This is a genomic window from Desulfonema magnum, from assembly GCF_017377395.1.
Lineage (GTDB): Bacteria > Desulfobacterota > Desulfobacteria > Desulfobacterales > 4be13 > Desulfonema_C > Desulfonema_C magnum.
In genome coordinates, this window is the sequence record NZ_CP061800.1 from 3,921,665 (window position 1) to 4,037,007 (window position 115,343).

General features: G+C 44.7%; 96 protein-coding genes, 1 pseudogene and 1 riboswitch (2 of these 98 running past the window's edge). Of the genes and pseudogenes, 34 read left to right on the top strand and 63 right to left on the bottom strand.

Going from position 1 to position 115,343, the window contains the following annotated elements:
• The 3 genes in view from gcvPB to gcvH are tightly spaced (at most 59 nt apart) and all read right to left on the bottom strand, a layout consistent with a single transcriptional unit that may run on beyond the window.
• Positions 1–729, bottom strand: partial view of an aminomethyl-transferring glycine dehydrogenase subunit GcvPB gene (gene gcvPB / locus dnm_RS15190; protein WP_207683477.1) — the 5' portion only. The gene continues 726 nt to the left of window position 1, outside the view; 729 of the gene's 1,455 nt are visible here — the first part of the coding sequence; its start codon is at positions 727–729; the stop codon falls past the left edge of the window.
• A 59-nt stretch (positions 730–788) separates the two neighbouring features.
• A complete protein-coding gene (gcvPA, locus tag dnm_RS15195; RefSeq protein ID WP_207683478.1) occupies positions 789–2,129 on the bottom strand; it encodes an aminomethyl-transferring glycine dehydrogenase subunit GcvPA in 1,341 nt (446 codons plus the stop codon).
• A gap of 59 nt (positions 2,130–2,188) precedes the next feature.
• Positions 2,189–2,698: a glycine cleavage system protein GcvH gene (gene gcvH, locus dnm_RS15200; RefSeq protein ID WP_337833606.1), complete on the bottom strand. Its 510-nt coding sequence runs from the start codon at positions 2,696–2,698 to the stop codon at positions 2,189–2,191.
• A 527-nt stretch (positions 2,699–3,225) separates the two neighbouring features.
• On the opposite strand from gcvH, the gene dnm_RS15205 reads away from it, so the two are divergent.
• From dnm_RS15205 to recD2, 11 genes are all read left to right on the top strand, one after another.
• Positions 3,226–3,894: a substrate-binding periplasmic protein gene (locus dnm_RS15205; protein ID WP_276571904.1), complete on the top strand. Its 669-nt coding sequence runs from the start codon at positions 3,226–3,228 to the stop codon at positions 3,892–3,894.
• Positions 3,895–4,892: 998 nt separating this feature from the next.
• Complete coding sequence (locus dnm_RS15210) at positions 4,893–6,188, top strand: hypothetical protein (RefSeq protein ID WP_207683480.1); 1,296 nt, start codon at positions 4,893–4,895, stop codon at positions 6,186–6,188.
• A 114-nt stretch (positions 6,189–6,302) separates the two neighbouring features.
• Positions 6,303–7,406: a hypothetical protein gene (locus tag dnm_RS15215; protein WP_207683481.1), complete on the top strand. Its 1,104-nt coding sequence runs from the start codon at positions 6,303–6,305 to the stop codon at positions 7,404–7,406.
• Complete coding sequence (locus dnm_RS15220; protein WP_207683482.1) at positions 7,396–9,357, top strand: AAA family ATPase; 1,962 nt, start codon at positions 7,396–7,398, stop codon at positions 9,355–9,357. The genes dnm_RS15215 and dnm_RS15220 overlap by 11 nt, the downstream gene beginning before the upstream one ends.
• 149 nt (positions 9,358–9,506) lie before the next feature.
• Positions 9,507–10,889, top strand: coding sequence for a DUF6638 family protein (locus tag dnm_RS15225; RefSeq protein WP_207683483.1), 1,383 nt, complete (start codon positions 9,507–9,509; stop codon positions 10,887–10,889).
• 197 nt (positions 10,890–11,086) lie between these two features.
• Positions 11,087–12,127 (top strand): RNA polymerase sigma factor, encoded by a 1,041-nt coding sequence (locus tag dnm_RS15230; RefSeq protein WP_207683484.1) that lies wholly within the window; start codon positions 11,087–11,089, stop codon positions 12,125–12,127.
• A gap of 20 nt (positions 12,128–12,147) precedes the next feature.
• Entirely contained in the window at positions 12,148–12,798 is a 651-nt protein-coding gene (locus tag dnm_RS15235) for a hypothetical protein (RefSeq protein ID WP_207683485.1), read from the top strand.
• A gap of 281 nt (positions 12,799–13,079) precedes the next feature.
• Positions 13,080–13,682: an FmdE family protein gene (locus dnm_RS15240; RefSeq protein WP_207683486.1), complete on the top strand. Its 603-nt coding sequence runs from the start codon at positions 13,080–13,082 to the stop codon at positions 13,680–13,682.
• 114 nt (positions 13,683–13,796) lie between these two features.
• Positions 13,797–14,006: a hypothetical protein gene (locus tag dnm_RS15245; protein WP_207683487.1), complete on the top strand. Its 210-nt coding sequence runs from the start codon at positions 13,797–13,799 to the stop codon at positions 14,004–14,006.
• A 286-nt stretch (positions 14,007–14,292) separates the two neighbouring features.
• A complete protein-coding gene (gene recC, locus dnm_RS15250) occupies positions 14,293–17,598 on the top strand; it encodes an exodeoxyribonuclease V subunit gamma (protein WP_207683488.1) in 3,306 nt (1,101 codons plus the stop codon).
• Between the two features lie 402 nt (positions 17,599–18,000).
• A complete protein-coding gene (gene recD2, locus dnm_RS15255) occupies positions 18,001–20,172 on the top strand; it encodes an SF1B family DNA helicase RecD2 (protein ID WP_207683489.1) in 2,172 nt (723 codons plus the stop codon).
• A 403-nt stretch (positions 20,173–20,575) separates the two neighbouring features.
• Here recD2 and dnm_RS15260 read toward each other — a convergent pair whose 3' ends face one another.
• The 24 genes from dnm_RS15260 to rho all read right to left on the bottom strand — a co-directional run bounded on the left by dnm_RS15260 (position 20,576) and on the right by rho (position 35,769).
• Positions 20,576–21,382, bottom strand: coding sequence for a phosphatidate cytidylyltransferase (locus dnm_RS15260; RefSeq protein WP_246556374.1), 807 nt, complete (start codon positions 21,380–21,382; stop codon positions 20,576–20,578).
• An 83-nt stretch (positions 21,383–21,465) separates the two neighbouring features.
• Positions 21,466–22,209 carry an undecaprenyl pyrophosphate synthase gene (gene uppS / locus dnm_RS15265; RefSeq protein ID WP_207683491.1) on the bottom strand — a complete coding sequence of 248 codons (744 nt, stop codon included), beginning with the start codon at positions 22,207–22,209 and terminating at the stop codon, positions 21,466–21,468.
• Positions 22,199–22,756 (bottom strand): ribosome recycling factor, encoded by a 558-nt coding sequence (gene frr / locus dnm_RS15270; protein ID WP_207683492.1) that lies wholly within the window; start codon positions 22,754–22,756, stop codon positions 22,199–22,201. Before frr ends, uppS begins: the two co-directional genes overlap by 11 nt.
• A gap of 176 nt (positions 22,757–22,932) precedes the next feature.
• Entirely contained in the window at positions 22,933–23,649 is a 717-nt protein-coding gene (gene pyrH / locus dnm_RS15275; protein WP_207683493.1) for a UMP kinase, read from the bottom strand.
• 93 nt (positions 23,650–23,742) lie between these two features.
• On the bottom strand, positions 23,743–24,339 hold the full coding sequence (gene tsf / locus dnm_RS15280; RefSeq protein ID WP_207683494.1) for a translation elongation factor Ts: 597 nt from the start codon (positions 24,337–24,339) through the stop codon (positions 23,743–23,745).
• A 5-nt stretch (positions 24,340–24,344) separates the two neighbouring features.
• Positions 24,345–25,274, bottom strand: coding sequence for a 30S ribosomal protein S2 (gene rpsB, locus dnm_RS15285; RefSeq protein WP_207683495.1), 930 nt, complete (start codon positions 25,272–25,274; stop codon positions 24,345–24,347).
• A 536-nt stretch (positions 25,275–25,810) separates the two neighbouring features.
• Entirely contained in the window at positions 25,811–26,026 is a 216-nt protein-coding gene (locus tag dnm_RS15290; RefSeq protein WP_207683496.1) for a hypothetical protein, read from the bottom strand.
• Complete coding sequence (locus dnm_RS15295) at positions 26,023–26,316, bottom strand: DUF4258 domain-containing protein (protein WP_246556336.1); 294 nt, start codon at positions 26,314–26,316, stop codon at positions 26,023–26,025. Before dnm_RS15295 ends, dnm_RS15290 begins: the two co-directional genes overlap by 4 nt.
• Positions 26,317–26,475: 159 nt before the next feature.
• Positions 26,476–26,754, bottom strand: coding sequence for an addiction module antidote protein (locus dnm_RS15300; protein WP_207683497.1), 279 nt, complete (start codon positions 26,752–26,754; stop codon positions 26,476–26,478).
• Positions 26,755–27,111: 357 nt separating this feature from the next.
• A complete protein-coding gene (locus tag dnm_RS15305; RefSeq protein ID WP_207683498.1) occupies positions 27,112–27,462 on the bottom strand; it encodes a type II toxin-antitoxin system PemK/MazF family toxin in 351 nt (116 codons plus the stop codon).
• 10 nt (positions 27,463–27,472) lie between these two features.
• Positions 27,473–27,697 carry a hypothetical protein gene (locus dnm_RS15310; protein ID WP_207683499.1) on the bottom strand — a complete coding sequence of 75 codons (225 nt, stop codon included), beginning with the start codon at positions 27,695–27,697 and terminating at the stop codon, positions 27,473–27,475.
• A 163-nt stretch (positions 27,698–27,860) separates the two neighbouring features.
• Positions 27,861–28,034, bottom strand: a complete 174-nt coding sequence (locus dnm_RS15315) for a hypothetical protein (protein ID WP_207683500.1) — start codon at positions 28,032–28,034, stop codon at positions 27,861–27,863.
• Positions 28,035–28,339: 305 nt separating this feature from the next.
• A complete protein-coding gene (locus dnm_RS31645; protein ID WP_353740347.1) occupies positions 28,340–28,477 on the bottom strand; it encodes a BrnA antitoxin family protein in 138 nt (45 codons plus the stop codon).
• Positions 28,478–28,487: 10 nt separating this feature from the next.
• Entirely contained in the window at positions 28,488–28,748 is a 261-nt protein-coding gene (locus dnm_RS15325) for a Txe/YoeB family addiction module toxin (RefSeq protein WP_207683502.1), read from the bottom strand.
• Entirely contained in the window at positions 28,745–28,999 is a 255-nt protein-coding gene (locus tag dnm_RS15330; RefSeq protein ID WP_207683503.1) for a type II toxin-antitoxin system Phd/YefM family antitoxin, read from the bottom strand. Before dnm_RS15330 ends, dnm_RS15325 begins: the two co-directional genes overlap by 4 nt.
• Positions 29,000–29,268: 269 nt before the next feature.
• Positions 29,269–30,099 carry a hypothetical protein gene (locus dnm_RS15335; RefSeq protein ID WP_207683504.1) on the bottom strand — a complete coding sequence of 277 codons (831 nt, stop codon included), beginning with the start codon at positions 30,097–30,099 and terminating at the stop codon, positions 29,269–29,271.
• A 118-nt stretch (positions 30,100–30,217) separates the two neighbouring features.
• A complete protein-coding gene (locus dnm_RS15340) occupies positions 30,218–31,003 on the bottom strand; it encodes a DUF1828 domain-containing protein (protein ID WP_207683505.1) in 786 nt (261 codons plus the stop codon).
• A 10-nt stretch (positions 31,004–31,013) separates the two neighbouring features.
• Positions 31,014–31,502, bottom strand: a complete 489-nt coding sequence (locus dnm_RS15345; RefSeq protein WP_207683506.1) for a DUF6978 family protein — start codon at positions 31,500–31,502, stop codon at positions 31,014–31,016.
• Between the two features lie 41 nt (positions 31,503–31,543).
• On the bottom strand, positions 31,544–31,705 hold the full coding sequence (locus dnm_RS15350; protein WP_207683507.1) for a hypothetical protein: 162 nt from the start codon (positions 31,703–31,705) through the stop codon (positions 31,544–31,546).
• Positions 31,706–31,828: 123 nt separating this feature from the next.
• Positions 31,829–32,101, bottom strand: a complete 273-nt coding sequence (locus tag dnm_RS31650; RefSeq protein WP_207683686.1) for a BrnT family toxin — start codon at positions 32,099–32,101, stop codon at positions 31,829–31,831.
• Between the two features lie 181 nt (positions 32,102–32,282).
• Positions 32,283–33,173 carry a peptide chain release factor N(5)-glutamine methyltransferase gene (prmC, locus tag dnm_RS15360; RefSeq protein ID WP_207683508.1) on the bottom strand — a complete coding sequence of 297 codons (891 nt, stop codon included), beginning with the start codon at positions 33,171–33,173 and terminating at the stop codon, positions 32,283–32,285.
• The gene (prfA, locus tag dnm_RS15365) at positions 33,151–34,227 is read right to left on the bottom strand and encodes a peptide chain release factor 1 (protein WP_207683509.1); all 1,077 of its coding nucleotides are present in this window, start codon (positions 34,225–34,227) and stop codon (positions 33,151–33,153) included. The genes prmC and prfA overlap by 23 nt, the downstream gene beginning before the upstream one ends.
• Before the next feature lie 3 nt (positions 34,228–34,230).
• Positions 34,231–34,461 (bottom strand): 50S ribosomal protein L31, encoded by a 231-nt coding sequence (gene rpmE / locus dnm_RS15370; protein WP_207683510.1) that lies wholly within the window; start codon positions 34,459–34,461, stop codon positions 34,231–34,233.
• Between the two features lie 60 nt (positions 34,462–34,521).
• Positions 34,522–35,769, bottom strand: coding sequence for a transcription termination factor Rho (gene rho / locus dnm_RS15375; protein WP_207683511.1), 1,248 nt, complete (start codon positions 35,767–35,769; stop codon positions 34,522–34,524).
• An 894-nt stretch (positions 35,770–36,663) separates the two neighbouring features.
• Here rho and dnm_RS15380 point away from each other — a divergent pair.
• Positions 36,664–36,897, top strand: coding sequence for a FeoA family protein (locus dnm_RS15380; RefSeq protein ID WP_207683512.1), 234 nt, complete (start codon positions 36,664–36,666; stop codon positions 36,895–36,897).
• Positions 36,898–36,902: 5 nt separating this feature from the next.
• Positions 36,903–39,119 (top strand): ferrous iron transport protein B, encoded by a 2,217-nt coding sequence (feoB, locus tag dnm_RS15385; protein ID WP_207683513.1) that lies wholly within the window; start codon positions 36,903–36,905, stop codon positions 39,117–39,119.
• Between the two features lie 258 nt (positions 39,120–39,377).
• Here feoB and dnm_RS15390 read toward each other — a convergent pair whose 3' ends face one another.
• Positions 39,378–39,983 (bottom strand): hypothetical protein, encoded by a 606-nt coding sequence (locus tag dnm_RS15390; RefSeq protein WP_207683514.1) that lies wholly within the window; start codon positions 39,981–39,983, stop codon positions 39,378–39,380.
• A 512-nt stretch (positions 39,984–40,495) separates the two neighbouring features.
• Here dnm_RS15390 and dnm_RS15395 point away from each other — a divergent pair.
• The 3 genes from dnm_RS15395 (at position 40,496) to prmA (ending at position 45,128) form a co-directional block, all read left to right on the top strand.
• On the top strand, positions 40,496–41,752 hold the full coding sequence (locus dnm_RS15395; protein WP_207677974.1) for an IS110 family RNA-guided transposase: 1,257 nt from the start codon (positions 40,496–40,498) through the stop codon (positions 41,750–41,752).
• Between the two features lie 1,064 nt (positions 41,753–42,816).
• Entirely contained in the window at positions 42,817–43,887 is a 1,071-nt protein-coding gene (locus dnm_RS15400; RefSeq protein ID WP_207683515.1) for a cyclic nucleotide-binding domain-containing protein, read from the top strand.
• 293 nt (positions 43,888–44,180) lie between these two features.
• The gene (prmA, locus tag dnm_RS15405) at positions 44,181–45,128 is read left to right on the top strand and encodes a 50S ribosomal protein L11 methyltransferase (RefSeq protein ID WP_207683516.1); all 948 of its coding nucleotides are present in this window, start codon (positions 44,181–44,183) and stop codon (positions 45,126–45,128) included.
• A gap of 65 nt (positions 45,129–45,193) precedes the next feature.
• Here prmA and dnm_RS15410 read toward each other — a convergent pair whose 3' ends face one another.
• The 9 genes and pseudogenes from dnm_RS15410 to dnm_RS15450 all read right to left on the bottom strand — a co-directional run bounded on the left by dnm_RS15410 (position 45,194) and on the right by dnm_RS15450 (position 62,768).
• Positions 45,194–46,738 (bottom strand): ATP-binding response regulator, encoded by a 1,545-nt coding sequence (locus tag dnm_RS15410; RefSeq protein WP_207683517.1) that lies wholly within the window; start codon positions 46,736–46,738, stop codon positions 45,194–45,196.
• A 20-nt stretch (positions 46,739–46,758) separates the two neighbouring features.
• On the bottom strand, positions 46,759–48,234 hold the full coding sequence (locus dnm_RS15415) for an ATP-binding protein (RefSeq protein WP_207683518.1): 1,476 nt from the start codon (positions 48,232–48,234) through the stop codon (positions 46,759–46,761).
• 325 nt (positions 48,235–48,559) lie between these two features.
• Entirely contained in the window at positions 48,560–49,009 is a 450-nt protein-coding gene (locus tag dnm_RS15420) for a GNAT family N-acetyltransferase (RefSeq protein WP_207683519.1), read from the bottom strand.
• Positions 49,010–49,244: 235 nt separating this feature from the next.
• Positions 49,245–51,143: a helicase-associated domain-containing protein gene (locus dnm_RS15425; RefSeq protein ID WP_207683520.1), complete on the bottom strand. Its 1,899-nt coding sequence runs from the start codon at positions 51,141–51,143 to the stop codon at positions 49,245–49,247.
• 1,327 nt (positions 51,144–52,470) lie between these two features.
• Positions 52,471–59,004 (bottom strand): annotated as a pseudogene (locus dnm_RS15430) (toxin TcdB middle/N-terminal domain-containing protein); the annotation flags it as partial.
• 49 nt (positions 59,005–59,053) lie between these two features.
• The gene (locus dnm_RS15435) at positions 59,054–59,431 is read right to left on the bottom strand and encodes a hypothetical protein (protein ID WP_207683522.1); all 378 of its coding nucleotides are present in this window, start codon (positions 59,429–59,431) and stop codon (positions 59,054–59,056) included.
• A 25-nt stretch (positions 59,432–59,456) separates the two neighbouring features.
• Entirely contained in the window at positions 59,457–60,419 is a 963-nt protein-coding gene (locus dnm_RS15440) for an RHS repeat domain-containing protein (protein ID WP_207683523.1), read from the bottom strand.
• 41 nt (positions 60,420–60,460) lie between these two features.
• Positions 60,461–61,765: an RHS repeat-associated core domain-containing protein gene (locus dnm_RS15445; RefSeq protein WP_207683524.1), complete on the bottom strand. Its 1,305-nt coding sequence runs from the start codon at positions 61,763–61,765 to the stop codon at positions 60,461–60,463.
• A 91-nt stretch (positions 61,766–61,856) separates the two neighbouring features.
• The gene (locus tag dnm_RS15450) at positions 61,857–62,768 is read right to left on the bottom strand and encodes a DUF8740 domain-containing protein (RefSeq protein WP_207683525.1); all 912 of its coding nucleotides are present in this window, start codon (positions 62,766–62,768) and stop codon (positions 61,857–61,859) included.
• Positions 62,769–63,580: 812 nt separating this feature from the next.
• Between dnm_RS15450 and dnm_RS15455 the strand changes: the two genes are divergently transcribed.
• Positions 63,581–64,396 (top strand): DUF2887 domain-containing protein, encoded by an 816-nt coding sequence (locus dnm_RS15455; protein ID WP_207683526.1) that lies wholly within the window; start codon positions 63,581–63,583, stop codon positions 64,394–64,396.
• Positions 64,397–64,603: 207 nt separating this feature from the next.
• On the opposite strand, the gene dnm_RS15460 is transcribed toward dnm_RS15455, so the two are convergent.
• Positions 64,604–66,271, bottom strand: coding sequence for a DNA repair helicase XPB (locus dnm_RS15460; protein WP_207683527.1), 1,668 nt, complete (start codon positions 66,269–66,271; stop codon positions 64,604–64,606).
• Between the two features lie 710 nt (positions 66,272–66,981).
• Here dnm_RS15460 and dnm_RS15465 point away from each other — a divergent pair.
• Complete coding sequence (locus tag dnm_RS15465) at positions 66,982–67,887, top strand: NUDIX hydrolase (RefSeq protein ID WP_207683528.1); 906 nt, start codon at positions 66,982–66,984, stop codon at positions 67,885–67,887.
• A 309-nt stretch (positions 67,888–68,196) separates the two neighbouring features.
• Here dnm_RS15465 and dnm_RS15470 read toward each other — a convergent pair whose 3' ends face one another.
• Both dnm_RS15470 and dnm_RS15475 read right to left on the bottom strand, forming a co-directional pair.
• Positions 68,197–68,664 carry an MFS transporter permease gene (locus tag dnm_RS15470; protein WP_207683529.1) on the bottom strand — a complete coding sequence of 156 codons (468 nt, stop codon included), beginning with the start codon at positions 68,662–68,664 and terminating at the stop codon, positions 68,197–68,199.
• A 136-nt stretch (positions 68,665–68,800) separates the two neighbouring features.
• Positions 68,801–69,457, bottom strand: a complete 657-nt coding sequence (locus dnm_RS15475) for a class I SAM-dependent methyltransferase (protein ID WP_207683530.1) — start codon at positions 69,455–69,457, stop codon at positions 68,801–68,803.
• 422 nt (positions 69,458–69,879) lie between these two features.
• On the opposite strand from dnm_RS15475, the gene dnm_RS15480 reads away from it, so the two are divergent.
• The 4 genes from dnm_RS15480 (at position 69,880) to dnm_RS15495 (ending at position 74,580) form a co-directional block, all read left to right on the top strand.
• The gene (locus tag dnm_RS15480) at positions 69,880–70,887 is read left to right on the top strand and encodes an efflux RND transporter periplasmic adaptor subunit (protein ID WP_207683531.1); all 1,008 of its coding nucleotides are present in this window, start codon (positions 69,880–69,882) and stop codon (positions 70,885–70,887) included.
• 32 nt (positions 70,888–70,919) lie between these two features.
• Complete coding sequence (locus tag dnm_RS15485; RefSeq protein ID WP_207683532.1) at positions 70,920–71,837, top strand: UbiA-like polyprenyltransferase; 918 nt, start codon at positions 70,920–70,922, stop codon at positions 71,835–71,837.
• Positions 71,838–72,153: 316 nt separating this feature from the next.
• Positions 72,154–73,959: a menaquinone biosynthesis decarboxylase gene (locus dnm_RS15490; RefSeq protein ID WP_207683533.1), complete on the top strand. Its 1,806-nt coding sequence runs from the start codon at positions 72,154–72,156 to the stop codon at positions 73,957–73,959.
• Positions 73,960–74,046: 87 nt separating this feature from the next.
• Complete coding sequence (locus tag dnm_RS15495) at positions 74,047–74,580, top strand: hypothetical protein (RefSeq protein ID WP_207683534.1); 534 nt, start codon at positions 74,047–74,049, stop codon at positions 74,578–74,580.
• Here dnm_RS15495 and dnm_RS30920 read toward each other — a convergent pair.
• On the bottom strand, positions 74,502–75,761 hold the full coding sequence (locus tag dnm_RS30920) for a hypothetical protein (protein WP_246556338.1): 1,260 nt from the start codon (positions 75,759–75,761) through the stop codon (positions 74,502–74,504). The genes dnm_RS15495 and dnm_RS30920 overlap by 79 nt on opposite strands.
• 120 nt (positions 75,762–75,881) lie before the next feature.
• Here dnm_RS30920 and dnm_RS15505 point away from each other — a divergent pair, with 120 nt between their 5' ends.
• Together dnm_RS15505 and dnm_RS15510 are read left to right on the top strand one after the other, a co-directional pair.
• Complete coding sequence (locus tag dnm_RS15505) at positions 75,882–76,349, top strand: hypothetical protein (protein ID WP_207683535.1); 468 nt, start codon at positions 75,882–75,884, stop codon at positions 76,347–76,349.
• 68 nt (positions 76,350–76,417) lie between these two features.
• Positions 76,418–77,263 carry a damage-control phosphatase ARMT1 family protein gene (locus dnm_RS15510; protein ID WP_207683536.1) on the top strand — a complete coding sequence of 282 codons (846 nt, stop codon included), beginning with the start codon at positions 76,418–76,420 and terminating at the stop codon, positions 77,261–77,263.
• A gap of 517 nt (positions 77,264–77,780) precedes the next feature.
• On the opposite strand, the gene dnm_RS15515 is transcribed toward dnm_RS15510, so the two are convergent.
• Complete coding sequence (locus dnm_RS15515; protein WP_207678195.1) at positions 77,781–79,418, bottom strand: hypothetical protein; 1,638 nt, start codon at positions 79,416–79,418, stop codon at positions 77,781–77,783.
• 176 nt (positions 79,419–79,594) lie between these two features.
• Between dnm_RS15515 and dnm_RS15520 the strand changes: the two genes are divergently transcribed.
• Positions 79,595–80,215: a hypothetical protein gene (locus tag dnm_RS15520; RefSeq protein ID WP_207683537.1), complete on the top strand. Its 621-nt coding sequence runs from the start codon at positions 79,595–79,597 to the stop codon at positions 80,213–80,215.
• A 97-nt stretch (positions 80,216–80,312) separates the two neighbouring features.
• On the opposite strand, the gene cbiD is transcribed toward dnm_RS15520, so the two are convergent.
• The 6 genes from cbiD to dnm_RS15550 all read right to left on the bottom strand — a co-directional run bounded on the left by cbiD (position 80,313) and on the right by dnm_RS15550 (position 87,103).
• A complete protein-coding gene (gene cbiD / locus dnm_RS15525; protein WP_207683538.1) occupies positions 80,313–81,419 on the bottom strand; it encodes a cobalt-precorrin-5B (C(1))-methyltransferase CbiD in 1,107 nt (368 codons plus the stop codon).
• Positions 81,420–81,775: 356 nt separating this feature from the next.
• Entirely contained in the window at positions 81,776–82,831 is a 1,056-nt protein-coding gene (locus dnm_RS15530; RefSeq protein WP_207683539.1) for a nucleoside recognition protein, read from the bottom strand.
• A complete protein-coding gene (cobI, locus tag dnm_RS15535) occupies positions 82,821–83,549 on the bottom strand; it encodes a precorrin-2 C(20)-methyltransferase (protein ID WP_207683540.1) in 729 nt (242 codons plus the stop codon). The genes dnm_RS15530 and cobI overlap by 11 nt, the downstream gene beginning before the upstream one ends.
• 455 nt (positions 83,550–84,004) lie before the next feature.
• Positions 84,005–84,619, bottom strand: coding sequence for a precorrin-8X methylmutase (locus dnm_RS15540; protein WP_207683541.1), 615 nt, complete (start codon positions 84,617–84,619; stop codon positions 84,005–84,007).
• A gap of 168 nt (positions 84,620–84,787) precedes the next feature.
• Entirely contained in the window at positions 84,788–86,257 is a 1,470-nt protein-coding gene (locus dnm_RS15545; RefSeq protein WP_337833607.1) for a cobyrinic acid a,c-diamide synthase CobB, read from the bottom strand.
• A 66-nt stretch (positions 86,258–86,323) separates the two neighbouring features.
• Positions 86,324–87,103, bottom strand: coding sequence for a sirohydrochlorin cobaltochelatase (locus dnm_RS15550; RefSeq protein ID WP_207683542.1), 780 nt, complete (start codon positions 87,101–87,103; stop codon positions 86,324–86,326).
• A gap of 164 nt (positions 87,104–87,267) precedes the next feature.
• Positions 87,268–87,480: riboswitch (cobalamin riboswitch) on the bottom strand.
• 675 nt (positions 87,481–88,155) lie between these two features.
• Here dnm_RS15550 and dnm_RS15555 point away from each other — a divergent pair.
• The 7 genes from dnm_RS15555 to dnm_RS15585 all read left to right on the top strand — a co-directional run bounded on the left by dnm_RS15555 (position 88,156) and on the right by dnm_RS15585 (position 94,287).
• Positions 88,156–88,761, top strand: a complete 606-nt coding sequence (locus dnm_RS15555) for an FmdE family protein (protein ID WP_207683543.1) — start codon at positions 88,156–88,158, stop codon at positions 88,759–88,761.
• A 153-nt stretch (positions 88,762–88,914) separates the two neighbouring features.
• Complete coding sequence (locus dnm_RS15560; protein WP_207683544.1) at positions 88,915–89,664, top strand: sulfite exporter TauE/SafE family protein; 750 nt, start codon at positions 88,915–88,917, stop codon at positions 89,662–89,664.
• A 148-nt stretch (positions 89,665–89,812) separates the two neighbouring features.
• A complete protein-coding gene (locus dnm_RS15565; protein ID WP_207683545.1) occupies positions 89,813–90,037 on the top strand; it encodes a hypothetical protein in 225 nt (74 codons plus the stop codon).
• Between the two features lie 455 nt (positions 90,038–90,492).
• Positions 90,493–91,341: a histidinol-phosphatase gene (locus tag dnm_RS15570; RefSeq protein WP_207683546.1), complete on the top strand. Its 849-nt coding sequence runs from the start codon at positions 90,493–90,495 to the stop codon at positions 91,339–91,341.
• Positions 91,342–91,847: 506 nt separating this feature from the next.
• Positions 91,848–92,150: a type II toxin-antitoxin system HigB family toxin gene (locus dnm_RS15575; RefSeq protein ID WP_207683547.1), complete on the top strand. Its 303-nt coding sequence runs from the start codon at positions 91,848–91,850 to the stop codon at positions 92,148–92,150.
• A complete protein-coding gene (locus tag dnm_RS15580; protein WP_207683548.1) occupies positions 92,141–92,521 on the top strand; it encodes a helix-turn-helix domain-containing protein in 381 nt (126 codons plus the stop codon). The genes dnm_RS15575 and dnm_RS15580 overlap by 10 nt, the downstream gene beginning before the upstream one ends.
• Before the next feature lie 848 nt (positions 92,522–93,369).
• Entirely contained in the window at positions 93,370–94,287 is a 918-nt protein-coding gene (locus dnm_RS15585; RefSeq protein WP_207677842.1) for a hypothetical protein, read from the top strand.
• 432 nt (positions 94,288–94,719) lie between these two features.
• Here dnm_RS15585 and dnm_RS15590 read toward each other — a convergent pair whose 3' ends face one another.
• The 4 genes from dnm_RS15590 to dnm_RS15605 all read right to left on the bottom strand — a co-directional run bounded on the left by dnm_RS15590 (position 94,720) and on the right by dnm_RS15605 (position 99,774).
• A complete protein-coding gene (locus dnm_RS15590; protein WP_207677843.1) occupies positions 94,720–96,159 on the bottom strand; it encodes a sigma-54-dependent transcriptional regulator in 1,440 nt (479 codons plus the stop codon).
• A gap of 50 nt (positions 96,160–96,209) precedes the next feature.
• Positions 96,210–96,653, bottom strand: coding sequence for a sigma-54-dependent transcriptional regulator (locus dnm_RS15595; RefSeq protein WP_207677844.1), 444 nt, complete (start codon positions 96,651–96,653; stop codon positions 96,210–96,212).
• 282 nt (positions 96,654–96,935) lie between these two features.
• On the bottom strand, positions 96,936–98,192 hold the full coding sequence (locus dnm_RS15600) for a sensor histidine kinase (protein WP_207677845.1): 1,257 nt from the start codon (positions 98,190–98,192) through the stop codon (positions 96,936–96,938).
• Between the two features lies 1 nt (position 98,193).
• Positions 98,194–99,774, bottom strand: coding sequence for an SLC13 family permease (locus dnm_RS15605; RefSeq protein WP_207677846.1), 1,581 nt, complete (start codon positions 99,772–99,774; stop codon positions 98,194–98,196).
• Positions 99,775–100,673: 899 nt separating this feature from the next.
• Here dnm_RS15605 and dnm_RS15610 point away from each other — a divergent pair.
• Positions 100,674–102,566: a FecR domain-containing protein gene (locus tag dnm_RS15610; RefSeq protein ID WP_207677847.1), complete on the top strand. Its 1,893-nt coding sequence runs from the start codon at positions 100,674–100,676 to the stop codon at positions 102,564–102,566.
• Positions 102,567–102,687: 121 nt separating this feature from the next.
• Here the strand turns inward: dnm_RS15610 and dnm_RS15615 are convergent, their stop codons facing one another.
• The 8 genes from dnm_RS15615 to dnm_RS15650 all read right to left on the bottom strand — a co-directional run bounded on the left by dnm_RS15615 (position 102,688) and on the right by dnm_RS15650 (position 111,458).
• Positions 102,688–103,755, bottom strand: a complete 1,068-nt coding sequence (locus tag dnm_RS15615) for a KamA family radical SAM protein (protein ID WP_207677848.1) — start codon at positions 103,753–103,755, stop codon at positions 102,688–102,690.
• A 383-nt stretch (positions 103,756–104,138) separates the two neighbouring features.
• Positions 104,139–105,089 (bottom strand): radical SAM protein, encoded by a 951-nt coding sequence (locus tag dnm_RS15620; RefSeq protein WP_207677849.1) that lies wholly within the window; start codon positions 105,087–105,089, stop codon positions 104,139–104,141.
• Positions 105,090–105,356: 267 nt separating this feature from the next.
• On the bottom strand, positions 105,357–106,436 hold the full coding sequence (locus dnm_RS15625) for a cytochrome c3 family protein (RefSeq protein ID WP_207677850.1): 1,080 nt from the start codon (positions 106,434–106,436) through the stop codon (positions 105,357–105,359).
• A gap of 383 nt (positions 106,437–106,819) precedes the next feature.
• Entirely contained in the window at positions 106,820–107,656 is an 837-nt protein-coding gene (locus tag dnm_RS15630; protein ID WP_207677851.1) for a sulfite exporter TauE/SafE family protein, read from the bottom strand.
• A 13-nt stretch (positions 107,657–107,669) separates the two neighbouring features.
• A complete protein-coding gene (locus dnm_RS15635; protein ID WP_207677852.1) occupies positions 107,670–108,056 on the bottom strand; it encodes a rhodanese-like domain-containing protein in 387 nt (128 codons plus the stop codon).
• Positions 108,057–108,187: 131 nt separating this feature from the next.
• A complete protein-coding gene (gene ahbD / locus dnm_RS15640; protein ID WP_207677853.1) occupies positions 108,188–109,288 on the bottom strand; it encodes a heme b synthase in 1,101 nt (366 codons plus the stop codon).
• Positions 109,289–109,541: 253 nt separating this feature from the next.
• Positions 109,542–110,321, bottom strand: a complete 780-nt coding sequence (locus dnm_RS15645) for a DUF4412 domain-containing protein (RefSeq protein ID WP_207677854.1) — start codon at positions 110,319–110,321, stop codon at positions 109,542–109,544.
• Between the two features lie 312 nt (positions 110,322–110,633).
• Positions 110,634–111,458: a putative molybdenum carrier protein gene (locus dnm_RS15650; protein ID WP_207677855.1), complete on the bottom strand. Its 825-nt coding sequence runs from the start codon at positions 111,456–111,458 to the stop codon at positions 110,634–110,636.
• A gap of 447 nt (positions 111,459–111,905) precedes the next feature.
• Here dnm_RS15650 and dnm_RS15655 point away from each other — a divergent pair, with 447 nt between their 5' ends.
• The gene (locus dnm_RS15655) at positions 111,906–112,496 is read left to right on the top strand and encodes a methyl-accepting chemotaxis protein (RefSeq protein WP_207677856.1); all 591 of its coding nucleotides are present in this window, start codon (positions 111,906–111,908) and stop codon (positions 112,494–112,496) included.
• A gap of 84 nt (positions 112,497–112,580) precedes the next feature.
• Here the strand turns inward: dnm_RS15655 and dnm_RS15660 are convergent, their stop codons facing one another.
• From dnm_RS15660 to dnm_RS15670, 3 genes are all read right to left on the bottom strand, one after another.
• On the bottom strand, positions 112,581–113,009 hold the full coding sequence (locus tag dnm_RS15660; RefSeq protein WP_207677857.1) for a contractile injection system spike tip protein: 429 nt from the start codon (positions 113,007–113,009) through the stop codon (positions 112,581–112,583).
• A gap of 98 nt (positions 113,010–113,107) precedes the next feature.
• Positions 113,108–113,698: a hypothetical protein gene (locus dnm_RS15665; RefSeq protein WP_207677858.1), complete on the bottom strand. Its 591-nt coding sequence runs from the start codon at positions 113,696–113,698 to the stop codon at positions 113,108–113,110.
• A 28-nt stretch (positions 113,699–113,726) separates the two neighbouring features.
• Positions 113,727–115,343, bottom strand: partial view of a LamG-like jellyroll fold domain-containing protein gene (locus tag dnm_RS15670; protein ID WP_207677859.1) — the end only. It continues 2,772 nt past the right edge of the window; the window shows 1,617 of its 4,389 coding nt (coding positions 2,773–4,389); the start codon falls outside the window, past its right edge; its stop codon occupies positions 113,727–113,729.

Here is a 115,343-nt window from a genome sequence, read left to right on the forward strand (position 1 = left end):
CCCGTCTTTTCCGTGAACGATCTCAGCAATTTTTTTAATGTTTTCTTCAAAAAGACCGAGGGTGTTGGGATTCGTGACCATGATTCCCGCTGTGTCTTCATCCATAAGTTCAGCAACCGTTTCAGCAGAAAGTATGCCCTGGTCATTGGATTTCACCGGAACGGATTTGAAACCGCAGAGGGTGGCACTGGCCGGATTTGTCCCATGAGCCGTGTCCGGAATAAGAATTTTTGAACGACGTGATCCCTTACTTTTGTGATACGCGTAAAAAACGAGCATTCCGGTAAGCTCGCCGTGGGCACCGGCCGCAGGTTGGAGAGAAACCGAGTCCATGCCGGTGATTTCCGCCAGAAGCTCCTCAAGCTCAGACATCATTTTCAGGGTTCCCTGAGACAGTTCCGGGGGGAGAAGCGGATGCGCATCGGCAAATCCCCGAAGATTCGCCTGATTTTCATTGGTTTTCGGGTTATACTTCATGGTGCATGAACCCAGCGGATACATACCGCTGTCAACTGAGAAATTCCACTGGGAGAGCCGGGTGTAATGGCGGATGACATCAACCTCGCTCAGATCAGGAAAGTCCGGCCCCTCGCCCATGAGTGAAGGATCCGGGGAAGCAGGAGGAACATCCTGCCGGGGCAGAGAAAAACCAATTCTCCCTTTTTTTCCCTTTTCCCAGAGCAAAGGTTCATTCAGTATCAGACCTGTGGTGCCGACAGTTTCTTTCATAATTTCACCTCCGACGAATAATTGAGAATTGAGAATTAAAAATCAAAAATTGAGAATTCTTAATTCTTAATTTTCAATTCCCCAACAAGCTCATCCATGTCTTCCTTGGAGCGGGTTTCTGTCACGCATAAAAGATAGTGATTCGCCAATTCAGGATAATAGGTTCCCAAGGAAAGGCCGGCAACAATTTTTTTACCCAGTAACCGCTTGTAGGCTGCCTCAGATTTGCCCGGGAATTCCACCACAAATTCATTAAATGTGGGGCTGACAAAGCTTATTTTGAATCCTGCTTTTTTCAATTCTGCTTTGAGATACTCAGCTTTGTCATAGTTGAGTTTGGCAAGTTCTCTCATACCTGTGCCGCCGACAGAGGCCATGTACATTGCCGCCGTGGTCGCACAAAGCCCCTGGTTGGAGCAAATGTTGGACGTGGCTTTTTCCCGGCGAATGTGCTGTTCACGCGTGGCAAGGGTCAGAACAAACCCTCTTTTTCCGTCCTTGTCTTTGGTCTGACCGATCAGACGCCCCGGCATGTTTCGCATGTACTGCTTTTTGGTGGCGAACATCCCGAGCCCGGGGCCGCCAAAGGAGCGAGGAATACCGAGACTCTGACCTTCGCCGCATACAATATCCGCGCCCTGACTCCCGGGAGTTTTAAAAAGTCCGTAAGCAAGGGGTTCTGTAAAGCTCGTGACAAACAGGGCTTTTTGTTTATGCGCGTGTTCTCCGATGATCTTCAAATCTTCAACACAGCCGAAAAAATTGGGAGATTGGACTGCGACGGCTGCAAGGTCATTCATATTGGCCAGATTTGAAATATCTGTTCTGCCATTTTTGAGATAAGGAAGTTCAACAATTTCATAATCCGTGGGCGCGAAATAGGTCTGAACCACGCGGCGATACAGAGGATGAATCAGGCTTGAAACCGCGACTTTTTTCTGACGACGGCTGATGCGAATCGCCATGAGCAATGCCTCGGCCAGGGCAGACGCGCCATCATACATGGACGCATTTGCCACTTCCATGCCTAAAAGCAGGCACGCGAGGGTCTGATATTCATAAATGGCCTGGAGTGTTCCTTGGCTGATTTCCGGCTGATAAGGGGTATAGGCTGTTGAAAATTCAGACCGGCCCAGGAGGTAACTGACTGACGCGGGAATATAATGCTCATAGCTGCCTGCCCCCATGAACACCTTATATTCCGGGGAGACTGCCATGATATGTGCCAGATTGCCCATATGATCGTTCAGTTCCCATTCTGTGAGAGGTTCCGGCAGACTGAGCGCATTCTTTCGGCGGCAATCTTCAGGGATGGCTGAGAAGATATCCTCGAGACTTTTCGCGCCTACCTCCTTCAGCATTGAAGCAATATCGTCTTCTGTGTGAGGTAAATATCTCATATTATAATCCTTTCATCATTTTTAAGTTAGACAAAAAGACACATTTAAGACTCAGGTTGTTACAATCCCCTGAGCATGCCGAGATAATCCGCTTTAGACTTGAGACTGTCCATTTCAGCAGAATCATCAGATATGATCTCAATCATCCAGCCGCGTCCGTAGGGGTCCTCATTTACCTGTTCGGGTGCGTCCGCAAGTTCCTCATTTATCGAAACAACCTCTCCGCTGACAGGCATATATATCTCGGAAACCGCTTTTACAGATTCCACAGTTCCGAATTCCTCTCCTTTTGCAAACGTCTCACCTAATTCGGGCAATTCCACGAATACGATATCTCCGAGCTGATCCTGAGCGTAGTCAGTAATGCCGATCTTTACCTTGTCTCCGTCGGATTTGGCCCATTCATGATCATCAGTATAACGCAACCCATCAGGAAAATTTAACTCATTGATTTCTTTCATGCCCTCTCCTCTTTTAAAATTATCATAATCAGGAAAAAAACCTTCAGCGATCTCGTTCCCACGCTTTGCGTGGGAATGCAGAGCGGACGCTTCGCGTCCTGATTTCACCTGCTGTCCGGGACACGAAGTATTGGAACGAGGATATATGTGAATTTTCTATTCGTTAAATATGGCATAGCTGATCTGATTTGTCAATAAATTAGTATGAATTCCCCGGAATTTCGAATTTTTTTTCTTTATAATAAAGTAGGTTATCAGTTTCTAAGGAATTCTCCTGATGTTTGTTAAGAGAACTTCTAATGCTGATTACATCAACTTGCTTGACGAAACTTCTCTGATCAGATATAGATATAACTTGTTATTGCAGAGCCGGGAACGGAGATTATTCGTTTCCAGGCATCATCTTAGGAATAATTTACCCAAATGTAGAATGTAGGGTGGGTGTAGCGAAGCGAAACCCACCGTCTGTGCTTAAAAATGGTAATGCGATAATGAAATACACAACAACGTCAGAGGATGCAGAATATCTTATTATTTCAAATATAAATGTACGGATAAGCATAGGCTTTTTCATTGTCTTTCTATTAATACCGATAAGTGTTTTTGCGGAAAAAATGTCTTTTGTAACCAGCGGCATGTCACCGCCTTTAGTCTATAAGGACAAAGATAAATTAAAAGGCATGGATCTGGATGTTATCGTTGAGTTCTGCAAACAGAATGGAATCAGACATGAATTTAAAGCGTTTCCTTGGAAAAGAGCCCTGATGAATATAAAAGAGGGGGAAGCGGATGGAATTTTTACACTGTTTCGAACCAAAGAACGGGAAGAATTCCTTTATTATCCTTCCGTTCCCATTAACACTGTTAAAACTGTAATATGGGCTCGGAAAGAAAGCGGAATAAAGATCAGGGAACTTAACGATTTGAAAAGCCATTCATTAGGCGTCATTGCCGGATACAAATATGGTTCGCAATTTGATAATCTTAAAGAATTGAAAAAAACATTTTGCGATACCAAAGAACAACTGATAAAGATGCTTAACAAACAACGGTTTGACTTAGCAGCAGATTCTGAAGCATGTTTCAAATTTATGTGTAAAAAGATCGGTCTTGAACAGAGCAAATTTGAGATCGTTTATGTACTCACTCAAAATCCTGTATATTTTGCTTTTTCAAAGTCTCTTGGTGAGCGAGGAGCAGTTCTTGCAGAGAAATTCAGTCAGTTTATGAAGTTATTACAAGAAAACGGGGCATTAGAACAAATCAGAAATCATTATTATCAACCCGATAACCAAGCTTTCTGATCCGACCCGGCCGGCCTCTTTGGCATTCCTGCGAAAGCAGGAATGACTGAAAAACTTGATTATCAAGTATCGAGTAAATCGAAAAGTTTCCGGGCTGTCACAGAGCGGGCACGACGGACGTGGGAGAAACCCGGCTTTTTCCGGCCGGGGAGAGTCTCTGTCCAGGAAAAAAAGCCGGTTTTTTTTGCAGTCCCGCACACAGGCCGGAAACTTTTCGATCTGCTGAGTATAAATAAATGTAAAAAGCACCATAACCATGAGATGATAAATCCGAATTATCGGTATTGGACATAACTATTTAATATTTATCAGTATTATTTGGTTAAGGATCATCCTTTTATGAAAATCTCACCTGAGCAAATTATCTTTCACCCGATGTTCAAATTTTTTTCTGTCATTCCTGCGAAAGCAGGAATCCACCGCTCGCCGGAACACTACATCGGCCCAAAAACAGATTCCTGCTTTCGCAGGAATGACAAACTTTTAGCTTTTCTGATTATAACGGATTTAGGGGATGGCGGGAAAGCCCCGCAGGGACGGCATATTTGCAGCAAATCATGTTGCGAATATGCCGCGGGGCCTGCAAACCTGCTGCTACAAATATGCCGGCCCTGCGAGGCTTGGTCAGCCCTTCCCTAAATCCGTTATAATCAGACAATATAGAACAAATTTGCAATTTGTTCAGGCACAATTTGAAAAATTCTGCTGTAAACAACCCGAATATTATTTATCAGATTAAGCAGTTAGGAAAGCGTCCGCTAACAAGAAAAACCTAATCCTGTGCTAATCGTGGTGTGACATTAAGAAACAGCAAATTTGAGGGTTTCGTTTTGACACTAACTACCTAAATGAGTGATCAGTTGTCAGATATTACCAGATAAGCGTTTTCATAGCTGGTATCTTTTCACCTGCCGGGCAGAATGTTTGTTCCGTCACAACATCCTGAAACAGTATGGCTGAAACCTGAAAACTGATGGCTCAATAAAAAGGAGGAGAAAATGGCACACGAAGCTTCGGGCAGGACGGATCTGTTCAGCCGTCTGATTCATGACACAGACATATCCATTGCCGCATTAGACAGCAAAACCAAAGTTGTAACAAATGAACAACTGGATACATTTAAACAGAAATTTGAAGAAGCAGAGCAGATTAAAGATGAAAAACAGCGCGATGCCCGGATGAAAGTCCTTGAGGCGGATTTCTCAAAATTAAGAAAAGCCGTCCGGGAGGAAGAAACAGATCTGGCGAATGCCGTACTTGGTCTTAACGCCATTATTGAATCACTGGGAGGCGAGTATAATGAATTGCAAACCATGTCTCCGGAAGAAGAGGAACTGGTCAGAAAAGCGGAAGAAAAGCTTGGGGACGCCAAAAGAAAACTGGAAAAGGCAAAGGGGAAATGGAAGTTTCTCGGCAGAGACAGATCCGTAGCAAAGGCCAAGGCAGAGATCAAAGCAGTGGAACAGGAAGTGGCAGAAGCTGCTGCAGAAGCAAGACGGCTGGCACGGGAAAGGCTGATGAAACATAACATGGAGCAGAGCCTCCAGGAATTTATGTACAAAGTCGAAAAAACCATTGTCATCATCGAGCATCGGGTGGAAGATATCAAAGCCCAGCTTGCCAGTGTGTCTGCCCGAAAAGAAGAAGCGTTCAGAATTAAAGAGGAAGCTGCCAAAGCCCTTGAGAAACTTGATAATGACCTGAACGGACTTGAATCCGAACTTTCCAGGGAAGAGGAGCTTCTGGAAACCTTTGTCAACGGAACCCCTGAACATACCCAGCAGTCCCAGAAGGTTTCAGATATGAGAGCGCAGGTTGAAGATATACGCGGACGCCGCAATAACGCATTTGTACTTTTTCAGTCAAAGGAGAAATTTGCGGCCGAACTTGAAATCCATGAGCGGACCCAGATGAAGCTGCGGGATAATCATCGGATGTGGATTACGTCTCTGCGCTCTGATACCGAGGAGCGGGTCGTGACCTTCAAATCCCGTCTGGAAGCAATGAAAGCAATGGCGGATCAGGATGTCGCCAAACAGCTTGACAATATCGGTGCTGAAATTGACCAGTCAAACGTGGAATACATGGCAGCCAGCGGATACGCAAGTGACCGGGTGAGAATGGAGAAGATTGAGAAACATCCTGACCGGATAGCCAAAATCGCCAAAGTGCAGGCTGCCCAGGCAGAAGCCATCCAAAAAATCCGAATGAGAGAGAACAAGGCCATTGAAGCGTTTAAAGATATGTATGGGATTGATCCTACGGAATCGTCCTTTTTCCATTATGAAGAGTAAAATCGGGAATCGGGGATTGAGAATTGGAAATTACAAGGAAAAAGGATAAGAAAAGGAAGGACGGCTCTTTCCCTTTCTTATCTGCTTTCCTTGTACTTTTTTAGGAGAATAATCATGGAAACAAAAACCGTTTTCAAACCCTTGCAGGGGCAGGATGAATATACCCGTTACTTTAATCATTTATGCAGTGTTTTCGAAAACATGCTTGAACTTTTCAAAGTCAGGGCAGATAAAAAAGACACACGGCACCATGAGTCTGTGGTGATGTCAGATTTTCTTTCCAAAATGCTTTATACCACAGAGGCGTTAAGAAGAAAATACACATATAATCCGAGCCACACACTCAAAATTGACCTGTCTGATTCTGGTTTGCCAAGTTTTTTCAATGTGAACAACCTGACCACGGATCTGCTGAACAGAGAAAAACGCCTTGAAGAACTGCCCACCATGCAGGCATTAAAGCAGGAACTGCTTGATTTCATGTTTAAATATAAAACTGAACCAAATGAACTCCTGCGCCGGGCAAGCGAGGGGTCTTATTATAAAATGCTTGATCAGGACAAGCTTTTGCTTACGTTTACCCCGGGATCGCTCAGAAAGATGAAAAAGGAAAAGAAAAGATTCAGAACCTATACATTTTCATGGGCATGTTATGATTTTGCGACCAACAGGCCCTATATTCATATCATGATGTTTGATCAGGATACCGCGTCAATCCCTCTGGAAGAACATCGTTTTAATTATACGCAGTTTCTTGAAACTGTTCGGGCCGAAGGATCAAGAGCGCCCGGTATCGGCATACTTGCGCTGGGCATGGACGGCAGTCTGAAGGATATCCATCCCAAGATAATCAAACGGATATGTGTAGGCCCGATTTGCTCAAAACATTTTTCCGAGGAACCTGAAAAATTGTGCAGCTTATTAACTCGGAACGGAGAAAATGAAGATGATTTTATCCTGCTGTTTGATGAAGATGTTATTCTTTCCAGGGATCAGACAGTATCAAAAAGCGTTTTTTCCTTTGGTCAGGTCAGGGAGACATTTTACATTCCCGAGGCGGACACTGAATGCTACGACCGTAAAGCATCAAAGATACACAAGCATATGCTGGTGCCTCATCGTGTGTTACAGCATATGGATTTCAAAGGGGATTTCAGGGAATACAGCGATCATGAAATCATAACCTATGACAAAGAGGGAGGAATTTATGTCAACTGATACGTCGTCATATCTTCCCATAGATGAAATTCAGCTCGGCAAATTTACGGAAAAGGCGAATTATCTTCTGACAAGAGTAAAATGGTCACCCGGAGCCAGCCTGTTCGAGAAAAAGGAAAAAAGCATCAGTAAATGGCGTGAATCCTCTGTCCGGCAGGCGGTTACCGAAGAACTTTCACTTATTAAGATCGCAAAAATCATCAGCAATGATCCGTTGCTGCTGACTGAATCCGTGAACCATGTGCTGACTGTTCTGCGTCAGGGACTGAGGATCGGAATGCACATGTCCGCGCTCTATACAAAGTTCTCCGGACTGGAATCGCTTGCCGCCCTGAATGCCAAACGCGGATTATCAGAAAGCCAGAAAACAGAATTCAGAGAAAAATATCGGACTGCGTCCGCGGTGGGTGTTTTTGCGTCCGCGTATCATGTTGTGTGGGAAATTTGCAAATATCGCACCGAGGATGTCAGCAGCGTAACCATCCGCTTCGAAGGCGTGCCCGAGATGAATCTGACTTCTCCGGTTCGGGCCTTTGACTGCATGATTTACTATTGTGCGGCTTATCTGGAAAAATCCGGGGTTGTGCATACGGAACTCGATTTTATCAAAATGACCTTATTGTATTTTGAGGGGATCATTGATGAAATCAAAAACCGTGAGACTTCATTTAAGTACTGCGAAACATTTACGGAAAAAAGTTATAAGCTTGTTGGCAGCGACTTCTGCATCACCGGATTCGAGGCGATGACAGAAGCTCACGCGGCCGGTGTCGAGTTTAACCGCGTGGAACTGAGCCACATCGTGGGAAACCGGGATGCAAAGCATAAGGCGAGGCGTCTGGCGGAACGCCTGCTCTGCTATGATAAGGAAACCAAAAGAAATCCCATGCACGACCTCGGAGGCTTGCCCTTCCTGAGAATGGGACATGGAGAACCAGGAACCGGAAAGAGCCTTCAGATTTCAGCCACGGCCACCATGCTCCATGATTTGTGCGAACTGATCGGTCTGCCTTTTTTGTTCTGGCCCATGCCGGACAATCTGATATCCACGTTTCAGGGCGGTTCCGGAGAACGCACCATCGAATGGATGAAGCCGCTGAGAGATTCGGGGAAGATCGTGTATGCCCCGGTGGATGACGCGGAGAACAATTTGGAAGATCGTACCCGTCAGGGGGTTTCCGCGGGTGTCAGGGAAGTTGTCAGCGTATTCCTGAGAAATACCGAGGGTGCGTATGCGGTGAATCACGGCAATTCAGTCATCGAACTCTTCACGAACCTGCCGGAGCAGTTGGACAAGGCGGTTCTGTCCCGGATTATGGATCGGTTTTACATCGGCGGGGCTATGACGCGGGAGGATTTTCTTGATCAGGATTTTCTCTGGTGGAAGCGATTTAAAGCTATTGATCCGGATTTTATCAATTTAACGGATCCGAAGGATTATAAATTTTTAAGCAGACAAAAACTCACCAAGAGTATTTCACAGATCTATGAATCCCTTGACAAGCCTTCTGAGGAACGAATCCGGGGTGTTTTTGACAAGGTTTCCCGTAAATACAACCCCACTGAACACGACTTTTTCGCACATTTCTTTTATGCTGTCAAACAGGAATACCCGTTTTTTACTTCCCGTGATGTGCGTAATATTCAGGCTGCGGTAAACGAACGGATCATGGATTTTGATTTTGATCCTCAGTGGCTCGATGATCCGGCCATGTTTTTTTTAAAAGACTATGACTCTAAAAAACAGATGATCCTCGAGTTAATGAAGGAAAACATGAAAGGGCTTTCATTCGCCGAAATTCGCCTTCAGGAGACTGTCCGCTATCTTGACAGCCTTTCAAAAATTGTTTTTGCAGAAGAAGACAGAAAACTGAATGAAATGGTTTCCCAAATGCTGCTTCAGGAGAAAGCCATGAGACGGGTGAACAAAAAATTGAAAATTGAAAATTGAAAATTGAAAATTGAAAAACGTAGGGTGGGTGGAGCGAAGCGTAACCCACCGTTACACCATTTGTAATATGGTGGGTTGCGCTTCGCTCCACCCACCCTACAAAGGCTACAAAATTTTGAATTTCAAATTACAGAGGAGGGATATGACTGATGGCCGTCACGACTGATAAGTCCGAGCGCCCGCGTTCAGAGACTTCCGAATCAGAACCGCGTGAACGCGAAACTCCGAAACTTTTTAACGAATATGAGATACATCTCAGGGGAAAGTACGGTACAATGAAAACACTCAGGCAGGAGGGGCTTTTCGGAGAAGGACTGGTTTCCATAAATACGCCCTTGCTGGTTAATCGCTATAACGCCTGTCTGGAAGACATCGGCATTGAGCCGACTCGCCTCAGGTTTTTTTCTATTGACGGCATTGGCTGGAGTCCCGAGGTGGCAGCCGAGAAAAGGGATAATTTTTATCTTTCACATGGCGGAGCAAATCAGTTTGCAATTATCCTGACGCCCAAACAGTATAAAAAACCGGTTTATTTTCCGTTTTATTCCTTCACCCGAAATCTGATGAAGAAAATATTTGATGAGTATATGAGGCAGATTGTTGATATCACAGGGCAGACCGCAATATGGCTCGATATTGATCAGGAGCTTTCTCATTATCTGAACCCTCTTGACCTTCTCATGGTGGACTCGATTGTGGTGCATGTGTTCACGGTCAATGATATAATTCAGGCTGCGGAAAAACAGCGTGAATTAACCCGCCGGTTTATGAGTACTGATGACTGGTTTGATTCTGAATTAAGAGGGCAGATTATTGAGAGCGCAAAAGCGCACGGAGATCTGAGATTTCGCAGCGTGGTGATTCCCGACATTCCGTTCAATGACACCCGATGTTTTTATACCATGGCATTTGACGGCATTTATCTTTTCCGGGATGTTCTTCAGCATGAAAAATCCATGCTCATACTGGAGAATGAGGAACTGATAAAGGAATTCGGCGAAGACATGGGAGGCATATTTTCAGTCTCAGCATCTGTTCTTCCCACACGTCTTATATTTGAGGGGCTGGCGAGATTTGATATGAGATATTATCATAAAAACCCTGATGCGTTGGATATCAAGCGTGAATGTATGTTTGTGGATATTTTGTCAGAGCATTACCCGGAACTCAGGTATGACAAACTGAATATGGGGCAGAAGAAAAAATTTGTCCGCCAACTGAAGCATTATCTGCCAAAAGAATTTTTTGAGCTGGAACGCCTGGCAAGACAGATAAGGAGCGGACAAGTGCCGCGTGAGAATCTGTCTTATAAAATGATAAAAATTTTAATGTATCCGAATCCGGATTTGCCCCTGTCTGTTCAGGACGTTTTATGGCAGCTTATCACCGAGACAGAGCCGCTGGATATTGTTTCGCTTTATACATATAATAAGAGCAGGTTTTTTTCGCTTTATGAGGAATGGCCCCGGACCAAGAGAAACTGGGCTGTGGAACTGCTCAGATGCCATTATGTTCCTCGGATGAGTGAATGAGAAATTCGTGCAGTGCAACCTGATGAACTTGAAAAATTCGCTAACAACTGGTTATGTCAAACAAAATGAATGTGTTTCATTATGTCCGGGCTTTACAGCCCTGACATTGATCCCAACCCATCAGGGAACTCCGAATAAATAATTATATCCCACTCGGGAACATTTGGAACTCCCTTATATGCCAAAGGAATAATTTTATGAGGAGCGTTCCCGGAAACTGGCTTGAGACGCCGGATACTCAGCAGATGCTTGCAGGAGTAGCCAGTTCTGTCATGAAGTATGTGGTTTCAAAAAGCCTCTCTCCCAGTTTTCTTGGCCAGGATGCCAGGCATTACGACTCAGGCGATGATTTCTCAGAAGATATTCGCTCGGAACTCGTGCTTTTTATTCTCGAACATCAGTCAGGGATTCAGAAAATATTCACCTCAGGGAACAAAAACTGTCACCAGTACCTCAAAAGAGCCTTTATCAACTACTGGATAGAAAAAACCCGAAAGCCGCTGAAAGATCCCCGGCGGTACTTGTATAAACACGCGGCCGATGTACTCAGAGACTCAGAAAAATTTTACACCTTTGCCAGAAACAACAGGGCATCGGGCTTCAGCATGATAAAAGAATGTATCCCTATACCGCCCCTGTCATCAGAAGACATTCACGAGATAAATTTTCCAGATCATCTCGTTGCAAGGCTTGAGTATGAATCTGTTAATAAAAAAAACACGCTGCTCATGCTGGCGGCGTATTTCTGGAATCAGATTTCCCAAATGTGGGGAAACAAACCTGTCTGTGTTGATCTCAGGGATTTTATCAACTGGATTTGTCTTTATGTCTCTGTAACGCCGCCCATACCTGTGAAGAGACTTACCGGGGGAAAAGACCCCTGGGAACTCACACCGGAACACTGTCAGAAACCGGATGAAATTTATTTTGATCCCGAACTTGTGAGAAAATGGGCGCGGAATTTTGCCAACCGTCTCAGCCAAAAAGAAAAAGCAGTCTTTATTTTGCGTCATGAAGATGATCTCAGTTTAAAGGAGATAGCCAGGAGACTCGGATATAAAGGGAGTTCAGGCCCTAAATATCCGCTGAACCATGCGGAAAACAAACTAAGGTTCTTTTTACGGGACCTTCCCTGGCTGTCCCCAGATGATCTGAATGAAGAAGCATTCTCGTTATTTCGGGACACACTGCTTTTAATTTTGAAACTCGAAACTCAGAACTCAAAACTTGAGAACTGAGAACTTGAAAAGAGAAAACCATGTACAGCCGAAAATTAGCACTGTCTCAGGCCAAACAATATCGTACCTGTCCGCCTCCGTCTGTCGCGGATAATCCGTCTCATAAGAAATATCTGCAACAGCATTTTTCCATTTGCCCTTACTGTTCCGGTCTGGTAATGGAAGACGAGAAAAATTGGAGAGGTTTGACCAAAGAAATCCGGAAACTGTTTCCCGCGACGCTTCCGACACCCAGCCTGAATAAAATATTGCAAGGTCAGCTTAGGTATATCCGATCTGATTTGGGAAGGTGGCGTGAGGGATATTTTTACAATCCGCCCCTGGTTCTTGTATTGGAAGATGTCGGAGAGATTTCAGATGATCTTTGGGTGGCGCAGACGTATCATGATATCTATCTGGCTGGTCCCGGAGACCTGATTTTATCAGCCGAGCAAACAGGGACAGATGAACTTTTTGTGGAATGTTGGAACACTTACCGTTTAAATACCAAAGACCTGGACCCGCCTCTAGGACAAATCAGCCTTGATATCATGGAAGCAATAGAGATATTGAGAGAAGATTCTGATGCCTATCCGGTCTGGGCATTTCAGACAAAACCTTTGACAAATCATGATGTCCGGATTTATTTTCGGGAACTTGAGGCTGAGGTGGCCCGTATTTTCTCATTATGAGATGAACTCGCGGGGAATTTTATTTTTGGAAAATTTTTTATTTTCTGATACTTACCACCTACGGACATTTTGTCAGACCCCATAAGTACCTAATCATAAGTTTTTGATATCTTCCCGAGGAAGAAACCCGGCTTTTTTATCGGAACGATCCGCCGCCCGTGATGGAAAAAGCCGGGGTTCTCCGCTGTTCACAGAAAAAAGATGTATAAAAATTTTTTGATCGGGTACTTACTATCTGATATTTGACACCTTAATCCACTGATATTAAACAAGGAGAAAAAATGAAAGCTGAAGATATTTTATCGAGCGAAGACTTTAAAAAATGTGTTGATTTTCATGGTCATATCTGTCCGGGATTGTCCATTGGCTACCGGGCGTCCAAAACAGGGCTTGACTGGTTAAAAGAAAACCGGGCCTCGGATGAGGAAATTGTCGCTATTGTGGAAACAGACGCGTGTTGCGCGGACGCTGTGCAGGTGATGACCGGATGCACATTTGGAAAAGGAAACTTCATATACAAAGACCACGGCAAAATCGTTTTTACGTTTCTAAGCAGACAGTCAGGAAACGGTGTTCGCATTGCCCTGAAATATGGAGCGTTCAGGCCCGATGACGAACACCTCAGACTGATTGAAAAAAATGTGAATGGCACAGCAACCGATGAAGAACAGGAGCGATTCCGGGAAATTCACTTTCAAAAGAGCTGCGATATTTTGGAGAAACCTTTGGAATCGCTTTTCACAATAAGTTCCACCAACATCCAAATGCCAAAAAAGGCGACAATCGAGCCGTCAAAACCCTGCGACCGTTGCGGTGAACCCACAATGGCTTCCAAACTAAGGCAAGTCAATGGTGAGTCTGTGTGCAGGGACTGCCTGGACTGATGTGCTTCGTTGAAAGCCTCGTTCATTTCCCTCGTCCCCGTGCTTTGCGTGGGAACGAGAATAACGAGAGTAAAGCGTGGGAACGAGAGTAAATATTTAAAAAAAGGATTGTATTTGTATTTTCAATGTGATAAGCAAAAACTTAAGTATCCGGATACAAGTTTTCCCAAATTTGCTTATATCGAAAATTCGCTCTGTGGAATAATTGCCATCGTTCCCCTCGTTCCCACGCAAAGCGTGGGAACAAGAAAACAAGAAATCAGGACGCGAAGCGTCCGGTCTGCATTCCCACGCAAAGCATGGGAACGAGTGGAACGAGAGTAGCGTGAGTAGTGTGGGAACGAGATCGCCGAAGGTTCTTTTCATCTGCTGATAATATCTGATCATAAGTACCTGAGCAGACGTTTTTTTATATACTTTTTTTCCACGAGCCGAGGAGAAACCCGGCTTTTTCCTCTATCTGAGACGCATCATTCCGAAAAAAAAGCCGGGTTTCTTCCCCGGGCAGATATTAAAAAACTTATGGTTAGATACTTATATTGAGTTTGAGGGGTAAATGCGTCCCGCTTTAGCCTGATACCCGTACCAAGAGGATAAACAGAGAAATCTCATGAAACAATTCAGACTTTTTACCGGGAACCGCGTGGAAATTCTTGCGGAGTTATTGGCCAATGTTCTGAAGACACCGCTAAAATCCGCGCTGGATAAGGAAGTTATTGTTGTTCAGAGCAAAGGCATGGCACGCTGGATATCCATGGAGCTTGCCCGTTATCATGGTGTCTGCGCAAACATCAGCTTCCGCTTTCCCAATGATTTTATTTATGAAAATTTTCAAAACATCTTGTCAGGACTTCCTGAAACATCGCCCTGTGATCCTGAAATAATGACTTGGAAGCTCATGAAGCTTCTTATGACCTGCACCACGAAGCCGGAGTTTGAAATTCTTGAAAACTACCTGGAAGGAAACGGAGAATCGCTCAGGCGGTTCCAGCTTTCGGAGCGCATTGCAGATATTTATGATCAATACCTGATTTTTCGTCCTGATATGATTTCCAAATGGGAGCAGGGCAAAGAAAATCACTGGCAGGCGATGCTTTGGAGAGAACTGATCAGGGGCGATGAAGGGATGCACCGTGCAGGATTAAGAAACGCTTTTTTTGAAGTGCTTGAAAACGCACTTAAATTTGGAAATCATAAACTGAAATTTCCGGAGAGGATTTCAGTCTTTGGCATATCCGGTCTGCCGCGATTTCATATTGAGGTGCTTGACGCGATATCCTGGTTCACCGAGGTGAATTTTTTCCTCATGAATCCGTGCGGATACTATTGGGGAGATATCCTTTCAAAAGGACAAATTAAAAGACTTGCTGCCAAAGACAGCCTGTATGATACTGACAGCGAAGCCCTCCATATTGAGCAGGGAAACAGCCTCCTGGCCTCTATGGGAACGCTGGGAAGAGACTTTTTTGATCTGATGAATGAATTCGTCAGCGAGGAATATCCGTATTTTGAAGAACCTGGTGAAAACACGCTGCTTTCGTGCATCCAGTCCGACATTGTGAATCTCAGGGAGCGAGGCTCGGAATCAAAGATAAAAGACAACGATTTTGAAAATGACACTTCAATTCAGATTCATTCGTGTCACAGTCCCATGCGGGAAATCGAGGTCCTGCATGACAGACTCCTTCAGATGTTTGAAAGCGATCCGACCCTGAGGCCCCGGGATATTCTGGTAATGACGCCGGATATTGAAATCTATTCGCCTTATATTCAGGCGGTGTTTGATTTGCCCGCGGATGATTCCAAGAGAATTCCTTTCAGTATTGCGGATCGGAGTATTCGCACGGAGAGCCGTATAATTGACACATTTATGACGATGCTTGATCTTACGAACGGAAGATTCGGGGCGGCTCAGATATTCTCGGTTCTCGAATCTCCGGCCGTGTGTCGGAAATTCAGTTTGTCGGACGCGGACCTTGATATCATTCGGAGATGGGTCCAGGACACACGAATCCGATGGGGAATTGACAGCGAGAATCGCAGGAAACTGGGATTGCCGGATATGCCTGAAAACACATGGAAAACAGGTCTGGACAGGCTGGTTTTAGGATATGCCATGCCCGGGGGAGAAGAGAAAATGTTCTCAGACATTCTCCCTTATGATTTTATTGAGGGAAATGAAGCGTCTCTTCTTGGAAAATTTCTTGAATTTACAAAGCGGCTTTTTTTTCATGTTGAATTTTTGGAAAAACGCCAAACTCTTACGGAATGGTCTGATACGCTGAAAAAAATTCTTGACGCATTCTTCGAGCCAGATGAAAATACAGAAGATGAGGCTCAGAAAATACGAACCCGCCTGAACCAACTGGCCGAGGCCGAGAATGAAGCGGATTTTAATGAAAAGATTGATATAAATGTCATCAGATGCTATCTGAGAAATTATTTTAAAAAAGAGCCTTCCAGATTCGGATTTATTGCCGGGGGGGTGACATTTTGCGCCATGCTTCCCATGCGGAGTATTCCTTTCAGGGTCATCTGTCTTACGGGCATGAACTCTGATGCTTATCCCAGACAGTCAGAGTCAACTGGGTTTGATCTCATGGCAAAAAACATCAGGCCCGGGGATCCGTCACGCCGGAATGACGACCGGTATCTTTTTCTGGAGTCTGTTTTATCAGCCAGAGAAAAACTCTATATCAGCTATGTGGGACAAAATATTCGGGATAACAGCGTTGCTCCGCCATCGGTGCTGGTGAGCGAACTCATGGATTACATTGAAAAGGGCTTTGAAATCCCGGATAAAAAAATACTCAAAGATCATATTCTTATAATACATCGTCTCCAGGCATTCAGCCCTGAATATTTTCGGAACTCGGAACTCGGAACTCGGAACTTGAAATTGGGACGGCTGTTCAGCTATTCTGAGGAAAATCTTGAAGCGGCACGGTGTCTCCTGAAAAATCGGAAAACACCTGCTCCGTTTATTTCCAAATGTCTTTCCGATCCTGAAACTGAATGGAAAACCATTAACTTGTCAGCGCTTTGCCGGTTTTTTAATAATCCTGCGAAATTTTTGCTCAATAAGCGTCTTCACATTTATCTTGATCAGAAGGATTCTGTTCTCATGGAAAAAGAATCTTTTGATCTCAATGGATTGGATAAGTATTTTCTTGGGCGGGATTTGGTGGAAAAGAAACTTGACACCCGAGAACCTGAACAATTTTTTGCCTTAAAAAAAGCTTCGGGACAGTTGCCCCACGGAACTGTAGGTACCTGCATTTATGACAGAATCAGTCAGGAGACAGACCAGTTTGTAAAAAAAATACAGCCATATATACAGGGAACAGCTTTGAAGCCTTTGGAAGTGGATCTGAGTTTAAATGGTTTCAGACTGAACGGAAAAATTGATGCGATTTATCCTGAAAGACTGGTTCATTATCGTTATGCAAAAGTAAAGTCCTCAGATCGTATCAAAACATGGATTCATCACCTGGTTCTGAATTGCAGGAACGGTTCAGGTTACGGGGCTGACAGCAAATATCCCCGGTTCAGTATGCTTGCAGGTTCGGATTCAATGTGGAAATATGAGCCACTGGAAAACAGCGAAGCGATTCTTGAAACCCTCTTGGAAAAATACTGGGAAGGGCTGAAAAAACCTCTTCATTTTTTTCCAAAGACCTCTTGGGAATATGCGGATATGATTCTCGGAAAAAGTAAGTCCTCTGAAGCTGCGTTGCAAAAAGCACAAAATGCCTGGACAGGAGGCGATTGGAGTTCCGGTGAAATTGAAGAAGATTTCTATTTTCAGCTTTGTTTTGAACACGCAAACCCCCTTGACTCAGAATTTCAGAAAACTGCATTGGAAATTTTTGAACCGCTTATAAATGTTCAGGAAGAGGTATCGTCTGTTGAATGATGAAGCGAAGCTTGCCGAAGGGGGGATGCTCGTTTCGGCAGGCTCAACGACCGGCTGTTTCGACAGGCTCAACGACCGGTCGCACGACAGGCTCAACAGCCGGTCGCATCGACAGGCTCAACAGCCGGTCGCATCGACAGGCTCAACAGCCGGTCGCATCGACAGGCTCAACAGCCGGTCGCACGACAGGCTCAACAGCCGGTCGCACGACAGGCTCAACGACCGGTCGCACGACAGGCTCAACGACCGGTCGCACTCACCCGCCCGGCCCCTGAGCTTCCTCCAACCTTAGCCCCCTGAGCTTGTCGAAGGGGGGAAAATTTTTTAGTATATTTAATATGTTATAATCAGAAAAACTTTTATCCAAGTACTTATCTCGAAATTTCCTGAAAGAGCAACATTATGCTGACTGACCTTCAAGGACAGATCGAACGTATTACATACACCAACGAAGAAAACGGCTATACCATTGCCAGACTGAAGGTCTATGGGCACCGGGATTTGGTGACCGTGGTGGGAAACCTGATGGCTCCCAACCCCGGAGAAATCCTCAAAATGAAAGGCGAATGGACCAGCCATCCCAAATATGGCGAGCAGTTCAAAATTGTTTACTATGACACTGCTGTTCCGGCCACGGTTTATGGCATCCGAAAATATCTTGGCTCCGGTCTGATCAAAGGAGTAGGCCCCATCATTGCGGAGCGCATCGTCAATAAGTTCGGAGAAGAAACACTTGATATCATAGAAGATGACATCGGAAATCTGGCCAAGGTCGAAGGCATTGGAAAGAAACGCATCGCCATGATCCAAAAAGCATGGGATGATCAGAAAGAGATTCGGGAGGTCATGGTCTTTCTGCAAAGCCACGGTGTCAGTTCAGGCTATGCCACGAAGATATTCAAGCAATACGGAAACGAGTCCGTTGCAGTGGTGAGAGAAAATCCCTACCGCCTGGCAATGGACATCTTCGGAATCGGCTTTATCACCGCGGATCGTATTGCCGAACAGTTGGGGTTTGCCAAAGATTCCCCGTTACGGGCCGAAGCCGGGGTGCTTTATGTTCTCCATCAGCTTTCAGATGAGGGGCATGTCTATTATCCGTATGAGCCGCTTATAGAAAAAAGCAGGGAAATCCTTGAGGTTGACAGGGAGATTGTTGCCAATGCCCTTGCCACCGGCGTTGTTGAGAAAAAAATCGTGATCGAGGATCTGAATGAGGACCTTGAGGAATTCAGGATAAACAACAAGGCGATTTATCTGGCAAAGTTCCACACCTGTGAGACCGGTATTGCCAGACGATTAAAGCTGCTGGTAAACGCTCCCAAGTCCGTTCGTGAGGTGGATTCGGAAAAGGCGGCTGAGTGGGTGCAAAAACAACTGGCAATTCAGTTGGCGGAAAAGCAGGCCGAGGCCATACAATGCGCGATTGAAAGCAAAGTCATGGTTATCACCGGAGGTCCCGGAACAGGTAAAACCACCATTATCAATGCCATATTGAAAATTTTTTCCAAACTGAACGTAAGGATCATGCTGGCCGCGCCCACGGGCAGGGCAGCAAAACGCATGACCGAAACCACGGGGTATCAGGCAAAAACCATTCACCGGATGCTTGAATACAGCATTGCAAAAGGCGGTTTTCAGAAAGATCATGAAAAACCCTTAAATTGCGATCTGCTGATTGTGGATGAGGCCTCCATGATTGACACTGTCCTGATGCATCATCTGCTGAAAGCCATTCCGCCCCGGGCCACATTTATTCTCGTGGGAGATGTGAACCAGCTGCCTTCTGTGGGCGCGGGAAATGTTCTCAATGACATTATTGCTTCGGATGTCGCACCTGTGGTGGAGTTAAACGAGATATTCCGTCAGGCCAGGGAAAGCCAGATTGTCATGAATGCTCACAAGATCAATAATGGCAGGATTCCGTATTTTGACCCGAATTTACCTAGGACTGATTTTTATTTTATTCAGAAAGAAGACCCTGAAAAAGTCCTGGATATTATCATGAGACTGGTAAAGGAGCGAATCCCCGGCCGCTTTGGGTTTGATCCGGTTGACGATATACAAGTCCTTACGCCCATGCACAAAGGCATTGTGGGCGCGGCAAATCTGAATATGCAATTGCAGCGGACGCTCAATCCCGGAGAAAATGGCGTGGTGCGGGGGGATCGGAACTATCGGGTCAATGACAAGGTGATGCAGATCAGGAACAATTATGACAAAGAAGTTTTTAACGGGGATATCGGGAGAATCATCCGCATTGACTCAGAGGAGAAAGAAGTCATTATCGTGTTTGACCGCAGAGAAGTCACTTATGATTTTACAGACCTGGATGAGATTGTTCTGGCTTATGCGGTTTCTGTGCATAAATCCCAGGGATCCGAATATCCGGCGGTGGTGATCCCCATCCTCACCCAGCATTTTATCCTCTTGCAGCGTAATCTGATTTACACGGCAGTGACCAGGGGACGGGAGCTGGTGGTCATGGTGGGAACCAAAAAAGCGTTGGCAATCGGCGTGAAAAATAATAAGACCCAGAAACGGTTTACTTATCTGAAACATCGCCTGCGCTGATGATCGTCAGATGCCTGACACTGCCTGTTATCAGGGTTCGGACAATTTCCGAAGCGCCCGAACTGACCGGACATAAATCCTTCCTGCAACTCCTCTGATTATAACGGATTTAGGGGAAGCTGTTAAAGCCCCGCGGGGCGACATAAGTACCTAACCATAAATTTTCGATATTTGCCCGGAAAAGAAACCCGGGTTTTTTCCCGGAATGACCCGCTGCCCATGACGGAAAAACCCGGGGTTCTCCTTTTCTCGGAAAAAAAGATGTATAAAAAACTTTTGCTCCGGACTTATTTATAGCATTCATCATGCCGGACTGACAAAGCCCCGTAAGGGCGGCAAATCTCCTGCTGCAAATATGCCGCCCTTACGGGGCTTTGTCGGCCCTTCCCTAAATCCGTTATAATCAGAAAATATATTCTTTAAAAAGGTAAGCCACCGGCGCTGCAAACAGCAACGCGTCAATACGATCCAGAATGCCGCCATGTCCCGGGAGGATCACGCCTGAATCTTTGACACCGGAGAAGCGTTTGAATTCGGATTCAAACAAATCTCCCACCTGTCCTGCCGCACCGACCAGGAGAAAAAACAGGATACTTGTGCCCCAGGAGAGCGAGGAGAGAAAAAAGACCTTGAAAATTCCGCCGATCCCCACATTTGACACAAGCCCGCCAAGGGATCCCTCGATGGTTTTTCCCGGGCTTACCGAAGGGCAGAGCTTATGATTTCCCCAACGCCTGCCCGTGTAAAACGCTCCGATATCACCGGCAAAGACAATACATAACAGGAAAAATATCCACGTCATGCCATCTGTCCCGTTTCGGATCAGAACCAGGAAAGAAAGTAACAGCGGAATATAGGTCATGCCCTGAACCTGTTTTGCCACGTTCTCCAATATAAACGGATCCGATTTAAACTGGGACAGGGAAAACAGGGCGGAAAGAATCAGATTCAGCGCAACCACGCCTAAAATAAGATCATAAGCATTTCTGTAAGCAGCCCAGATGATGAGCGGTCCCAGAAACACGGCCAGGACAAGTATGAGACCGGATATTGTTTTGCTTTTCGGATTAAAAACAATACGGAAATATTCACACAAGCCGATCAGGCACACGACACCGATAAGCATGGCAAAAAAAATCCCCCCTTTGTAAATCAGGAAGATGAGAAAAGGGAGGGCTGTAAGAGCTGTGATCCAACGTTTTAAGTGCATAAGATTAAAGGAGTGAGAAGTGATTAAAAGTGAAAAGTGAGAAGTGAATATTGAGAATTTACCACTTCCCACTTCTCACTTCCTCAGACTTTGCCGAACCTGCGTTCACGCTGCTGGTAGGCTTTCAGAATCTGAATGAATTCTTCCTTGCCAAAGTCCGGCCATAAGGTGTTTGTAATATAAATTTCCGAATATGCGATCTGCCACAACAGAAAATTACTGATACGCATTTCTCCGCTGGTTCTGATCAGCAGATCAGGATCCGTCATTCCCCTTGTATAAAGATGATCCGCCACAAGTTCAGGCGTCACCGCGTCAGGATCAATTTCTCCCTGTTTTGCTTTCCTCGCGATGTCCTGAACCATTCTGACGATCTCAGCCCGTCCCCCGTAACTCAGCGCGAGATTAAGAAGCATCCCCTCATTCTTCTCAGTCGTATGAATGGTCTCATACAATAAATCCCGAACGCCATCCGGCAGCCGTTCTGTCTGACCGATTGCATTGAGACGAATGTTGTTATCCATCATCTCCCGGAGTTCTGATTTAAGAAATTTCTTGAGAAGCGCCATGAGGGCAGAAACTTCCAGTTTGGGCCGTTGCCAGTTTTCTGTAGAAAAGGCATACAGTGTCAGAACGGAAATTCCCATCTCACGGGCGGCACGCACAATCTTCCGCACAACGTCCATGCCTTGCTCATGGCCCCTTACACGATTCGCAAGACGTTTTTTTGCCCAACGGCCGTTGCCGTCCATAATTATGGCAACATGAGCGGGAATTTTTGCAGGATCAAGTTCTGCGTATTTATCGGAAAACGTACTAGAATTCAAGGATCTCTTTCTCTTTTTCTTTATAGATTTCGTCTATGCGTTTAACATACTCATCTGTTATTTTCTGCACCTGATCCTGGGCTTTAAACGCGTCATCCTCTGAAACATCTCCGTCTTTTTTCAGACCTTTTAACAATTCATTTGAATCCCGGCGAATATTACGCACAGCAATCTTATAATCCTCGCATGTTTTGTTTACGATTTTCACCAGTTCTTTTCGCCGTTGTTCAGTAAGGGCCGGAATGGAGATGCGTATGATTTTCCCATCATTTGAAGGGGTAAGTCCCAGATCGGATTTTAATACGGCCTTTTCAATATCCTTGATTACGGAAACATCCCACGGCTGTATGGTAATCAGCCGGCTTTCAGGAACAGAAAGCGACGCCATCTGGTTAAGAGGGGTCACCGTACCGTAATAATCAACCCGAATACCATCCAAAAGAGACAGGGACGCACGCCCTGTCCGAACTCTCTTCAATTCATTTTCAAGGGCACTGATCGACTTGCCCATTCTGTCTTTGGTTTCCTCATATATTTCTTCGATCATTGACCTTCACCTCTCATTAAACCGAATTTTATTTGTCAAAACTTCATCATTATGAAAGTGTCAGGTGTTAAGTGTTAAGTGTTAGAAACAAAACATCCTGAAATTTTCATGTTTCATTGTAAGCCTCAATGCAAAACAGGTGAAGCAAATCTCAGATTCGGTAATTAAAAACCCCGTCAGTTAGTGATTCGGGAACCAATGTCCTCTCCGCATACAACGTTTTTTATGTTTCCTTTGTTGTTCAGACTGAAAACCACAAGGGGAAGCTGATTATCCATGGCCAGAGAAATAGCTGTCATGTCCATGACTTTCAACTGACGTTCCAGCGCCTCCATGTAAGTGATATTTTTTACAAATTCAGCGTCCTTATTCTCAACAGGATCCGAATCATACAGGCCATCCACTTTGGTGGCCTTCAGAAGGATCTCAGCATGAATTTCCTGCGCCCTCAGCACCGCGGCAGTATCAGTCGTAAAATACGGACTGCCCGTGCCTGCTGCAAAAATAACCACCCGTCCTTTTTCAAGATGACGGACAGCCCTGCGAAGGATATAGGGTTCGGCCACTTCGTGCATGGATATGGCGGTCTGCACCCGGGTCTGAATATCCTTTTTTTCCAAAGCATCCTGAAGCGCAAGACTGTTGATGACCGTGGCAAGCATCCCCATATGGTCTGCCGAAGCCCGGTCCATGCCATAGGAACTTGCTGCGATTCCCCTGAAGATATTGCCGCCTCCGACAACAATGGCCGTCTCAACCCCGAGTCCGACTATTGAACCAATCTCATCCGCCACATATTGTATCATTTGCGGACTGATGCCGAAGGAGTGATCTCCCATCAGTGCCTCGCCACTCAGTTTTAAGAGAATTCTTTTAAATTGCGGAAGTGCCAACCGATTGCCCCCCTGATTTAATTGATAATTGATAATTGAATGCACAGCGTTAATTCACAATTGTCAATTATCAATTATCAATTATCAATTCCTTTATTCCCCTAACTGAAACCGGGAAAAACGTTTTATTGTAATATTCTCGCCAGTCTTTCCGATCATTTCGTTCAGATAGTCCGCGATGCTCAGGTCAGGGTTTTTCACATAAGGCTGATTCATCAGGCAGGACTCTTTAAAAAACTTGTTCAGCTTGCCTTCCGTGATTTTATCAAGCATCTTTTCAGGTTTTCCCATTTCAAGGGCCTGGGCGCGGTAAATTTCCTTTTCTTTATTCACGATATCTTCAGGAACATCTTCAGGAAGAATACCCACCGGGTTGGTGGCAGCGATGTGCATCGCTATGTTTTTTACAAATTCCTTAAAGTTGTCTGTCTTTGCCACAAAATCGGTTTCACAGTTTATTTCAACCATCACACCGATTTTTCCCCCCATATGGATATAAGACTCAACCATCCCTTCGGACATGACCCGGCCGGCTCTTTTCTGGGCAGTTGCCAGCCCTTTCTTTCTCAGAAAATCAACGGCTTTGTCCATATCAGTATCGCACTCGGCAAGGGCTTGTTTACAATCCATCATACCGGCACCGGTTTTTTCACGCAATTGTTTTACCATTGCCGCACTAATTGCTGTCATATTAATTACTCTCCTGTCTCTTCTTGCACATCAGATTCTGCTTTTTTCACGTCTTCAGTTGTTTCTTCGGGCTGTTTGCTTTCAACATCTTCTGAATTTTCAGATGCCGTTCTTTTGATGATTTCCACAACCGGTCCCTCGGAACCATCTGAGATAACCTTTCTTTCGCCCGGTTTTAATTCCGCACCGGGCTCTGTGGCTTCAGGCTCTTCTTCTATTTCTTTGTCAGCTTCGGCCTGCCGTTTTTCCTCCAGACGTTCCAAACCCTCAACACAGGCTTGGGCGATTCTGGATGAAATCAGCCGGATGGCGCGGATGGCATCATCATTGCCGGGGATGACATAATCAATCTCATCGGGATCACAATTGGTATCAACAATCCCTACAATGGGGATGTTCAGGCGTCTTGCTTCGCGAATCGCAATGGCCTCGTTTTTGGGGTCAACAACAAACATTGCCCCGGGAAGCTTTGTCATTGTGCGGATGCCGCCCAGGTTATTGTCAAGCTTGATCTGTTCTTTTCCAAGTTTTATTCTCTCTTTTTTGGGAAAGAGATTGATCGCGCCGTCTTCCTGTATGTCATTCAGGTAATTCAGGCGGTCTATGCTTTGTTTGATGGTCTGGAAATTCGTCAGCATCCCGCCCAGCCATCTGTTATGAACATAGTACATTTTGCAGCGATTGGCTTCTTCATAAATCGAATCACGAGCCTGCTTCTTTGTCCCTACAAAAAGGACAGATTTGCCGTTTGCAACGGTGCCAAGGATAAAATCATATGCAGCCTTGAACATCCGAACGGTTTTCTGAAGGTCTATGATGTAGATACCGTTTCTTGCCCCGAAGATATATTGCTTCATCTTGGGGTTCCAGCGTTTGGTCTGATGACCAAAATGAACACCTGCTTCAAGCAGTTCCTTCATTGTTACATAAGCCATTCACTTTCTCCCTTTCATCGGTTTTTCCACCGCCCCCGTCTTTCCTGGTTCCGACTTTTTTACAAAAAAAAGCACCGGGAAACAGGTCCGGGGGCGTGTGAGGTTTTCATATTATTTTGATTTGTTAAAAAAAATACTATCAGTTTTCAGCGTCGAGTTTCGTTCCTCTGTGTTGCTCACAGCATCAGATATTTCCGCACTCGCCCCGTTTTTTTGCGTCCGGGGTGATGGTGATTGCTATGGTTTTTTATTGAAATTACCTGATTGAACTTCAGCCACCAAATCTTCCAAAAAGGGATTACCCAGAAACTTAGGAATTTTCCAAAAAATAATCTGCCCGAAATGTAGGGTGGGTGCAGCGAAGCGAAACCCACCAGACAGCGCTCATCTTCAGCACACCTCCTTCTGTAACCAAGCCAAAGGAATCACCATCAGAACATAAAATATCTGAGTTGAAAAATGACATTCCAGTGCAATCGTCTCTCCAACTGATATCAGATATGAACTAAATTTTACTCTGACAACAAGTTTCAGATTTAGACAGCAACAGGCCGCATAATGAACAAGCGGGCATGAGCTGAGGCAGTTTTAAGATCACCACAGCGAAGCGCATTACGCACATCATCAAGATTAAAAGCGTCTTGAAGAGATAAATATGGAGACCATCCGTCCTCGGTATCTATCAGCTCCACCTCCACCTCCGCCACATATTCTCCTTCGTGAATATATTTGATTTGTTTACGTTTTTTCATTTTTTACGCTCCGTAAAAGTGACGTTCCAACGAGATGGGTCCGGTCTGTAGGCTGTTATCAATACAGCGGGATCATCGCAGCCTTTTGGTATGCCCCAAACTGCATGAACAGGTTGATTATTCTTATCAGCCTGAAGCAACAGAACTGTGGCACCCTTGGGAAAATCAGGATAGTCTTCGATAAGGACAGCACTTCCTATTCCGCCCACTATTTCACGAGCAGTCAAATCATCATTTATGAGTTCATCATATCCGTGTTCTGATATTCGTACATCTCCTGCTTCAACCAATTTCTTAATCTTTAATTAAAGTGTCGCTCAATCATTTTTCCGAGAGGTCGGCCAAAAGCTGATTCGATTTTTCGCCCAACATCAGTCATAATCTAAGTTTGCAGATGATGGTTGTCAGAATGTGCTTTGCAGGAAATTAATATCTGAATTAAATAAACATCAAATAACAGCCAGCTTGCAACCCAACGCATTAACAATTTTGCTAATGGTTTCAAACCTCGGATTGCCATCTTCCGAAAGAGAGTTATAGAGAGTGGCACGAGTAACGCCTGCCCGCCTTACCACCTCAGACATCCCTTTGGCCTTTGCGGCGATGTTCAACGCATGGATAAAGTCGGAAGTATCACCGGTGCTGACAACTTCTTGCAGAAATCCCTGAATATCTTCATCAGTTTCCAAATGCTTGAAAATATCAAACATTCTGACTTTTAACGACATCGCTTACTCCAGTTCGTTAAGAAGTTGCTTGGCTTTTTCAATGTCTCTGCTTTGGCTCAATTTATCTTCACCAGTGATGCCGGTTTTTTTTTCAGAAACCGTGTCATCTCGCTCGCCCCTCTTCCGAAAGACGTTTTGTTTTCGCCGGAAACCATGTCGTCTCGCAAAGCTGTTCATCTCGCCGAAAACCCGGATGCCTCGCGACCCGGAGCCTTGTCATGTGTCATTCCGAGTGATCAGACTTTCACAGGAAAAAAATAAAATAACATAGAGTTAAACGGCAGCAGAGGCTGGAGTTTGCGGCCCCTCCGCGTTGTCCGATTAAACGACTTTTTGACTGGCGTTTTTATCATAACACTATTTATCAATTCCGAGTTGAAAACACAATGCGTTAATAATTTCTTCCTGTATTATTAAATTGTTGAGATGACCTAAATTCCTTTTCAATCTTTTCTTATCAAGAGTCCTGATTTGATAACAAAGTACGATAGATTCCATTGATAATCCACCGATACCAGGAGAAATTAATACTTCGTTAGGATAAATTCTTCTATTCGATTTTCTCGAAGTAATAGGCAACACATTTATAACAGGCAATATTTGGTTTATTTCTTCATCGCTTATTACCAAAACCGGACGAGTCCTACCTTGTTCAGAACCAATTGTCGGGTCTAAATTTGCTAAGAAAACATGCCACTGATATTCCATATTATTCCCGTTATGCTATATCAATCGCCTTAAAATCTTCTGAAATTTCATTTAAATCATTTAAAAAATGAGAATCCTGCATAGCGTCTTTCAATTTGTCAAGTTTAGATTGTTTTGTTTCTTTGTTCATAAGTATAATTACTTCAGCTGTTCCATTTTCAGGAATATGTTGAGGAACTTTAATCAATATTTCACGATTCTTAGGGATTTTTACTTTCTGTCTTATTGCTTCCATAACATATTATCCTATTATAAATATTCAATCCATTGGATTTGAAGGGAATTATTGTAGCCAGCCAACGACCGAAATGAGCGGCAAAAAAAGGCGGATTGACCAAGGCGTTTCATTTCAGAGCCCGCAGCTTTTTTGTCCGCTCCATTGATGAGTTAGGCGATTGTTACGAGCCTTGTTGTTTCGGTTCTCTATATAGCTTTAATTTTTCTAAATATGAAAGAATATGCTGAATTCGTTTCGCTCCCACCCCTTCGATTTCAAATAATTTATCTTTTAACCGATTTTGCAACCAATATTGACGATTATCTGACGGAGATAAAGATGTTTCATTTTGCATTTCTCTTTCTATCAATGTGACACACTCTAAAACCCGAGTTTTGATTTTTAAGAGTGCATTCTTCGTTTTTGTATTATCTTCGTTGCTTATTCCAAGACGGTGATCATCTGGAAATTATTAAACCTGATACTTTTATTCAAATACACCCTTTTTAGGTAGTACCGCCTGAAGCCGGAACTACGAACTTAAATCAGACAGATTTTAATTCTTTCCCATAGCTAAACGGAATTTTAGCAGCCTGTATGATAAAACGCAAAGCTTCATTAATCGATTCGTCGGTAGGAAAAAACTCTGTGACATCTGAGTCAAGCAAAAGTTTCAACATACAAACGCAACGCAGTTTGTATTTGAGCTTCCCAATCTTCGCTTTCTGCTTTAAACCATTGCAATAAATTTTCATCCAATTCAACTGTAACCGTTACTCCGGAATGGGTATTGTTTATTTATCAAGTGTTATTTTTCATAATGAAATCGGCATGAAATAATGGTCAGTTTATCTTCGGAAACACCGTACACAAGCCTGTGTTCGGAATTAATTCGTCGTGACCAGTAACCGCTTAAATTAGCCTTCAATGGTTCTGGCTTTCCGGTTCCCTCAAACGGGCTTCTCTTTATCTCTTTGATGAAATTATTTATTCTTTTCAGGAGTTTTCTGTTATTTTCCTGAAACCATAAATAATCTTTCCATGAGGCTTCGGTAAATATTACCTTCATACTTCAATCAGTTCTTTTTCAAATGTCTTACCTTCGTTTGCCTCTTGTATTGAATTACGAAGATGTTCCGCATTCGCAGGGTTGGATAACAGATACAATGTTTCCTGCCATGAATTGAATTCATCCAATGACATCAGGACTGCTTTCTCACCTTTGTCATTCAGCAAAATCGCCGGCTCCGCGTCCGCAACAATCTGTTCTATCAGATTATCCAAATTTTTGGATGCCTGAGCTGTCAGAACAGCATTCATATCTGACTCCTTATGTGTGTGTATATGGTAACGTCGCAAATTACCGGCGGTAAAAAGCATAGTGAGCGATAGCAAAAGTGCGCTTTTTGCCGTCCGAGTGAATTTGTCTTGTTAGGTTCATATTTCTTTTGCAAAGTTTCTGGCGGCGATGCTCAACGCATGGATAAAGTCGGAAGCATCACCGGTACTGGCAACTTCTTGCAGAAATCCCTATCTTCATCGATGCGCTCCGTCCGTCTGCTACAACGCCAACTTAACTGATTTTTTTGTTATTCTCCGAATTCCACATTAAAAAATCGTTCTTTTTTACTTACGAAATGATATTCCGCTTCCAAATCTGTTCTTACTGTAAGATATTTTGCCGCCAACTTAAAATCAAAATCAAATGTTTCTGTATAAATGTTTTTCAAAGTGTACTTTTGTATTTTGTTGGAGATGAATCGTCTGCTTTCAAATATAGCACCGAGCCTGCTGTCACTCGAAAACCACAGCGAATTTCTCAATAAATCGGAATCAATTTCGACAATGTTGCCTTCAAAGGTAACAATTAACTCTTTAATTTTTTCAGATTGTTGGGAAAGATTTAAATTTGTTTTTGCATCAGCCGGAATCGTTTCTGCTTTCACTCCGCCTGAGCCCGAATTATGCTGGACATTCCTTTCTATGATCTTTAATGTTTTTGCTCCCATTTTCCCCAAAAGAGTTATCAGTTCGTCATCTTTTTCCAGGGCAAGATTTTTGTGGTAATGTTCAAGCCGGGCAAGACGTCCCCCGTCATAAGGATGAAGCGTGTATGTTCCGATAGAAAGATTGCTGGTTTTAGGATATTTTTCCCGAGCCTTTTCAATAGAGATGATTTCCAGATTCTCCGATTGTTCGGAAATATCTTTTGAAAGGATAGGGATGACTTCTTTGACGAATTCTTTATTTTGTTGATAATGAAGAAAATCCTCTTTCCATATGCGTCTTGATTTACGGTATAAGATAGTGTCATGTCTTTTGAAAAAATTTCCCAAATTGCAGGTCTGAAGTGAAAAAGATTGTTTTATAACTTCATCAGCTTCAGAAATATCTTCATGTATAACTTTAACAATTTTCATTTGATATTTTTTAGGAAATATGTTTTTTCATCGCTCTCTATTATTAAGCTACCTAACATTAATATAAGCGGCGGGGCTTTTTCCGTCCGCTATCGCCGGGCTATCTGGCTGTTTGTCATCAGGCAGCTTCTTTAAGTTTTTGAATATTTTCATCTGATTTTCTTTCAGACCAAAGAATATAATCCGCTTTTTTTATCTTTAAGGCATCTAAATATTCCGGTTTGATATTTCTTTCCTCATTATTAACTACAGCAATAGCTGAAACATCTTTTTTTGATACTCTTTTTCTTGTGATAATTATATCGTCCCATGCATATAAAAACGTGGTTAATGTAGTCTTATTCAAATAATTGATAGCTCTTAAAACCTTTTCTGTATTTCTTCCTGCTATTAAAAAGTCGAAATTGAAATCTATTCCTGAAACGCCGGCAAACTTAAAATCTTTCGTATATATTATACCTAATTCAATCAGATATTCCTCGACATCATCTTTAAATACCGAAGCGACATTCTCTTTCGATAACATGAACATGTCATTTATTCCTATTAATGCTTCCAGAAATAAATGTTTACGCTTAGGGAATTCTTTTAATACGCAATCAGCCTGCAATTCAAGCCCGTTGAAGCTGACACCGAAATTAACAAGAATACTGTCAAAAATTCTTCTTCTGCTGGGAGACTTTGAAATATTAATCCCTATGGTTTCCAAATTATTCACGGTAACACCGTCGTCAGAAAATAATATTCTGTCTCCGACGACTTTTATATAAACCTCTATCATATCATTAAACATGCCAGTAAATGGCGTGCTTATGAGGGACCATCCTGTCTCATGATCATGTTCGGTTACTGTATTATCTTTAAGCCATTTATAATATGAATTTAAAAGTTTTTCAGTATTCATAGATATCCCCCTATCTGAACAATGGCAAACTGAATGATAATTCAGATTTCAAATTTATTTCTTTTTGAAAACTTTTAACAGCGTCTTCTATATCACTGACTGATGATATCTTTTTAACAGGAAACCCGTATTCGTCAAGAGGCATAGCCCATTTTATATCATAACCTTCAAAATAGATATGTATGTGAGGTTCGTTTATATCAAATATTTTGCCAACATATTTATGTAAAATATCAGGAACATTTTCAGTAATGTTTTCCGGATTCTTATGTCTGCCTTTATAGTCTAATCTTAATAAGCCTACCGTGTTAAAATGGTGGTGATTTGTAAGTTTGAATTGAATTTTATCGCTTTGAGTAATTTGTAATTTAAATTTCAGCTTATCGTCATTTTCAGAGTAAAGGTTTAATATTGTTTTGATGTTAGCTAAATCAATAATTTTTGTTTCTGCAATCTTTGGTTCGGCTAAAATATCTGTGACATCTTGTCTTGAGAGCATCTCTGGTCCTACTGTTTTTTTTTCGCTTCTGTGCTTTTCAACTATTTTGAAGAAATCTTCTCTGACAAACTCCGGAGAACCGCTTTATTTATAATCGCTTTGGTATCAACGGGGTATTGTCTTTTTTTTAGTTCATGAAATATCTGAATTGTACTGATTTCATCATGTAATTCATAGTCCTCATAATTACTCGGAGTCTTCATAAAATTTTTCCTCCTTTTGCACACTGATTATACGAATTCGCCCGTCATTGTCTGTATGTGCCAAAATCAGAAGTCTTCCGTTCTCTGATAACCCGCTGGTGATAAGTACCTGACCATAAGTTTTCAATATTTGCCCGGGAAGAAACCCGGCTTTTTTCCCGGAATGACCCGCCGCCCGTGAAGGAAAAAGCCGGGTTTCTCAGCGGTTCTCGGAAAAAAGATATATAAAAAACTTTTGCTCAGGTACTTATATCGCTCCTCATCACTTGAATGCTCCTCATCAACAACTGTTATAAATTTGGGATCATTAAATACTGACTTTGCCTCATCAAATGATACCCGATGTTTTTTTATATTCTTTGCAGCCTTGTTCTTATCCCACTCAAATGAATCCAGATATACCTCAGATTATACAGCAAATATTAAAGCCGACGATTATCCGGAAATCATTAAACCCAATACTTTAATTAAATCCGTTTCAGGTAACTGGTCTGTCTAACATATAATGTATTTATCCGCAACAATTTTTTGAAATCTGAGTGGTTAAGAGCTGTTCCTAACACTTAACACCTAACACCTAACACTTCTTCCTCATATGCACCACCCGGTCATGCCCCGCATAATCTTTTACAAAGACAATCTTCTCATAGCAGCCGCACTTCTCGGCAATCTTTCGGACGTCATCTTTCTGATCATGGCCGATTTCCAGCAGCAAATGCCCGCCTTTGACAAGATAAGCAGGTGCGGAACGGATAATATGCCTTACAGCATCAAGGCCGTCTGTGCCACCGTCCAGCGCCATCATGGGTTCGTATTTGTAAATCTCAGGCTCAAGCTGGCTGATAACCCGGGTGCGGATATACGGCGGATTCGAAACAATCATATCAAAGGGACACAGACCAGGATTTAAAGGGCTGAACCAGTCTCCGGAAAAAAAATGAACACATGCCCCGACATCGTGATTCACAGCATTTTTCCGGGCCAGTTCAGCCGCCTTTACTGAACGGTCACACGCAAAAAAAATACAATCCGGCCGTTCCGACGCCAGCGCGATGGTAATGGCCCCTGATCCTGTCCCAAGCTCCAATATGCGCTGAATCTCTGACTCCGGCAGAACAGAAAGAGCAGTATCAACCAGACGCTCAGTTTCAGGACGCGGAATAAGGACATCTGTTGTCACCGCAAGGTCCGCGGACCAGAATCCCTTTGACCCTACAATATACGCCACCGGCTCTCTCCTGACCCTTCTTTTTATCAAAGCTTTAAACTGTGCAAGCTCATCAGGACAAAGGGGTTTGTCATACTGGAGATACACATCAATCCGCTTTAAATTCAAAGCATGAGCAAGAAGTATCGCTGCATCGGATTTTGGGTTTTCTATATTATGGGATTTAAAATAAGAAATGGTCCAGCTGAGGACTTTACGGACGGTCCATTGAGGCTCCTCAATCTTTGCCTGTGTTTGCATTCTGTAGCGCCTGCGCCTGATAAAAAGTTGTCAGTTCGTCAATGATTCCGTCTATGTCGCCTTGTAAAATGCCTTCCAGTTTGTAGAGCGTCAGTCCGATACGATGGTCCGTCACCCTTCCCTGAGGAAAATTATAGGTTCTGATTCTTCCGCTTCTGTCTCCGGTTCCCACCTGGCTTTTTCGCTGTTCAGAACGCTTCTCATTCTGTTCAGTCACCATTTTGTCAAGAAGACGCGCACGCAATACTTTCATGGCCTTGGCTTTGTTTTTCCACTGGGATTTTTCATCCTGGCATGTGACCACCAGGCCCGTGGGAAGATGGGTAAGACGCACTGCCGAATCCGTCGTATTGACAGACTGCCCCCCCGGACCGGTCGAACGATAGACATCCACCTTGATTTCGTTCGGATCAATATTCAGTTCAACCTCTTCCGCTTCCGGCAAAACCGCCACTGTCACGGCAGAGGTGTGAATACGCCCCTGGGTCTCAGTTGTGGGCACACGCTGAACCCGATGCGTACCGCTTTCATATTTGAACCGGCTGTATGCCCCCTTGCCATGAATCATGGCAATCACTTCTTTCAGCCCGCCGACACCGGTGGAATGCTCGCTCATGATCTCCACTTTCCATCTTCTGGCCTCGGCATACCTGCCATACATTTTAAAAAGGTCGCTGGCAAACAGACCGGCTTCCTCTCCGCCTGTGCCTGCCCGTATCTCAATCAGAACATTCTTCTCATCATTGGGGTCCCGGGGCATCAGAAGCTTTTTGAGATTATCCTCAAGCTTGTCTTTCTCAAAGGTGAGGGTTTCAATCTCGTCCCGGGCCATCTCTTTTATATCGGGGTCTGTGTCCTTTAACAGTTCTCTGCTGTCATCAATATCTTTTACAATTTTCTGATGCTCTCTGAAAACCGTTACAATCTTGTTAAGGTCAGCATGCTCCCGGGAATATTTCTGGTATGCTTCGCGGTCCTTAACGATTTTCGGATCACTTAAAAGCGTTTCAATCTCTGAAAAGCGTGCTTCAACTCCTTTTAATTTATCAAACATATATTACTCGGACTGCTTCTTCTGAATGTTTGCGTATTCCTTGCCATATTTCCTGTGAAAGCGCTCAATCCGACCCGCAGTATCAATCAGTTTTTGCTTACCTGTAAAAAAAGGATGACATTTTGAACAGATTTCAACTCGGATATCTGATTTTGTTGATCCGACTTTAAAAACATTTCCACATGCACACTTTGCCTCTGTCTGAACATACTTAGGATGAATACCTTTTTTCATTCGCTTTTTTCAACTCCTTTTTCATATTTTTTCAGAAACCATATATTCCGGTTTTTTCCGCTATGCATTCATTGCATTCAGAAATTCCTTATTATCCTTGGTTCCGTTCATTTTTTCAAGCAAAAATTCCAAACTGTCAACAGGATTCAATGAGGAAAGAAGTTTTCTTAAAATCCAGGTCCGATTCAGGATATCCTGAGTCAGCAGAAGTTCTTCTTTCCGCGTGCCTGATTTCTTAATATCAATTGCAGGAAACAGACGTTTGTCGGAAAGTCTCCGGTCCAGCTGAAGTTCCATATTGCCGGTTCCCTTGAATTCTTCGAAAATCACCTCGTCCATGCGGCTTCCCGTATCAATAAGGGCGGTTGCAATAATGGTAAGACTTCCCCCTTCCTCGATATTTCTGGCAGCCCCGAAAAAACGTTTGGGACGCTGAAGCGCGTTTGAATCCACACCACCTGAAAGAATCTTTCCGCTGGGAGGCACAACAGAGTTATATGCACGCGCGAGACGGGTAATGCTGTCCAAAAGAATCACCACATCTTTCTTATGTTCCACCAGACGTTTGGCCTTGTCAATCACCATCTCAGCCACCTGGACATGCCTTTCCGCAGGCTCATCAAAAGTGGAGCTGATGACTTCCCCCTGCACGGACCGCTCCATGTCTGTGACCTCTTCAGGACGTTCATCAATCAGCAAAACAAACAGCACTATATCCTTGTGGTTGTTTGTGATGCTGTTGGCAATAAATTGTAAAAGCATTGTTTTTCCTGACCGGGGAGGAGACACAATCAGACCCCGCTGACCAAAACCAATGGGAGTCAGCAGATCCATGATTCGGGTGGAGTAGTTTTCCGGGTCGGTTTCAAGGGCTATTTTTCTGTCAGGATAAAGAGGAGTGAGGTTGTCAAAGAGTATCTTTTCCCTTGCCACTTCCGGGTCTTCATAATTTATAGCCTCTACTTTCAAAAGCGCAAAGTATCGTTCCGATTCTTTTGGCTGACGGATCTGGCCTGATACCGTGTCACCAGTTCTCAGGTTAAAACGGCGTATCTGGGAAGGTGATACATAAATATCATCCGGGCCTGGCAGGTAATTGGAAGTCGGGGCCCTCAGAAATCCGAATCCGTCCGGCAGTATTTCCAGTGTGCCCTCCCCGAATATCAAGCCATTCTTTTCGATATGAGCCTGGAGCAGGGCGAAAATAAGCTCCTGCTTTTTCATCCCGGCAGCCCCCTCGATGTTGAATTCTTTGGCTATCTGGGTCAGTTCGCTGATTTTTTTGTCTTTAAGTTCTACAATGTTCATGAAACATTACTCCGCTAAGTTAATTATATTTTTCCGGTTGTCCTTCCGGAAGTAAGAGCATATTCGAAAAGAAAGAACACTCTGTTTTTCTGCTTTGGATAATAGAAAACGACAGATAAACTCCGTACAGCTTGCGCTGACCGGAGTCTGATTTATAATCGCCCTGTACAAGGTGATTGACGGACCGGATCTGTTTTTTTGACTATTAGGAGAAATATGTGTGCGTTGTGATTTACGTCAGAAGATTTTAATAATGGTATTCTCACTAACAGGCGGGCTTAATGCCTTGATCTAACATAACTGATTATACGATGATTTTATGACTTGTCAAGACCTTTCGATATTTTTTATGCGTTTTTGATAAAATATCCTGCAAACGAACGCAAATGACAAACTATCTCAATTTAATCCGAAATAAATACCTGAATCTGAAATTTCTGTATCTTTCCGATAGTTACCGGACTCAGATAAAAAAGTGTCAGTTATTCACGGCCGAAGATGGCACAGCTTGATAATGATATTTTAATTCTTATCATTAAAATATTACGGATTCTGAAAGATTTTAAAACCTCGGATAATTCCCCGAAGAGACACATCAGGGATGGCATCCTGCGCCCATCTTCCTCGGAATCATTTATCTCTTTGTCAAAAAAGTGCTTGACATAAGTTAGGCAGCTCATTATAAGTTCGGCTTTCCAAAGATAATAAGCCGCGGATTATCTGTTTTGGCTGAAGCATATTTTCAATTATACAGCAAATCATAAAATATGTGCGAAAATTACAAAAAATCGGATAAGAAAAAAAAGCAGCACCCTTTGTTATACGAATTTCCTGTAATTTTTTATTCTTAAAATTGAACTGTTATTTAATATTTTTTTTACGGAGGTTTATGACATGGCCCGATTAATGATGCGAAATATGGATGATAATCAATCCGGAACCATATCTGCTGTAAAAGTGAGTGGTGAACTCGGAAGGCGTATCCGAGATATGGGGCTTGTTCCCGGAACAGATATCAGAGTCCAGGGCAGAGCGCCGCTGTACGACCCTGTGGCCCTGAGAGTAAGAGGATTCACACTGACCCTGAGAAACAACGAGGCAGAACACATTGAAGTTGAGGTATGTTGAAAAATATGGAAGCAACAATCGCCTTAGGCGGAAATCCGAATTCCGGCAAGACGACCCTTTTTAACGAACTGACCGGAGCCCGCCAGCATGTGGGAAATTACCCGGGAGTCACGGTGGAAAAAAAGGAAGGCATCTATATTCAAAATGAATATCATATGCGCATTGTGGATCTTCCCGGGACCTATTCTCTCACCGCGTATTCCGTGGAAGAGGTTGTTGCCAGGGATTTTCTGGTGAATGAAAAACCGGAAGTCATTATCAATATCGTTGATGCCTCCAACCTGGAACGAAACCTCTACCTGACACTCCAGTTTCTTGAACGGGGTATTCCCATGTGCGTGGCGCTGAATATGATAGATGTGGCCAAAAGCCGGGGAATTAAAATAGATGAGAAAAGACTTTCCAAACTGCTGGGGGTTCCGGTTATCCCTATTATCGCCCGTAACGGCTATGGAAAACATGATCTCATGCTCGCTGCCGCCGACCTGTCCGTGGAAAAAAAACAGATGACGCCGCTTCAGATATCCTACGGAGATGATCTGGACCGAACCTTTATTGAGATGGAAAAGGAAATCAGGGCCAATGATTTTCTGACAGGGACTTATCCTGCCCGCTGGACCGCCTTGAAATATATGGAAAATGACGAACTGATTTTGTCCAAAGGTCAGAAACAGAATTCCGAGGTGGCCGCGAAACTTGAAAACATGGTGAAAAATGTATCTGTTCATCTCCAGGAAACTGTGGACACCTACCCTGAAGCTATGATTGCGGATTATCGCTATGGCTATATCAGTTCCATTATCAAACAGGGAATCATCCGAAAAAAAGGGGATGAGCAGAACAGACTTTATACCTCTGATAAGATTGACAGGGTGCTGACCAACCGGTTTATGGGGCCGCTGATCATGCTTCTGGTGCTTCTGGTGCTTTATCAGTTTGTATTTACTTATAGTGAAGTACCTGTGGGATGGGTTGAAAGTTTTTTTGGCTGGCTGGGTCATCTGGCATCTGAAAATTTGGCTGACGGTCTTCTCAGGTCCCTTGTTGTTTCAGGAATTATTGACGGTGTAGGCGGTGTCCTGGGATTTGCCCCTCTGATCATGTTCATGTTTTTCGGTATTTCACTGTTGGAGGATTCCGGCTATCTGGCCAGAGTGGCTTTTATGCTGGACAGGATATTCATGATTTTCGGTCTCCATGGCAGTTCTGTCATGGCTTATATCATATCCGGAGGGATTGCCGGCGGGTGCGCTGTTCCCGGTGTCATGGCAACCCGGACGCTCAGATCCCCCCGCGAACGCCTGGCCACGCTGCTCACCGCACCTTTTATGAACTGCGGCGCGAAACTGCCCATATTTGCGCTTCTGATTGCAGCTTTTTTTTCAGAAAGCAAGGGAACGCTCATGTTCTTTTTCACTCTTATTTCCTGGGGCGGCGCTCTGATTGTCGCAAAATTCCTGCGCCTTACGGTCATCAGGGGAGCGCCGACCCCTTTTGTCATGGAACTTCCCCCTTATCGTCTGCCCACCTTCAAGGGTCTGGTCATTCATACTTGGGAAAGAACTTGGCAGTATGTTAAAAAAGCGGGAACAGTGATTCTGGGAATTTCCATTATTATATGGGCCATGATGACCTTTCCGACTTTGCCGGATTCAAAAGTGCAGGATTTTGAACGTAAGCAAGAGGCACTCAGAGGGGCAGCTCCGTCCGCCATTGTTCTGGAATTTGAATCTGCCGATAAAGGTGCCGAGCTTTCTGCCGAGGCTCAGAAATTAAAAGAACGACTAAAAGTAATTCATTCAAAAAAAGCAGAAACTGCTTTAAGGTATTCCATCGCCGGCCGCATCGGCACTGCCTTGGAAAAGATCACACAATTCGCCGGATTTGACTGGCGTACCAATATTGCCCTGTTAGGCGGCTTTGCGGCAAAGGAAGTGGTGGTCTCAACCCTGGGCACGGCTTACTCTCTGGGCGAAGTTGATCCTGAAGAAAGTGAGTCGCTTTCCGAAACTTTGGCTAATTCCCCTGCCTGGAGTCCGCTGGTGGCATTCAGTCTGATCATTTTTATCATGTTCTATGCGCCCTGTTTTGCCACGGTGGTATGTATCGTCAAGGAAGCCGGAACATGGAAATGGGGGGTTTTCTCCATGGGGTTCAACACACTGCTGGCTTTCACACTGGCAACCCTGATCTTTCAGGCGGGATCTCTCCTGGGATATTAAAGGATACAAGTTCGTAGTTCCGCCTTTAGGCGGTGAAAAAAGTTCGTAGTTCCGCCTTTAGGCGGTGAAAAAAAGTTCGTAGTTCCGCCTTTAGGCGGTGAAAAAAGTTCGTAGTTCCGCCTTTAGGCGGTTTGATTCGTCCTTCGCACATTTCGGCCGAACCCGCCAACACCGCCTAAAGGCGGGACTACGAACTTTGAGGGGAATACGAACTTTGAGGGAACTACGAACTTTGAGGGAACCACGAACTCGGGCTGGCTATAAATCCGGATCATCCCATCCTTTTCCATAATCAAGCAGAGGATAATCCCTCCAACGTTGTAAGGCTTTCTCCCGTCCGACTTCTTTCAGATATTTTCTGGCACTGGAAAACGGCCAGTCCTGCCATCGCCTCACATACCCGTGATGAACCGGATTGTGAAGAACATAATTCAGTGTTGCCCAGTTATGACGCTCCGAGCGTATTGCCCGGTCGGCGCATCTGTGCCAGCATTTTCGCCCGCGTCGGTTCTCCTCGCCGTTCCAGCGGAAGGATGTCCGCCCGTGCAACTGACCGAGTTCCCCGACAGCCTCCCGGATACGGGGTGTGTCAACATGCAGATGATAATGATTAGGAAGCACGCACCAGGCCAGCACCTGTTCGGCATGCCTTGTCACTGAGCTTAACAATTCCTCCTCGAATTCTGCCATGCGCTCAAAGGTTTTTCCGATAATCGGCTGATGTTCATAGCAGGTTGCACTGATATGATACAGACGGCCCCGGGTTATGCGGTGAGGCGGCCCATGCCAGGGATAACCGCGGGCTTTTCTTCTTTTAATCGCTTCCGCCCGCTGCTCCGGTGTCATTTTTTTCCATTTGTACATTTTTCATTTCCTTTAATACAAGTTCGTAGTTCCGCCTTTAGGCGGCGAAAAAGTTCGTAGTTCCGCCTTTAGGCGGTTTGTGTGCGGATACATCCACCGGAACTACGAACTTTTGAGGTATTCACCGCCTAAAGGCGGAACTACGAACTTTTGAGGCATCCGCCGCCTAAAGGCGGAACTACGAACTTTTTCGCCGCCTAAAGGCGGAACTACGAACTTTGGGTTTGCTCTTTCTTTATCGGAAATCCTTGCGATTATTTTCATATAAACGAGCATGCCCTGCCGGTCACAACGAACCATGAAAGTTTCGCAATTTTTCCTAACACCTAACACCTAACACCTGACACCTGACACCTAACACCTGACACCTGACACCTAACACTTGACACTTTCATATAAACTCCCATGTCCTGCGGACACAACAAAGGATGAAACTTTTGATTTTTGGTTCAAAATGTCATAACTACTCTCAGAATAAATATTTATCAACAATTATAACAGGAAGGACGGTTATGACTAAAAAATCAGACACCCCGATTATTTCAGTAATGCATCCCGTTTGTTGCGGACTGGACGTTCACAAGAATATTATTTCAGCATGTCTTATTACTCTGAATCCCCTTGGCTCGCCGCAATATGAAGTGAGGGAATTCCCGACTTTTACAGACAGCCTTTTCCTTTTAAGGGACTGGCTGACCGACAATAATTGTCCGACAGTTGCAATGGAAAGTACAAGTGTGTATTGGCGTCCGGTTCACAATATCCTTGAAGGACATCTGGATGTTGTCCTGGTAAATGCGCGCCATATAAAAAATGTTCCCGGCAGAAAGACGGATACCGAGGACAGCAGATGGCTTGCCAATCTCCTTCGCCACGGGCTTGTGAAAGGCAGTTTTATTCCGGCAAAGGAAGTGAGACAATGGCGTGACCTGACAACGCTTCGGAAAAATTACACACAGACTCTCGGAGATTACAAGAGGCGTGTTCATAAACTGTTCGAGACCGCCAATATCAAAATCAGTTCTGTGGTGACCGATCTGTTCGGAGTGACAGGACGTAACCTGATCAGTCTCCTTTGTGACGAAGATGCGGATTTAAGCCTTGAAAATATTGAAAAATGTGCGAAAGGAAGTCTCGGTTCCAAAAGTGCGGAACTTCATCGCAGTATTCAGGGTTTTTTTGAAGATCACCATCGTTTTCAGTTAAAACTGCTTATGGATACAATTGAGGCAACGGAGCGGAATATTAAATCCGTAACTGCCCGTCTTGCCAGGCTTATGAGGCCTCATCAGGAAGTTTTGGATCGTCTGGACGAAGTATACGGGATTAACACAGTGGCCGGTCAGTCAGTGCTCAGTCATATAGGATTCACACTGGAAGAATTCGGAAATGAGGCTGCTTTCTGTTCCTGGGCAGGACTTTGTCCCGGAAATAATGAAAGTGCCGGCAAGCGTAAAAGCGGCAGGTCCCCGGTCCGAAATCATCCCTTTAAAACAGTCATGGTTGAAATTGCATGGTCTGCCATTAAGAAGAGGGACTCATATTATAAGGACAAATATTATCGTATAAAATATCGGCGCGGAGCCAAAAAAGCTGTTGTCGCAGTTGCTCACAGCATAGCAAAGGGAATTTATCATATAATAAAATACGGAGAATCTTTTGAGGATCTGGGTAAAGGATATCTTTCCGGCAAAAATCAGGAAAAAAAGATAAACAGACTAAAAAAACAGGCCGCACAGTTAGGATATGACCTGGTTGCTTCCGCTTAACAGAGAATAACCTTAAAATAAATTGAAAACTGTAAAGAATATGAAGAATATACCGAATCCGTTTTTTAACAGGAAAGGATAATAACAGCCTGATGTAAATAAAACTGAAGCACTTCACATTTTAAGGTCGGTGAAAAAATGGCGCCGCGAGCCCGATATAAACATGACCGGCCGGTCACCTGCACAACAAAATGTCAGCTCTTTTAAGAGACTACGAATATAAAACTTTTTTTTCAGGACCGGCCTCATTTTTTAAGAAGTGCGGAAATATTTTAAAAAGTCGTTCGGAGACTACGGGACAAGTGTTTTTTTACTCTGAATATCCGTATTCGGCAATTATTTTATTCAGATAACGAACTAAATTTATTTCTTATTAATTAGAGTTTCATATAAAACACCTTGTAATGATAAGCACAAGGAATTTTGATAAGAAAAGGGATTAAAGAAATCCTTTTCTTATATGAAATTCTTGTAGTTATATAACCCGAATTATATAAGTCAGCAGATCAAAAAAGTTCGTAGTTCCGCGTTTAGGCGGTCTGATTCGCCTTTCGGATACTCCACCTAAACCCGCCTAAAACCGCCTAAAGGCGGAACTACGAACTCTTTCGCCGCCTAAAGGCGGAACTACGAACTCTTTCGCCGCCTGAAGGCGGAACTACGAACTCTTTCGCCGCCTGAAGGCGGAACTACGAACTCTTTCGCCGCCTAAAGGCGGAACTACGAACTCTTTCGCCGCCTAAAGGCGGAACTACGAATTTTTTTGAACTACGAACTCTTTCGCCGCCTAAAGGCGGAACTACGAACTTTTTTCGGTCCGGTCGTTTATGTTTTGTCAGAATTTTTTATAAAAGCTTGAAAAAAAGCGGGAACTGTGATTGTATATGCTTATCATGCGGGAGGGGAGCGACATGCCGGAATCTGTCGGAAGTTTAGCTCAATAATATAAGCAGGTTCCCTATATTTTAAGCTAAAAGTCCGCAATCTGAAACTCATCCCCTGGAATCCGCAATCTCAGGCAGATAAAAAAATTTTACCTGACAATAAATGAGGCATGATAGGCAATGGACGATTTTTCCAGACAGGAAAAACTTGCTGATCAGTACCTTGAGCAGAATAATAAGAAAGCTGCTGTTCATTTATTGTTCAATTTAATTTCAGAATACGCTAAGGTAAAAAATTTTTCAGCAGCAGAGAAGTTAAGGGATAAGCTTTCCGAGGCTGACCCTTGTGCATTGTTTGAAATCATAAAATCCGATGAAATTATTGAGAAAGAAAAAACCGGGCATTTGTATCAGGCGCACCTGGAAATCTGGTCGGAGCTGTATAATGAGATGACGACCGATGAAGCCTGTGCGCTTTATTCTGGTTTGGAAAAAGAAAAATATGATACCAATGACACCATTTTTGAACAAGGTAAGTTTAACGCCAAACTTTATTTTATTGATCAGGGATATTTAAAAAAAATCTGCCACCAGGACAGAAATGAAATTCTGTTGGAAACCCTGGGACCCGGGGATGTTGCCGGAGTAAAAACTTTTTTCGCTATTACAGTTTGTACGACATCGCTGATAACGCTTTCCCAAGTGAAACTCAGTTTTTTAAATAAAGATATCTTAGTCCGATGGCAGGATGAATTTCCCTCTCTTGTGTCAAAACTGAATGAATTTTGCTTTAAGCCGGATGATGTGGGTAAAAAAGGAATCAATCGCAGAGTTCACAAGCGAATTAAGCTGACAGGAAAAGCTGAACTTCACATACTGAATACTTTCGGAAATCCCATAGGAAAATTTTTTCCAGGTAATCTTTCGGACATTTCCATGGGCGGATTATCTTTTATCGTTAAGATGTCAGATAAAAAGAATCCGCCTCTCTTACTGGGCCGAAAACTGGGGGTCAGATTTACGCTTCCCGGAGACAGATATCAAATTGAAATCAGCCAGAAAGGGACGATTATCGGAGTTACGGATCGTCTTTCAAATCATTATTCCGTTCATATGAAGTTTGACAGGATGCTGGATGAGAGCATAAGCAGAATGATAGAACGAATGGTGTCCTCCGAACCTATTGTGACCAGACAAAAATCAGATTCTCCCTTGTTTATTCAGAAGATAAAAAAAATGTTGATTCGTTAGATATCGTCTTGCCCTGTCTTACACATTTTCAACAGATCGAAAAGTTTCCGGGCGGTGCGGAGTACCTCAGAGAAACCCGGCTTTTTCCCCGGACAGGGGCCCGCCCTCTGCCGGAAAACCCCGGGTTCCTTTGCCGTTCCTCTTTGCCCTGTACACGGTCCGAAAACTTTTCGATCTACTGATTTTTACAGTTTTTCCTAACACCTAACACCTAACACCTAACACCTGACACTTAACACCTAACACCTAACACCTAACACCTAACACCTAACACTTTCATAAAATGGTGATAAATGAAATGGATAGAAGCAAAGGTTATTTTTGATCTCTCCTCTGATTCTCGGACTGAAGGCTGGGAACATGAGGAAAAATTTGATCTGATTTCAAATGTGTTTTATGATTTTGGCTTGCAGGGTGTCGTTGTTGAAAGCACGACACCCGAGCCACCCGCGGACTGGGCTGATGATGCTGAGGAGACCCCTGAACATGACGCTGTTACCGGGTATTTTCCAAAAAACGAAGTCTCGGAAAAAAAATGCGAAATCCTGGAACAGGAACTGATACGTCTGAAACAGAAAAACGGGATTATCACCCGGATTGTTTATCGTGAAATAGACGAAGAAGACTGGGCAGAATCGTGGAAGGCGTATTTCTGGCCTGAGAAAATAACTAAAACCATTGTTGTAAAACCCACATGGCGGGAATATTTCCCGCTTGAAAATGAGATTGTTCTTGAAATAGATCCGGGCATGGCCTTTGGCACCGGCACGCATCCCACGACGGCCTTATGTCTCCGAATGATTGAGAACTATCTGAAACCAGGAGATTCTTTTTTAGATATCGGAACAGGATCGGGGATACTCATGGTGGCAGCGGCAAAGCTCGGAGCGGATAAGGTCTGCGGAAGTGACAGCGACGAAGTCGCCGTGGAAGTCGCCCGAAAAAATTTAATACTGAACCGCATAAACACAGAAAGATTCGGGCTTCTGACCGGAAATCTTGCGGACGAGGTGGAGGATCAATTTGATCTTGTCACTGCCAACATCCTATCCCAAGTCATTGTTGTTTTGCTGGACAGTGTCAAAAAAACACTGAAAAAAAATGGTATTTTTATTTGCTCCGGAATTATTGAAAAAAATAAGGACACTGTTGTGGAAAAAATGAAAGCGGTGGGGTTCAGGATATTAGAAATACAAACAGATCAGGAATGGGTTTCAATTGCAGGAAAGGTGGAAAATTAGCCACGCAAGGGGACAAAGCGCACTCTCCGGCTAATTCTTTGCGCTTTGCCCGCTCTGCATATTCCTCACTTTTTACTTGCCCCGGCCGGAAGAATAACGGTAAAGGTTGTGCCTTTTCCAGGCTCGCTCTCCAGAGAGATGACACCGCCCAGGGAATCCACAAGTCCCTTGACAATAGGGAGTCCGAGCCCTGTGCCAGTAATGTATCTTGTTTTTTCGTTTTTGACCCTGAAAAACCTCTCAAAAATTTTTTCCTGATGTTTGGGGTCTATCCCAAATCCGTTATCTGCCACCTGAACACGCACCCGCTGGTCCGTAGCTGACATATCTGCCAGGGAGGCCTCCGCAAGATCAGCCTTTACATGAATCTTTCCGCCATTCTGTGTGTAATTGATGGCATTGGCGATCAGATTGCCAAAAATACTTTCCAGGGCAATGGGGTCTGCTGTGATGCAAGGAAGGGGATATTCCGGAAATTCTGATGTAAGAGTCTGTTCTTTGGCATCTGCCCTCGCACTCAGAAACTCCACAATGTTCTTCAGCAGATCATCAATACGAACAGGTTCAGGTTCCTGGGCAACCACCCCTGACTCAATGCGTGACAGATCCAGCAGGTCTCCGATCACGGAAATCAGCCCCCGGGTTTTTTCTTTGGCTCGGGAGAGAAGATGCTGATCTCTCTCGGAAAATTCTTCCACCACATCGCTGAGTACCAGAGCCAGTTGTTCATGAATCGTGGAAAGCGGGGACCGGAGTTCGTGAGACACCTTTGCCACAAACTCAGATTTGAGCTGGTCCAGCACCTTCATTGCCGTGATATCCGCAAGATTTATCACAGCTCCCAGACATTCTTCATCCTCTCCGATGACCGGCCTGCCCCGGGCAAGGAGATATTTTTTATCGGACAGGGCCAGTTCATATGTGGGAATCTCTTCCGAGTCCGTATGGCTGCCCTGAGATATTTCCATGACAAGCTTACAAAATGCGTCATCTGCCACATAAGCTTCTATGCGATCTCCCGGAAGACGGCTCGGGGATGCGCCGATATGTCTCAGAAAAGCCGGATTCATCAGCACAACACGCCCCTGGGCATTGGTGACCACCACGCCGTTGGGAAGATATTCGATAATGGTGCGGATACGGCTCTTTTCAGTATCAAGGTCAAGCAGGGTCTTTCTCCGCTCCTGTTCCAGTTTTTCAGTTTCCCGGGTCAGCCGAATCTTTTCCCTTGCCCGTCCCACGACAATCCGAAGATGATCAGGCTCAAAAGGTTTGGGGATAAAATCATAAGCGCCCTGCTTCATGGCTTCAATGGCGGTTTCCACGGTTGCAAAGCCGGTGATAATAATGACCAGAATTGTCTCATCTATTTCTTGTATATGCCGGAAGACCTCCATTCCCTCCATACCGGGCATCTTCAGATCAAGAAGGATAATGGAAACTTTTTCTTTTTCAAGCAGCCCGAGCGCCTCATCCCCCCGTGAGGCTTTGAGGACTTCACAGCCCATTCGTCTAAGGATTCTTTCGGATCCCTCCCGTATGCTTTCTTCGTCATCAACAACGAGTATTCGTATGGCGTCATCTCTGTTTGCTGAATCTTTTTTCTTCATACCATATCCTCAGTGTTATCTTAATCACCGTTTTCAGTTTCCGAGTTACTCAGGGGAAGTTCTATAATAAAAGTTGTCCCCTGGCTGACATCGCTTTTTGCCGTGATATTGCCGCCGTGATTTTCCACAATGCTATAAACCAGACTCAGTCCCAGACCGGTTCCTTTTCCTTCTTCTTTGGTTGTAAAAAAAGGTTCGAAAATATGCGGAAGAATATCTTCGGGGATTCCCGGGGCCGTATCTGATATCTCAATGCTGATCCTGTTTTTCTCAGGGATTTCCACGGTGGTTACTGTCAATATTCCCTGTCCCTCCATTGCTTCTGCCGCGTTGAGAATGATATTCATAAAAACATGGTTCATCTGCTGGATATCCGTGGGCACAGGGGGGAGGCAGGGAGCCAGATTTTTTCTGATTTCAATATTTTGAAAAATAGCCTGATTTTCAAGCAGAAAAAGGGTTCGTGAAATTGCCTTGTTAATATCATTGGGCCGGATATTATACTGCGTCTGCCGAGCGAACTCCAGAAGTTCCCTGACAGTGTCCCGGCATCTCTGGGCGTCTTTCAGAATACGGTTCAAATCTTCGCGAGCGTCATTCTCTAATTCGTATTCTTCCAGCATCAGTTTTGTAAACAGGGTAATTCCTCCCAGGGGATTGTTTAACTGATGGGCAACCCCCGCGGCGAGTTTTCCGAGGGAAGCCATTTTTTCAGACTGGAGAAGCTGCAACTGAGCCTTTTCCAATTCCGCTTTCATCCTAAGGGTTTCCCGAAGGTCGTGAAAGAATCCGATAGAAGCCACTTCCTTCCCCCCTTCATAGATGATCGCCGCATTAAGGCTAATGGGAATGGTTTCCCCGTTATTTGTTATCACATCCAGCTGATATGATTTCAGTTTTCCCTTTCCGCCGTACTCCTCGCTGCGAAGCTTTCGCATGACTTCCCGGGCACCGTCGCCAGGATAGACATCACGAATATCCAGATGACCGAGGGCTTCTGTCACACTGTAGCCGCTGATCTCCGCGGCGGCTTCGTTGAAAATGAATATTTTGCCTGTTTTGTCCGCCGCTATAACACCGTCCACCGAACTGAGAATAAGATTTCGTAAAAACGAGTTGGAACGCTGAAGTCTTTCCTCCAGTTCTTCCAAAACCGGGAGGTCAAAATCTAACATCACCACGGCATCAACTTCTTTTTCAGAGATGATGGGATAAGAATAGATGCACACTGCATCGGAATCCAGAGAGATAATCTCACTCTCCATCAGAGTCGGCTTGCGTGTTTGTATGACTTTGCTTGCGGGACAGTGTTTACAAGGAGAAGCGCGGCCATGCATTACCTGATAACACACTTGCCCCACAAGATTCTCCCCGTACATCTCGATAATATGATGGTTGGTCGCCAGTATTTTGAACTCAGGCGAGACCACGACAATCTTTCTTTTAAACGCATCAATGGCTTTAAGCAGATATTCTTTCTCAGTGTCGGTTCGCATGTTACTCCTTATTTTTGAAGTAAGAAAATTAAGCTGTTACATTTACAGAATCCGTTTTTCACCAGACAAATTCCCCATTTATACATAGGAAGACTGTCATACAGAATCAGGGCAGAATATCTGGTAGCGTGGTCGTGTTCCAAATCTGGATATTCACTGAAATCTGACACATGGATTCAGGGTGTTATTAAATTTATATCCAGAACTGGAACACTACCGCTTAATCAACCAGAGCGCAATCGCCCTGACAATAGCTTACCGGCATTTTTACATGCTCGGCAATTCATTGCCGAGTTGTTGACGAGAAACTTTTATAAACCAGGCATTAAACATCCAACTCAAGATTTATCATGTCACCTTTCTGAAAACCCAGACCGTTAAAAAATTTCAAGAGCAGCCAGTCCCGCCGCTTTACAAATGTAATGATGGTATCCACATTCTCTTTCTTCAGGTCCTTTGTCATTTCCTCGAACAGGAGCTTTGCAGTACCCTTTCTTTGGTACTCAGGATCTATGCCAATGGTATCAATCCATCCGATATTTTCCGGAACACCATATTCCCATCTGCTAACTCCGCCCATAATAAAACCGATCACCTGACCATCCAATTCAGCAACAAGACCGAAAACCTGCGAGTGTCTTTGCATTAAGTCAAGCTTTATTTCCCAATATTCGGGCCTTGCTTTCTCCAGGACCTTGATGTCTATTTCAACGATTCGGTCCAGATCCGAGGGAACCATTGTTCGAATAAAAGGGGAACTGGAAGATTCAATCATATTACCCTCCTTTATTTAAAGAATTAATTTATTTCCCATATTTTGCAAATCAATTTTGAAAAAGACTTGCCAAATGCTCCTAGTTCAGAACTATAAAGGATTCAGATAAAAATATCAATAAAAAAGGTGGAAATCGGGATTAGGAGATTTCATATGGAAAACAGACCGTCTCAATAACGACCATTCTCAATTTTCAATTTTCAATTTTCAATTTTCCAATTCTCAATTCCCGCTATCATCCGTCCTGAATATTCAGGACATATCCTATTTTTCTCAGTCCTTTTCGGAACTGATTTTCCTTATCTTTGGGAATCACAATATGATTTTTTCCGGCCAGAAAGCAAAGTTTTTTTAAGCTGGTATCATTGGCGATCAGTTGGGCCATGGTGCTGTCCGCACATTTTATCAGACGGGCATCGCCCATATCCTGAACCATGCGGATACGTCGGACCGCGTCATCCAAAAACGCTTCCACAGGCTGGGGCAGCGGCCCTTTGTTCCGCTCATTCAGAAAGGTGATAATACTGGCGATATCCACCCCTTCCTCCACTGCCTGAAGGAGTTTGGGAAGTGTGAGATGCCAGACTCTTTCGGATTTTCGCGTACAGAAGCGATCCAGGAAAAGTTCATCCGAAGATGAGGCGGATCCTAAAGAAGTGATGTCCATATTGGGAAGGACGCGCAAGGATGCCTCATCGTGAAATGCCGGTGTGTATTCAGCTTTCTGACCGAGCATCCAAGCGCCCAGGGAATTGAGACGCAGGCCATACAGGCCATCATACCGGCTCAGGCAGGAATACTCATCCGCGCCCCAGAGATCAAAATGATCGCTGATAGCCCCCCAGGGCGGAATCAGGGCAACATCAATGAGGCCGAGGGTTGCCGCGTATTCCAGGAGAAATGCCCGGGCAAACCGCCCATCCACATGATCCCATGTCACATGGTCGTATCCGAGCGTGCCGTAATTGGCTTCCCCGATGTACAAATACCAGTATTCCCGCACCACCTCAAAGCGGTGCCCTTTGGCGATCAGAAACTCGAAAAAATCCTCTGTTGTCATCCACACACCTTCTGCCAGTTCATACAAGGCATCAGCAATTTTCTGGCGGCTGGGTGCGGCAACATATAAGGGACGTTTCCGGGATTTCTGCCCTTTGAAGATATCTATCCGGCTCATCTCATGGAAATTCTTGTTTTTCAGCCATCGTTCAAAAAGGGTTTTCAGAACATCGTGGGCAGGCTTTTTCATGGCCGCACGGCCAGTGCGGCTGAGTTCCAGCTTTGTTCCGTTTATCCTGACCAGACCACCGGCCTGGAGGAGCATTGTCCAGGCAAAAGGACGGATCCCGGCATCACCCATCTGAATATCATATTCATGCTCTGCTTCTGCATCCTCCGGATAAAAATCCCCGCTGGAAAGGGCTTTTCGGATATTTTTGCAGGCAGTTTTCGTGGGACGTCCGGTCTTGGCGCTGACGCTGATCTTTCCCATATCCGCGAGCTGCAAAATGACCATCAGATCGTTTATGGCGGCCTGCTCAGTGGAATATTGCAACAACTGGGCTTCCCCGTATTCTTCCCATCCGGTGCGTATTGTGACGGTCTCAGGCAATTCTTTCACTGACCGGGCCTCGACTTCCCTGGGTTCGGGCACAAATGACTTTATCCGGTTCAGCATATCCGAGGGCATGCCATAAGATGTCATGAACAATGCCAGGGGAGGAAATACAAAAGCCTCTTTCTCTCTTCCCCATCCGTATCCGTAGTAACCATAGGTTGACCAGGTGACCCGCGGACGTTCTCCGTATTTGGCCCGGAACTGTTCCCAGTGAACTTTCCCGTTTCCGTGGACCACCTCCTGAAGAGCAGCCTGTTCCACAGAGGTCATCTTTTTTTCATAGATAAATTTTAGCAGAGACTTGTCTCTGAGACAGGTCAGGTTCCATTGCACCCGGTCTGCTTTTTTGGTTGGCAGGTCTCCGGCTTTGGATGGAATTTTTTTTAATCCGGCAGGTTTGATCCGGCTCTCTTTCAGCACAGCAACAAGGTATGCGCCGATCTTTTTTAAATCATCCACAACATAATTGTCCATCATCAGCTTTAATGATTTCAGCTGGTTATCTGAATGTCTCATTCCATTTCCTTTATCATGAAAATATACATTCTGAAAAAATCGGATTTTTTATTTTTATAACATTTTCATGGCCGGGGGTGAAAAAATCCGATTTTTCGTGAGTGTTTAATATTAAAAGTTCAACTCACAAGCATATCTTTGTTTCGTTGATGATTAAAACTCAGTAGATAGAAACGTTTTCGGGACAAAAGGAGAATTGCCTTCCGAAACAATAAGTTAAATTTTTTTTCGATCTACTGAAACTTCTTGATTATCGTTGCACAGATATCTTTGAATATATCTGTCTGAACAAGTGCTTTTAGTGATTCATCTGGATATTACTATCATCATCTGCGGGGGAAAAGCAAGGAGAAATTAGCCGGATGAGTCCAGGAATGACCGATACGCTCCCCTTTTTTATGATATATTTCACGCCCGGAAGGAAAAATCTGATAGCGGCTCAATAGAAACGGCTTACCGGCTTTAATGGTGCATATCAGCACGGAACCGGGTTTTCATGCACTCGGTGATACCTGTCTCCAGAAAAAGGGGGAGGTGCTGTTGCAGGAAGGGCGGCCTGAACGACCAGAACTTTTAAAGCTAATATGAGATCATGCAGGCCGCATTTGGTTGAACCAGTTTTCACATGTTATCATCGGCTGTTCATGCTATTTATGACAGTCATGATATCAAGAATAGTAATACAGCCATCGCCATCTAAATCAAGAGTGGAGTCATATCTGATATCGCCTTCACAAGTATTCCATTTTGAAGAAATCACGTTAATATCTGCCTCATCAACTCCTCCGTCACAGTCGAAATCGTAAAAATTGCCATTGGCTGTCATACATGGGGTCAGTGCTTCAAAACGGATTGTTTGTTTTTCGGAAAATGATATAAATGACTTGAAGCTCTGGAATGCTCCGATCTCAGAGACCTTTGTTTCCGAAGTGATATCAACATTTCCCTGATATCCTGCCACTGTCAGATTACAAGTTCCGTTCTCTGCTCCCCGGATCACAACACGATAGTCACTTTCATCCGATACAGGCAAGAAAATCCTTTGTGATCCGTCATCGCCGACTTCGTATTCTGCATCGGGAATGGTGCATTTTTCTTTACCGCATTCCCTGTTCTCAGAATCATACACCGTAAAAACAAAAAGAATATCGGACGCGAGCGTCACAGAGATTCGGGGATATTCTAAGCATTGCATAATCTCTCCGGCCAACTCCCCTGAATCGTCAGAATCATTCGCATCACGTCGCCAGTCGTCTTCCGGATTCATAACCCCGGAGGCTATCAGATCATCCAGGCACGGAGCATCTCCTTTTGCGCCGCTTACTTGGAATATCAAGTCGTTATAGTCCCTGTCACTGTGAACAAACTGCATGTCCTCATACACGAAAGCATGTCCTGATCCGTTTATGTCTGCGATCTGTCCCAGGTGCATGCCGTGTTCCGGGTTCGATGATGCCAGTGAAAAGAGCGGGCGTTTGTGAGAATCACCTGTGCCCGGATTTTCGTAAAGTTCCTGAAATGTGGAGTTCGGAACCAGTATGGTTGCAAATTTATCATCGAGTTTCATCTCAAAAAGTTTTAATCCGCCATATTCGCCTTCATTCCAGTCCTCTGACTCGCCCCCGAGTAATCCACTGAATCGTGCGCCCTCTGCGGGATCTGATATGACGATACAGCCTTCTTCGCTGTCTGACAGCGCACGCCTGACGGCCTCTTCTATAAACGCCGGTGAGTTTGGTTCAAACGCTTCCATTCCGGAAAGGCTGAAAACGCCAAGCTCGCCCTCAAACATGCCGCCGTCATATAGCCAGTCGAATTGTACAAGCCCGTCATCCCCCACTGTGAATATGCCTGCTGTAAATATCGAATCAGGATCATCATCAGAAGTTGTAACAAGGACTGTGAGACGCTGTTCGGAAAACGAATTGCCGTCCGAGACCCGAACTTCTGTGTCATGATCACCGACCTGTGATGAATCAGGTGTCCAGGTGATCAGGCCGGTTTCCGGGTCAATGCTCATCCCCGCGGGATATTCTGTTAATTCAAAAGTAAGCATATCTCCTTCCGGGTCTTCTGCCTCAACATCATATATGTATTCCTCATCCACATACGCGAAGTCTTCCGCCTCCGACAAGATTTCAGGGGATTTGTTAATCGGCTCAGGTGCAAATATTGCAAATTTGGTGAGATGGTCTGTTAATATCGTGACTGTATGATTATCCAAGTTAAGCTCGGATTGCATCGCTATCCATTGTCCGGAATCCTCATCAAAATAATGGATTTTTAATTCTGATTCGTCAATTTCACCGAGGCTCTCCGGATAATACTTCAAACTTATCTCAATCTCCTCATCAAAGACTGTCACAGGATTTCCCTCCGAATCTTCCGCAGTGATTTCATACGCGCTGCCGATAAGTACGAATCCTCCGTTGGGCGGCGGTGTTGCGGGGCCTTCGAGTTTTTTGATTGTGATGGTCAGTCTCTCTGACACTGCTCCCGGCGGGAATTCAGCCCGAGCGGAACCATCCTGCAAAACGACCGTTCCGCCATTGTGATCAATCTCTTTGCTGATGATATTCGGTTCGCCTTTCAGATCTTGGGTGAATATTCTTCCGATCCTGTCCTGAAGCATATACGATGACTCGTTTCGGAAGTCAGCCCCTTCATTGAAATTCCCGGACATTACCGCAAAATCCTCACTTTCCGGGTAATGATACGGATTTAAAGGACTGACATCGGAGGAATCTATTATCCCGTCACCGTCTGTATCATGGTTAGCCGGATCGGTATGATACACATAGACCTCATCGTAATCATCCCATCCGTCGCCGTCCGAATCCGGGCTGAGTATATCTGAGCCGTGCTTATATTCCTCAAAATTGGAAAGCTGATCACCGTCGTAATCTTCCTTTGCATCTTCGGGATCCAGCGGATCCATATCATGCTCTTTTTCCCATGTATCAGGTATGCCGTCATTATCGTCATCCTCGTCATATTTATCCGGTATGGTATCGCCGTCGGTATCCAAAAGGAACTCAATATCATCGCTTTTGGCCCGGGATTCGCCGTCCGCATTTCTCACCTTAAAGTAAACCGTTTTCAGGCCATATCCGGAACTCAGCGTAAATGCCGGGGCTTCGGCATAAGGTTTCCATGACGCATCGGCAAAGGTTTTATCCTCACTCACCATGTATTCTGTCGGGTCCCCGAAAGCAATATTGTTCAGTGTGACTTGGGGCATTGTAACATAAATATCCCCGTTGTTCAGGGCAAACGAACCGACCACCGGAATCGGTGTAGTTTTTCCCGTAACCGCATGGGGGCCGGCGTTCTCACCGTAATCATAAGTAATAGTCTCTCCGTCTTTAGTTTCCGTTGTAAGGTTCCCGACGGCATTATATTCATACGTCGAGCGATATTCGGCATCCTCGGCATGGGTGAGCCTGTCAAGATCGTCATATGCGAAAACCTCGGTCAGTCCCGTGATACCGTCCGCAATTGATCGGACATTTCCCACATCATCGTATGTGTATTGGAAATCCTGGATGCCCGGGGCATGAATTTTCTCCAGCCTCTGATTTTCATGGTTGTAAGCATAAGTGGTGCTTTGTCCGTTTGCATACTCTTTCCGGATGACCTGACTGCCGGCGTTATAATCCATTTTGCTGACAATTCCGGGAATACTGTCCAAATTTCCCTGGCTGTTGTAATGGAATGCGACCGCTTCTTCATTGGGATAAGTCTGCGTCGTTATTCTGTCCGACGCGTCATAAGCCCATTGGGTTGTCCAGGTGTATTCGTCAACAGAACGATCTTCCTGTGTTTTTCTCAGGCGATGGTCATATTGATAGCGAACCAGTCCCGCGCTGTCCAGAACCTGGGACAAGGTTCCGATGACATCAAGGTCGTAAGTATAGTGAATATCTGTGTCATTGGGATAATCCACCAGAGTTTTCCGGTTCAGCAGATCGTATTTTATCTGGGTCGTAATTCCCCTGGCATCTGTCTGTAAGATCAGGTTTCCGACCTTGTCGTACTCGTAGCGCCATTGGCCCATGTCCGGGTCGTTCATATATGTCTTACGCCCCAGGGAATCGTATTCAATGCTGGTTACGTTGTTCAGATGATCGGTGATCTGCACCAGTTCGCCGGTGGATTTGTATTCATAGCGAGTGATATACGATTCTCCCCTGTTGTTTTCCGTAACGTTTAACAGTCTCTGCTGTGCGTCGAATCTGTAGGATGCGGCGTGATTATTTTCATCCCATTCGGTGACTGTCCAATGGTCAAATTTCCGGCGGATCCGGGTCTGATCCGGATTGATGACAGTAATCGGTCTTCCCGGAACATCATATTCATAAACAACTGCCGGAACAGAGGTATCCGGTGCGCTGTATTCCTGGGAATTATCCGTGAGATACGGATTTGACTGGCGTTCAACCCGCCCCATTTCATCGTAAAATACATCAACTGCAATGCGGTTCGCTGGATTTTCGTATTCGGTTTTGGTCTGAATCAGGCTGCCGAATCCGTCAATAAACTGGAGCATATCAAGTGTTCCCGGCTGACCGCTTATTTCTCTTTTTGAGGTGATGACACGCTCCGGCGGAACGCCGTCTATGGAATATTGAATCTCTGTTGTGGGCAGCGATTCGGTGTCATAAGGTCTGATCTCTTTGATTTTCCTGTGAAACACATCATACACATTCCGGGTGGAGAAGCCGTTGGGGTCGGTTTCTTCCAGCAGGTTTCCGGTGCCAGGATCGTAAGTTCTCGTGACCAACTGATTTTTGGCATTATAAATTTTCTCCGGGAACGTATGATAACTCGGATCATATTCAGTTCTGGTGATCCGTCCTTCAGGATCAACGGTTTCGATGCGGTTGCCGTAATGGTCATAATCATGCGCTGTCACGGGATTTTCGCCGGTATCCAGCCAGACCTCCTCTTTGGTGAGATTGCCTTTGTCAACGCAACTGCTCAGGTGGTCGTACCAGTAAAAGGATTCTCTGAGCTTGGGGCCGCTGATGTATGATTTCACAACCCTGTGTTTCAGTTTGTCAACGATCCGATGTTCCAAAGCGCAGGGGAGCCAGTATTTGTTGTAGGCATATAAATCGTCATCGCCTGTGCTGACATCTCCGTAACTGATTTCCAGACCGATGTTTCCGTACTGATCATAGTCTTTATATGCGGTTCGGACGGTCTTGGGATTATTCCGTCTGCCATCGTAAGTGTGTTCGTCTTTTTGCTCCAGCAGGGTGGTGTAAACTCCGTCTGCGTGGGAATCTTTCCATTTATTTACCGTCCCTGACCAGGGCATTCCTGAAGCATCGGTGAGTTCTGTTTTGTATGCTTTGCCCTTTTTTGCCTCATCCTGGTGAAAATGATGGATGATGACTGAATCATCAGGCTGTGTTTCTCTGACCGTGGCGAATCCCCGGAATTCCCGCGTGGGATAATCATAGAGTCCGCCGCTGTATGAGAAGCGTCTTGCTGAAATATTTGAATGGGGGCCGGACATTCCATTATCGGTTTCCAGGGAACTCACGACCCAGTAGCTGAACGGCAGCCGGAGATTATGCGGATAATAATCTCTTTTGGATGACGCATAATCCACTTGGATTGTGCCCCCGAGTGTGTCCGTGATTTTTACAAGCAGATCTATCTTCTGCGCCTGATTGGAATGGACATCCCAATGCGTATCCGAGGCTCTTCTGACGATATCCGTAACGCCGTCTCCGTCAATGTCGAGACAGTCACGCTGGACATGACCGTCATCTGTTTTCACATCCCGTGTGTATTTGTAGTACGGCGTATCCCATCGGATGGCATCGCCGAATCCTTTGCCGGTATTCAGAGAAACAGGCCAGTGGGTGGAGTCTTTTTCTGGTTTCACCAGATCAGGCAGTCCGTCGCCGTTTATATCTATGAGGTCGCTTTCAACATTTCCGTCTTCATCAACATCTGTTATGTCATCATCCCAGACAGCGTGGCTTGAAAAATGCCACTTGCCGATGTCTATAAAATGACTTCCGCTGTTGAGATAAACTTTCCACTCGTACTCGTTTGCCAGCACAATGTCCGTCAGTCCGTCGCCGTTCATGTCCCGGGTTGTGATTTCTGTATCCATGCCGTCTTCTTCCGGTTCTGATCTTTCAAAGTCTTCAATCCAGGCATGGGTATGCGGAACGGGCCATACGCCGAATTCCACAAAGTTGTCGCCGGTATTCCGATAGACTCTCCACGCGTTAAATGTGTCATCATCAGGACTGATTTTTACCCTGAAAACAAGGTCTGGCAGGTTGTCTCCGTTCATATCCAGAAATGCCTGTTCCACATTGGGGGCGTTCTTGGGCTTTCCGTATTTATCCACTTCCACTCGTTTGATATTGCGAATCCAGGCATTGGTGGGCAGATTTCCTATGGATTCGACATTGCCGAACCCGTTTCCTGTATTGAGAATAAAGGTCAATCTGTTTTCATTGTTCGCTCTTACCAAATCCGGCAGACCATCCCGGTTGAAATCCATCATGCTGCTTCGCGTGTTGTTGGCTTTGCGGTCTTTGCTTCCGTCGTGAACATCCCTGATATGTCCGATGGGTTCGGGTCTCTGGGCCGTGTACCATGTCTGTTCTGTTGAGGAAAAGCCGGTGCCCTGGTTCATCCATATTTTCCAGCATCTGCCTTTGCCGTCACAGTCATCCCAGTCATCTTCAAATTTCACATAATCCTGCAATCCGTCCCCGTTTATATCAAGCGTGTCGTATTTCTGATCTCCGTCCTCTTCTGATTTTCGGATGTATTTTTTTCCGGGAGTTCTCCAGTCCGATGTTTTGGCGAAAGACGGATTTAATTCTTTGTACTCGAATTTCACAGGGGGCAGTGATGTGGTGCCGTCTTTGCCAAATTGTGTAATGGCACGCAAGAGGGATTTGTTCCGGGCATGATTGGTTTCATAGCTGAATGCGTATTTTCTGACGAGTCCGCCGTTAACCGTTATCCTGATTTCCTTTAAGCGTTTGCTCTCACGCACCTCTGATCCCTGGTCAATGACAAGATAGCTGTCCTCCCTGTTTTCAAGGATAAACTCGATCCGCCGCTTTCTTTCGTTGTTATATTCGATTCGGGTGAGATAAACTTCGCCGTTGGCAGGGATTTCGGTATATTTGAGATAGATACAGTTGCCATTGGAATCCGTAATCTGATCAAGACTCCATCGCCAGATATAATGATGCGTCATCTCAGGATCGGTGGTTTTCACTTTGTTTTCAGAATCCGTGTTATAACCAAAGCGGTATTGGGTTCCATTTTTGGCGGTAACGACCCAGTATTCGCCATTTTCATTGGGCGCACCGGTTCGCCTTTCGATCTTCAGGAAGGATTCGATTTTGGTGTGATACTGGTTTTCAATGGGTACGAAAACAAGGTCGTGTTTTGAACCGCTGAGATACAGGTCAAAGGTGTCGTCTGAGGTGTCTTTGCGAGTGTATTCAATATCCCGCTGGATGTAACTTAACGGAATGTCCCATCCGGCTCCGACCCAGCCTGATTTTCCTTTGGCGGAATGGCTGTTGTAGGCGAGGGAAATTTCAGGGGCGAGTCCGTTGGTTCCGGGCGGGGCTTCAATTTTGTACTGATAACCGAAGCTGCCTGAGAAAAGATCGGTTTGGAAAGCTCCCCAGGTGTTCTTGTAGGGGCTTTCCGGGGCTTTGACACCGGAGAATTTGTAGGAGAGGTCTATGGGAGAGGGGTCTCCGGCGTGGGTTGGTGAGATGCTGACTGCAAAAAATAATAGGGTGATTATGATTGTTGTGCGGGTAAACATTGTTTTAGCTCCTTTCCTTGATTTTTTGATCATTAAGCCTGATTATAATGCCTTTTGGGGAAGCCGTTCTTTATTACCACTTTTACTTTCCATTTTCCGTATTTTTTAACATCCATTCTTCAAATTCTTCTTGTGATATAGTATGTTCAATTTTTATGACATTTTCGTAAGGTTTGAGGACTCCTCGTTTTTGAAATTCCCGTCCAGCACTATTCAAAATTACTGATAGGGGGTTTTCTTTTCCAAAATCTTTTGGATAAAAGTAATAGATATCTGTAATCGTTGTTTCAATATAGTAATCTCCATTTTCAAGTTTAGTTATAACAATTTCAGTCTTATCTGTTAAACCTAGAGTCAAGCCTAACTCACTAATACCTCTGAAATCTACAGACTGACTATAAGCATCATTTGGTGGTGTTCTAAAACTGGACTTGATCCGATATTTGCTAAATTGATTCAATGCCTTAAAAAAATTAAGTCCAGTTTTAGAACACTACCGCATCATTTTTAGATAAGGGATTTTTAGAAAAAGGGTCTTTATGATATGTAAATTTAATACATTGTGAATCATTAATTAAACCATTTTGTTCACCTTCAAATACTTTATTTCTTATATAGTTCTGATATTGAGAACTGTTTTCTATTTTTTTTGAAAGACCACTGTTAGGATTATGAAATCTTCTATCTGGAAGAATAATATCCCCTATAAAATCACCCTTTCCATATGCATACAATAAGGCTGTAAATGCCTCTTCATAATTACCAGAGGGGTCTATTAATTTCACTGGATTATTCTTTACATAAGCATAGCGATTCAAACTCTGAGGATCATAAATATTCAGTGCAACAACATCTGCCTGCGTAAAATGCCGATATCCGGAATAGTAATGCCGAGCCTCAAAATAATAGAAATCCGTTACCTTATCCTTCTCCTTGCCCGTAAAAGTATAACGCTCATTCCCTCCTTCCCGAATTTCTCCGAAAGGAAAATATCTGGTTCTCTCAGCAAGCTTCCCTGCCGAATCCGTTATCGCATCAGTTCCGCCCAGGTGATTCGCATGGAACCAGAACATCTTCCCTGCCGGGTCTTTTCTGGCAACCCGCTGACCATTGGCAAAATAGTAGCTCGACTCTCCCGGGTGCGTTCCTTCAATCTGCTTTTCAAAATGCTTTCCGATATAATATGTGGTCACACCGTTCTCGATTTTCTTGACCCGCTGCCCGGCGGAATCATAAACATAGTCGGCGATAACCGAACCGTTTTCATCCCCGTGCCTCACTCTGAGCAGCTTGTTTGCGTCGTTGTACTCGTAGAATTTTCCTTCACCGCGAATCAGGTTTCCGTTGGCGTCATACTCATATTTCACGGATATCGCTGCAAAGCCTGTATGGAAATAAGACAGCAGCATCATGGTTGCGAATATCAGGATAGCGATTTTTCTTATCATTTCTGTCCCTCTTTTTTTAGAAAAATAAATAATTACTTACTTTACCAATAACTTTCTTCTGTATAGATATATCCCTGTATTCTCGAATCGTTAATCGGAATGTCACGTTCATTATATCTGCCTCCCCTTGGATAGTTACTTTCTGATACATGGATTGATTGGGTATCGTGATTTATATATTCTACAATTAGGACATGCCCATAACTACTTTCATTTGTAATAACAATAGATAGATTCGCCGGACGATCTCCAGTGCTATATCCTTGATTTTTTGCATGTATTAACCAATTTCTTGCATGAGCTCTCAATTTTTTCCCATCAACGGAAGTATCTGAATCCCATGTTATATTATATCTCCCTGTGATATAGGTTGTACACCATTTTAAAGACTCTGATCCATTATATTGAGGATATTTACCAGGTTTCCCCCATGTATGATCTCCCGCTTTTGTAACTCCTAATCCTTCTGGAAATTTATCAAGATTATCATCCATGATACATGAGCAATTCCTTGTTGTTAAAGAATTTTTTGGAGGAGAAGAATTTTCTGTGCATCTGTTAAGCGGTTCTGAATTACGAGAAACAAATCTTCCGTTTTCATCAATATCATAATAGGGTGAATCGGACTGAAATAAATCTTGAAATCTATCTTCTTCATTTCCAGAAGGATCATTATATTTAATCGGATTATTCCTTACATACGCATACCGATTCAAGCTCTGCGGATCATAAATATCCGGCGCAATGATATCCGCCTGCGTAAAATGCCTATACCCTGCATAATAGTGCCGAGCCTCAAAATAATAAAAATCCGTCACCTTATCCTTCTCCTTGCCTGTAAAGGTATATCGCTCATTCCCCCCTTCCCGAATCTCTCCGAAAGGAAAATATCTGGTTCTCTCAGCAAGCTTTCCTGCCGAATCCGTTATCGTATCAGTTCCGCCCAGGTGATTCGCATGAAACCAGAACATCTTCCCTGCCGGGTCTTTTCTGGCAACCCGCTGACCATTGGCAAAATAGTAGCTCGACTCTCCCGGATGCGTTCCCTCTGTCTGCTTTTCAAAATGCTTTCCGATATAGTACGTGGTTGCGCCGTTTTCCATTTTCTTAACCCGCTGCCCGGCGGAATCATAGACATACTCGGCGATAACCGAACCGTTTTCATCCCCGTGCCTCACTCTGACCAGCTTGTTTGCGTCGTTGTACTCGTAGAATTTTCCTTCCCCACGAATCAGGTTCCCGTTGGCATCATACTCATATTTCACGGATGTCGCTGCAAAGCCTGTATGGAAATAAGACAGCAGCATCATGGCTGCGAATATCAGGATAGCGATCTTTCTTATCATTTTATGTCCCTCCTTGATTTTTAAGAAATTTTTAAGAAATCGGATTTTTTGGAAAAATCCGATTTCTTTGTTTCCCGATTTCTTTATTACCTTATAACTTCATAATAAAACAAAGTGCATAAAAAGGCGGCCGGTTTTCTACCTGCGTATTTTTAAATGCGATTCCGGTAAATCCGCCGTGGTTATGGGCGTTGACAACATGGGAATGATTTCCGGCCCAATTTGCACTCGCATTATCCACAGAATGTCTATGAGTGGGTGATGCCACACGCTTCTGTTTTTTATCATTTCTTACTGTTTTTTCGTAATCACCCTCAGTCAGTACCTGACCGATTGTAATGTTGAGAGAATGTGAATGCCCTCCCGCAACGCTAGTTCCCATCCTGTTTTCAGTGGCAATACTGTGAGTATGTGCGAGATTGTTTGTCTCTGTGCCGCCTTTATCTCCTGTCTCATATTTATTTCCCGCTCCCACAATAAAGCGGTTTCTCAAATCCGGTGTCCCGTCTGTTCCGTCGCACAGCGTCCACCCAGTGGGAATATCATCAACCGAACCGCTCCACATGATAATGCCTCCGCTGGGAATTCCCCCGGTTCCGGCAGTAAACGCATACGCCACACTGGTAATCCGCTGCCGAGGCTGCATCTCTTCATCAATCCCCACTTTGATCCCCAGATAAGTTTCAGGGTGTTCATTAAAAAAGAGCGGGGGAATCGGAGTGTGCGTTCCAAGCTGTACACTGAACATCCCGTTTCTGACCGCAACGCCTTTGGTGCTGCCGTTCCATATCTCAGTCCAAAGCGGTGTCCTGCCTTCGGAAGTGCCGTAAATGCCGAATTCCACATCATAGCTTCCGTCAGGAACCAGATTCCCGTTCTTGTCAAAAAGTTTCCCCTCATAATTGATCAGCCGGGGAATGTCATCCCCATAAGAAAAAGGTAACACCCACAGAAAAGCAACCAGACACAGCCAAAACACTTTAAAAAACCTGAATCTGTTCATAAACAACCTCCTTTTTGATTAATAATTTTATTTTTATTTCAAACCATTACCGAGCTTACCCCGGTATTCATTTATTTATCCCTTTGATTTTTTCCCTTCTGTAATGTATAGAGGGAAGATAAGCGTTATGGACATTTTTTATTATTCTTTTTTTCAAAAAAATATTTAAAAAGCCTTAATCTGTTTCGTTACAGTTTGAAATAATACAATCTTTCAGGGAACTCGCCTCCGAAAACAGGGACAATCAGCAGATCAAAAACTTATTGGGACAAAAGGAGTGCAAAAATTCCGCGTTTGCTTCATTTTTGCACTTTTCGGATTTGCCATCGGGAACAGCGTGCTGAAAATTTTTTCGATCTGCTGAATTTTTCCCTTAAACCTTGGTCGGAAATTTTAATAGATAGAAGATTACAAATAGGTTACAGATTCAAAAAAATATGACTTTTTTTTCAGAATCAATCTCGTTCCCGGGCTGGAATGTCTGGAAACGAGACGACGAGATCACAGGAGCAGGAGATCGAAAAGTTTTCGACCTCCTGACAATTGATAAATTCTGATTATAACGGATTTAGGGGAGAGATCGAGACTTGGCAAGCCCCGTAGGGGCGGCATATTTGTAGCATCCGAGTTGCTACAAATATGCCGCCCTTACGGGGCTTGGTCGGCCCTCCCCTAAATCCGTTATAATCAGAAAAATTTCCGATGGGCAAGAGAAGCTCTTGGTTTTGACCGTTCAGAGCTGGGTGATCACCCTGATTTCAAAAAAGCATATTGAAAACTTATCAGTTTTAAACGAAAAATTAGGATGACATATGAAAACAGATGCGTTATTTTACAAACTCTTCCGATTTGATCCCCGGAGCCTCTTCCGGCTTGTTCAGTTGAAAATTGCGGGTCAGTATGTTTTAGAGAGTATCACCGTAAAAACTACGGAAAAGCGTTTCGACGGATTTCTCAGACGGACGGACGGTGATGGGCCGAATATTTTTCTCGAAATCCAGGGTTATGACGATCCGACCATTTACTGGCGGCTGTTCAGGGAGATATGCACATGGTACGAACAGAGCGGGAGCAAAACCCCGTTTATAGCGATTGTCCTGTTTCTTGACGAAGAATACGATCCCGGGGACTGCATGCTGGCATGCCCGCGTCCCTGCCGACTGATCCGGAAGAACCTTGCTGACTGCCTTGAAAAAACAGGAGACAAGGCCGATGCGCTGACCGTACTGAAACCCTTGATTCTTTCCGGTAGAAAAAAAGACCAGGAAAGACTTCCGGGACTTGTCCCCCGGTGGGAAGAAGAAATCCGCTCTCTAAAAATGCCCGTGCATGAGATGAAAGATTTGGAAGAATTACTTATTTACGCTGTTCTCCAGCGTTTTCCGAAACTTACTTTGAAGGAGGTACAGAAAATGATACAGCTAACTCCCCTCGATCAGACAACTGCTGGTCAGGAGCTTATTCAGATGGGCGAAAAAAAAGGTGAAAAAAAAGGTGAAAAAAAAGGCAGAGAAGAGACCGCCCGGAAGTTGCTTTTAATGGGAAAGCTTACTGTGAAAGAGATTTCCCTGGCAACAGGGTTAAGCCTGAAGGAAGTCGGACGTCTTCGGAATTCTCAGAAAAAATAGATACGGACACGGATGAAGACGAACATAGTCACTAAGTGGAAAATTCACACAAAATCTCGTTCCCACGCGAAGCGTGGGAACGAGATCAACGGAGATCAAATGGGTGAGGGGTTAGAGGCGAGGGGGAGATGTTCCTCTTCTGTCTTGCCCGGGTTTTTATCCATGCAGGTGCCGTGGGCAAGCCAATGTCATGGATCCTTTTTTAATTTAAAAGTTCAGCTCATAAGAATATCCCTGTTCCGTTAAAAACAACTGGCGGTTCCGGGCATATTCCTCCTCCCGTGTGTGCTGGGAGACCAGGGTGTAAAACCGGGCCTGACGACCGTCTTTTTTGGGCCGCAGAATTCGTCCCAGGCGCTGGGCTTCTTCCTGACGGGAGCCGAATATTCCGGAGACCTGAATGAGTACATCCGCGTCCGGCAGATCCAGGGCAAAATTCCCCACCCGGGACAGGATCAGATGCCGGATCCGGCCCTCCCGGAACTGGCTGTAAAGTTCTTCCCGTTTTTTAGGCGGAGTTTTACCATTGATCAGGGGATACTTCAATGCGTCGGCAATATACTGAAGCTGCCTGAGATATTCGCCGATGATCAGGACGCGGGCATCCGGATGCGCCGCGATGATCTCACTCGCGGTCCCGAGCTTTTCAGGATTTTCCGCCGCGACCCTGAACTGGCTCCGTCGGGGGGCCAGGGCATATTCCATCCGCAGCGGTTCGGGCATGGGAATACGGATTTCCGTACATACCGCGTCTGCAATCCAGCCTTCAGCCTCCAATATCCGCCAGGGCACATCATAGCGTTTGGGCCCGATCAGGGCAAAGACATCTTCCTCATGTCCGTCCTCCCGGATCAGGGTGGCTGTCATTCCCAGACGCCGCCGTGCCTGGAGTTCCGCGGTAATGCGAAAAACCGGAGCCGGGAGGAGATGGACTTCGTCATAGATGATCAGCCCCCAGGGCCGGGCATGAAACAGGCTGAAATGGGGAAAATCCGCATTCTTGTTCTTCCGCCATGTGAGTATCTGATAGGTGGACAGGGTGACAGGCCCGATATTCTTATGTTCCCCGGTATATTCCGCGATCATGTCATCGCTGATGTCGGTTTTATCTAAAAGTTCCCGTCGCCATTGTTTCACAGAGGTAAGGTTTGTGGTCAGAATGAGGGTGGTCTGCTTCAGTTTGGCCATGGCGCTGATGCCGACGATGGTCTTGCCTGCTCCGCAGGGAAGACAGACCACGCCGCTTCCTCCGAGATTGCTGCCGGACTGATAAAAGGCTTCCACAGCATCCTGCTGATAATCTCTGACAGAAAAGGCTTCACCTGACCGGGCGGTCCGGGCCAGGCTGAGGGAAAGGGTCTCGCCGTCTGTAAATCCGGCCCGGTCCTCCGCGGGATACCCGGCTTCCACCAATGCCTGTTTTAATACGCCCCGGTGGGCCGGGGAGATTCTGAAACTAAGAGGTTCCAGCCGTTTTCCAAGCCAGGGAGATACATTTTTGTCCCGTGAAAGCAGTTCTGCTGTGGGAATATCCCGCACTGAAAGCTTGAGCCAATTACCATCTTTCTCCAGAATCACACACCCGTAACGGTCTGCCAGGTCCCGTATGTCCGAGAGAATAAATTCAGGCGGAGGATATTTGGCAAAGTGCGTGAGTGTGTGTGTCATGTCATCCACGGCCATGCCGGCCGCGCAGGCATTCCAGATGGAAAGGGGGGTCAGACGATAGGTGTGAACATGCTCAGGGCTTTTGACAAGTTCTGAGAAACGGGCCAGATGGTCCCGAGCCGCATCCGCGTTCGGGGAATGGATGTCTAAAAGGATCGTCCGGTCACTCTGGACGATCAGGGGGTTTTCAAAAGGATTTTCTGACATGGATCGTTTTTTGTCTCCTTACTGTTGCTTTATGTACCACATAAATGCTGATCCAAGGATTGACACAGATAGGTTTTTATAACAGCTTTGCTGGTGATATTAGAAACGTCTTTCGGATCTGAAGCTGAGATATCAAAAATTCGGATCAAAAAGGAAAGATATCGTCTAATATAAATTAATTATAGCAATAAAAATACCATGATGGTTTGCTGATGTAAAGCATAAACTTAAAGAAACAGCATAAAATATTGACATATTGATATCATACAGATAATATTTTTTGCGAAAATAAAACAATGTTCTGATTATAACGGATTTAGGGGAGGGCCGACCAAGCCCTGTAAGGGCGACATATTTGTAGCAGCAGGTTTGCAGGCCCCCCGCCAAGCCCCGTAGGCGCGACATATTTGTAGCAAATCTGCGAAGATGCCGCCCGCACGGGGCTTGGTCGGCCCTCCCCTAAATCGGTTATAATCAGCTTTTTTTTCCGTGAACAGCGGAGAAACCCGGCTTTTTCCGTCACGGACCGCGGATCATTCCGGAAAAAAAAGCCGGGTTTCTTCCCCGGGAAAATATCGAAAACTTATGGTCAGGTACTTAGAAACAGAGTCTGAAATTTCAGTCAGTTCCGATCTGCTGAGAGTGGGCAATTCACAATCAGCGTCTTTATACTCTGATACAAAAAAACAAGCAAAATTCAGGATACAAACATGACAGAAAACAACCCAATCCCTCCTCCGATAAGAAAAGCTGCGACAATTATCCTTGTAAGAGAAAAAAACAGCACACTTGAAGTCTATCTTTTAAAACGAAGCACCAAATCCGCATTCATGGGCGGCTTATATGTCTTTCCCGGGGGGGTGGCGGAGTCAGAGGACTTTGGAACCGAATCCTGGATTTCCCATATTGATCTGTCCCGGGACCAAATTGAACAGCAGCTCGGGGGAGATACGATTTCAGCAGATGAAGTCCTCGGATTCAGTATTGCCGCCATCCGTGAAACCCTTGAAGAGGCAGGTGTCGTCATAGCATCTGCAAATGGCGGGTCAGGACCGGATTATGATCAGTTTGCCTCATACCGTCTGAAAAAGGATTTGCCAAAGGACTGGTTCAGAACAAAAATAAAAGAAGAGAATTGGACCCTGTCCTTATCTGAACTGGGCCGATGGTCCCACTGGATTACTCCGAAACTGATGAAAAAAAGATTTGATACCCGGTTCTTTATTGTTTTCATGCCAAAAGGCCAGACCTGTGTTCCGGATAACTTGGAGACCGAACAGGGGATATGGCTGTCTCCTCAGACAGCGCTTGAACAGAATCTTGAAAGCAAAATTCCTTTAAGCCCGCCCACGTTGGTAACTCTGACTCAGTTGTTAAAATTCAAAAACTTGAACACACTGAAGCAGGATATCCGAAGCCGATCCTGGGGAACACCGATAATGCCCCGTCTGGTGCCTTCCTCCGGCGGGCCTGTGATTCTTGAACCCTGGGACCCTGATCGCAACTCAGATATAAAAATTGACACTTCTGATTTTTCAAACAAGGTGTTACCTGCCGGGTCATGGTTTTCAAGAATCTGGTGTGACAAGGGGATATGGAAACCAGTTGATATCTGATCGGGACACGACCTTCTCTGAGCGCAAATGCGTTGCTCCCTGAGCGCAAATGCGTTCCCTGAGCTTGTCGAAGGGAACGCATCCTGCAAAAAAGTAACAACAAGAAGTGAAATTTTCAGACAGCTTATATGATAAGTACCTAACCATAAGTTTTCGATATTTTCCCGAGGAAGAAACCCGGCTTTTTTTTACCGGAACGATCCGTCGCCCGTGACGGAAAAAGCCGGGTTTCTCCGCTGTTCACAGAAAAAAAGGATGTATAAAAAATTTTTGATCGGGTACTTATGTCTCCAAAATTGCCCCGGATATTTATTCCATACAGGGAATGACATATCTTTTCCCGTCCGTATTAATGACATACTGACCATCCGCATCATCCATATAACTGGCTAATGAGAGCATGGCATCCGCATTCAGCTTTATGATATCCTCGTCATTTCGGACATACAGGTTGTCATTCTTCATTAATAATTTTTCCGGATCGAGCCTGATCTTTTTCCCCGTGCTGAGGCACAGGATCAGTCCGTTATTTTCGATAATACGAAAAACAAAAAGCGGTGTGTCTTCATATGGGAAATAGACTTTTTCAAGAAAATGTTCATGTTCCTGTTCAAGAAAATAACCGTCCTTATCTTTTTTTATGATGGAGTGAAAATAACTGATAATTTTCTGATTCGTGAATTTTTCATCATCAGTGTGCCATATGCCGTTTTTATCAAGCCTGAAAACGGCCTTTTCCCTGGGAATGATTACTATTGGTTTTTCTTTATCTGCCATTATAGTGTTCCGATTTGCCATCTGACTGGCGGAGCTTTTTGACTGCATGTCTCAGGACTGATTATAACTGACATGATTATCCCGATATATAATAAATTGAGTTCCTGGGAGTTTTGAAGACACAGTACCTGTTTTTTCAGGAAATGTCAAATCGTGAGTTCAGTCGAGGGGGGCCTGCGTTTTCAGCCGGGGGGACCGGTTCCCTCGGCCTGAGATTCCTCGCTCTCTCCAAAGCATAAGTCAGCCATAGCTCATCCGTGCCTATCGCAGATCGCCGGCGGAAAAATTCGGCAACTCTGAAACCCGCGGCATCAAATATGCTTCTCAGGTCATCATCCTCCCACAGATAAAAAACCCTGGCGTGAGCATCTGTTTTTTCGCCGGTTCCCTCCTTGAGACTCACCAGCACATATCCCCGGTCTCCCAGGGCCGTCACGATATTCTCAAAAACATCCTGAAAGCTTTCATGAGGAACATGAACCAGCGCACCCACGAGAACAATCGCATCCGCGGACAGGCCCGAGAAATCATAAGACTCAAAATCGCCTTCTGTGACCTCGCATCCCGCATTCTTCCGTGCCAGTTTCGCGAGTCCCGGAGAGCGTTCAAATCCGATCACATTAAAGCCCTGTTTCTTAAACCAGAGCAGATCACGCCCTGATCCGCAACCTGCATCCAGTATAAATGAACCCGGAGCAAGTCTCTGAGCAAGGGGGCGCAAAATGGAAGAGGAATCAGTATAAAATGTTTTTTCGTGGTATTTTTTGTAATTCTGCTGATAAAAATCTGACATGATATCTGACCGTTTGAATAAGATTTACAGGTCTCCGGTAACTCATATAACGCCCTTTTATTGTACGCAATCATCGTTCTGACATCATAGCCGGAACCATTGTGAAACAGGGAAAATTTATTCCTCATCCAGCTTGAAACTATTCATTATATTTATAAAAATATTATAAACTAATTAAGGGGACGGTGTCAAGCGGGAACGCATATTGATACCAGGGGAAAATTATAATATTAACGATAACTTTTTTGGGGGAATATAGGTGAAAATTGAATCGCTCTGCTTTTATAACTATCCAGGAATATTTTTATAATTTTGAGATTGATTTATAGTGACCAAAATGATAGATATTCAGATAACATTTCTGATTTGCTGATTTTAAATCTGAAATTATTATCTGGAAGAAAAAAACAGGAAGGAGCTGAATGAAACCGATTTTATTTTTTATGATTTTTCTATTTTTGTGTCCGTGTCCGGGCTTTGCTCAGGACAAACTCATTATTCAAAGGGCAAAAAAAAATATCTTGCTGACCGGTTATACCCGAAGCAAAACAACTGTTACCGTGTCGTCGGAAGTTTCAGGAAAGGTACTCCGGGTCAACTATGACGTGGGGCAGACCATTGGTAAAAAACCGTTTTTTGAGACAGACCCGACGTTTATTGATTTTCAGATCAAAAGTACGCGGCAATCCATAAAAAAGCTGAAGATTGCACAACAAAAAATTGCCTCACGGGTTTCCTATCTTGAAAAAGAATTTATCAGAATTGATAAGCTGCATAAAGGGGACCGGGCCACGGAAGTTAAAAGAGATGCCGCGGAAGAGGAGTTGAAACAGGCAAAATTTGAATCCCAGACCCTGGCCGTTGAAAAGGCTGTTTTGCAAACCACTCTGAAAGAGCTTAGAGAACGAAAAAACCGTCATAATATCAGCGCGCCCGAAGGCTGGATTGTTGTGGAGAAAATTGTTGAAGCAGGTGAGATTATCGGCCCGAATATGCCATTGGCAAAGGTCTCGAACTATCGGACCCTGGTGGTACCGCTTTCCGTATCCGGCAAGGAACTTGCTGCTCTGAAAGAACTTCCGCAGGCATTTGAAGCCAGGCTTGAAGGAAAACCTGTGACAGCTGCCATTCACTGGGTAAACCCGGAGTTTAACGAAAAGACAAGAAAACTGAGCATTCAACTGGTTCTGACGCATTATGAAGGAGAAACCCGGGGCGGACTCCGGTTTTCCTTGCCGCTTGAAACAGAGACAGAGGGATTTCTTGTTCCCAAAGCTGCTGTGATCAGTCGTTATGATAATCCGAGAATTACCATTAAAGGAACAGGAAAACCCTTCAATATTATGGTATTAGGAGAGACCGAGGACTATGTGATCATTGCGGAAGATGAGCAGCTTTCCTTAGGCACGGAGCTTACTGCTAATGAGTAATTTATTAACCTTATAACTTAACAAATATGAATATGAAAAATCAACAATCTTTTAAATCTGATGAACAAATTCCCGAGTTGTCTTATGTCCTGGACCGAATCAGCGCCTTTGGGAGAATGATCAAATTCAGCCATACCGTATTTGCACTTCCGTTTGCACTGGCCGCGGTGGTTCTGGCTCATCGGGAATCCCCTGTCACCCTGAACCTGATTTTCTGGATACTTGTGGCGATGGCGGGAGCGCGTTCCGCGGCCATGGGATTCAACCGGATCGCAGATGCCGGGTTTGACGCGCAAAACCCCCGCACTGCTGACCGGGCCATACCGGCAGGGGGGATATCCATAACCGCGTCATGGATATTTGTGATCGCTTTCTCAGCTCTTTTCGTTCTGGCCGGAGCCATGATCAGTCCTTTGTGTTTTCTCCTTTCCGCGCCGGTGCTGCTGATACTCTTCTCCTATTCCTATGCCAAACGGTTTACGGCTTTCTCACATCTGTACCTGGGCTTTGCTATCTCCCTCGCGCCTGTGGGGGCATGGATTGCCGTGACTGGCGGGTTTGACTGGCGCATTCTGCATCTTTCCCTGGGGCTTCTCACCTATATTGCAGGCTTTGATATTCTGTATGCGTGCCAGGATTGGGAATTTGACAAAAAAATGGGGCTGTTCTCCATTCCTTCCCGATTCGGAATAAAAACAGCGTTTCGCATCTCAGCGGTTTTACATGTGCTGACGTTTGTTTTTTTTGTTCTCATTTTCATTGTCTTTGACATGGGCATATTTTATATGGGAACGCTGGTTATCATCGGCGGGCTTCTGATCCTGGAACACAGGCTGGTCAGTCCCCGGGACATGACCCATATCCAGATCGCTTTTTTTCATGTGAACAGCGCAATTTCCATTCTTCTGTTTTTGGGGATTCTGTCTGATGAACTGATAAAAGGCATCTGATCTGAATATAAACATAATGGTCATGATTCTGGGAACAGAACGAAACATTAAATTTTCAAATAGGTTACTAACACTTGATAATCAAGTTTTCTGATATGATCCGGCGGCCGGATAGTCTGTCGTTCCGTTTGACGACCTGACTGATCCCGCCGAAGTCTGAACTCACGCCGATGCCTGCGAAAGCAGAAATCTGGCCGATGCTGCACTTCCGGGAAGTGGATTCCTGCTTTCGCAGGAATGACAGAAAAAAACTTGATTACCGAGTAATACCTGACACCTGACACCTGACACCTAACACCTAACACCTTCATAAACCATGAAATCATACTATAAAAATATTTCAGAATTTATCCGTGCGCTCAAAAGCGCCGGAGAACTTAGAGTAATCACGCAGCCGGTCTCTCCTTATCTTGAAATCAGCAAAATAGCGGATGCTGAGTCCAAAAGTCCGGGGGGAGGAAAGGCCCTTTTATTTGAAAACGCGGAAGGGTCTCCTTTTCCTGTTGCCATCAATCTGTTTGGCAGTTCCGAACGTATCTGCATGGCCCTGGGCGTGGATCATCTGGATCAGTTGGGAGAGCGGGTCCGGTATTTCATGGAATTGTCTCCGCCCGGAAATATCAGAGATATCCTGGGGCTTCTTCAAACCGGAATCTCTGTATCCCGTTTTTTTCCCAGACAGTCCCGCTCTCATCTGCCTCCCTGTCAGGAGGTCGTTCATACCGGAGATGATGTGGATTTGTCAAAGCTTCCTGTGCTGCATTGCTGGCCCAAAGACGCGGGGCCTTTTGTGACGCTGCCGCTGGTATTTACAAAAAGTCTGAAAACCGGCAGGCAAAATGTGGGCATGTACCGGCTCCAAGTGTTTGACAAAAACACCACCGGGATGCACTGGCATATTCACAAGGATGGCGCACATTTTTATCAGGAATATGTCCGGGCAAAACAGCGGATGCCCGTAGCCGTGGCAATCGGAGCTGATCCAGCGGTGATTTATGCGGCCACCGCGCCCATGCCCAGAAATCTGGATGAAATGATTCTGGCCGGGTTCATCCGTAATAAGCCTGTCTCCATGACCCGATGCGTCACCTCAGACGTGAAAGTGCCGGCCGAGGCGGAATTTGTTTTGGAGGGATATGTGGACCCCGGAGAGCTGAGGCGGGAAGGGCCTTTCGGAGATCATACCGGGTATTATTCTCTGGCAGATGATTATCCTGTGTTTCATGTGACGGCCATCACCCACCGGAAATCTCCGGTTTACTGCACCACGCTGGTGGGACCTCCGCCTATGGAAGACTGCTACCTGGCAAAGGCCACGGAACGTCTGTTTCTGCCCATGCTTCAGTCTGTCATGCCGGAAATCCTCGATTACTGGTTTCCCTGGGAAGGCGTGTTTCACAATATTGTGGTGGTATCCATTGACAAAGAATTTCCCGGACATGCCCAGAAAATTATGAGCGGACTCTGGGGGCAGGGACAGATGAGTTTCTGCAAGACCATTGTGGTGGTTGACAAAAACATTAATCCCCAGGCCCCCGATGCGGTCATGTCAAGGCTTCTCAGCACCCTTGATGTCTCATCTGATATAACGCTCACCCGGGGGATTCTGGATGTGCTTGATCATTCCTCTCCGATCCCCAATTTTGGTGCCAAACTCGGTATTGATCTCACGGACCGGTTTCCAGGAGAACCGGAGAGAACCTGTCCTCCGGAGCTTCCGTGTTTTTCTGTTTCAGAAAAGGAATTGCTGACAGCTATTCAGAATCAGGCGGACGGAGTGGCCGCTTGCAGATTCTTTTCTTTTCATGACACAGACCCGAGTGGCACCTGTCAGAATCGTATTCTTATGCTTGCTGTGGAAAAAGGACAGGATCGGGGGGGAGCTTATTTTGCAGAATGTCTGCGGGAGACGGATCTGCTGAAACCATTTAATATCATTTTGCTGTATGATGCCAAAATTAATTTGGAGAAAAATTCTCTGATTCTTTGGAAGCTCTTTAACAATGCAGACCCGGACAGAGACATGTTTTTTCAGGGCAATTATGTGGTCATTGACGCGTGTCAGAAAGGCCCCATGGACGGGCATCTCAGGGAGTGGCCCGAAGAACTGACTTTTCAATGAATAGCTGTCACTCGATAATCAAATTTTTTACCATTATTGACAACCTGAATTTTAAATTATATAGGTTTTTAAAAGGGAGAATTCAAAATGGGCGACCGGGAACCCCCGGAAAAACCGGACAGAACCGACTGGCACCGTCTGTGGGGTCTGATGATGGAGCCTCTGTTTGCAAGGCTCGGGTGCGAAACAGTGGTGGAGATGGACCTGTCCGCCAAAATTCAGCGTCTTGACATGGCGGTTGTCACCAAAGGAAAGAAAAAACCCCTTTACAGCGAAACTGACCCGGATTATTATGAGGGCTTTGAGAACCTGAACGAACATAACCTCATCTCCTTCAAGTCCTTCAGGGAGGTGTTCAATATGACCGCGGCCGAGGAGTTTTACGGACATTTCATAAATTACAGAAAAATCAGGAAGATTCCTGAGAATGCCGGGCACACCGTGAATCTTTATGCTGTGACCCATCACTTTCCCAGGGAGCTTTTCTCCCGTTTCGCCGGCACGGGTCTCATCAGAAAGATCACTGACAAGATTTATGCTGATTATAACGGATTTAGGGGAGGCTCCCCGAATCCGCCTAATGAGGCTGATATCAGGAGGTTATGCAGCCAATTCTCATGATAACGGAATCCGTTAAACCGCTCCGCCCTGCTTTGTAATCCGTCGTACTTTTTTACAGTGTACGGATTTGAAGGGGTGAAATTGAAAATAAGTGCCCATCCCCGGACACTGAGTTCCGCTGAAGGTATAAAGCCATGAAAATACTGAGTATTAAAAAGATGGCGATCCATCATTCGCATCAGACGGTCGAGCATGTTGCTTGTTCTGTGCGCCCCCGGAAAAGCGTATGCTGTCGCAAAGGCGGCGATATTTTCCCGCATTTTGGCGATTTTGTCAGCGATGACGGAAGGAAGAGAGGCTTTCTCCGCCCATTCGGAGAAGCGTCTCACTCTCTGCGAGAAAGAAGCCCTGGTCACAGCCCGGTAGCAGTCCCACAATTTCGAAACGACTTCGTCATAAATCTCTCCGAACTTTTTCTTCGCCCTGTCCCGGATACCGATGAATGTATGAAGGAAACACAGAATCAGCGTGACAGACGGAAAAAGGCTTTTCCATGCGTTCATGGTGGCTTTCCATCCGTCGGTGCTCACGGTTTCGGGGGAATAATCAGGAGCGATATTCCGGGCTTCCTCCTTATATGTTCCGTAAGCTTCTTTCAGAGAATCCTCGCCGGCGCTGTCCGCAACGGAAGCTCCGAGAATGCATTCTTCCGCAGCCGTGACGGCAACATAGCTCTTCTCACCCTGTACGGAAGTATGTTTCTCATCGGCAAGGAGATGCTTCGGCAGTTTCCCGGCATCTCTGACCGTTGTGCCGACAATGCTGTTCCGTCCGAGGGACTGTTCCATACGCTGCCAGTACATGGGATCCCTGCCGAAAACGTATGCCAGTCCCCAGAAAGGGACGGAGAATTTGCGAAGGAACAGGGCCTTTTCCGCCTCGTCGGTCATCCCTGTCATATAAGGCATGACGAAGGAAGGACGGACTGTGTGACTGACTCCTCCGATTTCTATGCGGCGAATTTTAATTCCCTGTTTTTTCGAGATATAACTGTCCTTTGTCCGCCAGCCGCATTCCGTCCCGGGCGGAAACAGTTCGGGATGTTCCGCTATCATTTCGTCGATACGAAGCCTGAACTGAAGGGTATCTCCGGCTGCCACATCCCAGGTTTCCCTCGAAAAGGGAAGGCAGATCGTCCGATTTCGCCGGGGAGCCGATTCTGATGTCTTTTTTTTATCCATCGGAAATTCCTCCTTAAAAATGAATTATTATAATTCATTTTACAACGGGGCAGAGGGCTTGTCAATGCAATAAGGGAGCCTCCCCTAAATCCGTTATAATCAGGATTTATTGATCTCAATGTGTTCAGCCCCATCCGCTTCATCATCACCCGCGGAAGCGACCATCCGATCATGGGCCTCTTTTCCGACGACCCCGAACAGATCATGGCCAGCAGGAGGAGGCTCGAAAACGACGGGTGGCTGCTCAGGGAGGTCAGTTCGTATCTTGAGAAACTTTACAGACATTATTCACTGGAGGGAATAGACATGCCGTACACCCAGGAAATGTTCATCAGGGATCATTATCCCGAATGGTATGCGAAAATTCGGGAAGGCGAGGCCAGAGGCGAGGCCAGAGGCGAGGCCAGAGGTGAAGCCAGAGGCGAGGCCAGAGGAAAGATGAAAGGAAAGCTGATCGGCCAGATTCTGACCTTGCAGCGGATTTCAAAACACGCTGTTTACGCCGAGGCGGAACTTGAAGCCAAAGACATCGGAGAACTCAGAGCGATTGCCTCAGAAACCGAGGACAGGCTTTTTTCAAGCCAATGACCTGTTTGGCAATGCTTTGACTCAGGAGATGTGCGTTCGGAAAATAGCTTATAATTCATGGAGAGCAAATGAAAATCTATCTTGATTGTTACGCCTGTTTTTTACGTCAGGCATTAAATGCCGCACGCCTCGCAGGCGGCGATGATGAGCAGCAATACAAAGTGATAAATAGCACTTTAAAATTATTACAAAATATAAGACCCGGAACAAATCCTCCGGAAATTGCCCGCAGTGTGCACAAACTTGTTCGGGATGAAATTTCAGCAGCGGATCCTTATAAGGAAGCAAAGGCTGTCAGCACGCAGCAGGCATTAGCGATATATCCCCGGCTTAAAGCATTGGTCAATGACAGCGATGATCCCTTAGGGATCGCCATACGATTAAGTATTGCCGGAAATATCATAGACTTGGGGGTAAAAGATTATTATGATGACCTTTGGGATACGGTTGAAAAAGTTTTGTCCCAGCCTTATGCGATTGACGATGAGGAGAAATTATGTGCCAGACTCTCTGAAGCGGATCATGTGCTTTTTATAGCCGACAACGCGGGAGAGACCGTTTTTGACCGGGTGCTGACAGAAGTGTTACAAATACCGGTGACTTATGCCGTCAAAAAATATCCCACGCTCAATGACGCGACCATGGAAGATGCGGTCGCGGCAGGATTGGGTCAGTCAGTTCGCATAATAAGCAATGGTACGGATGCGCCGGGTACGATTCTGTCGTTGTGTTCGGAAGAATTTCTCAAAATTTATAAACTGGCCCCCATAATTATAGCAAAAGGACAGGCAAACTACGAAACATTGAGCAATGCAGGGCCGAAAGTATTTTGTCTGTTACAGGTAAAATGCCCGGTCATAGGGAAAGATATCAATGCGCCCGTGGGCAGCATTGTTATCCGCCAAAGTAAGTGAAAAGCGGGAAATAAAACATTCTGATATCACTCGATAGTCAAGTTTTCTGACTTGGTTCGGACAAACTGTCTGTCATTCCGTTCGACGACCCGACTGAACTCGCCGAATTCTGGGAAAGCAGAAATCCGCAATTTCCGGAACCGCTGCATCGGCTAAAAATAGATTCCTGCTTTCGCAGGAATGACAGAAAAAAATCGAGTATCACTTCCAGAAACTATGGATTCCTGCTTTCGCAGGAATGACAAAAATCGAGTATCACTTTCATATTTCGTTGAGAGCAGACCGCTTATAACTGTCTCAGAAAAAGATTGTCCTGAGTGCCCAAAAAAGGAGGTTCAGAACATGCTAGATGATAATAAAAACTCAGTCACAAATAAAGAAAATGACGATGACAACACCGAACTTGTCTCTCATATGATCAGGAAGTATGATGAAAGTAAAGATTATACTTGGGGCGTCTAAATTCACTCCGATTTCTTGACTGCTTTTTGGACCATCCCTCTGACCTAAAAAAACTTTATCCGCATGCCGCCTCTGAAATCTTAATTTCCGGGAGCGATTCAGCTCGATTTTCCAACTCGGTCAGGGGGCCGGTTATTTTTTTACAATTACTTGAAATATTTATATTTATAATTTTTTTTGCTCGTTTTTCGGACTCCGGAATAAACTCAGAATTTTCTGCTGTTTTATCCGAGAGTATTTCAAGACTGCCAGGGTTTGCCAGGATTTTACGACGTTGTTTGGTTAAAGAAAATAAAGACTCTGAAAATTCTTGTTGCTCTCTGAGACTGATATTCATGACTCTTCGGGCATCTTCTCTGGTCAGTTCACCACACATGGCGGGCATGCGCAGAGCTATGCGATTGGCGTCTTTTATCTCTCCGGTTCCATGTTGCTTTGAAACTGCGAACAGAGACTCTATATTATCAGAAGTTATTGGCATTCCTATATTTTCTAATTTAAGCTCCTTGGCAATTATGATATGTTTGTCTAACCAATTAGTAAAACCTGTACGCACAGATGATCGCGGAGGAATGGCTTCAAGCAGCTTTTTACTTTCTTCATAAGTTTCCAGGTTAAGCCCCTTAGTTTTAAGTATTTTCTGGCATTCTGAAAGAGTACCTGAGTCGCGAAGAAAACATTCTATAAAATTTCTGCACCTCGGAATCTGATCAATGCCTGCTCGCAGCTTTGAAAGGACGGATCCCTTTGGGGCACGACCTCTCGGAGAATGTCTGAGCAACTGAGCCGCCCAATTCACCAGGCGGCGGAGGTTCATAAATCTTGATTTTGTTGAAACCTTCGGAGGTGCAAGACAGGCAAGAACAGTCTGTTTGAATTTTTTTGAAACTTTACCGACCGCAGAGATAAAGATATCAAACATCGGATGATTCTGATATTCATGTTTTAAAAGATTAGCGACAGTGTGTGATATATCGTCAATGCTGACACTGGGAAGGCCTTGTTCCGCCAAAAGCCTGGTAGCTTTGGCAAGGTCTGTTCCTCCGTCTTTGAGATATGCTACCGGCATTCCCCCGATACCGATAACTTTTTTCAAAAAATCAGCTATGGCCTCACCAGTCCAGGATACTGCTACTGAAACAGCAACGCAGTTTACATCTTTAAGAGTAGGAGCGGTTTCATTCAAATCATGATGGTTAGCATTCAATGACAGCAAAGTAAGAATTTTACCTTTTCCTAAGGCAATACTGATATCTATTATATAAACAAAGCCGTTGGAAAACGGATTGCTGTTAATTTCAGCCCCGCGCAGCGGGACGGCATTTCGGAGTCTTGCTACGGATAATCGGGTGACCCAGTTAATAATTGTCTGAACACATGGGACTTTTGTTATTCCCAAGTAATCAGCAAGAACTCTGAGAACTCTCGGTACCGCTCGGAAACTTATATGAGCAACTATAAAAAGCTTCAAACAAATATAGATAAGTTCTTCTTTGTTGTGAACAGGCTGAGTATTTTTCTGACGTTCTTTTTCCAGTTGTTTTCTGGCTTCATCGGCATCTTTCTTGTATTTATCACGCTCTTTTTTAATACGGCGCTTTTCTTTTTCATGATAACGTGCATTCTTGCCACGTTCAATCGCTTTTTTCTTCCAGTTATCTCTGCTTTTTATCAATTTGGACTTTGAACTCATAATAATCCTCGTAATTTTATTAATATTGACATAATAGTATGGTAAATATGTTAAAATAACAATCAAACTATATATTATCAAGATGAATCTATAATTGATTACATGAAGAGGTCCAAATTGTAGTTAAAAAAATTAAGCCAAAAAGGCTGTTTTTAGACGCCCCAGATTATACTCCGGTGAAAAACGCATCTGTTGACATCAGAACCGAAGAAAATGTCTATAAACTCATCCGGCTGAGTGACGAACAGTATTATCAGCTGCGTAAAAACAGTGTTCCGATTTTTGAGGATTACGGACATCTGATTTCCCTGTTTATGGATGAAGATATTATTTATTCAAGCTTTTCCAAAATGTATGTCTCATTAAAAGCATTGTTCGGAGAAAGCGGCAAATACTATGATGATTGGAAAGGCTCTTTTTCATTTCCGTTTTTAATTCATTTTTACAAAGGAGAAGAGGAATTCGGATATCTGATCAATCTTATGAATATCAGGTCCTCTATGGAGTTCAATCTGGTCAAACTGATACCTGCCGATGATGACAGGTTTGACAGAAGTGTTCTGCACAATCCGTTTGAAGAGTTTCCAAGAGAGGAAATTAACTATTTTATCAACTATTTTGTCGGATTTCTTACCGGATTTTTTAAAACCACTGCTGACCAGTATGATGAATGCTTTTTTAAAACTGCGGAGTCAAATTTAATCCTGTTTGGTTATAATGATGGCGATTTTTTTGATGATCAGTATGACAATGAGGAAGAATTCAGAGAAGCAATTCAGAAGCTGAAGTCAGAGTAAGCCACATAAAGGAAGCGATTGTCCGGAGTGCCAAACTTTCAGTTTGGCAAAGCAAAATATGAGGATATCAGGTGCTGCCAGAAAAAACAGGGGCATCTCACTGACATGCCTTTGCATTATCGAAAACAACATCTCCGCTATAATCAAAAATAATGCCATGTACGCTGACACTTGAGGCTGCGAATGATCTGGCGGAGCATATCATCTCTTTTCCCACATAAGAGATAATTTTCGGGTATTCATTTAATATGAGATCAAACGCATGTCGGGCCGTGTTGGCAGAGAATATCTTTTTTGCAAATGCCTCATCTTTCGTGACTTCGAAAGACCAGTCCGAAAGCTTGTGCAGGGTCAGGCTCGACTTTGCCGCGTGTGTATGCGGAATTCCCTGGGCCATCTTCACTGCCTTTCCGAAAAAAACCGCCAGTGTGATGAGATCAAATCCTTTGTCAGATGCGGATTCCAGGGACATTTTAAAGAAATCTCCGATTTGTATGAATGCTTCTTCCGGAAGTTCCCGCATGAGGGACTGAGAAAATCTCTCACTTCTTCGGCCTGTTGTCATCACCACCTGGCTGAGACCTGCGGCACGGGCAACAGACAAAGAGGATTTTATCGTGGCGATATACGCGTCATGGGACATGGGCCTGACAACTCCCGTGGTTCCCAGTATTGATATGCCGCCGATGATGCCGAGCCTTGGGTTTAAGGTTTTTTGGGCCAATGTCTCTCCTTCCGGCACAAAGATTTCCACTCGGATGGTTCTGCGGATACCATGGTTTCTGAGTACCTCATGAACCGTCTGTATGATCATCTTCCGGGGCCCCGGGTTGATTGCAGGCTCTCCCGGAGGAATTTCAAGTCCGGGTTTCGTGACCCGTCCCACACCTTTTCCTCCGGTTATGATCACGCTGTCCTGAGTCTCGTTATCTGAGAATGTGACGTTAGCGCCGATTTCCGCCCTGTGCGTTATATCCGGATCATCCCCCGCGTCTTTTATTACCGTGCATCTTACGCTTTTTTCATCTTCAAATACACAGGCATGTATCGGAATATCAATATCATCTCCGGTCAGAAGCTTTATCCGCACCTCGGAAGGGGCAGCACCGTTCAGGAGAAGACAAAGCCCGCCCTTTACTGCTGCTGTGGCAGCAGCACCAGTGGTAAAGCCGGTTTTAAGATTTTGTTTGTTTTCTTTTGCCATTATTGAAAATTATTTGTGATTTGTGATTTGTGACGGATCATTACCAATGGAGAAAACTCAGGTTTTTGTTTTTGTATGAAAAATTACTGATTTTAAAGGATTCAGGTGAGGGAGGGCAAAACTCTCTCGGGACGAAATATTTGTAGTAAATCATGCCGGGCCGGCAAAGCCCCGTCGGAGCAGCATATTTAGCATGATTTACTACAAATATGCCGCCCCGACGGGGCTTGGTCAGCCCTCCCCTAAATCCTTTATCATCAGGAAAATTATAATATCTGGCAACAATTACAGGGAAGTCAGATAAGAAAAGGAAAAAATTCTCATTGTTCTCTGATTTCCCTGTTGTTTTGTTCCTCTCATCCCAGATAATAGTAAATAACTGTGACAATGATAAGACTTAACACCCGAAACCCCTGACCCATCAGAAGCAGTGATATTCCCATTTTGGGTGCAAATATTCCCATATATCTCGGCAACTGGTGCCGCAATGCCCGTATGGGAAACGCGATAATATTTCCGATAATCAGGGCCAAAGCGGTCTGTTTGATGGTCAGCACCCCTGTCTCAAGGAGCGCGCCTGCGGCCGCGAATCCTGAAGTGAATTCCGCCACAAAGCTTAAAATGACCACTGAAAGGGCTTCTATGGGAATAAACGTTGTCACAACATATGTGGCGACCCAGTTCCGTGCCAGACTGAAAATCCCCATGGTGTTCAAGAAAAAAACAAAGATATAAATAGGTATCACATAAGTTGCCACGCCTGCAAACCGTTTGGGAAATTTTGACCTTACGCCTTCCCATATCCCCTTTGAATTTTTATTGGCCTGGTCTGAAAATTCTTGTCCTTCGCCTGTCTGACTCTGTGTTTCCTGGGAAAGACGCAAATGCCCGTAAATCAGAAAACCCGATGTCCGAAGAAGAGTTGCCGCAAATGTAATGGCAAAATAAAGAATGCCTGCCTGCCCTGTAAGAGGGACAACAATGAAAAACGTTGTGGGCAGATGCAGAAAATACGCGGGCAACTGATTGATGAGGTTGGTCAGATAAAGCTGCCTGCGAGATATTTTTTCTTCTTTATAAAAATCCAGAAGCATCGCGTTTGCAGCGGCTCCTGAAAAAAAGGCCGTGGTAAAGGCTGCACTGCACATATGCCCCAGATTGCCGAATCTGAACAGAGGCGACGCCAAAACCCCAAGTGTTTTTGTCCATCCCGAGGCCTCTATAACCTGTCCCGCGACAAGACCAATTCCGATAAAAAACATAAGACGGACAAGGGGCCATAAAAGCCCAGATACAATAATCTTTAAGCTGATATCATCATCAAAGTATATTCCGGTGGTGAGTATCACAGCAGAAACAGCAACAGAGATATAAACCGCGTGATATCCTGATGCCCTCTTTTCAGATATCATTTTCTTTTTTCTGCTTTGCTATAATCAGGGTCCAGTAATTCGGTTTTTTTATATCAAATTCTCTGATATCTTTAATGATCTCCTGATTCTCCTGCCCACAGTTTGTCACACCGACGCAGCTTTTAAACAGACCGGTTTCATCAAGCGCGGCGTTTATATCCTCCACATTTCGATATGCCTTTAAAAAGACAACATTCTCGGGCTTACCTGAGACTTCTCTCAGCCGGTCTCCTCCCCCGACCCCGGAGACAACCATAAGTGATTCTTCGCCCTCCACAAGCGGTGTGTTCAGACAGGCCGCGGCTGCCTGATATGACGTAACTCCCGGTATGGTCTCCACAGAGATATGGGGAGCCAGTGCCTGAATATGCCGTAATATGTAAGCAAAGGTGGAATACGTCAGCGGATCGCCCAGGGTGACAAAGGCAGCGTTTTTCCCCTGTTCCAGTTCCGTTAAAATTGTCCGTGCATGATCTCTCCATACCTTCTGAGTTTCCTCCTTATCTTTTGCCATGAGAAAAGAAAGCATTTTTACAGACGTCTTTTCCGGGATATGGGATTTTGCGATGCTTACAGCCAAGCTGTAATCATTTTTTTTGGATGCGGCCGCAAAAATAACATCCACATGATTTAATATTTTTACAGACTTGAGTGTGATGAGTTCAGGATCACCCGGGCCCACGCCTATTCCATATAATGTTCCGTTTTTTTCATTCATTTTGTTATCCATTATCAGTAGATCAAAAAAGTTTGTAGTTCCGCCTTTAGGCGGTCTGTTCCGGCAAATCAAGAAGTTTGTAGTTCCGCCTTTAGGCGGTCTGTCCCTGCAAATCAGAAAAGTTTGTAGTTCCGCCTTTAGGCGGTCTGTCCCTGCCGGACGGTCTCCCTGATTTCACGGCACCGCCTAAAGGCGGAACTACGAACCTTTTCGAATTAATCAGAGGTGTTCGATCTGGTGATTATTTTTGAGTTGCCATTTTTAAGAGGGCGTTTACCACACCTGCGGCAAGGTTTGAGCCTCCTTTTGTTATCCATTATCAGTGGATCAGAAAAGTTTGTAGTTCCGCCTTTAGGCGGTCTGTCCCTGCCGGACGGTCTCCCTGATTTCACGGCACCGCCTAAAGGCGGAACTACGAACCTTTTCGAATTAATCAGAGGTGTTCGATCTGGTGATTATTTTTGAGTTGCCATTTTTAAGAGGGCATTTACCACGCCTGCGGCAAGGTTTGAGCCGCCTTTTCTGCCTATATTTGAGATATGCGGGTAGTCAGTTTCTATGAGTGCGGCTTTTGATTCCGCAGCATTTACAAATCCTACAGGAAGCCCGATGATAAGTGCGGGCCGGGCTTTTCCCTCTTTTACCAGTTCAAGGAGACGGAGCAGGGCGGTCGGTGCGTTTCCCACCACATAAATCCCGTTTTCCATAAAGGGAATGGCAGCATCCACGGCAGCCTGTGCCCGAGTCATTCCGGACGCTCCCGCACTTTTTACGATACTCGGGGCATGAATAAAGCATGTGACACTTGATTTGAAATACTCCAGTTCTTTTTTTCGGATGCCGACCCTCGCCATTTCCGTATCTGTGATAATAGCTTTGCCTGAACGAATCGCCTTCAGACCTGCCTCAATCGCTTTGGGGTGAAACCGGACCGTATCCATATATTCAAAATCAGCGGATGTGTGAATCATCCGCCGCACAATATTCCATTCATGAGGAGAAAAACGGTGTTCCCCTGCTTCTTCATCTATGATTTTAAAACTCAATGCTTCTATTTCATCTGGTTTCATGGAAAATTTTATCCTTAATTAAGTGATTAGGTGTTAAGTGTTAAGTGTTAGGTGTTAGGTGTCAGGTGTTAGTATTCCAATCCTGAAATGCATGTCTTTTCTTTCGGAAAACAGAAGCAGACAGCAGATTCGGAATCTGTTTGGAATTTGGAATTTATTTGGAAATTATCATTTGGAATTTGTTATTTCCGTATTTTTATATTGAAGACATGCTTCCATAAAATGTCTGGCTGCATCGGGCTGGCTTCCAAAATGAAGATGAATGTAACTCCCCAGAGTGTTGGCAATCTGATACCCCTCATCGTTCTTTTTTATTCCGGCTCTGGCAGATACGCTGTAAACAGTTTCAATCTTTTGGGAAAATCCTGTCATTTCCGAATAGTGAAACTCATGCCCCCGAACGGTCTGGCCGCGTTTTCCGATGATCGTATCTTTTGCCATCGCGATTTCACGATATCCGAGTGCTTTTAAACGGGGAAACATGCGGGTGGCAAAAGGAAAACAGTTTGTCATGGGATAGGTATTGCCCTCAGTATCGCTGATCTCCCTGCAAAGGTACATAAATCCGCCGCATTCACCATAAATCGGCATTCCGTCAATGCTTTTTTCCCTGATCTGGTTCCGCAGATTCACATTGTCTGCAAGCTGCCTGGCAAAAAGTTCGGGATAACCGCCGCCAAAATAAATGCCATCCAGGTTTTCCGGCAGGTCATTGTCTTTCATCGGTGAAAAATATACAAGTTCCGCGCCGCAGGCTTTAAGAATATCAAAGTTGTCCTGATAATAAAAGCAGAACGCATTGTCCACAGCCACCCCGATTCTCACAAGCGGCGTTTTATTTGGGACATGCGGAGAGGACAAATCGTCCTGGGCAGATATTTCAGGGAGACTATCCAGCAGCGTATCAATATCTGTGGCTTTATCAATTGTGTCAGCAAGCATGCTCACGGCTTCATCTGATAAAAAATGATCGTTTCGCGTCACAAGGCCGAGATGTCTTTCAGGGATCGCAATTTCTTTTTCATGGACAACTCCGCCCAGACACGGCATGTTCACATTATGTTCCAGCGCGTCTTTCAGATATCTGAGATGCCCCTCGCTTCCCACATTGTTAAACAGAACACCGGCAAATCTCAGATCCTTGTCAAACCGTTCAAATCCCTGTACAAGTGCGGCCGCACTGCGGGCCATGCTTTTTGCATCAACAACCAGAATAACAGGAAGCCCCAGCCATTTTGCCATCTGAGCAGTGGAGCCAGCTTCGGTTTTTCCGTCATACCCGTCAAAAAGCCCCATGACCCCCTCAATGACAGCAACATCCGCATTTTCAGCATTTTTCCTGAAACATTCCAGATTATAAGCCTTTGAAAGCATCCAGCCGTCCAGATTTCTGCTTACCGCGCGGGTTATCGCAGTGTGATGACCCGGATCAATAAAGTCCGGCCCCACCTTGAACGGAGCAACATGAATGCCCCGCCTTGCCAATGACGCCAACAAGCCCAATGTAACCGTTGTTTTGCCGCACCCGCTCTTTGTGCCGGCGATGACCAGTCCTTTAATATCAACCTCCTTTTCTGGGGGCAAGGGGCGAGAGGCGAGAGGCCTGGGGGCCGCAAACCCCACAGCCTCACACCTCACGCCCCTCACCTCAACCCCCTTGCCTCAAGCCCCTCACCTCAAACCCCTTGCCTCAAGCCCCTTGCCTCAAACCCCTTGCCCCGGAATCACATCCAGCGCGTCCTGAATATGTTTGCAAAAAATTTCGACAATATCAGGGATAAAGCCGAGACCGCCTGTTTCTGCTGACACTGAAATTCCTTTTTCCTCAAAAGCCTCTTTCCAGGAATCTTCCTCTCCCATGAGATCTTCCTGAAAATGCACGCCCGCGACCAACATAAACGGAATCAGCCTTACGCTTTTAAATCCTGATTTCTTTACATCTTCAACAATCATTTCCCTTGAGGGGTATCCTTCTTCAACCAGACCGACATATATTTCAGGGCCGAATTTTTCACGAAATATATATTGAAGTGCAAGATAAGAGGACCAGCCCGGATGATCAGTGCCATGCCCTATCATAATTACCGCTTCATTTTCTATCTTGGAAAAGGCAGGATTGAATGCTTTAGCAACTGACTGATAATCTTTAGGATAAGATAATAGCGGAAGGCCAACGGATGTTCTGATTTCACATTCTTTGACCTCTTCAATCAGACGATAAAACTCGTGGCCGCATGTCAGATGCATGGACTGAACCACTGCCCATGAATGCCCTTTTTCCTTTAATTCAGAAAGCACCTGATGCGGATGTTTTATTTCAATATTCTGTGTTTTTTTCATGCGGTCTTTTACCATTCTGGATGAATAAGCCCACAGGATTTCATGGTCGGGAAAACGTCTTTTACATATTTCATCAATAAAAGAATAGGTTTCCAGAGCCTTTGTCGTTGTGCCAAAAGCAGTCATAACAATGGAAGGGTTCATAATGTCATTTTCCTTAAACGGTCATTCTATTGGAATAACAAGGAGTAAATAAAATTTTTCCTGAAACTTTCATAAGAAAAAAAAATCCCCGGACCGAAATAAATCCGATCCGGGAATGTTCCCTTTTTATCCTCGAGATCTTACGGCTGCCTCAGTCCTCGAAGGAGAAGCCGTTCGTTCAGACAGGTTTTCTGACTCTCGGATCATCCTACTGGCCGCGCCTTCCCGCCCGGCGAGAAATCATAATTCCTGATTCATAATCTAGGGGCAGTGGCATTTTGCGGTGTTCGTTCCCGATTACAGCGGCGGGTCCGTCCCCGATTCTAACGAGGTTTCCTTTGTGGCTCTGTCGGAGCCGCTGAACGATATTTGATTCTGATAGTTTTTGTTTAAATTTTCTATTGAAATATTAAATGAAAGTCAATAATTATTTATGCGTCAGTACTCAGAAAACTGTCCGAATCATTGTATGACTTTATCTGCTCCTATATTTTTATTGAATAAAAACGTCCGACATCTGATAAAGATGATCACTATATTTCTTAACAGGAATATAAAATAACTCATCGGTGAAAAAATTATCAAGGTAATGAAAGCTTTTTCTGATAAAAACCTTATGAATATAAGTTTATCATACCATAAGTTTTTTTATTGTATAAAAATACTTGACATCTGATAAGGATGATTCTATATTTCCCAAAAAGAATATATATGGTTAATTGCAAAATAATTGCAGTATCGTGAACTGTTCGTATGTGAAATACAGGCAGGCTTGAAACTGGCACAGCCGAGTGTTTCCAAGCAGTTAAATACCGGAAGCATACCGGACTTGTTATATTCAGGAAAGAGGGCTTTCGGGTAAATTATTTTAACAGCAAAGAGGACAAGCCTTTTGCATCAGCATGTTTGTAACACCGACATTCAGGACGCGAAGCGTCCCAAAGGCGTTCCCACGCTCTGCGCGGGAACGTGAAACGAGAAAGTATCCGAATTTTTATCTGTTGATTTTGGAAGAAGAGGCTAAAAAAACAATAATAATAAGGAGATTAAGAATGGAATCAAGACAAATTTTGGAAGAAACATTGAAATTTCACGGACATATCTGCTGGGCAAGCGCTATTGGCGCTCGCATCGGCATTGTCGCGCTTCGTGAACTTGGTGTTGAGCGGACAGGTATATCCGAGGAACTGCATTGCATCGTCGAAATCGGCGACAATCACGGCGCTCAGTGTTTTGCAGACGGTGTCCAATGTGCCACCGGATGCACCTTTGGCAAAGCCAATATTGAAAAAGCAGGCTGGGGTAAGCTGGCAATTACGCTGATTGACAAGAAAAAAGAGCAGGCTGTCCGGGTCTCATACAAACCCGGACGACATAAAATGGTTGCTGAATCCTCTTTTATGAAAAAACGGGCTGCGGGTATTTCGCCTGATCAGATTCCCCAGAAAGAAGCATGGGAAATGGTCAATATGCTCTGGGAGGCTCCCGAATCCGAAGTGCTGACGGTCGGCGAGGTTGTCTCCTATCCTTATGAAGACTTCGGCGAAGTCATGGGGCTGATGCCCTGTGAAAGTTGCGGAGAAATGGTATCCAAAGCCTATTTGCGGGTTGTCGGAGATAAGCATATGTGCATTCCCTGCTCCGGTTATGACCGATAAATTTAAAGCATTCACTTCCGAGTCTGTATTCTGTGTTCTGAACACGGAGAATAATAATCAGCATAAGTAACCGCCTTCGTTCCCAGGCCGGAGCCGGGGAATAAGGCGGAATTTCACTTTTTCGATCTTGCTGATAACCTAAGGAGAACATTCATGATAATTCCTGCTGTTGCCGGTGTCATCACATTTGTTTTTACCACGCTGCTGACCATTGCAGGCGTGGGCGCTGCATTTATTCTGATTCCGGTATTCATCGGGCTGGGCATAGATGTTCATGTGGCAATGGCAACCGCACTGCTGCTGAATTCAATTGCCATGATATTTGCCTCATACCGGTTTGTCAGAAACAAGCTGGTGATGTGGAAAGTCGCGGTTCCCATTCTGATTGTCGCAACTGTGCTTTCACCTTTGGGGGCTTATGTGAGCAAAGGGCTGGACCGGGAAGTGCTCCTCTGGCTTTTTGTAGGATTCCTGCTGTTTGCAGCCGGGATGATGCTTTTTTATGAACCCCGGAAAAAAGAGGCAGAAGCAGAAAAAGCCGGACAGATGGTTTATGGCGTGGCAGTGGGCGGGTTTGCCGGTTTTCTGGGCGGTCTTTTAGGTGTGGGCGGCGGAAATTTTATTGTTCCGGTGCTGGTCTGGCTGGGATATGATCCGAAAAAGGCCTCTGCTACCACATCTTTTATCGTCATTTTTTCGTCATTTGCCGGTTTTCTGGGACATGCTTCTCTTGGAAATATGAGTCTTCCGCTTCTGGGATTTACAGCAGCAGGTTCGGCCATAGGGGCGGTTGCAGGGGCATGGCTGATGACCGACAAGCTGAACCGGAAACAAGTCAAACTGATTATCGGCGTTGTGCTTTTGGGAATCGCGGCTAAAATGATTTGGAACCTTGTTTCTTAAATGATATGCTATTTAATTAACCGCGATGGGTTAAATTATGTCACAAATTGAACTGAAAAATATATCCGTTAAACAAATTCATTCACATAGTGAAGAAAAAGGATGAAAAGACGGATGAGGGGTCCCCCAGCCGGCAGTTGGCCGGCATATGTTAAAATTTCCTGATGACACAAAGGTCTCTGTTATGGGATTGGGCGATATAATGGCAGCGTTTTACGCTGAAAACAGAAACGCGACTTATGAGACCGCCGAAGAGATCATCAAAAGACTGGAAGATAAAAAAAACTATATCCCATCGTCCAAAAGTGTCCACAGAGAGTACGCTTATGTCCTACTGAGGGAATACAGAAAATATGTAAAAGATTGCTCCTGATGCGCATAACAAGCGTTCTTTGCCAGACGGGGTTTATTTGCCGGACGGGGTTTGTAACCCTTTATGAAATGTTTATGCTGGTGAGCCTGAAAATATTTCGGAAGGGGTTGCAAACCCCGTCCTGCAAAAAAAATCTCCTGATTATAACGGATTTAGGGGAGCCCGGCAAAGCCGTCTGCCCGGGGCTGAACAGATTTTCCGGTGTTCTCTCCGGAGTGCGAAAAATGTTTTTTCGCAATTGCAAAAATACAATTTTTGCACTCCGGATCCGTCCGGAGCTTCCTGACTCGGCAGCATCGGCCCTGGCGGGGGTCTGCGAATCCGCTGCAAACATACCGCCCTTACAGGGTCGGCCCTCCCCTAAATCCCTTATAATCAGAAAATCTCTTCCGACAAAATGTGTCAGGTGTCAGTTGACTGCTTGAGATGATAAAATCACAGAAAAGGTGGAATTCATGAATCAGCCTCATTTGGTTTCTGTTCACGGAGGTCACAGTGGTGAATTTTGTAACCATGCCCAGGATTCGCTGGAAAATATCATAACATCTTACATTAAAAAAGGATTTGCCTGGGTCGGCATCACCGAACACATGCCCCCTCCTGATGATTGTTTTTTATATCCTGATGAAAAAGAAGCGGGTCTTGACTCGGAAAAGCTTTATCAGCGGTTTGCCAGATATATTTCAACCTGCCGCAGCTTGCAGAAGAAATATTCATCTTCCATAAAAATTCTTGTGGGTTTTGAAACAGAAACATATACCGGATACAAAGACTTTATAAAAAAGCTCGTGAATAAATTTGAGCCGGATTATATTGTCGGCTCCGTACACCACATTCGTGACATACCGTTTGATATGTCGCAGGAACAATATGACCAGATTGCACTTGCATCAGGGGGGCATGATGGCATGTACTGTGAATATTTTGATTTGCAATATGACATGATCAATGCGTTAAGACCTCCTGTTGTGGGCCATTTTGATCTTATCCGGTTATTTGATCCGGAGTATTGCTCCCGTCTGAAAAAGCCTGAAATCTGGAAACGAATTCTTCGGAATCTGAAATGTATCAGTGAATTTGATCTCATACTGGATTTTAATATGCGCTCTTTATATAAAGGTGCGAGTGAACCGTTTGTGTCGGAACCTATTCTTCTCCAGGCTTTGGAGTTAGGCATTGCTGTTATTCCCGGTGATGATTCCCATAGTGCGGAGACAACTGGTCTGAACATAGAAAAAGGAATTAAAATTCTGGCAGAACTCGGATTTGATACCAGGTGGCGAATTCCGGAGTTTTCCAAGTGAAATGAAGACCTCCGAGGTTTTTAAAACCTCGGAGGGTCTTTCACAAACTGGTCGTGTCCCCAATTTGAACATCCTCCGATAGTTACCAAATTCGACAGATCAAAAAATTTCAGGGAAAGCCCTGAAAAGGTGCTTTGTTACAGCCCGGGGTAAAGCCTCTGCCAAAATATCAGATGAATTTAATTCTTGAAAAAATATCTTCGAGCTACTATGATTTTAATTTATGTTTTTCCAATTTTGCCTCAGAACGACTAATTTATGGGAAACCCTTGGGAGGCTCTGCTGAGTTGGTCAAATTTTTTCTTTCTGTTCAGATTAACTATGAACATTTTATGCCGGGAAGAGGATTATGTAATGATCCCATACAACTTCTTACTATATCAAGGAGTGAAGGAGTTAAATGTCTTGAGAAGCTGCCAGCTTAAGCCCCCGCCTGATTTACACTGTCACCAATTCACCCGATCTCCCAGTTCAAAAAAAGACATAAAGAAAGCCAGGAAAATACCATGCACATTATCGCCAGAAAAACACTCATTGAATTCGCCGAAAAATATCCTGATGCCAAAGCACCGTTGAAACGATGGTGGACAGTGTGCAGAAAAAACAACTTCGGTTCCTTTGCCGAACTGAAACGGACGTTCGGTTCGGCTGATATCGTACTGAATTGTCTGATATTCAACATCGGCGAAGGAAAATATCGGCTCGTGGCGAGGGTCAATTTTACGGCTTACAGGCTGTGGATAAAATATATTTTACCGCATAAAGCATATGAGAAACTAAATCTGAGGGAGGATGAAAAATGTCAGTAGCGAAAAAAATCGGACATCCGGAACTTTACCCGCTGAAAGCAATTAAAAACCAGGAGGAGTACGAAGCGGCGCTCATATCCATGGAAGTGGTGTTTGACAAAACCGAAGGCCCCCTCGCTGACTACGCGGAAACTCTCAGCATACTGATCGGACATTACGAAGATACTCATTTTCCGATTACCGGGGCTTCCGGTACCGGGGTACTGGAATTCCTCATGGAACAGAATGATCTGAAAGCGCAAGACTTGGCAGACATATTCGGCAGTGAGACAGCGGTTTCAGAAATATTGCACGGAGAATGTCCCCTGAATCTGAATCATATAAAACTGCTGGCAAAGCATTTCAATGTGGAGCCTGCCACGTTTGTGTGAATACGGCCTGTTTATCTGTTCGGATTAGCAATAAAAAAAGATTTGATGCCGAAGTTACAAATTTTTACTATGAAAATACATTTTCATCATTCTGATATTCCAAATTGACATGCCACCGTGCAACTTTACTGATAACATTCTTATATTTCAGATATAAAACCTTTATCCGGAATTTTTTACAAGTACCCAGCCTGCAACCTGTTAAAATCGCTGATACTCGATGATCAAGTTTTTTTCTGTCATTCCTGCGAAAGCAGTAATCCACTGCTCCGGAAGCGCAGCACCGGCCAAAAATGGATTCCTGCTTTCGCAGGAATGACGGGCTTTTTGCCCGAACCGGGTCAGAAAATTTGAACATCGAGTGATAAGTACCTGATCAAAAATTTTTTATACATCTTTTTTTCTGCGAGCGGCAGAGAAACCCGGCTTTTTCCTTTGTCGGATAAGCATCATTCCGGAAAAAAAAGCCGGGTTTCTTCCCCGGGCAGATATTAAAAACTTATGGTTAGGTACTTATCTGCAAAAGACCGAGCCTGTAAGACTTTGTCTTCCAAGTTACTCGATGTTCAAGTTTTTTTATGTCATTCCTGCGAAAGCAGGAATCCACTGATCCCGGCCCCCTGGCGTCACCCAAAAGTGGATTCCTGCTTTCGCAGGAATGACAGGCTTTTTGTCCGAACCGCGTCAGAAAACTTGAACATCGAGAAGTTAATAATCTGCGGCATATCAGGCCAAGTTAAGCAGCCAAACAAAAATGATAGTCCGAAAGACAACAGAATATCAGATAACAATCTGAATTTTTTGTCATCTTATTTTCATACAGATATGAAACAAAGGATATTTCCGCCATGCCCCAAATAACATCTGAAAAATGCGTATTACTCGCTAAAAAAATTGAAAAAATCCTCATAAACGGTTTGAATCTGAGCAATGATGTGCTGCATTACATTGACTCCACATTCTCAAATCCTTCTGTAAAGGAGCTTGAGGCGCTTATCAATGATGCGTCCGACTGTGAAAAAGATTCCTTGCTTGAACTTATTTTTTTTCCGGATGAATCTGTTCAGGTTCAGTTGGAAGAAATCCTGGAACGCCACGATTTTCAGAAGCAGGACAACGACAGGGTTATAAATTGTCTCTTGCTTCAGCCACCTGAAACAATGTTCTATTTTTCTGATAACAGAGGTGTTTTGAAAATTTTAATGCCGGATTGGGTTGCAGAACAGTTCATATCGCGTCTGAATATTTCAAAAAAACTGGATAAAAGGCTTGCTCAGGCCATAAAGCGCCATGTATCTGAAAAATACAGACAACGTTTCAAGGTAATGCTGAGAAATACACGATTTGTCCCCACTGAAAACAAAACGCTCTTTTTATGTCGTTTTTTTGAAAACACGGATGCTGAAAGCGATGATATTATCAGACAACTTAATTTTATTTTGGAGTTCCTTGATGAGCTCCGGGATGACAGGGACATTTTCCAATCTCTGGCAGATAAAAAGAGATTTTGCTTTCAACATCTTCAAAATCTGGTAAAATTTGAAGAACAGTTGCAAAAAACCAATATGGAAACATTAATCCTTCAGGGGGTGAGATCGCCATATACAAGCAGGGCCGATATGTTGGAAAAAATCACTATCATAGACACTGTCTGCCTGAGTATTTTTGGTAAAACAGCTTATTCGTCCCCTGATTACGGAAGCCTTGATCTTGGGGAATATTACGGAGAGGCAGACATGGAAAGAATGATAAGGACGCTTTCGTAACATCTGTATGAATTATAGTTTCTGAAAACCCGGGTTTCTTTGCCATGCCGCACACAGTCCGGAAACTTTTCGATCTACTGAGTTTCTGAAAACCCGGGTTTTTTATCTGTTTTCACTGAAAATATTTTCATAAACAGGGGTAAAAAACCGTTTTTTTTTATGACCGTTTCTTATTTCCCGATAATCAAGTTTTTTTGATCCGATCCGGCCGGACAGCCTGTCATCCCGTTCGACTGAACTCACGCCGAAGCCTGTGAAATCAGGAATCCGTTTCCGGCCGATGCCGCGGTTCTGAGGCTGTGGATTCCTGCTTTCGCAGGAATGACAAAAAAATTTGATTATCGAGTATCTGCTTTCCCTGTGCTTTAGGGAACGGAATACAAAAGGATCAGCAAAGTCCGTCAGAATCAGAAAAGGACATCCCAAAAAAACTTATGACCGATCTTCTTTTACAGAGGTTTCCAATTTAAGCCGATATTTCTCAATTTTGGAATGCAGAGTGGGTCTGGAAAGGCCGAGAAGCTTTGCCGCGCGGGAACGATTGCCTCCGGTAAATTTCAGCGATTCGCTGATGAGGATGCAGGCAAAATGATCCATGCATGACTCAAACATATTTTTACGCAGATTTGTGATCAGTTCCCGCTGTATGATCTGATGCAATATCTGATCCAGATTATTTTCGTCTGTGCCCTCGCGGGGCCTGTTCTCGCTGATGACCTGGGTAATATCATTCGGAGAAAGCGGAGCTCCCCGGTTGAATATCAGTGCTTTCTGAATAACATTGGAAAGCTCTCTCACATTGCCCGGCCACGAATACTCGGCAAGCAGTTTTTTTGCCTTGTCAGTAATTCCGGGGTTATCCATGCCCCCTTCCGCGGAATAACGGGAAAGGAAATACTCTGTAAGAAGCGGAATATCTCCTGCACGTCGGCAAAGCGGGGGAAGCCAGATCGTGACAACCTTGAGACGATAATAAAGGTCTTCACGAAACCGCCCGTTTGTAATCGCGTCTTCAAGGTTCCGGTTGGTCGCGGCAATAATACGAACATCCACAGAAATATTTTCACGCCCCCCGAGACGTTCAATACTTTTTTCCTGGATCAGTCTCAGCATCTTGGATTGTAAGCTGAAGGGCATGTCCCCGATTTCATCTAAAAAAATAGTTCCGCCATGGGCCTGTTCGATCTTTCCCACGCGACGATGGGCAGCCCCGGTAAAAGCCCCTTTTTCATAACCGAACAGCTCACTTTCCAACAAAGTGTCAGGGATCGCCACACAATTGATCACAAGAAAAGGATTGTTCGCGCGGAGACTGTGCTGGTAAACAGCCCGGGCCACCAGCTCTTTTCCTGTGCCGGAGTCTCCCCGGATGAGTACTGTGGCATCCGTGGAGGCTACCCGGCCAATAGCCTTGTAAACATCCTGCATGGGGCTGCTTCGCCCAATAATCGCTTCATGAGATGTTGTTTTATCAGGAGTGACGTCCATGTCCACTGGTGAACGCATAAAACGACCCGCCTCCAGGGCCTGTTTGATGACAATTAGCATATCAGGAATATCAAAGGGCTTGAGAATATAGTCAAAAGCCCCCATCTTAGTGGCCTCAATAGCTGTTTCGGTGGTGCCGTAAGCAGTCATAATGATCACAGGGAGTTTTGGTTCTATTTCATGTATGGCCCGGAAAGTCTCCAGACCGTTCATCCCTGGCAGACGCACATCCAAGATAACCATATCCAGTATTTTTTTTCCTATCACATCCAGACCGGATTCACCGGAGGCTGCGCTCTCCACGCTGTAACCCTCCTCGGTCAGAAGCTTATGAAAACTTTTCCGCAACTGGTCATCGTCGTCAATAATCAGAATGGTGCTCAATATTCAGATCCTCCGTTGTAGGGAACGATCTGAAACCGCCCCCTGTCATGTCAGAAAACTCCCCCGGTTTTTCTTGAAAGGAGTTTGGCTTCTGCTTTTCTGATACGTTCTTCCTGTTCATCTTTTTTCTTTCTGGCACCCTCCAGTTTTTCTGACAGATCATCAAAATCAGCCGGTTTTAAAAGATAATCAAAGGCCCCGAGTTTCATTCCCTCCACTGCTGTTTCCGTGGTCCCGTGTCCCGTCAGCATGATGACTTCGATCAGCGGAAACCGCTTTTTTATCTCTTTCAGGACTTCAATGCCATCCATGCCCGGCATCTTAATATCAAGGATCACCACATCAATATTATCTTTTTCGAGCAGGTCAAGGCATTCCTTACCGCTATATGCGGGCGTGACCTTTTCTCCGGTTTCGTTCAGTCTCAGGGAAAGCATTTCCACAAAATCTTTCTCATCATCAACGACCAATATTTTGGTTGGTATTTTAATCATGGCATGTTTTCTCCTTTATTTCAATAGATATAAAAAATTACTATATGAAAGTGTTAGGTGTTAAGTGTTAAGTGTTAGGAAAAATTATAAATTTTTCATTGTACTATAAAAAATTAAAAAAACGACCATGGCAGGTCTGAGCCGTAGATTCACATAGGTTACTGCAATGACTACAAGGAAGCCGGATAAGAAAAGAAAAAAAATGCCCTTCTTATCCGGTTTCCCTTTACAAAATCAATTTGGGTTGTCAACACGCTTCTGCATACGGATTATAAAAAAATTTTATAAACCAAGTTTTTTCCAAAAATCCGGCCGGCTGTTTTTTTCAGGTTCTTCTTCTGTTTTATGATACCGGGGCAGGGTGATGCAAAAGACAGTGCCTTTCCCCACCTCGCTCTCCACTTCGATGTTTCCGCCAAGCTTATTAATAATCCCCTGGCTGACAAACAACCCGAGTCCTGTCCCTTTGCCGGGGCTTTTGGTGCTGAAAAAAGGCTCGAATATTTTCTTCAGATTTTCTTTGGGAATACCTTGCCCGGTATCTTCCACCCTGAGTTCAACAGCTTCGGTGCTGTTGTTTTTCCTCTGTTCTCTGGCCGGAGAAGCCTGGGAACGAAGGCAGGCCGGAGCCTGAAAATGAGACAACACACTGCTGCTTATGGTGATCTTTCCTCCGGGAGAGGTCGCATGAATCGCATTGTTTAAAAGATTAATCAAGACCTGCCTCAGCCGGTAAGGGTCTGTCCAGATATTTCCCGCGGAAGGTTTTGTTTTCCGGACAATTTCAATATCCTTATTTACGACCTCCCTGTTTATCAGCCGGACCGACTCTTCCACCAGTTCCTCCAAATTTATCTCAGAAAGTGCGGAGTCATGTTTTTGGACAAAATCCAGCAACTGATGTGTAATTCTCCTGGCCCTTTCAACGCTTTTTTCGATTTTTCCCAACCCCTTTTCAAAATCTGCTTTTCGGGGCATTTCAGCGAGTTCTTCTTTTTTCAGAAGAAGTTCCATCCATCCGGTTGCTTCTTTGATGATCGCCAGCGGATTGTTGATTTCATGAGCCACGCCGGTTGCCAGGGTCCCCAGAGAGGCAAGCCTTTCCGTGACGATCATCTGCTGCTCCATTTTTTCCCTGAATTCCGCCTCCTTTTCTTTATCTTCCAGCCGCTGGATCTTCTCATAAGCCTGCTTGATTTTTTCCAGCAGGTGTTCCAGTTCCACAGGCTTGGTCAGATAATCAAAGGCTCCGGCTTTGATACCTTCGACGCCATCCGGCGTGCTTGAATGGGCGGTCAGAAGTATGACTTCTGTTTTCTGATACTTTTTTTTGATATGATGAAGAACTTCAAGCCCGTCCATACCTGGCATTTTAACATCCAGTATGACAACATCTGCCTGATTTTTCTCAAGCATCGCCAGACATTCTTCCCCGTTTCCCGCCTGTTCCGCGGAAAGTCCTCTTTTTTTCAGGCGTCTGGCAATGATATTCCGAAAATCCTCTTCATCATCCACAAGAAGAAGGCGTATGTTTTCCATATTAAACCAGTCCTAAGAGTTTCCACCATGTAGATGCCACCAATATCAGAACAAGCAATAAAACCGGTGTTGCAATCACCCCCAGCTTTGTGAGGTCAGAAGATTTAAAATACCGGTAACTGTAAGCAATGGCATTGGGCGGACAGCCAATGACCAGAAGCATGGCAAAGGAGGTGGCGGTTCCGAGACACAGCGACAGGACTCTGGGGTCAACGCCCTCCAGTATGGCCATGGGAATAACGATGGGCAATATCAATGCTGCGGCCGCCACATTGGCCATGGCATTGGTAACCAGTGCGCCAAAAACGCCGACACCCACAAACAGCAGAAACCATCCCCCGCCCTGAACCAGCGGAAAAAAGAGATAGGCAAAATAATCGGCTGCCCCCGAGTAGCCCATGGCCAGTCCCAGGGAAATACCGCCGCCAAAAATAAACAGGGCTGTTCCCCATTCAAGATTTTCATGAATATCATCCCATTTTAAGACCCCGGTGAGTACCAGTGCCGTAATTCCCAGCATTCCGGTGACAGAGTAATGAAAACCATGAAAGCCTTTGGTCAGCCACAGGAGGAAACACAGCGCAATAATGATAAGTGTCTTTTTTTCCAAAGCAGTCCACGGCCCGAGGTCTTCATCAAATGCAGGCAGTTTGTATTTGGGATTGGGACGATAGACAAAATAAACAATCAGAACAGCAATAGGTACGGTAAGAATAGCCGCGGGCATGGCGAATTTTATCCAGTCTAAAAAGGAGATTTCTATGCCGGTAAATTCTTTGAGAAAAGCAGCGGAAACCATGCAGCGGCCTCCGCCGACCAATGTGCCCATGCCGCCGCAGGAACAGGCAAAAGGAAGGGAAAGCATCATAAATTTTGCTGTATTGGTGTGCGGCTCAATACCTACCGCACGCATCAGCGGAAGCATGGTGACAATACCGATGGCACAGGCTGCCGCGTCATGCATAAAAGAAGAAGAGATGCCCAGCCCCATGGCGATAATAAATGTGAACCGGGTAACGCTGGTCCCCGCCTTTTTGATAATATAATATCCGAGACGTTTTGTAAGACCGACTTTGTCCAGTGATATGGCAAAAATCAGACAACACATGATGAAAACAACCACCGGATGCATATAAGGTGCCCACGCGTTTTTGACATCGGTAATTCCCATAACGACCAGGAACACGCCGATACATATGGCTGTGATCTCAAGGGGAATGGGTTCAGCAACAAAAAGAAAAATAAGAACTGCTAAAATTGCAAGAAATCGTTTGGCTCTCGGAGAAAGGCCGTTCACATAATCCACTTGGACGTCTTTCATATTCAGATCAGCGGCTTTTTCTGCAAGAAATGTCTGTCTGCCTTCCGGACTTCCCGGGGCTTTTGTTTCAACGATATATGTGGTGCTGTCTTTTTTATCAGCAGGAATAAGGGTAAAATGTTCCTGAACGGTCTGAAATAAGGCTCGGGTTTCGTCACCGGTGATTTTAAACTTTGTTCCTTCCGGTCGGGGCAACAGCATAACGATAATACCAATGGCAAGCCCTATACAGAGTTGAAATCCTTTACTTTTAAAAAACATTTTTTCTCCTTTTTATGGTTAGGTTGACAAATCAGTTTTTTCCTCATGTTACAAGAGGAATTTTCTTATTCTGTTCCAAAAAACTGATCTCAGAGGCGTATGAGATCGCCCGGATACCCATATTTAAATCAGGTTTTGCTTTCCGGACAGTTTTTTTTAACGAGCATGAAAAAAATGATTACTGCTATGAAAAATTTAATTTTTAAGCATCTTATTTTTATGGCAATTTTACAGAACCTCCTTTTTTTTCAAATATCATAACTGCCCCGGGCGTTCAGATGTAACTCAACATTTGAAACTAATAAGCAATCCTTGTGCCAAAAAAATAGGATCAAAAAATAAACCAAATAACCTATTAAAAAATTTAATAAATTTTGAAAAAAAATAAATTTTGGAAAGCTTATTAAAAGGATCAGGTGTCAGCTTTTTTTACAGAATGTAAAGATTTGAAAACAATGCCACAAAGACACAAAAAGACACGGAAAGAGCCTTTGTGAGACTTCGCGCCTTTGTGCCTTCGTGGTATTTATAAGCCGCGCATAGCGTCAGTTTTCCCCGAATTGGCATTCGGAGAGGACGGTATGCTCTGATATAATAATTTCAGTAGGTTGATCCCTCTCCTAAATCCGTTATAATTAGCCGGTTTGAAAAACACTGAGCTGAAAGTGTTTTTATCTAAAGCAATAACTAACTGATTAAATTTTTTCTTTTATATTAAAAAAAGCCAGGCGTTCTCCTCTGTGATGGGCTATTTTTCCCCCTGAAATACTCCCTCTGCCCCATTGACTTTTTTTTCTTTTCCATGAAATGAATAAAGTAAAAACAAAAACAGATCAGTTCAGGGGATCAGCGGAAAACTTACCAATTTTTTTAATAGGAGATAAAGGGAGATTTGAAAAATGAGAAAGAGATTTTTTACATCTGTTCTGATTATGATCATGGTGCTGCCGTTCCATGTCTTTGCCAGTTCTGATCTGGGAAAGGTCAGGATAGGGAATATCACAGCATTCACCGGAGAGGTATTTGTAAGGACGAACGGGGAGTGGGACAGACTTGGCAAAACACCTCACCCCATATACAGTTCTGACAAGGTTGTCACAAACAGGGGAAGAGCAGAAGTCAGTCTTGCTGACGGGGAAGTTTTGAAACTGGACACGGACTCAAATATCAGTATCAGTCAGCATAAAGAGAAAACCGGCGTGTTTTTTAAAGAACGGGTTAAATCAACTCAGATAGATGTATTACTTGGAAAAATATGGTTTGATATTCAGTCCCGGGAAAAAGGAAATCAGATAAAATTCAGAACCCCTTCGATGACCGCCCTTATCAGGGGGGCAAGCGGGGTGGCTGAAACAAATCAGAGAGGGGAATCGAATTTCGGTCTTATCAGCGGAAACGCTGAAGCATCAGGATATTATGAGAATCCGTCTGATATGAATCCGCCTGATGTGGATGAATATGCTGAAAATCTGCGCTCCGACTCAGGAAGGGCGAACTCTGATATTCAGAAATTGGTAAAAAAAGCTGTCCAAAGACAGAGGGCTGCCAAACGAGCCGTTGCTGACGCAACTGTCCGAATTAAAAAGACAGATGAAAATGATATAAGGGAAATGGCGCTTGCAGCAGCAGCCAAGGCTGAAGCTGCATCCGCACAGGCTGCTGCTGATATCCTGTCTGCCCAGGCAGTTCTGACGGATGCGGAACAGATGAAAGATGAAGATATGATAACCAAAGCTCAGGGTTTTCTAAATGACATCATGGACATAGCAGACAGGGCTGCGGAATCAGCGCAAATGACCGTTCAGATGGCAGACGCGGCATTGAGCGCGACAACACCGGAGATCAGCCAGGCTTATGCTGAGGCGGCAATGGCATTCAGCTCCGCGGCGGAGGCCAATGCAAATGCAACCAATGCGGCTGTGAATGTGGCAGAAATAACGGTTTCAGACAATGACGAAGAAGGGATGGAAGCTGCCAAGGGGGAAGTGGAGAAGGCAAAAAGACATGCTGAAAAAGCCAGTGCCGCAGCTCAGAACGCCGCTGCTCAGGCCAGAGCGGCAGCAAATGCTGACACACCGGAAGCTGTCCAGGCGGCATTGGCCGCGGCCGTTGCCAATGGCGCTGCAGCCTCTGCCAATGGGGAAGCATCCAAGATAAATGCCATCATCGCAAAAGCATTATCAACCAAAAATTCCGATTCGGTGTTAAAAATTCAGAATACAGCAGGCAGAGCAGAAGGTATGGCAGAAGAGGCTTTTGTCAGGGCTGAAAATGCTTCTGTTTTGGCGGAACGTGCTGCGAATGCCACAACAAAGGCAGGCGCACAGGCAGTGCTGATTGTGGCAAAAGCCCAGGCAGCAGCGGCAAAGGCTCAGTCAGCAGCGGCAAAGGCTTATGCAGCAGCAGCAAAGGCCAACGCCAATGTGGCCGTGAGACAGGCTTCAGGAGATGATAGGGGAGCAAAATTAGCACAGGTGGAAGCAAACGCGGCCGAAGCTCATGCCAGTATTTCTACCAGAGCAGCCCAGAATGCTTCTGGCTACGCGGAAATCGCATTAAAAGCGCTGACCGAAAAAGAAGCAACGGATGCAGCGGATGATGCGGATGATGCATTCGGAGATGCGGAACAGGCTGCAAATAATGCGGAAAATGCTGCAAATAATACGGAAGAGACAGAGGAAGATTCATTCACTCCCGGAACCGGCGGAGCCAGCCCAACTGAGAAGCATCAGTTGCCCCCGATTCAGACCAACCCTTTTCAACATGATGAAGGTTCTGCAAGCGATAAATAAATCAGACAGGACTTTTTGAGAGACAGCAGCAGAGGCACATCAGCGAATGTGTCTCTGCAAAACAGAAGTCCGTTTATTCCCAATCTATCGCACATTGGATTTCTTCAAACACCCGCGTTACTCAACCTTCAACCAGAGGATACTCAAAAATTTTCCCTTCATAGTTTCTGATAAGCCATTTCTTTTTTTTCTTTTCTATTACATACTCCGGAATAAGCGGTATTTTCCCTCCTCCTCCGGGCAGGTCAATCATGTATTGGGGGACGCATAATCCCGAAGTATGGCCCCGCAGTTCGTCCATAATTTTCAGTCCGGTCTCGGGCGAAGGATGGAAATGCATTGTTCCGCGCACAAGATCAGGATGATGGATATAATATGGCTTCACTCTTATCATAAGCAATTTTTGCATCAGTTGTTTCATGACTTCGGGGGTGTCATTGACGCCTTTAAGCAAAACCGTCTGGCATCCCATGGGAATGCCTGCATCTGCCAGCATATTGCACGCGGCCGAGGATTCAGGCGTTATCTCTGACGGATGGTTAAAATGAGTATTGATATACATCGGATGAAAGGCTTTCAGCATTTCGGCCAGCTCGCGGGTGATTCGCTGAGGCAGGGTACATGGCACTCTTGTGTGTATGCGTATAATCTCAACATGAGATATGGCACGGATATTTTTCAATATGTCTGATATGACTTCATCACTGAGTAAGAACGGATCGCCTCCTGAAACAATGACATCCCGGATTTCCTTGTGGCTCTGAATATAACGAAGTCCTTGCCGGATGGTTTCGTCTGTCACCACAAAAGGAACGCCCACTTTTCGCTTGCGCATACAATAGCGGCAGAACATGGCACACTGGGCAGACACAAGAAACACCACCCGATCCGGATAACGGTGGATCAGATTGGGAACAGGGGACTGGGGTTCTTCGGAAAGCGGGTCATCAGACAATCTGTGATGGTCATATATCTCAGCAATATCCGGCACAGCCTGTTTCCATATGGGATCATTAGGGGCGCGTATCAGCGACAGATAATAAGGATTGATACGCATGGGATAACGATCAATGACCTGCTGTGCTTCCTCCCTGTTCACAGAGAGAAGGCTTTCCAACTGATCGGCTGTCACTACGCTGGAACCGAGCAGATCATTCCAATGGGGTAATGCTTTTTTTTGATTGAACATCAGGGGGAATCCGTGTTTTTATGTTAAAAAAAAATTGCTGATTATAACGGATTTAGGAAAGGCCGGTAAAAAGCCCCGCAGGGGCGGCATATTGTAATGACAGGCAAACATGCCGCCCCTGCGGGGCCTGACAAACCTGCTGCTACAAATATGCCGTCCTTACAGGGCTTGCTCGGCCCTCCCCTAAATCCGTTATAATCAGCAGAAAAATCCAGTTTTAGAACACTCAGTAGATCGAAAAGTTTTCGGGCTGTCGCGGGACAGACACGGCGAACGGGGAAGAAACCCGGCTTTTTCCGGCGGGGGGAGCCTTCTGGCCGGGGAAAAAAGCCGGGTTTCTTTGCCGCACCGACGAGATAACAAGATAAACACCGCCTGCTCAATTATCTCTTCATCAGTTTTCTCAAATAAAAACGGTCGTTGTTATATTCTGAGATAACAATTTTGTTTTCCTTTAACATCTTTTCTATTGCTGAAAAAGTACCACCTGCTTTTTTCAGATACGCTTTAACAGCATCCTCCCGCATGGGATGAACAGATGTGATGCTTAAAATATCCGCTTCTATATTACCCGTATATGCGAACTCGTTTCCCTCATATCCTATCAGATATTCAGTCGTTAAGGAGTGATCTCTGAAAATCTGATATGCTCTGTTCACAGTCTGCTCATCAGGACCTTCAACCCATTTTTCCGCAGGCGGTCTTGTGGGAATACTCAGATAAGCTGCCGAAGGTCTGATCTCTCTGATAAATTCAGCCACTTTTCTCAGGTTTTCAATATCATCATTCAGGTCTCTGACCAGCATCGTTTCTGTTACAAGGTGTCCGCTATATTCTCTGGAAAAGGCGCTGATTCCGTTTAACATTGAATCAAATACGACCTTTTTATGGGGTCTGTCAGTTTTTCTCCAAATTTTCTCATCCAGAGTATCAATCTTAACAGAAACCCAGTCCGCTTTACTCAGGTCCTGCCTCACATCGGGCATGTTCAGCAATGTCGAATTGGTAATTACCGCAACCTTGAAGCCTGATGGTTTTAATAGGTCAATTAATTTTCCTAAATTTATATCTAATGTAGGTTCGCCATCAGGTACAATCGTCAGGTAATCAATAGGCTCATTATTAAAGCCGGCGTTCTTTATCTTTTCTTCTGCTTCTGCTGACAAATCATTCGGATCATAATATACTTGTCTGTCAGCTACCATTTTTAAAGATCTGCCTAACTGACAATACACACAGGAATAAGTACATATTTTGGGAGGAATATTATTTATTCCAACACTTTTACCTAAGCGTCTTGACGGGACAGGTCCGAATACTCTTGTCTTTTCCATGGGGTGTCTCCTAAAATAATTGCATTCTCAGCAGGTCCAAAAGTTCGGAGTTACGCGATCAGGCGGTCTGTTACGCAGGTTAACTTCATGATTTCACGCAACCACCCGAACGCTGAACTCCGAACTTTTTCGAAAGAATCAGGTGTTTTCGATCTGCTGATTCTTTTTAGGGCATAACCTTTGGGATAAACGGTTTAAAAAAGCATCAGCTTTTTCACACCCGAGTTTATCCGCATTGCTATGTGGCGCTTTGTTGTTTCAAAAAAACTATTTTTCGTATGTTTGCTTTACATTAAGCTTATTCAACTCATCCTGTGTGAAGGGTTCTGCGTAAAGTCCCATCTGGACAAGCGGTTTTTGTTCAGCTTCAAAAGGTACCCATTTGCCATCTTTTTTATTAAAAAACGGCCAGTTCAGAAGATCAGGGACTAAGGGAACGATGCCTTTGTAAAACTGAGTCTTACCATCCTTAAATTCAGACATAGCATGTTTTTTACCTGAGGCAACCGTGTTGACTGCTTCTGTCCCGTGGCATTCTCCGCACTTTCTGCCATCACTCATTATTGAATGCGTTAAATACGGAGCATAAATAATAAAAGGTTTGTTTTCAGACGAAACCAAAGTTTGCAAATTACCGCTCGTAATTTTGCCTTTATATTTGACTAACAGCAAAAAATCTTTGATTTTTCCAACAAAACTTTTAGGTTTGCTCTTCGTCTTGGCAAATTCTCCAAAATGACAATTATAGCAAGTCATGGTGTTCCGAACATGACACGCATTGCAGTCCAGCTTGTCTTTATGGACGGTATGAGATTTCGTGCCTGGTATTGCAGGATAATCCTCCGAGTCTTTGGTGTGGCAATTACTACAGGCAGCATCCTTTGCAGCAGGGTCTCTCATGGTCTTATAAGCATTCCCGTCTCCGTGTATTTCTCTTGAGGTATGACAATCATTGCAAGTCATGCCTGCTTCTGTGTGAACATCCGAGGTACTCTTATCTTTATCCATTTTGACTACAGCACTTTCCCGGACATGGCATTTAAAACAGGTCTCATTTTTCTGAGCCATTTCCAAAGAGTAGCTAAGCCGCCCCTCTTTTGTTTTTTTAAGGTGACAGTCATTGCAACTTTTTGCATGACATTGTTTACACCCGAGTTTGTCATACGGAATGCCGGTCAAGGCCATGAATCCGTCTTCAGCCTCATACCAATACCGCATCCCCTCGGCAGTATGGTGGAGACTGGATGAGAAACAATCCTGCTGCTGCTGCTGGTCAGCATAAACTGACCAGCCACACATCATCAGCAATGTTACAACGGACAGAACAAAGCAAAGTTTGCTTTTCATAATTTTTTTTCCTTTCATTTAAGGGAATAAATAGTTGAAACTGCCACATAACGTCTGGGATAAACGTTTTGAAAAAACACCATTTCAAATCCGGATTCATCTCATTGTTATGCCCGTTAATATTTATATTCTGATGTTCAGGTTTTTTTGTGTCTGGATCCGCAATTACTAAATTTTCAACAGGTCAGAAGCTATAGGCTTTAAGCAAAAGATTATCCGGAGTGCCAAACTTGCGGTTTGGCAGAAGCGTCCGGTTTCCAGGCTTCGGAAATATCGCCAAACTGCAAGTTTGGCACTCCGGCCTGACAGACATTTTCTTAAAATCTATACGACCCGATTAAATCTGCCGCCAATTCTGCTGATTTAAAAATTTGTCAACAAACTCAGCCGATCGAAAAAGATGTGAACATCGAATATATGATTCCTTTTGTATGCAATGCGTTAATAATCATAAAAAGAGCCGCAAGCCAGTTGGTATAGGCGAAAAGCGTTTTAAGATGTTTGGGTTTTGCTTTCAAAGCAAATTTTCCGCCTATTATTCCGCCGACAATTGTAATAAAAGCTAAAAAAACCGCCCAGGAAGGATTAAAATCTCCCTGAACCGCATGTCCTGTAAAACCCATGAAAGCAATTGCCGCAATTAATGCGGATGCTGTTCCGACGGCTGTATGCATCGGAACTCCGCAGGCCAGTACCATGAGCGGAACCAGAAAAGATCCGCCTGACACCCCCACCATGCCTGAGCCAAAACCTGTCAGAACAGTGACAGGTAATGCAACCCACAGATTTACATTATATCTTTCATCACCTGATTTGAAATTTACGATTCCAAAATATGTTTCCTTGTCCGTATCTTTTTTCTCTGATATCGGAATGAACATTACCGCGCCTGCTATCAGCAGCATGACAGCAAATATCATTTTTAGTAAAAATCCACTGAACAAATGAGAAAAATAACCGCCTCCCAGTGCTGATAACGCTGTAAAACTTCCGATTAAAACAGCCAATGTCCATGATACAGATTTATTCTTTTGAAAAATTACCATCCCTGCAACAGACGCCGTAAAAAGAATAAACTGACCTGTTGTGGCTGCCTGGTGCATAGGGACATTTGCCATTGCCAAAATCACAACATAAAAATTACCGCCTCCTTTGCCCACCATGGTCATCAGAACAGCCACTGTGAATATGAGGAATCCTACGATACTCATTGTTATCATATGACAAATACCTCTATTCCTGAATAGCTTTAAGTACTTTTCCGGGCTTCAGGGCCTCTGTCAGGGCAGAATATCCGCCTTCCATAATGCGGACATCTGAGAATCCTTTTGACAACAAATATGCATAGACAATAGCTGATCTGACATTTGCAGGACAAAAAACAGCAACAAATTTTTCCTTTGGAATTTCGCCAAATCTGTCAGGAATTTCGTTGACCGGTATATTGACAGATTTTATATTTGAGTGATATTCCATTTTAACTGAGAGGGACCCTGCTTCCTCTTTTGACCGAACGTCCAGCAAAATCGCATCTTCCATGCCAAAAAATTTTTCAGGTGTTATTTTATGTTTTCCTTTACCAAAAAAGTCCAATGTAAAATTTTTAAGTATTTGTTCCATTACTGATCTCTTTTCCTTTGGAGACATAATCACTTATGCCTGTTTCATAAATGATGATACTGTTATCTGTTATAACGCTTCAGATTCAGACTTGTCCCGGCACGGAAATTGCGGACAGGTTGCCAATTGATTTACATTTCCTTCGCCCGATAAGACTTAGGCTGATAGCTGCAAAGCGGTTCTTCAGCGAGAAAATCGCCAGTCGCCTCATACGCCCTTGCCCTGCATCCGCCGCAGACGCGTTTGAATTCACAGTCCCCGCATTTTCCCTTCAGGTTATCGAAATTGCGTAAGGACAAGAACACATCCGAGTGATTCCAAACATCTGTAAAAGAGGTCTGTGTAATATCGCCGCAGTTGAGGTTGAGAAATCCGCAGGGCTGCACAACGCCTCTGTGTGAGATAAAACAAAACCCCGTGCCGCCCAGGCATCCTCTTGTGACCGCATCCAGACCGTGTGTTTGAAAACTGACGGATTTTCCTTCTTTTTTGGCTCGTTGCCGAAGGATGCGGTAGTAATGGGGCGCGCAGGTGGCTTTCAGTTGCAAAGGGGTTTTTTCCCTTTGGTCATAAAACCAGTTCAGCGTGTCTTCGTATTCCTTCGCGCTGATTTCCTGATCAACAATATACTTCCCCCGGCCTGTGGGGACCAGGAGAAAAATATGATGGGCGACCGCGCCCAGTTCTATGGCGAGGTCCTGAATTTTGGGAATCTGATCAAGATTTGTTTTTGTAATCGTGGTGTTGATTTGAAATTCAATGCCCGCTTCTTTTGCAAATCTGATGCCGCGAAGCGCGCTGTCAAACGCGCCGACAACGCCCCTGAAACTGTCATGGCTTTCTTTTACAGCACCGTCCAGGCTGATGCTGATTCTTTTAATACCGGCATCTGCCATTTGTCTGGCAGAGGTTTCCGTAATCAGGGTTCCGTTGGGAGCCATGACCATGCGGAGTCCTTTGTCAGTGCCATAGCTCGCAATTTCAAATATATCGGATCGAAGCAGGGGTTCCCCGCCTGTCAGAATGACAATGGGGGAGCCGGTTTCCGCAATCTGGTCTAAAAGCCGGAAACACGACGCAGTATCAAGTTCTCCGGTATAAGGCCCCTGAGTCGCGGCCGCACGACAGTGTACACAGGAAAGATTGCAGTTGCGTGTGATCTCCCACGCCACAAGGCGAAGGCTGGCTTCTTTTTTTTCTTGGTGAGGATGAGCTGATGTATCTGGTTTCATTGTTTCTCCGAATTTGGTCCGAAGCGCAGAGGGGCGAGGTGCAACAGACTCATTTGAATCATATGATTATGAGCTATAGATTTTAAGAAAATGTCTGTCGGTCCGGAGTGCCAAACTTGCAGTTTGGCATATTTCCGAAGCCCGGAAACCGGACGCTTTCGCCAAACTGCAAGTTTGGCACTCCGGACAATTTTTTTCTTAATGCCTATAAGAAAGGATGTTGTGCCTCTCCGCCCCGGGATTGATATCAGAATTACTTACCGTTAAAAATCTCTGACATGGACAATTTACGATACCCTTTGGGAATATCAAATGTTGATGGCGGAAGAGACTTTTTCTCAACCTTTATAACCTCATCTGTTTCAGGGTAGCCCTCTTCATCATAGTCTGTTTTTTTGAGGGGCCAGCCTTTGAGAGACATCAGCTCTGTTACTTTGGGCGAGGCCATGGCAATGTCCTCAGCAGATCTTCCGATACCGGCGTGAAAAGTCTTCATCATCTTCCCGAACCGTTTCATATCAACTTCCTTATCAACCATAATATCTTTGGCGATCCACTGATCCTGCCTGAGCTGACCATTGAACAGAATCTCATACTTGCGGACCTCATATCCGGCAATTTTTCCTGACTGGTCAGTGGCCCTGACCTCCACTTTTGGCAATGGCGCATCAGCGTGTTTTTTCATCTGCTGAAGTATCGTGGATTTCATTTTTTCTCTTTGAGCGGGCGGAAGCTTGGCAAGTTGCTTTTCCATCATCTTATCAATATTTTCCATGCTCTTTCTGGTCTGTGCTGCAAATTCCTCCGGTGATCCCATCCAATATGTCTTTTTTTTGGGGTCCGCGAAACATATTTTGTTCTTGTCCAAATCGAAAATTATCAGATGATCCCCTGCTACAAATTTCATCCTGTTGTCCTGAAGATACGATGTATGGGTATCGCCCTGGCTCTTTTCCACAAATACCCACCCGGCAAAAGCGCCGGATGTAATCCCCAGGAATAGGACAGTTAGCAAAAATATCCTGATCTTCATAATTCTTCTCTCCTTTTTTCATTAAAATCTTTGTGCCGGCTGTCTCTGGCCAACATGGTTTGAATCTGACATAAACAACGTGCGTATGTCATGTTATAATATATAATACGGACGGAAGTCCGCAACCTCCGTCCGGAATATTTTTCTGCCGCATGTCTGCGGGACAGGGCTGCGACTCCCGTCCCGCGACAGGTCCGGCAATAACAACTTTTACACATAGCAATTCAAATTTTTGAATTTGTGGATAAAATATCTTCAAAAACACAAGATATGGGACTTTCCCATATCGAACGCCGCCAGAATGATCCGGCTTTATTTAATGACTCTTAAAATATTATCCGATTCTTGCAGTTTTTTCCACAATTCTGTTACAATGATTAATGAAACATCATCAGGATAGTCATCTTCGGACAGAGGATGATACGTTTTTATAAATTCGTCTTCCCCTTCCCACAGCCTGAACTCATTTTTTATATACGCGCTTAATGACGAACTGAGGCCCGTTAATTTTTCTTTGGGCATATTTGCAATTTTACTTCTTTCGTTAAAAGATAATCTTGAAAAAAGCGCATCAACCGCGTTTTCCACTGTTTTGGGTAAGCCGATAAAATCATCGGGTTTTGTTTCAGCATTATCGGACACAGAAAAAGGATCATATCTGTCCATATCAATAAGCAGCATTTGAAAAGCAGTTTCCAGAATGTCTGATGCGATTTTGTATATGTCCAGCCCCTCACCTTCTTTCGGACCCGTGACATTCACAACTTCAAGTCTGTGATTTTTAATCCAGGATTCAATCTTCTGGGCAGCCTGAAAAGCAATGGTGATGTTCAGGTCAATACATGCCCAGGGACGTTTATGCCTTTCCGCAAATCTTCGGTTCAACGCGGAACTGGCTATGAGTTCCCCCTGGGATATGATGAGCGTTCCGTCCGAATCCAACACATTCTGCTCAGTTGCTTGCGAATAATTCGCATGAGGCATTTCCTGTAAACGATATTTATTCGTAAAAGGTCCGTTTTCGATTTTACGCCATTTGGGTACCCAACCGCCCCGGGCAACCCCCAGTTTAACTGCAACATCAAGAGCAGCCTGCTCCACACCGACCTCGCCACCGGAAATGATCTTTTTAATCATAATTTCCCTCCATTTTATCAGACATTATCGGAAATTAAAAGACTTTCTTCAGCAGATCGAAAAATTTCGGCTTTCAGGGTTCAGGCGGTCCGGTTCTGGCATTTCCCCCTCTGATTTCACAGAAACCGCCTGAAAACAGAATGTTCCGAACTTTCCTGATAAATCATAATTTCTGATTATATTCAAATGATAATTCATAATACCCTGCATTGCAACTTATGTTTCCTTTCTTTTTTATGTGCCTGGAATATTGGTTATAAAATCAGTCAGATTTGTAAAATTTTCAAAATATCGGGAACCTTTGTTAATAAAATTTTTATAGCATAATCAGTATGTTACTATATATAGATAATAGGAATCCCTGCTAGGAAGTTTCCCCAAAAATAAAATACTTGAAATACGGCTGAATTTTCCACATGTTCCCGAATCAGGTATATTATCTATTATTTGCTGGCTTTGAACGCCGCAGTTGAAGCGGCCCGTGCCGGAGAGGCCGGAGCCAATTTTGCGGTCATTGCCGAGGAAGTGAGAAACTTGGCGATGCGTTCGAGTGAGGCCGCTAAAAATACATCAGCGTTGATAGAAGCCTTCATTGAAAAGATACGAAGCAGTTCCGCATTGGTATGCAATGCGGACGATACTTTAAAAAATGTGGCAGCAGATGCAAAAAAGATGAAAGAATTACTCGGGGAAATATCAGCCTCATCCCAGGAGCAGGCCCAGGGGATCAGCCAGGTCGGACAGGCTATGAGGGAAATTGACAAGGTGACTCAGGAGAATATGGGAAGTGTGGAAGAGACGACTTCGGTTATTTACGATATAAATATCCAGACAGAACGCATGAAAGTGTTTATTTCAGAATTGATGACGCTGGCTGGTTCAAAAAACGGATACAAATCTGGCAAACCTGGAGTCAAAACCTTTGGCAAATATGTTGAAAAGCCATCCCTGCCTGCTGGCAATGTTGTTTTTTTAGAAGATACAAAAGCCAGATTTCAAGGTAAATCTTCTCTGAGAATTCCCCGGAGAACAATTTAATATTGACTTGGAATATCAGAATGAATACAAAATATAGCAAATAATATCCGGAGTGCCAAACTGTAAGTTTGGCACTCCGAATGATTATGTCCCCTTCACCCGCTTATTCCCATTGCTAAACATCCCCTTGCCCATATGCATCGGGACAGGATCGGTGGTGCTGACCGGCGGCGGCATCTGAGCCGGAGTCATCACTTGAAATACGGCATCGAACATCTGTCCTTTGAGTATGACCGGCTTGCCTGCTGATTTCGTGCGTATAGCCTGCTGGTTCGGAGCCAGCGCCATTATCTTCAGCATCCCCACACCGGAGATGGAATACGGGCCTGCCACATAGGGGCATCCCGGAACCATCACCATTTTTTCATCCCCGACAACGCAGACCAGCTTTTTCGTGACAAGACATCTCGCGCCTGTCCCCGTTATCACACCCGGCATCACGGTCACAACGGCCGCCCCGAAGTTGGGAAGAAAAATGACCTGATCACCTGTTTGTATTATAAAATCTGACATAAGAAGTAATTAAGTGCCTGAAGTGACTAAAGTGAGCTAAAGTTGAAAGTTGAAAGATATACATTTTAGTCACTTTCGGCACTTTAGCTCATTTTAGCTCACTTTAGCTCACTTTTGACATTTCCAACTATTTTTTTAAGTTCGGCACGCACAGGTTTATATTCTTCCTTGAGTGCCTCGATATCCGCCTTCATTTGGAGATATTTTTTCTCCCGTTTGTCGTCCCGGGGCTTGTCTTCATAAAGCCATTCCACCAGACCTTTTATGATCTTTGTTTCCAGTCCTGCCGGGTATTTTTGGGCGACTTCATACTCAAACTTGTCATCCAGATACTTGAATATTGCCTTGCATTGTTCCTCGGTTTTGACGAGATTGTTATCCAACACAAAGCGTACCTTGTCAAAATCGTCTGTGTCAGTATCGGTATCATCGCCGGTTCCTTCGAATTGAAAAAATTCGCCAAACCCGATATCACCGTCAAGAATCTTTTCTTCATCCGTTTTTTCGACAACAAACCCGTTTTCATCCACGTTATAGTAATCCGGCATATATGACAGATCGCTTTTCAGTATCTCCATGGTTTCCGGATCAAAACCGGAATAGACCTGAGTGCCTTCCAGATTTTCGCTTAACGGGGCAGGATCTATGTGAAGTATTGTTTTTGTTTTTTTGTCTCTTGCTATATACATAGCTCACCTCTGATTTATTTGTGTAAAATTACCAGGAGATAATGACCTGTCCGTTACCCGACCTGACACCAGCCTGAGTCGAAGCGTTTGTCAGTCCACCAATATAGGAGGATCCACCGCCACCACCAGCCATGTGGTAACCGCCACCGCCGCCGCCATAGTAACCACCGCCGCCGCCGCCAGCCAAAATATTATGCCCTTTACAAGAGTTTCCGCCGAAACCTAAACTACCATCCATGCCATTCCCGCTATTATGCTTTCCACCGCTACCTCCACTGTTTTGTGATCCACCTTTACCATTACTTGTAGAATAGTTAGAATTGCAACCTCCATCCTTCCCCTCTAATCCTCCTCCATCGCCTCCGCAGCAACCACTATTATGTCTTCCTGTTCCACCACCACCACCAGCAACAATAATTCGATTTTTTAATTCAGAACCACCAATTCTAACATCAGAAGCACCTCCGCCGCTTGCGACTATCCAAGAGGTGTTTCCATAATTATAAGCTGTTCCACCCCCATTATATCCTCCTGACACTGGCGAAGATTTCGATTTGTTTCCTTGACCACCTATACAAATATATAATGTCTCTCTTTGAGAAACTTTTCTGTCTCCTTTAGCGTATCCTCCTTTACCACCCTCCTGTTTTGAGTTGGCAGTTCCCCCCTGCGCCCCCCATGCTTCAATCCTGATCAATCCAATGCCCGCAGGAACTCTCCATGATTCAATTTTACCCGAGTAGTCAAAAATCTTTGTCTCCATAGATTTTATGCTTACCCGGATACTTCTTTCTCTGCTTTTGCCGCTTTCATTCGCTGTTTTGACAGATACCGTATAAGCCTTATTTCCGGATTTTACAGCAATTGATTTTGAACCCTGTCCACCAGTGATAGCGGCTCCTGTGACACTCCATTCATATCCGCTTGCTCCGGGTGCTTCCTCAACCGAATATGTTACCTCTGCGGAAGGAAATATTCTTTTTGCGCCCGCAATATCCCCGGGTGCGCCCGGAAACGGCTTGACCAGCTCTGCCCATGCATTGCCATCACAATATTCCGCTATACACGAATCCGGGTTATATCGAATCATGCCGGGTTTGTCATTTTCACCAACAGCCTCATCTTTGCCCAAAGGAACGGGGCCTGCCGCGGCCAGTCTCAATCTTTCGCTCTGGGGTCCGATCCCGATCCGATCTATGGCGGTTCCATTCCTCCAAGTTACATAATCCCCCTTATCCTTAATCCGCACCGGCAGTTTTGTATTTTCCTCAGCATTATATCCAAGCTGGCTGCTGTCATTCGCACCGCACGCATAAATATGATCATTGGACAGACTGAGCATGACCGTATGATAAAAACCAGCCGCAATGCCCTTTGCATATGGAAAATCGCCGCCATCTGCATCTCTGAAAACCTTTGCCGGTGTGTTGTTCGCGTTCTTGGAATTATTGCCAAGCTGTCCGTAAGTGTTGTCGCCCCAGGCAAAGACCCTTGTTTTAGTATCTTTTTTCGTCATCACCGCGCTGTGTTCCCCGCCCGCGGCGATGGCGACCACAGGATCCTCGGCATTTTCAATTTTCACCTGCACAGGGACGTTATTGCTCTGCCCCTCATAAAGCAGCAGCCCGGGTGACGCTTTCCACGT

What these genes read in the sequence shown, in the direction of transcription:
- gcvPA (WP_207683478.1), bottom strand. Translation starts at nt 2,129, where the DNA reads ATGAGATATTTACCTCACACAGAAGACGATATTGCTTCAATGCTGAAG.
- dnm_RS15205 (WP_276571904.1), top strand. Translation starts at nt 3,226, where the DNA reads ATGTCACCGCCTTTAGTCTATAAGGACAAAGATAAATTAAAAGGCATG.
- dnm_RS15210 (WP_207683480.1), top strand. Translation starts at nt 4,893, where the DNA reads ATGGCACACGAAGCTTCGGGCAGGACGGATCTGTTCAGCCGTCTGATT.
- dnm_RS15215 (WP_207683481.1), top strand. Translation starts at nt 6,303, where the DNA reads ATGGAAACAAAAACCGTTTTCAAACCCTTGCAGGGGCAGGATGAATAT.
- dnm_RS15220 (WP_207683482.1), top strand. Translation starts at nt 7,396, where the DNA reads ATGTCAACTGATACGTCGTCATATCTTCCCATAGATGAAATTCAGCTC.
- dnm_RS15225 (WP_207683483.1), top strand. Translation starts at nt 9,507, where the DNA reads ATGGCCGTCACGACTGATAAGTCCGAGCGCCCGCGTTCAGAGACTTCC.
- dnm_RS15230 (WP_207683484.1), top strand. Translation starts at nt 11,087, where the DNA reads ATGAGGAGCGTTCCCGGAAACTGGCTTGAGACGCCGGATACTCAGCAG.
- dnm_RS15235 (WP_207683485.1), top strand. Translation starts at nt 12,148, where the DNA reads ATGTACAGCCGAAAATTAGCACTGTCTCAGGCCAAACAATATCGTACC.
- dnm_RS15240 (WP_207683486.1), top strand. Translation starts at nt 13,080, where the DNA reads ATGAAAGCTGAAGATATTTTATCGAGCGAAGACTTTAAAAAATGTGTT.
- recC (WP_207683488.1), top strand. Translation starts at nt 14,293, where the DNA reads ATGAAACAATTCAGACTTTTTACCGGGAACCGCGTGGAAATTCTTGCG.
- recD2 (WP_207683489.1), top strand. Translation starts at nt 18,001, where the DNA reads ATGCTGACTGACCTTCAAGGACAGATCGAACGTATTACATACACCAAC.
- dnm_RS15260 (WP_246556374.1), bottom strand. Translation starts at nt 21,382, where the DNA reads ATGCACTTAAAACGTTGGATCACAGCTCTTACAGCCCTCCCTTTTCTC.
- frr (WP_207683492.1), bottom strand. Translation starts at nt 22,756, where the DNA reads ATGATCGAAGAAATATATGAGGAAACCAAAGACAGAATGGGCAAGTCG.
- tsf (WP_207683494.1), bottom strand. Translation starts at nt 24,339, where the DNA reads ATGACAGCAATTAGTGCGGCAATGGTAAAACAATTGCGTGAAAAAACC.
- rpsB (WP_207683495.1), bottom strand. Translation starts at nt 25,274, where the DNA reads ATGGCTTATGTAACAATGAAGGAACTGCTTGAAGCAGGTGTTCATTTT.
- dnm_RS15290 (WP_207683496.1), bottom strand. Translation starts at nt 26,026, where the DNA reads ATGAAAAAACGTAAACAAATCAAATATATTCACGAAGGAGAATATGTG.
- dnm_RS15300 (WP_207683497.1), bottom strand. Translation starts at nt 26,754, where the DNA reads ATGTCGTTAAAAGTCAGAATGTTTGATATTTTCAAGCATTTGGAAACT.
- dnm_RS15305 (WP_207683498.1), bottom strand. Translation starts at nt 27,462, where the DNA reads ATGGAATATCAGTGGCATGTTTTCTTAGCAAATTTAGACCCGACAATT.
- dnm_RS15310 (WP_207683499.1), bottom strand. Translation starts at nt 27,697, where the DNA reads ATGGAAGCAATAAGACAGAAAGTAAAAATCCCTAAGAATCGTGAAATA.
- dnm_RS15315 (WP_207683500.1), bottom strand. Translation starts at nt 28,034, where the DNA reads ATGCAAAATGAAACATCTTTATCTCCGTCAGATAATCGTCAATATTGG.
- dnm_RS15325 (WP_207683502.1), bottom strand. Translation starts at nt 28,748, where the DNA reads ATGAAGGTAATATTTACCGAAGCCTCATGGAAAGATTATTTATGGTTT.
- dnm_RS15330 (WP_207683503.1), bottom strand. Translation starts at nt 28,999, where the DNA reads ATGAATGCTGTTCTGACAGCTCAGGCATCCAAAAATTTGGATAATCTG.
- dnm_RS15335 (WP_207683504.1), bottom strand. Translation starts at nt 30,099, where the DNA reads ATGAAAATTGTTAAAGTTATACATGAAGATATTTCTGAAGCTGATGAA.
- dnm_RS15340 (WP_207683505.1), bottom strand. Translation starts at nt 31,003, where the DNA reads ATGAATACTGAAAAACTTTTAAATTCATATTATAAATGGCTTAAAGAT.
- dnm_RS15345 (WP_207683506.1), bottom strand. Translation starts at nt 31,502, where the DNA reads ATGCTCTCAAGACAAGATGTCACAGATATTTTAGCCGAACCAAAGATT.
- dnm_RS15350 (WP_207683507.1), bottom strand. Translation starts at nt 31,705, where the DNA reads ATGAAGACTCCGAGTAATTATGAGGACTATGAATTACATGATGAAATC.
- prmC (WP_207683508.1), bottom strand. Translation starts at nt 33,173, where the DNA reads ATGCAAACACAGGCAAAGATTGAGGAGCCTCAATGGACCGTCCGTAAA.
- prfA (WP_207683509.1), bottom strand. Translation starts at nt 34,227, where the DNA reads ATGTTTGATAAATTAAAAGGAGTTGAAGCACGCTTTTCAGAGATTGAA.
- rpmE (WP_207683510.1), bottom strand. Translation starts at nt 34,461, where the DNA reads ATGAAAAAAGGTATTCATCCTAAGTATGTTCAGACAGAGGCAAAGTGT.
- rho (WP_207683511.1), bottom strand. Translation starts at nt 35,769, where the DNA reads ATGAACATTGTAGAACTTAAAGACAAAAAAATCAGCGAACTGACCCAG.
- dnm_RS15380 (WP_207683512.1), top strand. Translation starts at nt 36,664, where the DNA reads ATGGCCCGATTAATGATGCGAAATATGGATGATAATCAATCCGGAACC.
- feoB (WP_207683513.1), top strand. Translation starts at nt 36,903, where the DNA reads ATGGAAGCAACAATCGCCTTAGGCGGAAATCCGAATTCCGGCAAGACG.
- dnm_RS15390 (WP_207683514.1), bottom strand. Translation starts at nt 39,983, where the DNA reads ATGTACAAATGGAAAAAAATGACACCGGAGCAGCGGGCGGAAGCGATT.
- dnm_RS15395 (WP_207677974.1), top strand. Translation starts at nt 40,496, where the DNA reads ATGACTAAAAAATCAGACACCCCGATTATTTCAGTAATGCATCCCGTT.
- dnm_RS15400 (WP_207683515.1), top strand. Translation starts at nt 42,817, where the DNA reads ATGGACGATTTTTCCAGACAGGAAAAACTTGCTGATCAGTACCTTGAG.
- prmA (WP_207683516.1), top strand. Translation starts at nt 44,181, where the DNA reads ATGAAATGGATAGAAGCAAAGGTTATTTTTGATCTCTCCTCTGATTCT.
- dnm_RS15410 (WP_207683517.1), bottom strand. Translation starts at nt 46,738, where the DNA reads ATGAAGAAAAAAGATTCAGCAAACAGAGATGACGCCATACGAATACTC.
- dnm_RS15415 (WP_207683518.1), bottom strand. Translation starts at nt 48,234, where the DNA reads ATGCGAACCGACACTGAGAAAGAATATCTGCTTAAAGCCATTGATGCG.
- dnm_RS15420 (WP_207683519.1), bottom strand. Translation starts at nt 49,009, where the DNA reads ATGATTGAATCTTCCAGTTCCCCTTTTATTCGAACAATGGTTCCCTCG.
- dnm_RS15425 (WP_207683520.1), bottom strand. Translation starts at nt 51,143, where the DNA reads ATGAGACATTCAGATAACCAGCTGAAATCATTAAAGCTGATGATGGAC.
- dnm_RS15440 (WP_207683523.1), bottom strand. Translation starts at nt 60,419, where the DNA reads ATGATAAGAAAAATCGCTATCCTGATATTCGCAACCATGATGCTGCTG.
- dnm_RS15445 (WP_207683524.1), bottom strand. Translation starts at nt 61,765, where the DNA reads ATGATAAGAAAGATCGCTATCCTGATATTCGCAGCCATGATGCTGCTG.
- dnm_RS15450 (WP_207683525.1), bottom strand. Translation starts at nt 62,768, where the DNA reads ATGAACAGATTCAGGTTTTTTAAAGTGTTTTGGCTGTGTCTGGTTGCT.
- dnm_RS15455 (WP_207683526.1), top strand. Translation starts at nt 63,581, where the DNA reads ATGAAAACAGATGCGTTATTTTACAAACTCTTCCGATTTGATCCCCGG.
- dnm_RS15460 (WP_207683527.1), bottom strand. Translation starts at nt 66,271, where the DNA reads ATGTCAGAAAATCCTTTTGAAAACCCCCTGATCGTCCAGAGTGACCGG.
- dnm_RS15465 (WP_207683528.1), top strand. Translation starts at nt 66,982, where the DNA reads ATGACAGAAAACAACCCAATCCCTCCTCCGATAAGAAAAGCTGCGACA.
- dnm_RS15470 (WP_207683529.1), bottom strand. Translation starts at nt 68,664, where the DNA reads ATGGCAGATAAAGAAAAACCAATAGTAATCATTCCCAGGGAAAAGGCC.
- dnm_RS15475 (WP_207683530.1), bottom strand. Translation starts at nt 69,457, where the DNA reads ATGTCAGATTTTTATCAGCAGAATTACAAAAAATACCACGAAAAAACA.
- dnm_RS15480 (WP_207683531.1), top strand. Translation starts at nt 69,880, where the DNA reads ATGAAACCGATTTTATTTTTTATGATTTTTCTATTTTTGTGTCCGTGT.
- dnm_RS15485 (WP_207683532.1), top strand. Translation starts at nt 70,920, where the DNA reads ATGAAAAATCAACAATCTTTTAAATCTGATGAACAAATTCCCGAGTTG.
- dnm_RS15490 (WP_207683533.1), top strand. Translation starts at nt 72,154, where the DNA reads ATGAAATCATACTATAAAAATATTTCAGAATTTATCCGTGCGCTCAAA.
- dnm_RS15495 (WP_207683534.1), top strand. Translation starts at nt 74,047, where the DNA reads ATGGGCGACCGGGAACCCCCGGAAAAACCGGACAGAACCGACTGGCAC.
- dnm_RS30920 (WP_246556338.1), bottom strand. Translation starts at nt 75,761, where the DNA reads ATGGATAAAAAAAAGACATCAGAATCGGCTCCCCGGCGAAATCGGACG.
- dnm_RS15510 (WP_207683536.1), top strand. Translation starts at nt 76,418, where the DNA reads ATGAAAATCTATCTTGATTGTTACGCCTGTTTTTTACGTCAGGCATTA.
- dnm_RS15515 (WP_207678195.1), bottom strand. Translation starts at nt 79,418, where the DNA reads ATGAGTTCAAAGTCCAAATTGATAAAAAGCAGAGATAACTGGAAGAAA.
- cbiD (WP_207683538.1), bottom strand. Translation starts at nt 81,419, where the DNA reads ATGGCAAAAGAAAACAAACAAAATCTTAAAACCGGCTTTACCACTGGT.
- dnm_RS15530 (WP_207683539.1), bottom strand. Translation starts at nt 82,831, where the DNA reads ATGATATCTGAAAAGAGGGCATCAGGATATCACGCGGTTTATATCTCT.
- cobI (WP_207683540.1), bottom strand. Translation starts at nt 83,549, where the DNA reads ATGAATGAAAAAAACGGAACATTATATGGAATAGGCGTGGGCCCGGGT.
- dnm_RS15540 (WP_207683541.1), bottom strand. Translation starts at nt 84,619, where the DNA reads ATGAAACCAGATGAAATAGAAGCATTGAGTTTTAAAATCATAGATGAA.
- dnm_RS15550 (WP_207683542.1), bottom strand. Translation starts at nt 87,103, where the DNA reads ATGAACCCTTCCATTGTTATGACTGCTTTTGGCACAACGACAAAGGCT.
- dnm_RS15555 (WP_207683543.1), top strand. Translation starts at nt 88,156, where the DNA reads ATGGAATCAAGACAAATTTTGGAAGAAACATTGAAATTTCACGGACAT.
- dnm_RS15560 (WP_207683544.1), top strand. Translation starts at nt 88,915, where the DNA reads ATGATAATTCCTGCTGTTGCCGGTGTCATCACATTTGTTTTTACCACG.
- dnm_RS15565 (WP_207683545.1), top strand. Translation starts at nt 89,813, where the DNA reads ATGTTAAAATTTCCTGATGACACAAAGGTCTCTGTTATGGGATTGGGC.
- dnm_RS15570 (WP_207683546.1), top strand. Translation starts at nt 90,493, where the DNA reads ATGAATCAGCCTCATTTGGTTTCTGTTCACGGAGGTCACAGTGGTGAA.
- dnm_RS15575 (WP_207683547.1), top strand. Translation starts at nt 91,848, where the DNA reads ATGCACATTATCGCCAGAAAAACACTCATTGAATTCGCCGAAAAATAT.
- dnm_RS15580 (WP_207683548.1), top strand. Translation starts at nt 92,141, where the DNA reads ATGTCAGTAGCGAAAAAAATCGGACATCCGGAACTTTACCCGCTGAAA.
- dnm_RS15585 (WP_207677842.1), top strand. Translation starts at nt 93,370, where the DNA reads ATGCCCCAAATAACATCTGAAAAATGCGTATTACTCGCTAAAAAAATT.
- dnm_RS15595 (WP_207677844.1), bottom strand. Translation starts at nt 96,653, where the DNA reads ATGATTAAAATACCAACCAAAATATTGGTCGTTGATGATGAGAAAGAT.
- dnm_RS15600 (WP_207677845.1), bottom strand. Translation starts at nt 98,192, where the DNA reads ATGGAAAACATACGCCTTCTTCTTGTGGATGATGAAGAGGATTTTCGG.
- dnm_RS15605 (WP_207677846.1), bottom strand. Translation starts at nt 99,774, where the DNA reads ATGTTTTTTAAAAGTAAAGGATTTCAACTCTGTATAGGGCTTGCCATT.
- dnm_RS15610 (WP_207677847.1), top strand. Translation starts at nt 100,674, where the DNA reads ATGAGAAAGAGATTTTTTACATCTGTTCTGATTATGATCATGGTGCTG.
- dnm_RS15615 (WP_207677848.1), bottom strand. Translation starts at nt 103,755, where the DNA reads ATGTTCAATCAAAAAAAAGCATTACCCCATTGGAATGATCTGCTCGGT.
- dnm_RS15620 (WP_207677849.1), bottom strand. Translation starts at nt 105,089, where the DNA reads ATGGAAAAGACAAGAGTATTCGGACCTGTCCCGTCAAGACGCTTAGGT.
- dnm_RS15625 (WP_207677850.1), bottom strand. Translation starts at nt 106,436, where the DNA reads ATGAAAAGCAAACTTTGCTTTGTTCTGTCCGTTGTAACATTGCTGATG.
- dnm_RS15630 (WP_207677851.1), bottom strand. Translation starts at nt 107,656, where the DNA reads ATGATAACAATGAGTATCGTAGGATTCCTCATATTCACAGTGGCTGTT.
- dnm_RS15635 (WP_207677852.1), bottom strand. Translation starts at nt 108,056, where the DNA reads ATGGAACAAATACTTAAAAATTTTACATTGGACTTTTTTGGTAAAGGA.
- ahbD (WP_207677853.1), bottom strand. Translation starts at nt 109,288, where the DNA reads ATGAAACCAGATACATCAGCTCATCCTCACCAAGAAAAAAAAGAAGCC.
- dnm_RS15645 (WP_207677854.1), bottom strand. Translation starts at nt 110,321, where the DNA reads ATGAAGATCAGGATATTTTTGCTAACTGTCCTATTCCTGGGGATTACA.
- dnm_RS15650 (WP_207677855.1), bottom strand. Translation starts at nt 111,458, where the DNA reads ATGATTAAAAAGATCATTTCCGGTGGCGAGGTCGGTGTGGAGCAGGCT.
- dnm_RS15660 (WP_207677857.1), bottom strand. Translation starts at nt 113,009, where the DNA reads ATGTCAGATTTTATAATACAAACAGGTGATCAGGTCATTTTTCTTCCC.
- dnm_RS15665 (WP_207677858.1), bottom strand. Translation starts at nt 113,698, where the DNA reads ATGTATATAGCAAGAGACAAAAAAACAAAAACAATACTTCACATAGAT.